This is a genomic window from Elusimicrobiota bacterium (genome assembly GCA_041660185.1).
Lineage (GTDB): Bacteria > Elusimicrobiota > Elusimicrobia > 2-01-FULL-59-12 > 2-01-FULL-59-12 > JBAZWU01.
In genome coordinates, this window is the sequence record JBAZWU010000008.1 from 1 (window position 1) to 109,463 (window position 109,463).

The window sequence follows — 109,463 nt, forward strand, 5'->3', positions numbered from 1 at the left end:
TCAGAAGGTATTGGCCGGCCGGGCTATTTTTGGGGATCGATCCGGCGGGCGAGATATGGTCCGTGGTGACCGAGTCTCCCAGCACAGCCAGGACCCGCGCGTTCAAGAGGTCCTTCAGCGCGCCGGGTTCCCGTTTCATGTCCTCGAAGAAGGGCGGATTTTTGACGTAGGTTGAAGCCGGTTCCCAGGTATAAAGCTGTCCTTTCAGGGTTGGGAGGGATTTCCAGTGGTTGTCCCCTTCAAAGACACCGCTGTACGCGCGGGTATACATCTCCCGGTTGACCTGGACCAGCGCCTGCTGAATCTCTTCGGAGGTCGGCCATAACTCTTTCAGATAAACCGGTTTGCCTTTGGCATCGGTACCCAGGGGTTCCTGGTAAGGGTCAAAGTGGATGCGTCCGGCGATCGCGTAAGCGACCACCAACGGCGGCGACGCGAGGTAATTGGCTTTCACCAGAGCATGAATGCGGCCTTCAAAGTTCCGGTTGCCGCTCAAGACCGCCACCGCGGTGAGATCCCTTTGGCGGATGGCTTCAAGGACGGATTCCTGAAGGGGCCCGCTGTTGCCGATGCAGGTGGTGCAGCCATAGCCGACCAGATGAAAGCCCAGTTGTTCCAGATAGGGCATGAGCCTGGCGGCTTTCAGATAATCGATGACGACTTTGGAGCCGGGAGCCAGGCTGGTCTTGACCCAGGGTTGTGTTGATAATCCCCGTTCAACGGCTTTTTTCGCCAGAATCCCGGCGCCGAGCATGACCGACGGGTTTGAGGTGTTGGTGCAGCTCGTAATGGCGGCGATGACCACGGAGCTGGTGGACGATGGGAAGCTCCGTTCCCAGGAGCTCTTGATATCTTTCAGAGCGACCCGGTCCTGGGGACGTTTGGGGCCGGCGAGCGAGGGCTCGACCGTTCCTAAATCGAGTGACAGCGTGTCCGAGAACTCCTGTTCCGGCTGGGAGTCGCTCCGGAAAAGCCCCTGGGCTTTGGAGTAGGCTTCGACGAGGCGGATGAGTTTAGGTGGACGGCCGGAGAGCTCCAGGTAGCGGAGCGTCTGCTCATCGATGGGGAAAAACCCGATCGTGGCGCCGTATTCCGGAGCCATGTTCGCGAGGGTGGCCCGGTCCGGCAGGCTCAAGAAGCGAAGGCCGGGTCCGTAAAACTCCACGAATTTCCCGACCACGCCTTTTTTGCGCAGGATCTCGGTCACCGTCAGGACCGCATCGGTTGCGGTCGCTCCGGCCGGGAGTTGTCCGCTCAACCGCAGTCCAATGACCTCCGGAATCAGCATCGACAAAGGCTGGCCCAGCATCGCGGCTTCCGCTTCAATGCCGCCGACGCCCCATCCGACCACACCCAGTCCGTTGATCATCGTGGTGTGCGAGTCGGTGCCCACGAGCGTATCCGGAAAAGCCTGCCGCTGGCCGTTCCCCTCACGCGTCAGAACCCCTTGCGCGAGATATTCCAGATTCACCTGATGCACGATGCCGGTTTCGGGGGGGACCACGCGAAAATTCTGGAAGGCGTTCTGGCCCCAGCGCAGAAACGCATAGCGTTCGTGGTTGCGCTGAAACTCTAAATCGGAGTTGTATTGAAAGGCATCGGCTGAACCGAACCGGTCCACCTGAACCGAGTGGTCAATCACCAGATCCACGGGAACCAGCGGGCTGATGCGCTCCGCTTTTCCGCCGAGACGCTTCATGGCGTCCCGCATCGCGGCCAGATCAACGATGGCCGGAACACCGGTAAAATCCTGCATGAGAACGCGCGCCGGGGAAAAAGAAATCTCCTCATCGCCCTGGCGTTCCCGTCGCGGCCGGGACAAGGCCTGGATCTGTTCCGGACGAACCCGGCGGCCGTCTTCATTCCGAAGCAGGTTTTCCAGCAGGACTTTTATGGAGAAAGGCAGGCGCGACACATCGCACCCCTGCTTTTTGGCGAAGGTTTCCAGGCTGTAGATGTCGAAAGACTCTCCGTCGACGGAGAGCGTCTGCCGGCAGTCAAATGTGTTGTGGGCTCGTGTGTTCATCTTTCTTCGTCATCCCCCGCGGATGTAGGCGGGGGATCTAGACCTCGATGATGGATCCCCTGCCAGTAACCGCAGGGGATGACGACTGTAAAAATTTATTATAGCAACGAACACGGCCGGCCCCCGTGGATTCATACGGAAACCGGCCGTATTGCAATTGTAGGGGTCGCCGGCTGGCGACCCGACCATCAGTTATTTCGCGGTTTTGATCGTGATTGTCTTAATGACCACCGGTGTGGCCGGACGGTCACTCGTATCCCGCTGGACCTGACTGATGGTGTTGGCCACGTCCTGGCCTTGAATAACCTGGCCGAAGATCGTGTGATGGCCTGTCAGCCAGGGGGTTGGCGCCACCGTGATAAAGAACTGGCTGCCGTTGGTGTTGGGGCCGGCGTTGGCCATGGCCAGCTTGCCCGGTTTGTCGAAGCCGATCCCGGCGACGATTTCATCCTGGAATTTGTATCCCGGATCTCCGGTCCCGTTCCCCAGCGGATCTCCGCCCTGGATCATGAAATTCGGAATCACCCGGTGGAAGATCAGGCCGTCGTAGAAATTACTCTTCATTTTCCCGCCGGTCTTGGCGTTCATCCAGTCTTTCTTGCCGGTGGCCAGATCAACGAAATTATTGACGGTGACCGGCGTCTTGTCGTCAAAGAGTTCACAGACGATCGTGCCTTTGGATGTTTCGATCGTTGCGATTCGGTGCGTTGCCGCGGTAGCTGCCATGACTCCCCCTATAAGTAAAGCGACTGTTAGTATGGAACGGCGCATCGTGGTTCCTCCCTTTCGATACTTCCTTTGTTAGGCGAACAGATGATAACCCGCTTATGATAGTTGAGAGAGCGATTCTTGTCAAAAAATCGCAAAGAAAGTATATTTTCCATGTGAAAAAATTGAAACGGTTTGTAATAACCACCTTGCTCCTGCCGGGTTGCTATGGTGTGTCTTTAGCCTTATGGTCCCTCCTGCAACCCTTTCAGTCGGTTCCTGAAGGTTCCTTCTATTTTCTGGTCGGGATGGGCAGTTATTTTGCCTTTCAATGGGTCTTTTTCAGGCCCATTCGAACGTATGTCTTTGGCCACGAACTGACGCACGCGCTGGCGGCCTGGATGACCGGGGCGAAAGTGAAACATTTCCGCGTGAGCAAAAACGGCGGTTCGGTGATGGTTTCAAAAACCAATTTCTTTGTGGCGCTTGCTCCCTATATGATTCCGCTCTACGCGCTCCTGCTGGTCGGTTTTTTTGCCGTCGTCGATTATTTCGTTCCTGTAAAGCCTTACTGGCGGTTTTGCCTGTGGATCCTGGGAGCATCTATCGGATTTCATATGGCGTTGACCGTTTATGCTTTAAAGGAAGGCCAGCCCGATTTAAAAACCGCCGGCAAGTATTTATCCGTCCTGATTATCTATCTGGGGAATGTAGTGTCGATCGCTTTTTTGCTCGGCGTGCTTTTCCCTCACACGGTTTCCTGGAACCGGTTCATGCGCGTGAGCGGCCGGCAGACGGTGGCGGCGCTGCGACACGTAGGCCGGGGGAGCGTCATCGCCTGGAATGGAGCGGTTCATGGACTTGAGCATCGAGATTAAGCGAAAGCTTTTTCATTATCTGTCACTCGTTTACCTGTTGATCTATGCGGTTTGTCCGCGCGAGTGGACGATTGGACTGCTTTGGGCGGCGCTGGTCTTGTTGTCGGCGACGGAGTTCCTCCGGCTTCGCCGGCCGGAACTGAATGCCTGGTTTTTAAAAAAGTTCGGGGGGCTTCACCGGCCTGCCGAGATCATGGCCCCCTCTGGAATTTTCTGGACACTGATGGGGTGCTGTCTCCTCATGGCTTTATTGATGGATAAGAACATTGTCATGGCTGCGCTCGGTATGCTGGCGTTCGGTGATACCGCCGCGGCTATGTGGGGGAGACGCCGGGGAAAAAGGGCCTGGGTGTTCAAACCCATCTCAGAGGATTCATCCCCTCTGGCCTGGGCGAAATTCTGGCGCATCCCGGCCAATCACAGTAAAACACTCGAAGGAAGCGGCGCATTTGCCGTGATGTCCTTCCTGTGGATCAGCCTTTTCTTGCGCCCGCATGTCGCGTTACTGGGCGCGCTGGCCGGGGCGTGGGTCGAGTCCCGTCAGACGGAGTGGGATGATAACTTCTGGATTCCTGTGGGCGGGGGGCTTTTGCTTGCGGTAATCAGTCTGTTGCTGGCCGGCGGGGCCGGGCAAACCCTGCATCTCTGGCAGAAGATCGGCATCGCGGTCTACCTGGCCGGTGCTTTGAGCGGGCTGTGGTGGTTGTCCCGATCAACGGATGAGGGGACGGTGTGAAGAAACCCATTTTTCAAAACGATCTGGATTGCAGGGGCGGACCACTTGTCCGCCCGTTCATTTCGGGCGCACAGCGGTGTGCCCCTACAGTTCTCATGATCTTTTTGTTGGTCTTGCCTTCTGCATTTGCTTACACCCCTGGGAAGTTCTACTTTACAGGACATACGAAAGAAAAACTCATCGCGCTCACGTTTGATGATGGTCCGGGGCCCTTTACGCCAAAAATTCTCGATCTCTTGAAACAGCACAATGCCCGGGCTACCTTTTTCATGGAGGGAGATCTCGTTCCTTCTCATGCCGCCATCGCCAAACAAGTGGCCGAGGCCGGGCATGAGATCGGCAATCATACGTGGCGTCACCTCGATTTCCACAAAATCAAAGAGCAACCAGCGGAACGTCTGGCACAAGAACTGGCACGGGCTGAAGAGGCGATTCAGCAGGCCACCGGCGTGCAGGCGCGCGTGGTGCGGATGCCGCACGGCTACTATAACAAGACCTGGCTTCTTCCGACGCTGAAAGAACACGGGTACGCGCTGGTCCATTGGACATTTGGCACGGATTGGTTCCTCAAAAAGACGCCCGAACAGATGGCGGACGAGTACCTGAAGAATGCGCACCCGGGAGCCATTTTTCTTTTCCACGACGGCGGGCGTCATCGCGAAAAAACGCTCGCGGCCCTGCAGATCATCCTCTCGGCGCTGGAACAACAGGGGTACCGTTTTGTGGCCGCGGAAGATCTATTGAAAAATGATCAATAGGAACTGTAGGGGCGGACTGCTTGTCCGCCCGTTCATTTCGGGCGCACAGCGGTGCGCCCCTACAATCCTCATGGTTCTTCTGTTGGCATCATCTTCCGCATTGGCCTACACCCCCGGCCGGTTCTATGCCGTCGGGCATACCCAGGAGAAAGTGATCGCGCTCACGTTCGACGATGGTCCGGGACCCATTACGCCGCCGGTTCTGGATTTTCTGAAAAGCCATCGCATCCGGGCGACTTTTTTCATGGAAGGAACGCAGGTTGAGCGATATCCAAAGTTTGTGCGGGATGTGGCAACGGCCGGTCACGAGATCGGTAATCACACCTACTGGCACTTTGATTACCATAAGCTTAAACATGCAACACCCGAACGTCTGATACACGAACTGCGTCAGACTGAGTCGTCGCTTCGCCGGGCGCTGCACAATCCCCGTTTTCGTACACAGGTTGTGCGGATGCCCTACGGTTATTTCAACCGCCGCTGGCTGCTCCCGGCGCTCAAATCCGAGAAGTACGCGCTGGTCCACTGGTCCTACGAAAAGGAAGGGGTTCCGGAGATGACGTCCCAGCAAATGGCCCAGGCATATATCGATCATGCGAAACCCGGGGCCATTTTTCTTTTTCACGATGGCGGTCGTCGTCGTGAAAAAACGTTCGAAACCATGAAAACCGTGATCACAACTCTGGAGACTCAGGGCTACCGGTTTGTCGCGGCCGAAGATCTTTTGAAGGAGTAACCTTGCGTCTTGTGTTCGTCATTCCCCGCGGTCTCAGGCGGGGAATCCATCATTGTTGTGTGCTATCTTTGGATCCCCGGCCAGCCACCGCCGGGGATGACGAGATGGGGGTAGTTTTCTGACAACCGACTTTAAGAGTTGCTTCCTGCTGGTGGTTCTCGTTCTGGTGATGTCCCTGCCGTTTGTCCAACGGGCCTATTTTGTCGACGATTATTATCACGTGACGATGGCCCGGGGGATTCTGGATCATCCCGCGCGGCCGTATGATTTTCTCTCCGAAGATAACGGACACCAGGCCATCGGCTGGGAAAAAGGGCAGGCCCCGCGCATGGTGAATCCGCCTTTATTCCATTATTTTCTGGCCGGGGTCATGGTCCTCTGGGGACAGGAAACCTGGAAGCTGCGAACCGCCAGCCTCGTGTTTCCGATCGTCAGCGTCTTGTGTCTTTACTTTATCGGGAAGCGGGTCACGCGTTGGCCGTTTGTCGCCGCCGTCTTAATGGCCATCACTCCGGCGTTCTGGTTGACGTCCTATGCGCTCCTGCTGGACAGCGCGATGCTCTCGTTCCTGCTCGCTGCGCTGCTCGTGTTCATGATCAGTTGTGAGAAACGAAGCATCGGATGGATGATCATGGGCGGGGTGCTGATGGGGCTTACACTCCTGGCCAAGTACGTCGGCATCTTGATTCTCCCGCTGGTTCTGGCCTGGCAGTGTCTGGATCCGGAGCGGCGGCGCTGGAAGCCGGGTTATCTGGTTCATCCGGTCGCGGGAATCGTTCTTCTTCTCTGGGGGATTTGGGGAATTCTCACCTATGGACAAATGCATTTCTGGGCTGCTGCCCCCCGCGGGGTCAACGGACATCCGGCGGAAGGGTTTCTGGTCCTGGCCATCGCTTTGGCCGCGTTCTGGTTTTACCGGGAACGCTGGTTCGGGGGCCGCGTTCGTGCCGCGCTTCTGCTGGGGGCATTTGGAATTCTGATCCTGACGGCAGGACTGTTACGGTCGGGTTCACTCCAGAATTGGCTGCAAACATTTTATATCGATAAATTTCTCGTGCTGGGCAGTTTTCTGGGAGGAGGTTTTCTTTTTCTTGGATGGGCTCCCTTTTTGTCCGCGGTTGTTTCGAAACGGGCCATCGGAGTCTGGGTGGTTATCGCCTTGGCCCTCTTCGGAGCCGCTCATTCGCGGCTGGGGGGGTTTAGTGCCGGACAGAGCGCCTTGCTGGCCTTTTTCATTGTTTCGACTCTGGCTTTTTTGTGGTTGGTTCGAGTCTGTTTGTCGCCGGCTCAGCCTGCACATCGATTTCTTCTGATCTGGATGTGCCTCGGGCTGGCCGAGCTGGTCCTCGTGATGCCGTGGACCGCGGGCCGGTATCTGCTGCTGGTCCTGCCGGCATTCGGGTGGGGATTTCTTGAAATCGCGGGATCGCTTGGGCGGGGCGTTCCTTGGCGGACCATCGGCCTGACTACCGCGGCGCTGAGCGCGTTCCTGGCGTGCGCGGATTTTGATCAGGCGGAAACCATCGTTCAGGTGGCTCAGGAACTCCGTGACCGGCAAGCGACGCTGATGCATCTCGCGCCAAGGCCTGCGCATCACTGGTATTACCTGGGCGACACCTTTGATGGGGCGCAGCCCTATCTGGGTCCGCAGGGTTGGGAAGACGCTTTTGCGTCTCAGGAAATGCGGCCCGGGGATTTGCTTTTGAAACCCTATTTTCGCCGTTCGTCGTGGTGGACGCTTCAACACCCGGAGCGTTTGCGGCGGATCGCAACATTCCAAATGGAAAGCCGGATCCCGCTGCGCGTGATGGATGTGCCGGCATCCGCCGGGTTTTATGCTTCCTGCTGGGGATCGTTGCCTTTCGCAGTCACACGTGATCCGCTCGAGCGTTTTGAGCTTTACCAGGTCGTTGAAACGCGTGATGTTGTAAAATGACGACCGTTCGGCCCCGTGGTGGAACTGGTAGACGCGCGGGACTCAAAATCCCGTGTCCGCAAGGACGTGTCGGTTCAAGTCCGACCGGGGCCATAAATTTTGTCGGTTCACCCGCCACACGGCCGGCGGGTGAGCGCCTGTTGTGTGGCGCTCAAGTCCGACCGGGGCCACCAAATTTGAAGAGCATCTTGACACCGCAATTCGCAATCCGAAATCCGCAGTCTGTAGCCCGCATTTTCTCATTGCCTCTTCTCCGTTGGTACCGGGCGCATAAGCGGGATCTCCCGTGGCGCCGGAGCCGCGATCCCTACCGCATTCTCCTGTCGGAAGTCATGTTGCAACAGACCCAGGTGCAGACCGTTATTCCTTATTACCATCGCTTCCTCAAGGTCTTCCCGTCTTTCCGGACGCTGGCGAACGCTCCGTCGAGAAAAGTCTTGAAACAATGGGAAGGGCTCGGCTATTACTCCCGGGCACGGAACCTGCAGGCCCTGGCCAAGTTGGTCCAAGCACGCCCGGATCACTCGTTGCCGGCTACTTATAGGGAAATCATTCAGCTTCCCGGAATCGGTCGTTATACCGCGGGAGCTGTTCTCAGTATCGCGTTTGATCAGGATTATCCGGTGGTGGATGGGAATGTCCAGCGTGTTCTGGCAAGGGTCTTCGGGATGAACAAAGATATTACACGTCCTCAGACGCGCGAGTGGTTCTGGAAAGCGGCGGCGGTCCTGCTTCCTCGAGGGAAGTCGGGGGATTATAACCAGGCGATCATGGAACTGGGAGCACTGGTGTGTACGCCGAAAAATCCGAGATGTCCTCAATGCCCGGTACGAAGTATTTGCATCGCGCGGAAAACGGGACGCCAGAACGAGCTCCCGCTCCGCAAAAAGAAAGCGGCTCTGCCGCATGAACACATCGGCGCGGGGATTATCTGGAACAACGGCAGGATCCTGATCAGCCAGCGGCCTTCAAAGGGGCTTCTGGGCGGGCTTTGGGAATTTCCCGGGGGTAAGTGTGAGCGGGGTGAAACGCTTCCTCATTGCGTGAGCCGTGAAATTCGCGAGGAGCTGGGGATCCGGATCACCGTGGGATCCAAGATGGCTGAGGTGAAACACGCCTACAGCCATTTTAAGATTACCCTGCACGCCTATCATTGCCGGTACCGGGGAGGGACACCGAAAGCCCTGGGGGTACAGGCTTGGCGATGGGTGCGACCTCATCAATTACAAAAGTACCCTTTCCCCGCTTCCAACCAACCCATCATTCGAAAATTATTGGGCCAGAGAGAGAAGTGAAGCGGCACTGGGTCCCCGAGGCCGCTCGCTCCTGAGCTATTCTTCCGGAGCCTGTGGGAACCCGGTGCCCCTCGGACTCCAGCGCAGATTGCCGGTCGCCACCTTTCTGGCGACCGTCGCTCCACTCCCGAACCAGGCGAGCCTCCATCACACCCCGTCCATCGCGTCCTATGCCCTCATGGTAGCAATGGCCATACGCAAAACGGTTGCCATTCGGGCAACCGTGCGTATGGCGGCATCGCCAAGACGGTTCGCTCGTGTCGCTCAATCCGCAAGTCGTCCGCCGGGACCCCGGGTCCCCCGGCTCCGGGACAAAACGGCGATGGGTTCCCGAAGGCCAGCCGAGCGACTTGCGGTTTTAGCGAGGAGGACGGGTTGGTTTGCCCCGTCCGACAGTTCGTGATGGAGGCGGGGCTAACCCGTCCGAGGAGCGTTAAAAAACCGCGCAGGAGCGAGCGGTCTCGGGGACCCATCGCCGCAGGTCCCCATAGGCTTCGGAAGAATGTGGAATATATATAATGGGTCGCTTGGTGCGGAGGATAAAGCATGACGTGGCTTAAGATGAAGTTTCAGGGGCTTGTTCGACGGTTGTTCGGGGCGAAGGTCATTACGCCCGAAGAGATCGAGGGTGTCCTGAAGCTGCCGGTGCTGGCGGTGATTCCGCATCTCGAGCGCCGTCGAAGCCTGGCCCAGAGCGCGGGGCTCATCCGGCGGCGTCTGGACCTGAACGGCCGTTGGCGGTCCCGATTACTGATCAATTTCCCTGACCATTCTCCCGCCGCCATTGCTTATGACAATCTCATCCATGAAATCAGACCGGTCGTACAGAAAGACCGGCGAAAGGTCATTCTCGTTGTCAGCGCGGTCGCTGGAGAAGGGGGGTCCCTGACGTGCGCCAATCTGGCGATCGCGGCCGGCCGGCAGGGTTTAAAAACCTTAATTATTGAAGGACATATGCGGGCGCCCCGGATCAGCGGGGTGTTCCATGTGGATTTAGAGCCGGGCTTGACGGGTTGTTTGAACCGAAGCCTTTCCGCGTCCAGCTGTATTCAGAAATTTGTTTTGCCTTTTACCGATCTCCTGGCCGCCGGTCGATCGGTCTCTTATCCCGCCGCTCTCTGGAACTCCGCCGCTTTTCAGCAACTGCTGGACGTCGTGCGAACGTTTTATGACCTGGTTTTAATTGAGGCCTCGCCGCTTCTTCTTTTCCCGGATACCGCTGAACTGGCAAAAAAGGTCGACACCATTCTGCTGGTCCACCAGTTCGGGCGCAGTTCCTCCGACCGATTGGGTAAAGCGGTTGAAAAGATTCAGGACGTCAAAGACCGTATTCTGGGAGTGGTTCTGAATGATTCTCCAAGCTGATTGCACTGGACGACTCGAATTAGTAATCTATTTCCGCTGTGAAAATTAATTGGATCGATCCGATCTTCCTGAGCTGCGTCGGAGTCCTTCTGGCGGGGTGTGTGTCGCTTCTATGGGCGTTGTCCAAGCTGATTGTGAAAAAGCCTAAAGCAGAGACAACGGACTCGACTGGTTTAGACGATATTCCGATCTTGACGGATGCCGACCCCGCCCAGCTCGTTCGCGCGGAAGAATCGACGCTTCAAGCCCTTCGTGAGCGAGGGGCTCGGCAATCACTTTCACCAGTGGTTCCCGTATCTTCGGCGGTGGGCCCGGTGGCGGGGAAAGAAGTGGCCGATCGGCTGGATGCGATGGCTCAACGTCTGACCGAAATGCAGACGGTGCTCTCCCAGCAGGCGGGCCAGGCCGCCGCGTCCCTTTCAACGCTCGGAGCGGCTCCCCGGAGTTTCTCCCCTGAAACCGTTGATAAGCTTCTGAAGATCGTCGGCAATGTGATTCATCAAGTCGATCTTCTCCAGAGCAGTCTGAATACAAGCCAAAGCAAATCAGCCCCTGGAGTTTCTGAACCCCCGGACGCTGGTTAACCGTCGCGAACAGAATGAAAAAACCTCTTTTACTGCTGTTCATCCTGTTGGATGTGATGGCCATGAGCGCGGCCGGAGTCGTGCTTTACTTGCGAATGGCCCCCAAGCTTAAGCCGGTCGTTCCCTCGCGGAAGGATATCAATCGATCAGTTGATGAGTTGGGTGTGTCTACCACCCCGGCGGTCGACGCGGTGGCTTCTACGGAGCCGGTCCAGGGAATTCCACCGGTCTTGTCCGCCGCAGCCACTCGTGTCGAGCCCGGTATTCGGAAAATCCTCTTCAAATACAGCAACAGCAAGGCTCGGCAGGTCGCCTTACGGGCTGATTTTACCGGATGGAAAGCGGAACCCATGCGTCGGGATGCACGAGGGGTTTGGACTTATCAGGCCAATCTGACGCCAGGGGAATACGCTTATATTTTTACCGCTGATGAAAAACCTGTTCGCGATCCTGCCAATAAACACATCAAACGCATCGGCACCACTCAAGTCAGCGCCATCGTCGTCAAACCCCGTTAACCCCAAGCTTGGTGTAGGTCTTCCTAAGGCGGCCCCGAATTTAGTATTTTAGATACCCCCGTTAGGCAGAACCGATTTCGGGCCGGTAGATCAATTGGGAGATCGCCTCCATGGCATGGGCTTTTATCCCTTTCTCACCTTGTAGGATTCAGACGGAAACCCAATCTGTAACGCCTCATTAAATAAGGTCAAATCAGACCCTGATTTGGGTAGTATTTGGGTAGTAACAAGATCACGGATCGCTGAAGGCGATCCGTTTTGGCGATGGTCGTTGCAACCATGAGAAATAGGGACGCGACCGGTCACCCGCTGAAAGTAGTCAGCCTCCTGCTTTATCCCATTAGAAGGATATATTGACTTTATCCCATAAAAGGGATAGATTCTTTTCATGAAAGACTTTGCGGTCACCGCACGTACGGCTGCTCAAATCGGCGAGTCCTTGCGTCGGCGCCGGAAACTCCTCGGGTGGTCCCAGGAGGAACTGGGTCGCCGATCGGGCATCAAGCAAAAAAACCTGTCCGCCATTGAAAATGGCGCGGAAGGGGTTCGACTGGGGACGATTTTTAGGCTACTGGCCGCGTTGGATCTGGAGCTGACGGTTCACGAACGTCGCACATCCGAGCCGCTTGATCCGGACCGATGAGCCGCTCCCGCTCGATTCGCCGCCTTCAGGTCTTTATGAACACCTCCCGCGTGGGGACCCTGGAACGGGAGGCCTCTGGCAGGCTTCTATTTGCTTACCATGTGGATTGGCTATCCAAGCCTCAGGCGATTCCTATCTCCCTCAGCCTTCCCCTGCGAGAAGAACGCTATGCGGATGATCGACCGGCAGCCTTTTTTGACAACTTACTACCGGATACCGCGGATGTTCGCCGAAGGATCGCCGAAACGACGGGATCCCCCGATGCGTCGGTGTTTGAGCTCCTGCGGATCATCGGTCGCGACTGCATCGGAGCGCTTCAGCTTATCCCTGACGGAGAACCGTCTCCTTCTCAAAAACAAGTCTCCGGGAAACCCATCAGCGACAAACGCATCGCCGCCATCCTTCAGGGCTTATCGGTGCTTCCCCAGGGCTCAGAGGAAGAGCCGTTCCGCATTTCCATTGCGGGAGCACAGCACAAAACGGCTTTTCTGAAACTCGGAGGCCGGTGGGCCATTCCGGAAGGCTCCACCCCGACGACTCATATCTTTAAACCCCCGATCGGAAAACTTCCGAATGGGGTGGATCTCACCGCGAGTGTGGCCAACGAATGGCTTTGCCTGGAGTTGACCAAAGCCTTGGGTCTCTCCGTGGCCAACGCGGAAATGAAAACCTTTCAATCTGTTCCGAGTCTCGTCGTCGAGCGCTTTGATCGGCGGTGGTCCACCGATCACAAGAGACTGGATCGCATCGTCCAAGAAGACCTCTGCCAGGCTCTGGGAGTCCCATCCGGCCGCAAGTACGAATCGCACGGAGGGCCGGGGGTCCGGACGCTGATGCGGTTCCTGGATGGGTCCGATCATCGGGAAAAAGACCGGGTGACCTTCATGCGGACCCAACTGGCTTATTTTTTCCTTGGCGCTATCGATGGTCACGCCAAAAACTTCAGTATCCACCTGACCCGGACCGGTTTTCGACTCGCGCCACTCTACGATATTCTCACCGTCTGGCCGGCTCTGCGAAAAAGCGAGATTCCCTGGAAACAAGTCAAGTTCGCCATGGCCATCGGCGATTCGCGCCATTACGACCTGCGAACCATACAGAGCCGCCACTGGTTTGAAACCGCCAGGCGCTGCGGTTTTGACACTCGAGTGATGCAAACCATTTTGGACGATCTATTGGCCCGCATCGACACGCTTCGAACGACCGGCCCGCGCCTTCCCAAAGGATTTCCTTCCGACCTTTACGAAGAAGCGCTCGCGGGCATTCTCCAGCAAGCCGCACGCTTCAAAACTCAATAACTTTTTGGAACGCGGAGAATTTCGATTGGCTTTAATTTCGGGGGAACGGTCAAACAACTCCAAGGTCAGGGAGACGACCGTTTAAGCGTTTCAGAGCATTTACGCGGCGGTCTGGGGATTCACTGGTCGCGTTACCGTGCGGACTACACCCTGGCGCCTTTCGGCGACCTCGGCCTGACCCAGCGCTTTACGATTTCCCTTCTCTTCGGTCCGGTCGACAGCGAGTCTGGCCCGCACAACCTGCAAAAAGTGGCATCACGCCCCATTCGTCCCATACCCGCTGCGGAGTAGTTTTTGCGAATCGACCAGCGGAAATGTAAAATAAAACGAATTGTTCGCCGCATCGATTTGGGTAATAATTTGGGTAGATTGGAACGAGTCAGACTCACAAAATAAGCTAAAATAACGCCGATTTCGGGCCGGTAGATCAATTGGGAGATCGCCTCCATGGCATGGAGGAGGCTGTGGGTTCAAGTCCCATCCGGTCCACCACTTTCGCAACAAGAACCCCTTCAGAAATGAGGGGGTTTTTTGCTGTCTGGTTTTGGATGAGATTTTCAGGCTCCGCGCCAAGGGGCGATTGTAGTGTAATTGTAGTGTTGGCCGGTGTCTTGTGAGCTGATTTCGGTGCTGCCAGTTCGATGGAAGTCTTGAGATGTCCCGCCGATAAGTGGCTGTAGCGTTGAGTCATTCGCAAATCTTTATGGCCCAGGATGGCGGCCAGACTTTGGATGTCCACGCCGCGCATAGCCGCATGGCTGGCGAACGTATGGCGTAAGTCATGAAATCGGAAGTCGATGAGCCCGGCCAGTCTGATAGCTTTTTGAAACTGGCTCCGAATCCATCCATCCCTTAGCATGGTCACGCCATGACGTTTGAATATCGGGCCGGTCCGTTCGCTTAAGGGAGTTTTTGAGAACAGGTCCATCAGTTCCGTTGTGAGGGGGACAAATCGCCCTTCGCCGGATTTTGATTTCCGAATACATAGCCAGCCGCGCTTGATGTCGATGTCGCTCCATTGGAGTGCCAGTATCTCGCCCTGTCTCATCCCGGTATGTCTGGCCACAAGAAGCACCGGCAGCAAGTTCGGATGAGCAGCGTTCAATAGTCTCTGAAATTCCTCGTCCTCTATAAATCGGACGCGTTTATCATCCACCTTGTCGAGTCGGTAGCCTGCCAGCGGGTCTTGGGAAATTAATCCCCATTCAAGTGCTTTATGAGTCGCCGCTTTGAGGATGATGAGTTCGCGTCGAACGGTAGAAGGGGAAAGTGTCTTTTCTGGATCGTGGGGGGATGGTGTTTGTCGTCGCCATGCTTTGTAGGTGTCCATCATGTGCCGGATTTCAGATACCGGGGTTTCAGCGCCGAAGTGCTTAAAGAAAGTCGGCAGCTTGTAGCGTGTGTCCCTGTAGGTCCATTGATTCTTGGGCTTGAGATGGATTTCGATGTACCGATTGAGCGCCTCTGAGAGTATGCAATCCTTGGCCGTCGGATTAAACCGGCCTTCCTGGGTGGCAGCCCGATAGGAAATCGCCCACCTTTCCGCTAACTTGCGGTCGGTTTGCTGGCTGCTGGCGTAGGTCATTCTCCCCTTATGGGAGAACGCCAGCCACCATGTCTTGCCGCGCTTGTAGAGTCCCATCTTTTTCCGCGTCCTTCACCGTTTTTGATTTTAGGTTATCAACCAACTTGTCTAAATCCTGCTTGTCGAATCGCAGCGCCTTGGCCCTCAGCTTCACGAATGGAATTTCCCGCCGGTAAACCAAATGGTATAGCGTAATCGGGCTCAAGGCAAGGTACACCGCCGCCTCTTTGACGGTTAGGAGGCGTTTATCCATTGGCCACCCGCCCTGCAAGTGGCCCTACCGCATCACTCGCACCCCTGATATTTAACGTTCGACGCTCAGGCGACCAACGGGCTTTGCTCCGGCATTTATGGCTACAGAATCGTCCTAGGCCGCGCTCTAAATCTGACACTCGCGCCATGAATTGCTTTTTGCATTCCAAACAGCGGGACTCGCGCAGCCGGTGGGTCATGGATGCACTGCCCCGCCAAAGACTGCTTGGACGGCTGCTACATTTGGGTGAGTGACGGCTGGGGAGTCCGAGGCGGGTCCTTCCGAAATTCCTTGTTTTAAATTCTGCATTCCGCACGTAGTAAGAAATTCATTCTGTGCGGAATTATTTTCAGATTTTAAGGCATACGAATACGCCTTATTTTTTACCCCTTCGCCTTTACGGTCTATTAAGCCGTCCTCAAAAAGTTCTGCAAGGACGGTGCGGCATGTACCGGGTGGCATATCCGCAAACTTGGCTATGGCATCGGCTTCCTGAAAATTCACCACCAAGGCCGCTAAGACCTGTTTTCTTTGCTCCTCGTGCCGGACGTGGCGGGTTGTGCCCAGGACAACGTATTGTCCATTTTCCAGGCTTACGACTAATTCGCGGGGGGTCGGAAAACGTGAATAGGCCACCAAGACCCGCTGCGTATCGCTGCCTCTATTTGGTTTTAAGACAAGACCGGCATCAACGGCAGCCAAAAGGTCCCCGGACCCGCGTATTTCCGTACCGTCCTGGCCCTCGCTCTTGCGGGCATGGTGGATCAATAGGACTCCAGCCCCGGTAGTTCTTGCCAAGTCCAGTAGGGGGTCCATTTGTGCGCCTACCTCAGCGGCGGCGTTTTCCTCCCGGACGTTCCAGAACCGGGCCAAGGTGTCCACTACGACGAGGCCGATATGATGGGCTTGGGTAAAGCGTTTTATTCCTTCCATCTCGACTGGGGATGAACGTAAAGGGGCGCAATGGATATGTAGGTCTTCCGCATTGGGTAAACCCAAGGTTAGTAGCCTGTCGGTTATGTCTTCCCGGTGTTCCTCTACGGCTAAGACGAGAACAGGACGCTTTTGGACTTTGAACCCGAGGAAGGGAGTTCCATCAATAACGGCTTTGATGAGGTGATAAGCGAGGGTGGATTTCCCAGCTTTCGGCGCTCCAGCAAGCAGAACAAGACCGCCGCTTGGAAGATATTTGTCCCATACCCAAGAACGTTCAGGGGTCTTTTCGGAGAGCATCTGGCGGGCACTCTTGGGGTTGAATTTAATTCCGCACGAAACTAATTCCTTGGGTTGTGCGCTATGCGGAATCGTCCATGCGGCAATTTCCCCGGTTGGGTTTAATCCGGCCAGGATAATGGCCAGCCCTGCCTGGTTCTGGACAACCCCCGCATTAATAAGCGCCTTTTCATGCGGGATAAGCATTTCACGCGGTAACCGGGATAGCTCGAAAAAGAGGTCTTTAGATTCATCTGGATCAATCGCTTGCCCTGCCGTCTTGTAGGAGGTGCAATAGGATTCTGTACGCTGGAACAATCCCAACGCGTGGTCTGTACGCCGGAAATCGGCCAGCAGTTCTTTTTCGGATTCTAGGGGAAGTCTCGAAAAACTCATGCTGCGCGTCCTAGCCCCAAGTCATGCAGTGATTTGGTCCATAGATAATCTGAAAGCCTCCGGCATCTGGTGGCCACGTCTCCCGGATGGATTCGGGCGAATAGACCGAGGCTGGTAATAATATCGCTGGCCTGTTCGCTGTCGACGGTAAATGTGATTTTCGGCTGAGTTTGTGTTAGACTTTTCATGGTTAAATTGTCCTTTCGTAAAAAAGCCCACGGTTCACGCCGTGGGTTTTTAATCGTTATCAGACTGTTTTTCCTTCCGCCTCTCAATTTCTTCTTGAAACCATGCCAAACGTTGCTTGCTCTCCGCAATCGCGTCCTGGATTTGCCGAGCCAAATCGAGGGCTAAGATGTTTGTTGGTCGTCCTTCGAGTAATTGACGTTGTTGAAAGCTTCTGTCCATAACGGCTGTGCTTTCGATTACGGTGGGGCTGCTTTCGTCAAAACGCTTATGAAGGTTCCTTCTGGCCTTGTAACCGATGAGGAAAAGGTCCGATAATTCCCGCTCTTTAATTTGTGCGACGATCATTTGGATTTCCGGGTCATTCACTTCATCTGTTTGAAGAAAGTTACGGATGGTTTTTGGATCGCGCTTCATTCGTCGAGCACTGGCGTTCGGGGTAAGCTGGGAGTCACGCAAGGCGACCGCGTGTGCTTTTTCAGTTTTTGTAAGGGAAGGACCGCCCATATTATTCCCTGACATTCCCTGTATCTTTAAAAAAGAGGATCATAATTGGCCAGTCATACGGCGAGTGGGCTTCATTCCATACAACCGATCCTTTAACAACCGATGTTGTAAGAGTAAATCACGAGCAGGGAGTTTTAGGGTCCCGTTCCAGTATTGTTCCTGGACCTCGTTCAGTTTTTCAGGATCAACCGAAAAGACAAAATAAATCGTTCCATTTTCATCGACTAAGCGCACCGGCCAGCCTTTGTCAACGATGATCGAAGCGGTCAACCCTACATCCTTGATTCGAGTATCTACGATTCGTGCTCTGGTAGGGATCGGCATACCCATCCACCTCTTTCTTTTTTTCCATCACTCACCCTTTAATGGCGAAATGTCGGCGAATACCATCCAAAAATTGCCTCAGGACGATGATTTAGGGAGAGCTTTTATAGTCGTAGAACGAGCGGTTAGATGGGGTTAAGAACTAGAACGGAATTTGTCGATGAACGCAGGGAGGATATTTCGTTATTCGTTTCTATCAAAATGATCGTCTGGGATTGGGCGCGGAATTGAAATCTTTTTGAATTTAGCTCGATAGCATTTTTCGGATCGATACGGATAAAATGGGGATCGCTCCAATCCGAAATAGTCCCTGAGTTTTCTCGCAAGGCGTTGTACGTTCTTTTGCATTGATTCGCGTTGCGCACTGGTGATTCCCCTTGTTCCCCAGGAAATATGGCCATCGCATTCAGCGAACGCTGTAAGTAAGGTCCATAGATTGCCAGGAGCATCTCCTTTGCTTCCCTTGTTCAATTTCATGCCTGACATGGTATGTCTTTTCCACACCCCGCCCTTTGTGCGAGTTCGGATTTCCGTGCGCGATATGACCTCGATCTCAAGATCAGACCAATCGTGTATTTCGAGAAACGCTTTTTTAAGCTCCGAGCGAATATCGCCTTTGACCATTACTAATGCCATCTTCAAAAGATTATCGAGTATCGAAAGGTGCTCACCTAAAAAATCCTGTTTGTAGGCGTGATACGGTTTTTTACCATCCGCATCGGCAAGTTTTCGCAATTCGCCATTGCCCTGGATCATGGGATAGAGTAATTTCTTAATTCTCCTGTTGACTGAATATTCGGTTTGGCCGTAAGTGGAGACAATTTGTTCAGCTGCTTCATCTATTTTCTGGAGGGTGTATTGAGGTAGTTCAGTCGTTTGTAGTTCAGGAATTTCCATCTTCGTCTCCATAACAGACCCCGGCTCCGGGACCGAAAGCGGGTTGACTTAGTTCAGGCGCTAGAGGACGCCCCAACTCAATTGTACTTCGCGCGTATTAAATAATTACCCAAAGTCCGCATCGATTCTTTTTGCCAAATGGTGTCCACGAAAAGGCCGTTAGTTGCTCCGATAGTCGGTGGAATATCCATTTTGGGGAATTAAATCCGAATTTAATTACCTAAGCGAACGTAAACGCCAGCGCCGCTTCCTTCCGGCGCTCCGCCGTGGCTCTGACGTAAGGCAAGAGGCTTTGAAGGCTCGAATGGCCGCTCAATGTCATTAACGTGGCCGGATCGCGTCCGGGGGCGCGTAGCGTTAAGTACGTCGCCCTGAATGAGTGCGGCGTGATCCGTTTTTCAATACTGGCCAGTCGGACATAGCGCTCGACAAGGCAATCAACGGCCTTGGGAGTCAACCGCTGCTTGTCGTAAGGGCCATGCTTGCCAAGGGTCAAAAATAACGGCGCGTCCGCACTTGGCGGGTTGTCTCCGTGTTCAAGCTGCAAGTAGCGCTTAACGCCGAGGTAGACGTTTTCCGCTATGGGGAGCTTTAACCAGTACGGCTTTTCGCTCCGCTTCTTTAGTCCCTGGTAGGTGACATGCTTCTGCCCTTCATCGATCAGATTCCCGACATTCAGTCGTACAAGCTCACCCTTTCGCATGGGCGTGTTGGCCAGGACCAGAAGCACGGCATAATCCCGCGTCCCTTCCTTGGTCCGTCTATCCGGCAATGCCAGCATCCGGGAAACTTCTTCAATGGTCAGTATGTCGGATTGTCCTACAGGTCGGCCTCTCATAGTTTAATCTCCATTTCCATATCGTGAACGTCGGTTAAAGTATAGCGTATATACGTAGACCGCGCAAGCAAGAACGTATATACTTAAGGTATGAGCGCAACGAAAAAGCCTAAGCCGGGCCATCACTACTACTTGAAGTCTGATTTCAGGCAGCCGGTGATCGTCTACATAAGGCCTGTCACGCACCGTAAGCTAAAGATGCTGGCCGTGAGAAGTGGTAAAACCTTACAGGAATTACTGAGGGAGGCTATCGAGCGCTATATGAAGTGATGGGAAGCAAACCCCCGGCAGGAGTGGGGAGGGGGGCTGGTGGCCCATGTGCACCTTACCACCCAAGGTTCTTTCTACCCGACCCGAACAAAAAAGAGGATCAACGCCACCTTCGCTTGAGGTCTGGCCTTAATAAGCAATTAGCGAGAAGGCCATCAATTGCATCAAGGGAAGCGTTCTTCGCCTTTATCAGGATTTCTGCTACCTCCGCAACGGTATCCAATGATTCCTCGCGATTTTCCTGCAACACGAAAAACATGGCGAAATAAAACTCATGGGGAACGTCTACTCCGTTGATTTTTTCTTTTAAGGCTTCATCCTTTCCATATTTTGCGCAGATTTCGCTCAATTTCCCAAAAGAATATCCTAGCGACTGAATGGACTCGAAAGCGTTTTTGGTCCCGTCCAATTCGTCGAGTTTCATGAACCTCATAATGAATTGAGCCATAGCGGATTCAGTGAATGTGCTTCCAATGTCGTTTCGCATTTTGCCTCGAAGTAACCAAACTACATAAATTGGAATGGCGGTTTTGGCATATTTCCTGACGGAATCCGAAACCCCTTTACATAGGCTATCGGTGTTCAGATTAAGCCATTTCCCCGGCTCGTCGTTTTTTATGACGTGAATAATATTCATCAACAGAGCATCACCGGCAAACTTGGCATATTCCGTAATGTTTAGAGCTTGTATTTTCTCTTCGTAATCCTCTATGACAAAACCTTGTAATTTGGCGCGAACTAAAATGTTCAAACCTGCGAGGGCAATTTCTTCGCGAATCTTCGGGTCCTTTTCGTCCATCATCGGCATACTCATGCGAATTGTCGCGGGTTTTTCCGTAAGAATTGCTGGCACAAATTGATCCCCAGTTACTGGCGTGTCTTTCCTGATGAATTGCGCAATCGCTGGGTGTTCGCATAATAATTTTATTCTGCCCCGATCAAATTCAATCGCGGTATCCAGCCTTTTTAAGGCTTCGTCGTTGTTCTGATTCCTGGCACACTTGTGCAAATCCGACAGCAATGAGCTATAGAGTGAAACAACGTTTCTCTGGATTACGAGAGCGTCACCCCCCAATTCGGCTCCGCGCTGTATCAAGTCGCTAAGGTGTGATCTTATTTTCATTAATTGCCCAAACGTTGTTTCTTTCATTGAAGATACGTCTGTTAGATGAGTAGTGTAGTTTTCCCGATATTGTTTTAATTCTTCGTTGTCTTTAAGGCGTGCTGTGTCGATTTCTTTTTGCGTGACATCCCTGTACTGCGGGGGGAATAGCTCATTATGGTAACGACGTTTTAAATGGCCTTCGTAACAGCCTGGGCGGGGACTCCAAACTAATTCCTTATTGGTACTGCGCGGTTGAATGGTTTTAAATAAGGAAGATTTCTTAAAAATCGATAACAGTGACTTTATTGAGAATTGCTTCATATCCATTTCCATTGCGTTCCAAGAGTTTGACTATTGAAACGGCCAAAATCGACTCTGAATAAAAAAGGGCGGACGTATCAATCCCGAGCCAGTTAGATAACCCGGAACGACCGCCGCCCCTAGCCCTTACGGGCCATGTGAGCGACCTCGAACACGGTTCTAACTGTGCCCCCAAGTTTATGCTTGGAAGCTCACCCAGCTCTTACGCCGGGTCCCGGTGAAGTCTAATGCTGGTAGAACGACACCAACATGATATTTTGTTGACCAACGTGAGGATTATATAAAGCCTTTCTGGCGAGAGGGTCAAAATCTATGCGGCAGGACTGTAGTGTTTTTGTAGTGTTGGACCCCAAAAAGTGGACTAAATCGGACAAGAATGGACAAAAAGCCCTTATGGCTCAAGGGGTATTTCTTCGTCGGTAAATGCGTTTCTTTTGGGTTTTGGGCGGGTTTTCCGGCTGACATGGCATGGAGGAGGCTGTGGGTTCAAGTCCCATCCGGTCCACTTTTTGCAAAGCCTCTGCCGTTTACGGCAGGGGCTTTTTTGCGCGGACGATGCTATAATTTTCACTTCACATATGAGAATTATTTCAGGCACAGCCAAGCGGCGGCAGATCAAAACGCCTTCCTTTTCGACGGGCGTGCGGCCCATTCTGGCCCGCGTGAAGAAATCACTCTTCGATATTCTTCGCCCGCGCATCGCGGGGTCCTATTTTTTGGATTTGTTTGCGGGCTCCGGCGCTGTGGGAATTGAAGCGCTTTCTGCGGGCGCCGCTTCGGTGACATTCGTCGATTCGAATCCCCGGTGCTTGAGCGTTATCCGGCAGAATCTGTCGCGCCTGCAGCTCTTTGACCGGGCGCGTCTGGTGCGGGCGGATGTGACGCGGAACCTGGCGGTGGGGGGCGGCCCGTTTGACCTGATTTTTATGGGGCCACCCTATCACGAAATATGCAGGAACCGTCCGCCACACGGCCGGGCGGACGCTCGCCCGTCGTTTGGCGAGAGGCTTCATCTCACGGGTCCGACGCTGAAGGAGATCGGTCGTGTGCGGATTCTGAAGGAGGGAGGCTGGGTGATTTCTCAGCACCATGCGAAAGAAAATCCGGTTCAGCTCCCTCAGTGGAAACTTTTTAGACAGGAATCCTATGGGGATACGAAGTTATCCTTTTTTTCTTTTGATTCGTCATTCCCTGCGGTCTCTGGCAGGGAATCCATGGATCCCCGACAGGGGCACTCGGGGATGACGGCGTGAAGGAACTTATGGGACACTTCACTAACGAACATCCTCTTGTTATCAAGTACGGTGGCAGCCTCCTCGAGGAACAGGGCCACCGAAGTGCTTTTCTGAAGCAGATCGCAGCGCTGTCCAAGCAGCGGCCCGTTATCCTGGTGCACGGCGGCGGCAAGGAGATCACGCGGGCGATGGAGAAGGCCGGTCTTCAGGCGTCGTTCGTGAATGGCCGGCGCTATACGGATGATGCCACGATGGCGGTGGTTGAACAAGTTTTGTCCCGTTTAAATAAGGACATTGTTCAGGAACTCAAGAGGTACGAGACCGCTCCGGACGGTTTCTCCGGACGGTTTGAGCATCTGGTTGAGGCGGTGCCGGTGGCGGGGTTGGGGCGCGCGGGCGAGGATTTAAAAGTGGCCAAGCCGGTTCTCGTCCAGATATTAACCCGCACGCCGTTGCCGGTCTTTTACTCGGTGGCGGAAGACGCACAGCGCCAGCCGCTCAATATCAATGCCGATGATTTTGCCTTGGCGCTGGCCATCGCCTGCCAGGCGGACCGACTGGTGTTTCTGACCGATTCCGGCGGGCTTCTCGGAAAGGACGGCCAGCGCATCGACACCGTTCATCCGGATGAGGCGCAGCAGCTGATCGATGAGAAGGTCATTACCGGCGGCATGATCGTCAAAGTTCAGGCCTGCATCCGGGCGTTGAACGCCGGAGTGGGTTCCGTCGATATCGTCAAAGGCATTGATCATTTTCTGACGGGCAGTCCGGCACAAGGCACGGTCTTCTTACTATAATTCTGAAACTCCTTTTATGGATATTCAAAAGCTGACTGATCGGTATCTTTTTCATACCTACAAACGGAACCCGCTGGTGATCCGGCGGGCCAGCGGCAGTTGGGTGTGGGACGATAAGGGGAAAAAGTACCTCGACTTTTTCTCCGGTCTGGCGGTTTCCGGTATCGGCCATGCGATGCCGCCGGTGGTCCAGGCCATTCGGAAACAGGCCGGGACGCTGATTCATTGTTCCAATCTTTTTTATTCGGGTCCTGCGGCTCGGCTGGCGCAGACATTGTGTCAACGCTCCTTTGCGAAGAAGGTTTTTCTCTGTAATTCCGGGGCCGAAGCCAATGAAGCCGCGATCAAGCTGGCGCGCAAGTTCGGCTATCAGACAGGGGGCCGGTTCGAAATCATTGTTTTCGAAAATGCGTTTCATGGGAGAACCCTCGGGACGCTGGCCGCGACGCCTCAACCAAAATTTCAGCAGGGATTCGGTCCTCTGCCGCCGGGGTTTCCTGTGGCCGAGTTCAACCGGATTGATTCGGTCCAAAGCCTCCTGTCGTCCAAAACCGTGGCTATTCTGGTGGAGCCGGTCCAGGGCGAAGGTGGCATCCGGCCGGCCAACCCGGAGTTCTTGAAAGCGCTTCGGGTTTTGGCGGATCAGCGCAACCTTTTGTTGATTTTCGACGAGGTCCAGGTGGGTCTGGGCCGGACCGGCGATCTTTTCGCCTATCAAACCTTCGGGGTGAAGCCCGATATCCTCACGCTGGCCAAGGGGTTGGGCGGTGGCATGCCGATCGGGGCGATGTTGGCCCATTCACGGTTAGCGTCTGTGTTTGGCCCGGGAGATCATGGAACGACGTTTGGCGGAAACCCGGTCTGCTCCGCCGCGGCATTTGCCGTATTAAAGATGATCACTCCCCGGATGCTCAAAAACGTCAAGCAGCAGACCGCGAGGCTTTCCTCTGAGTTGCAGTCTTTGATCGCCGGCAAGCCCTACGTGAAGGAACTGCGGGGCATGGGCCTCATGATCGGGATTGAGCTCACCGTTCCGGGTGCTCCTTTCGTCGAAGCCGCCCGGCAGCAAGGCCTGCTGATCAACTGCACGCAGAACAACGTGCTCCGCTTCCTGCCGCCCCTGGCGCTCTCCGATTCGGAACGCCGCTTCGCTCTGAAGGTCCTCAAGCGCGTCTTCGACGCCGGCCCCCGCGCTGGTTGACGTTTTGACTCTATAAATCGAATTAAAATATAATTCGTTATCGTCTAAAATCCTTCTATATAAGAGATCCTCATGAATATCAAAAAAGTTGTGGTCGCTTATTCCGGCGGGCTCGATACCTCCGTTATTTTACGCTGGGTCAAGGAGCGCTATCACTGCGAGGTCATCGCCTGCGCGGTGGATGTGGGCCAGGCTTCCGAAACCAAGGGGCTGAAGGAACGCGCCCTCTCGACAGGGGCGTCCAAAGCCTATCTCATCGACGCCCGGAAAGAATTCGTCGAAGAGTATCTCTGGCCGACGCTACAGGCCGAGGCTATCTACGAGGGGAAATACCTCCTCGGGACGTCAATCGCTAGGCCGGTGATTGCCAAAAAAGTCGTCGAGATTGCCCAAAAAGAAGGCGCCGAGGCGGTTTGTCACGGAGCGACCGGCAAAGGGAACGATCAAGTCCGGTTTGAGCTCACCTTCAAGGCGTTGATGCCGGAGGTGAAAGTGATCGCTCCCTGGCGGGAGTGGGAAATGAAGTCGCGCGAGGACGAGATCAATTATGCGCTCCGGCACAAAATCCCTGTTCCGGTGACCAAGTCCAAGCCCTATTCGTCGGACCGCAACCTCTGGCACATGAGCTTTGAGGGAGGCATTTTGGAAAACCCGGATAACCCGCCCCGCAAAGACATGTTTGTTCTCACACGGGACCCTGAAGAGGCCCCGAACAAACCGGAGTGGGTCACGATTGATTTTGAGAAAGGTATTCCCAGACGCGTGAACGGCCGTACGCTCGGTCCTGTCAAGCTGGTAGAGATGTTAAATACCCTGGGTGGAAAACACGGCATCGGGCGTGTCGATATGGTGGAAAACCGCCTCGTTGGCATGAAGTCCCGCGGTGTTTACGAAGCGCCTGGAGCGACCCTCCTTTACGCGGCGCACCGGGAGCTGGAAGCGTTGGTTCTGGACCGGGACACCCTGCACGCCAAGCTCGTTCTGGCGCCGAAAATGGGGGAGATGATCTATAACGGGCTCTGGTTTACGCCGCTGCGGGAAGCGATCTCGGCTTTTGTCGCTTCCACTCAGAAGCGGATGACCGGATCCGTACGCCTGAAGTTGTACAAGGGCGGACTCACCGTGGAAGGACGCACGTCGCCGAATTCTCTTTATTCGGAAGACCTGGCCACGTTTGGCGCGGACACCATCTATAACCAGCGCGACGCCGAAGGGTTTATCAACCTCTACGGATTGCCGATCAAGGTCCAGGCGTTGTTACAGGGAAGGAAAAAATGAATCCACAATCGTTCATCGCTTCTCTTAGTTTTGATATTCGTCTGGCTCCCTATGACATCCTGGGCAGTATCGCCCATGCCCGGATGCTCTCCCGCGCCCGCATCATCCCGGCTCGGGATGCCCAGCGGATCATCACGGGGCTGACCGCGATTGCCAAAGACCTCGAGAAAGGCAAACGCCTTCCTCCAGAAGAGGATATTCATTATGCGATCGAGCGGGAACTCATCCGCCGGATCGGTCCAGTCGGGGGCAAACTGCATACCGCCCGCAGCCGGAACGATCAAGTCGCGTTGGATCTGCGGCTCTACCTGAGGGACCAGATCGATCTGGTGCTTTGTGAGATCGAACGCCTTCAACAGGCCATCGTGGCGGTGGCCGAGGATAATCTGGATGTGGTCATGCCGGGGTTCACCCACATGCAGCATGCCCAGCCGATTCTGTTCAGCCACCATCTGCTGGCGTACGCCTGGATGCTTCAACGGGATAAGGGACGGCTTCGGGATGCCCGCCACCGGACCAATGAAATGCCGCTCGGCAGCGCTGCGCTCGCCGGGACGTCGTTTCCGATCGACCGGAAATATGTCGCGCGCCAGCTCGGTTTTGCCCAGGTGACCGCGAACTCGATCGACGCGGTTTCCGACAGGGACTTCCTCGTGGAGTTCTGTGCGGCCGCGTCGCTCGTGATGACCCATCTCTCACGGCTCTGCGAGGAATTGATCCTCTGGTCCAGCTCTGAATTCAACATCATCCGGCTGGCGGACGATTTTACATCCGGTTCCTCCATCATGCCGCAGAAGCGCAATCCGGATGTGGCGGAGATCATTCGCGGTGAAACCGGCCGGATTTACGGAAATCTCATCGCGCTGTTAACGATTCTAAAAGGATTGCCGCTGTCGTATAACCGGGATCTCCAGGAAGACAAGCCGCCCCTGTTTGATACCGTGGACACGCTTCAGGGGTGCCTGGCGGTGACGACGCCGATGATCGCGACCTTGTCGGTGCGCGCGGAGCGCATGCGGGCGCTGTGTGCCCGGGGATATCTTGTGGCCACCGAGCTCGCGGACTATCTGACCGAAAAAGGCGTTCCTTTCCGGACGGCTCACGGGACGGTGAAGCGGATCGTCGGTTATTGCGAGAAGCAGCATATCCGGCTCGATGAACTGACACTCGAAGAACTCAAGCGTTTTGACGGCTTGTTTGACGAAGGGGCTCTGCGCGTGCTTTCCATTGATCAAGTGGTTCATGTGAAAGACTCGGAAGGGGGGACTTCTCCTCGGCGCGTGCGCCAGCAGATCACCCAGCTCAAACGATTGATGCGCTCATGAGAAAGCGGATCGCTTTATTGATCGTCCTGGGATTTGGGCCGGCGCTGGCCGGCCGGGCGGAGACGATCCCTGACCGGACGTTGACGATTGAAGACAGTGTGCGGCTGGCGATGAATAACTCGCCCGCTCTCTTGAGTTCCCGTGAAGATGTAAATATTGCGATGCAGCGCGTTCGCGAAGCGGAATCGCTTTTTTTTCCGAAACTCGACTTAAACGCCAATTGGAGCAAATTCCGGGTTGAGGGAGACCGGCCGCTTCTGTTGCAGCCGGCGATGGGGCCCACGCTGATCGACGATAGCCCGCGGCAGAATTTCTTCAGCGGGCGCGCCAATATTTATCAGACGGTCTATGAAGGCGGGCGTTCCCGGAATACCTGGCGCCAGGCGCGTATTTCCTACGAACGCGCCAAGAGCGTCAATGATACGCTGACGGCTCAAGTGACGGGCGACGCCAAACAGGCGTTTAACGATCTGCTGGCGGCACAGGAAAAACTCCGCCAATACCAGGCGATCCAGCAGACGATTGACAGCCAGAGCAAAGTGGAGACGGGTGGATTGAACCTGATCCGTCTGGTGGGCGAGGCCTCCGTCTTAAAAGCCCAGCTGGCGGAAGCCAGGCTGGCGGAACAGCAGGCGCGTCTGATGTACCTTCGGACGCTGAACCTGGAGCTCAACACCAATGTGGCGCTCAAAGGCCAGCTTGAAACCCATCCGGTCGAGCTCGACTTGCAAAAAATGCTGGCCTGGTCCACGCAATACCGGGCGGAGTTGCGGCAAACAGAATATCAGCAGGAATTGGATGCTCTGGGAATCAGTTTGTCCCTGGCGGAACGGACGCCGACCGTGGCTTTCGGAGCCAGTTACGAGCGGACCGGTCACGATTTAGATTTGCCGACCGCCAATTGGGCGGGGACGCTCAATATTAATCTGCCCGTTTCGATTTCCGATATGATTTTCGGCTGGGCCAAGGTGCGCGAACACCGGGCGCAATACCGCCAGGCGACGTTGAAGCACGCTGAAACCGCTGACCAGATTCAGATGCAGGTCCGGGAGGCGTATACCCGATACCGTTTCTGGCAGGAGGAGCTGTCCCCCCGGGAACAAACGCTTCGGCGCCTGGAACCCGTGATGGAATCACTTCGGCGGCAGGGTGTTCAAGGTTATGAACGATTGATCGCTGAGCGGACCTTTCTCGAAGCATGTCTGCGGTATCACGAGGCGATCCGGGGGCATTTGAATGCGCTGGCCTCTCTCGAACAAGCGGTGGGACATCCGTTAACGAGCGGATTCTGATGCGACGGTTGAGCGCCGGGCTTCTCGCGATCGCGTTCATCTGGAGTGCCGAAACTGCGAGCGTTGGGGCTGCCCGGAGTCCGGTGGCGTCGGAAGACCAGTTTTTACTGGACGCGTTGTGGGACGGTCTTCGAACTCTTCCCCATCACCAGAAAACGAAAGTGGGTCTGGCTCTGGGGGGCGGCGGCGCGCGTGGCTTGGCGCATATCGGTGTTCTCAAAGTTCTTCAAGAAGAAAATATCCCGATTAATTTGATTGCCGGGACTTCCGTCGGTGCGCTGATCGGGGCCTTGTTTGCCTCGGGTATTTCGACCACGGATATGGAAGAAATGTGCGCCGAGATCGGATGGTCGTCGCTGACCAATTATTCTCAGTTGTCTCTCTTCAAGCTGCTGGTCATGGAAGAGCTGTTGTCGACCCGCAATATGGAGGTCTACCTCCGGAAGCATATCGGGGATCAGCGGTTTGATCAGCTCAAGATTCCTTTTACGTGCAGCGCGACGGACCTGCAAACGGGAGAACGTGTGGTGTTCCGGGAAGGTTCTGTGGCTTTTGCCGCGCGCGCCTCCGCGGCGGTCCCGGGTCTTTTTGAGCCGGTTCTGTTCCGCCACCGGTATCTGGTCGATGGCGGGCTGGTCAGCAATATCCCGACGGACTTGCTGACGGAAATGGGCGCGGATATTATTGTAGCGGTCGATGTCACGGCGGATTTTTCCCGGTTTCAGCCGCGCAACATCCTGGCCACGCTCAACCAGGCGATCTACATCCAGAGCGAAGCCATGTCGAAAGCGGAGCTGGCGCGTGCCGATGTCGTGGTCCGTCCGCAGATGGGGGATATCAGCGCCATTGATTTGACCCGTTCTGCGGAAAGCATCGACGCGGGAATTCTCTCCACCCGCCTGGCGGTGCCGGCGATCAAACGGGTGATCCTGGATAAGAATTTTGACCTATTGATCCGGTCCCGGGCGGCGGCCCTGTGAAGCGGCTCTGGGTGCTTCCCGTTCTCCTGTTGTCGGGGGCGGTCAGAGTGTGCGGCGCTGAAACGCCGCAAGAACAGCTGGAGCGTCTTCAGCGCAGTATTGAAGGGGCCTCCGAATTGGGCCGCGTGGATCGCGTAAAAGTTCTGCGCTTGGAATTGGCCGAGACCCTGGACCATCTGAGCGATTATGCCGGCGCGGCCCGGCAGTATGAACTGGTCCTGGCGTCGCGTCCGCTGAAACGCGAACGGGTCAAGCTCTTTGTGAAACTCGGCCGCATGCGCAGCGCGATGCAGAACTACAGCGGCGCCATCGGCGCGTTTCAGGATGCGCGGCATGATGATCCCAAAGACTGGGATGCCAATCTGGAACTGGCGCGAGCCTACGCGCATGCGGATCTGGATACCCTGGCCGTCGGGGTTTACCAGCGCTGCATCGCTTTGCGGCCCAAGAATCATCAACCGTACGGCGAGATCGGCGATGTGTATCAGCGCCTGGGGTACCTTCATAAGGCCATCGAGGCTTATCAGAAGGCCCTCCAGATCGAGCCGAAGCCGGAAACCTATTTGTCCATGGCGGATTGCTATGTGAGGCAGGGGGATATGGTGAATGCGACGGCGGTGCTTCAACAGGCCAAAACCTCGCTTCCCCGTGCCGACTACGATGTGCGTTTGGGAGATATTTACCGGAAGCAGGAGGATTTCAATCAAGCGGTCAAAGCCTGGGAGGAAGCGCTCAAAGCGGATCGCAAGCGCGACGATGTCCGGCTGAAACTCTTTCTGGCTTATCACCAGCTGAATCGTCCTCAAGAAACCGATCATATGATGAAACAACTTGTCGCCGGTTATCCGGAGTCGCCGCTGGTGCATTTCGTCAAAGCGTGGGTCTTGTTCGATCGGGGAGATCGTTCCGGGGCCCGTCGTGAAGCCATGGTTGTTCAGGGTTTGGTCCCCACAGATCTGGTTCGTCATTATAATGAGCGTCTACTGGTCCTTTTAAACAAATGAGTCTAATGCCTCCCTTACCTCCAACGCTGCGCTACCGAATGCGCCAACTCTGGATGGAAGAAGTGCCCCTCGTGCGGCTTCTCCATGACGTCGGCACTCCCGCGTACGTGTACAGCCGGGCGCGCCTGTTGGACAATTTTCAACGTTTTGATGAAGCCTTTCAGGCGCTGAATCATCAGGTCCTTTTCGCGGTGAAAGCGAATTCCAATGCGGCGGTCCTTTCTGTTTTGGCCAAGGCCGGCGCAGGAGCGGACATCGTGTCGGCCGGCGAGCTGTACCGTGCCCGGCGAGCGGGGATCCCGGCCGACAAAATCGTATTTTCCGGTGTCGGGAAGCGGCCGGACGAGATCCGGATGGCCCTGGAAGCGGGCATTCTGATGTTCAATGTGGAATCCGTCGAGGAACTTCAGGCGATCGACCGCGTGGCCGCGTCGGTTCATCAGGCGGCGCCGGTGGCGATCCGCATTAATCCCGATGTAGACGCATTCACGCATGACCACATTACGACCGGTAAGAAAGAAAATAAGTTCGGTATTCCGCTCAGTAAAGCCATGGGTGTTTTCCGGTTGGCGGCACGGCTGCCCAGAATTCATTTAGTGGGCATTCATTGCCATATTGGTTCTCAAATCACCAGCACCAAGCCTTACCTGGCGGCGTTGGATCGTGTCCTGGGATTGATCGACCGGCTGGAAGAGGAAGGAATCCTCCTCCGGCATCTCGATCTGGGCGGCGGCCTTGGCATCCGGTACCGGAACGAAACGCCGCCCACGCCGAAACAACTCGCTTTGGAGATTCAGAAACGCCTTCAGGGGCGTGATCTCGTGCTGTTGCTGGAGCCCGGGCGTTATCTGGTCGGCGACGCCGGCATTCTCCTGACCAAGGTTCTTTACCGGAAAAATGTAGGAGAGAAACATTTCATCATCGTCGATGCCGCCATGAATGACCTGGCCCGTCCGGCGCTTTATGATGCGTATCATGCGGTTTATCCCCTTCAGCAGAGGAAGGGGAAACAGATCACAGCGGATATCGTCGGGCCTGTGTGCGAGTCCGGCGATTATCTGGCACGGAATCGCACGATGACGCTTCCCGAACCGGAGGATGGACTGGTGGTCGCGACCGCCGGAGCCTACGGGTATGTCATGGGGTCACAGTATAATTCACGGCTGCGGCCACCCGAAGTGCTGGTGCACGGGCGCCGATGGACGGTGGTGCGCGACCGGGAGACGCTGGACGATCTCGTGAGAGGGGAACATATCCCGGAGGTATAGCTCGTCATTCCCCGCGGGTTCTGGCGGGGAATCTATGGATCCCCGGCCAGCTACCGCCGGGGATGACGAATGAGAGATTTATGAAAAATATTCCTTTTTGGAAAATGAGCGGATCCGGCAATGACTTTGTCGTCATCGACAATCGTCGCCGCCTTCTTTCAAAGAATATCGCCGGCTGGGCGCGACGGCTGTGTGACCGGCATTTCGGAGTCGGCGCGGATGGACTTTTGCTTCTGGAACCCAGCCGTCAGACGGAGTTCCGAATGGTTTATTTCAATTCGGACGGTTCGCGCGCGAGGATGTGCGGAAACGGCGCCCGCTGCATTGCCTGGGCCGCGAAAGAGTGGGGCGTGGTCGGTCAGCAATTCGATTTTCAGACAGATGCCGGACGGGTGCAAGGTCACGTGGCTGGAGAAATCGTCCGCATCACATTGTCAGATCCGCGTGATTATCAGCCGGCCCTGATGGTGAAAGCCACTGGGCAGTCGTACCGCCTGATGTTTATCAATACCGGGGTCCCGCATGCGGTTGTGCTGGTGAGCGATGTCAAAAAAGTCCGGATCGCCGAAGAAGGGCGCGCATTACGTTTTCATCGCGCCTTTGGCCCTGAAGGGGCTAACGTCAATTTTGTTCAGCGGCTCAATGACCATACGCTCCGGGTGCGCACGTACGAGCGGGGCGTGGAAGGGGAAACGCTCGCCTGCGGCACCGGCGTTTCAGCAAGCGCCATCGCCGCGTCTCTCCGTGGATTGGTGAAGCCGGTCGTGCGCTGCCTCACCGCCGGCGGCGATGCGCTGGACGTGGATTTTCAGCTGCATCCGGAAACCCCGAAACACCCGGCCCGTCAGGTAACGCTGAAAGGGCCTGTGCGGCGGACGTTTGCTGGCCATTTTGAAAACAAACCGTGAAGGAGTGACTATGTTCAAAGGATCTTATGTCGCGCTGGTGACCCCGTTTAAAAACGGTCGAGTTGATGAGACCCGGCTGAAGGCCCTGGTGGAGTACCATATCGATGCGCATTCGGATGGTCTGGTTCCATGCGGTTCAACGGGGGAATCGGCCACGCTGACGCACGAGGAGCACCGGCACGTCGTGGAGGTGGTCGTGAAAACGGCCCGCGGCCGTCTTCCTGTGATCGCCGGAGCCGGATCCAATTCCACAGCGGAAACGCTGGAGTTGGTTCGCCATGCCCACAAAGTGGGGGCTCAGGGAGCGCTGGTCGTGGTCCCTTACTACAATAAGCCCACCGCCCGCGGCCTGTACGAGCACTTTCGAATCGTTGCGAAAGCCACGCCTCTGCCGATCATTCTCTACAATATTCCGGGCCGCTCCGTTGTGAACGTGACTCCGGAAACGGTTATTCAACTGGCCAAAGACTGTCCGACCATCGTCGGGATCAAGGAAGCTTCCGGCACCATGGACTACACCAGCCAGCTGGTTTCTGCGCTTGGGACGGATCGCTTCCTTATTCTTTCCGGTGATGATTCCCTGACGATTCCGCTCATGGCGTTGGGCGCCAAGGGCGTGATCTCCGTGATTGCGAACATCCTTCCTGGAGCGATGGCGGAACTCTGCCGCGCCTGGTCGCATGGCCACACGGATCGCGCGCTGGATATTCATAAGAAAATGTTTCCGCTCATGCGGTCGCTCTTTATTGAAACCAATCCCATTCCCATCAAGGCGGCGATGGCGCATCTCGGGTTGTGTCGGGAAGAACTGCGGATGCCACTCGTGCCGATGAGCCCGGACAATAAAAGGAAACTGGTCGCGGCCTTGAAGGCCTGCCCGCTTCTGGAATGGCCATGACCGTCAAACTCCTTATCGCGGGAGCCGCCGGCCGGATGGGGAACCGTATCGCCGCCTTGGCGGCCCAGGACCCGGGGCTCCAGGTTATTTATGGACTTGAGTCTGCGGGCCGGAGCGTTGCCGCCGCCTTCCCGATCGGGACCGACACGTCGTTCATCGAGAAAGCCGATGTGGTCATCGATTTCACCATCCCGGAAGCCACGGTCCAGCTGCTGCCGATGATGCGCAAATATAAAAAAGCCTTTGTCGTCGGAACAACCGGTTTCAAGCCGGAGCAGGAAAGCCAGATAACGGCTCTGTCCCGGGAGATCCCGATCGTGAAGTCTTCCAATATGAGTCTTGGTGTGAACGTCTTTTTCAGCGTTGCTCAGCGGATTGCGCAGTCCCTGCCGGAGTACGCGGTGCATATTCAGGAGACGCACCATGTCCACAAGAAGGACGCGCCTTCCGGAACCGCGCTTCAGGCGGGCGGGCTGATTGAAAAAGCCACGGGGAAAAAAGTGACCTACGAATCCATCCGTGAGGGCGAGGTCATCGGCGATCACCGGATTTTCTTCAGGGGCCCGGCCGATCATCTGGAGTTGGCGCATCACGCGGAGTCTCGCGACATCCTTGCCGCCGGCGCGCTCAAAGCGGCTCAATGGGTGGTTCGGCAGAAGCCCGGTCTTTATTCCATGCAGGACGTTTTCGGGTTATGAAATACGCCCATCGTATCGAACAGCTGCCGCCCTATCTCTTTGCCGAAATCGACCGCAAAAAAAAGGCGGCGATCGACAGTGGGGTCGATATTATTTCGCTCGGCGTGGGCGACCCGGACCGTCCAACCCCGTCCCACATTATTGAGGCCGGGCAGCGGGCGTTGGCCAAAGCGGTCAATCATCACTATCCGTTCGGCGCCGGACTCCTGAGCTACCGTCAGGCCATCGCGGCCTGGATGAAAAAGCGCTTCCAGGTGGCGCTGGACCCTGCGATGGAGATTTATTCGATCATCGGCTCCAAAGAAGGGCTTGGGCATTTTCCGTTTGCGTTTCTGAATCCCGGAGATGTAGCGCTGGTCCCGGATCCGGCGTATCCGGTTTACAAAAATGCCACGCTGTTTGCCGGGGGAGAGCCTTACGGAATGCCGCTGAAAGAGGAGCGGAATTTTCTGCCGGAGTTCCGCCGCATTCCGGCCGGTGTTTTGTCCCGGGCGAAGATCCTCTTTCTCAACTATCCGAACAACCCCATCGCCGCGGTGGCTCCCAGGAGTTTCCTGGAAGACGTCGTGGCGTTTGCCCGTGAGCACAAACTCATTGTGGCGTTCGATAACGCCTATTCTGAGATGTACTACGAAGACGTGCCGTTGAGCTTTCTTCAGATTCCCGGCGCCAAAGAGGTCGGCGTTGAATTCCATTCGCTCTCCAAGACCTACAACATGACGGGTTGGCGGTTGGGCTGGGTGGCCGGGAATCCGGACATCATCAAGGGGCTGGCCACGATCAAGGACAGCATGGACTCGGGCGCTTTCCAGGCGATTCAGGAAGCCGGAATCGCGGCGCTGGAAGGGCCGGCCGCTTTTGTCGACGACATGCGGGCGCTCTATCGTCGCCGCCGCGACCTGTTTGTCGGCGCCCTTCGTCAAGCCGGCTGGAATGTGCGCCCGCCGCCTGCGACGTTTTATGTCTGGGCGCATACACCGAAAAATCTTCCGTCTGCGCAAGTGGCAGGACGCTTGTTGGATGAAGCCGGGGTGGTCTGCACGCCCGGCGTCGGATTCGGGCCGTCTGGAGAAGGCTATGTCCGTTTTGCGCTGACCGTCGAAGAACCGCGCCTGCTCGAAGCGGTTCAACGGATTCAGAAAGTGAAATGGTAAAGGCGTATATCGCCCTGGGATCGAACCTCGGTAACCGTCGCGCCTGGATCACCCAGGCGCTGGATCGCCTGGCTCAAACACCGGAGATCCATCTGCAGGCGGTGTCCCTATTGACGGAAACCAAGCCTGTCGGGCCGCTTGATCAGCCGGATTTCATTAACGGGGTTGCTGAAATTGAAACGACGTTGGAGCCTCTGGAGTTGCTGGACCGGCTGCTGGCGGTCGAGCAGAGTTTAGGACGGATTCGACAGAAACGCTGGGGCCCAAGAACCATTGACTTGGATATCCTGTTCTATGGAGATCAAACGGTGAATCATCCTCGTCTTGTTATCCCTCATCCGGAACTGAAAAACCGCCCGTTCCTGCAGGCGGCGCTGGCGGAACTGGGTGTCTGCACGGGAGAACCCCATGGATAAGAAGAAACTCGAGCGCGTTACAGTTCCCGGAGTGATGGCCATGAAGAAGGCCGGACAGCGGATTGTGGCTCTCACCTGCTATGACTACACGATGGCGCGGCTCTTGAACGAGGCCGGAGTCGACCTTCTTCTCGTCGGGGATTCGCTGGGCATGGTGAAACTGGGCTATGCGTCCACGCTGCCGGTCACGGTGGACGACATGGCTTACCATACCCGCATCGTGGCGCGCGGCAACACACGGGCGCTGCTCGTGACGGATATGCCGTATCTGTCCTACCACGCGTCACCCGAAGAAGCGGTGCGCAACTGCGGCCGCATGCTGAAACTGGGGGCGCAGGCCGTGAAAATCGAGGGGGGCTCGGAAATGGCCCCGGTGATCCGGGCGCTTCTGGCGGCCAAGATCCCGGTGATGGGGCACCTCGGGCTGACGCCGCAATCCGTCAATTTATTCGGTGGTTTTAAAGTGCAGGGGCGCGAGCGCGCGGCGCGGCAAAAACTATTGAAAGAGGCCCAGTTGCTGGAACGTTTAGGGGTTTTTTCCATCGTGCTGGAATGCGTGCCGATAGATCTGGCCCGCCGGATCACCCGTGCGCTCACCATTCCGACGATCGGGATCGGTGCCGGGCCGTCCTGCGACGGGCAGATTCTGGTGACCGACGATTTTCTGGGACTCACCCCGCCGCCGCATCCGCGTTTTGTGAAGACCTACGCGGATCTGCGCGCCATCATTACGCAGGCCGCCAGATGTTATGGCCGGGAGGTCCGTTCGGGTCAGTATCCCGACCCGTCGCACGCTTATTCCGGATGACCGTACTCTGGATGATTATCGGAGCGATCATTGTTCTGATTGTGTCGGTGGCCTGGTATGCCTCTCTGGAGATCACGCGGATCCCTTATCTGGAGGTTCCGTACCGGCCCGATGACTTCGGATGGACGTATGAAACGGTTTCGTTCCGTTCCTTCGACGGCCTGCGGTTGAGCGGCTGGTTTGTCCCGGCGGCCACGCCTTCGCCGGTGACGATCATCATCCAGCATGGCATCGGTTCCAATGCCGGGGATATGCTGCTGAACACCGCGTGCCTGCAGCGCGTTGGACGCTGGAACCTGTTCTATTACAATTTCCGCGGCCATGCCGACAGCGAAGGGAAACGGACATCGTTGGGACCGCTGGAGCTGAAGGATCTGGACAACGCCATCGCGTTTCTGAAGAGCCAGAAGCCGGAGTGCTGCAAGCGTCTGGGAATCTACGGTCACTCGCTGGGCGCGGCGGTGGCCATCGCCGGAGCCGCTCAACACCCGGAGCTTTCAGCGGTCGCGGCGGAAAGCTCTTTTTCGTATATTTACAAGACCGTCAGGCATTTTTCCTGGCTATATTATTCCATTCCGTATTTCCCGTTTATTCCTTTGGCGCTCTGGTTTGCGTCTCTGCGTCTGGGAAGGCGGATCGGCGATTTTGCCCCGGTAGAAGCCATCCGCAAAATCGCACCGCGACCTCTTCTTCTGATCCAACCGGAAAATGACCGGCGGACCCCCATGTGGGATTTTGCTGAGCTGGTCGAGGCGGCTGGAGAACCTAAATCGATTTGGGTTGTGCCCGGAGCCGACCACGGGGAACCCTGGATGGTCGACAAAGAAGGATATGAACAGCGGTTGGTAAATTTCTTTATCAAAGCTTTTGAATCCGGCCAAGGAGGCTGACATGAAAATCATCCGCTCGATCCCTGACATGCGTTCCATTTCTTTTCATTGCCAACAGCAGAAGCGATCCATCGGATTTGTCCCCACCATGGGGGCGCTACATCAGGGGCATGCGTCGCTTATGCAGCGTGCCCGAAAGGAAAATGACTTTGTCGTGGTGTCGATTTTTGTCAACCCGCTGCAGTTCGGTCCGAAGGAAGATCTGAAAAAATACCCGCGGACCTGGGAATCCGATGTCCAATGGCTGAAGCACGCGCAGGTGGATGCCGTCTTTATTCCCGGTGTCCATGAGATGTATCCCAAAGGGTTTGCAACCCTTGTGGATGTGCCGGCTCTGGCTCAAACGCTCTGTGGTCCCTCTCGTCCGGGGCATTTCTGCGGGGTGGCAACCGTTGTCGCCAAGTTGTTTAACATGGTCCGGCCCACCCGCGCCTATTTCGGGGAAAAAGATTACCAGCAGGTCTGCTTGATCAACCGCATGGTGGAGGATCTGCAGATGCCGGTTCGTGTGGTGGCCTGTCCCACGGTGCGCGAACCCGACGGATTGGCCTGTTCCTCCCGGAACCGGTATCTCTCGGCGAAGGACCGGGAAGAAGCGGTGAAGCTCTATCAGGCGCTTTATTTGGGGCGGGAACTGGTGGAACGCCGCATTATGACTCAGTCGAACCGTCTCGTGAAGCGCTTGCGCGGTGTCTTGACGACGATTCCCGGCGGCCGCATCGATTATATTTCCGTCGTGGATCCGGTGACGCTGGAGTCGATGCAGACCATCCGGAGGCCGGCTTTGTTGGCCGCCGCACTCTGGATCCATAAGACCCGATTGATCGATAATGTAATCATCTCCTGATGCCCTTCGACTTCGCTCAGGGCAATAGTGAGCGAAACCCTTCGACAGGCTCAGGGTGCTGAGCGAAAGTCGAAGCACGAAGTGAGTCGAACTATGAACGACATCGAAGCAGACTATCTCATCATCGGCAGCGGCATCGCCGGACTCAGCGCCGCCATCAAGCTTTCCGAACTGGGGACCGTCGCGCTGGTCTCCAAAAAGGATTTTCTGGACGGCGCGACCTCCTATGCCCAGGGGGGAGTCGCCGCGGTGATGTCGCCGGACGACAGTTTTGAGCTGCACGCTCACGATACGATCGTGGCCGGGGCCGGATTGTGCAAAGAAGACATCGTCCGGGGGGTTGTCGAGGAAGCTCCCGCACGGATCAAAGAGCTGATTCAATGGGGCATGTCCTTCGCGCGAGAGGATGAAGAAGGCCCGATGTTCCTTCAGGCCGAAGAGCAATCCTTCGAGCTGGGGTTGGAAGGCGGACATTCCAAACGCCGCGTGCTGCATACAGGGGATTTTACAGGCGCTGAAATCGCCAGGACCCTGCTTCAAAAAGCCCATCTCTGCGAAAAGGTCCGTTTCTTCGAATACCATATTGCCGTTGATCTGATCACCACCGAAAAGCTCGGAGGGAAGCCTCCCTATACCTGCCTGGGGGTTTATGTCCTGGACCGGCGGGCGCAGCGGGTGATCACCTTCCGCGCCAGACGGGCGACGCTCTTGGCCAGCGGCGGAGCCGGTAAGGTTTATCTCTACACCTCGAATCCGGACGTGGCGACCGGCGACGGCATGGCCATGGCCTACCGGGCGGGCGCCAACCTGTCCAATATGGAGTTTGTGCAGTTCCACCCAACCTGTCTGTACCATCCCAGTGCGAAATTCTTTTTGATTTCCGAGGCGGTGCGCGGTGAAGGCGGCATTCTCCGGCATGGGGACGGATCAACGTTTATGGAAGCCTATCACCCGGCGAAAGAGCTGGGGCCTCGCGATATCGTGGCCCGGGCCATCGACAGCGAACTCAAAAAAAGCGGAGCCTCCTGTGTGTATCTGGATATCCGCCATAAAGGGGAGGAGTTTGTTAAAAAACGTTTCCCGACCATCTACCAGCAGTGCCTGCGGCTTGGAATCGATATCGCGAAGGACATGATTCCCGTGGTGCCGGCGGCCCATTTTTTCTGCGGCGGCGTGCAAACGGATTCCATCGGGCGGACGACGATCCAGAACCTCTGGGCCATCGGGGAAGTCGCCTGTACCGGGCTGCACGGGGCCAACCGTCTGGCCTCCAATTCTCTTTTGGAAGGTCTGGTTTTCGCGCACCGGGCTTATGCGTCTTTGCAGAAGGACCAGCCGGTTCCCAATCCGTTCGTCAAGATCCCTGAATGGAATCCCGGCAATGCCCGCAATAATGACGAGCAAGTGATTATCTCTCACAACTGGAACGAGATCCGGCAGCTGATGTGGAACTATGTCGGGATTGTTCGCAGCGACAAGCGTCTGGAAAGGGCCTTCCGCCGCATCCAGGTGCTTCAACAGGAGATTCACGGATACTACTGGGACTTCCTCGTGACACCGGATCTTCTGGAGCTCCGGAACATCGCTACGGTGGCCGAACTGGTGATCCGCAGCGCGATGATGCGCCAGGAAAGCCGCGGTCTGCACTACAACCTGGATCATCCCGACCAAGACGAGTCGCTCAACAGCCAGGACTCGGTCCTTCAGCGTCCGTCCGCTTCGACCGCTGTTCCCACGCTTCACTTCATTTAAGGGGCCACAAACGATGACGAGCGAGTCGATCGTTATTCGCGGGGCGCGCCAGCACAACCTCAAGAACATCACGCTGAAGATCCCGCGCGACCAGCTCGTGGTCATCACCGGCTTGTCCGGATCCGGGAAATCCTCGCTGGCGTTCGATACGATCTACGCCGAAGGCCAGCGGCGCTACGTCGAGAGCCTTTCCGCCTACGCGCGCCAATTCCTCGAGTTGATGGAAAAGCCGGATGTGGACCTGATCGAAGGCCTGTCGCCGGCCATCGCCATCGAGCAACGTACGCCTTCTCATAACCCGCGCTCCACCGTCGGGACCGTGACCGAGATTTACGACTACCTGCGCCTGCTGTTTGCCCGTATCGGCAAGCCGCATTGCCCCCAGTGTGGCCGGGAAATCAAACCGCAGTCCGCCCAACAGATCATTAACGAAATCCTGCATTTTCCCTCCGGTACCAAGATCCAGATCATGGCGCCGCTGATTCAGGGACGGATCGGCATCTATCAGGAGTTGTTCAATCGCCTGCGCCAGTCGGGATTCGCGCGGGTGCGCGTGAACGGCCAGGTTCTGGGACTCGATGAGGACATCCCGCTTGATCGCTACAAGAAACACCGCATTGATCTGGTGGTGGACCGCCTGGTCATGGCCGAAGATGTGCACGAACGCCTGGCCGACTCCATCGAAACCGCCTTGCGCGAAAGCCGGGGATTGGTCCTCATCCATTCCGAGGGGAAGAACGGCGGGTCGGAACAGCTCTTTTCCGAACACCACGCCTGCACCAGCTGCGGGACGTGCCTTCCGGAGATTGAGCCGCGGATGTTCAGTTTTAATTCGCCGTACGGCGCCTGCACCGGCTGCGATGGGTTGGGAACCAAATTGGAAGTGGATCCGGATCTCGTCGTGACCGATGAATCCCTTTCGATTCGCGACGGTGTCGTTACGGCGTGGTCCAATCCGGTCACTACCCGCACGCACCGATGGAAACGTTCCTGGGCGGGCTACTATGAAGAAATTCTGGAAGACGTCTGCCGCCGCAACCGCATTCCGACGGAGCGGCCGTGGAAAGAGCTGACCCGCGACCAGCAAAAACTGATTCTCTACGGCGGAGGGCAGTATAAAGTCCATTGGGGGAAAGTCGATCAGGAATTCGAAGGGGTCATTCCGCACCTGCAGCGCCGCCATAAGGAGAGCGAGTCGGAGTTCGTTAAAGAGGAAATCTTCAACCGCTTTATGCGGCGGCGCCTGTGTCCCTCTTGCAAGGGCGCCCGGCTGAAGCCGGAGTGCCTGGCGGTGACGATCGCCAAGCGATCGATTTCCGAGATCTGCGCGCTATCCGTCAGCCGCGCGGCCGAATTTTTCTCCCAGTTGTCATCCCCCGCGGGTACTGGCGGGGGATCTAAGATGATGGGCCCCCGACAGGGGCACTCGGGGGTGACGCCCTTGTCAGACAAAGAACGGCAGATCGCCCGGCAGATTCTGAAGGAAGTCCAGAGCCGGCTGACTTTTCTTGTCAACGTGGGTCTCGACTATGTCACGCTGGACCGCGAGAGCGCGACGCTGGCGGGCGGGGAAGCCCAGCGGATTCATCTGGCCACGCAGATCGGCTCGGGCCTGGTCGGCGTGATGTATGTTCTGGATGAGCCGACCATCGGGCTGCATCAGCGGGATAACGACCGTCTCCTTCAGACGCTTTTCCGTCTGCGCGATCTGGGTAATACGCTTCTGGTTGTTGAGCATGACGAGGAAACCATCCGGGCCGCGGACTGGATCGTGGATCTGGGACCCGGCGCGGGTGTGCATGGCGGGCATATCGTCGCGGAAGGATCTCTGGCAAAAATCCTGGCGGAGCCGCGCTCGCTGACAGGCCAGTATTTGAAGGGGCAGCTTCAGGTCCCGGTTCCGCCCACCCGCCGCGCGCCGCAGGGCCGGTTCCTCGAAATCTCCGGCGCGGCGCAGTTCAATCTGAAAAATATCGATGTCAAAATTCCGCTCGGCTGTTTCGTCGGGATCACCGGCGTTTCCGGTTCAGGAAAATCCACTTTTGTTCACGAGATCCTGTACAAAGCCCTGGCTCAGCGTCTCTATCATTCTAAGGAGCCGCCGGGGAAGTTCCGTTCGCTCAAAGGAAGCGACGCGCTGGATAAAGTGATTGTGGTGGACCAATCCCCCATCGGACGCACGCCGCGCTCCAATCCAGCGACCTACACCGGAGCCTACTCCTCCATCCGGGATCTTTTCTCGATGCTTCCGGAAGCCAAACGGCGAGGCTATAAACCAGGGCGTTTCTCCTTCAACGTGAAAGGCGGGCGCTGCGAGAATTGCGAAGGGGACGGCACGCTCAAGATTTCCATGCAGTTCCTTCCGGATGTTTACGTGAAATGCGAGGTTTGTCAGGGGAAGCGCTTCAACGAAGAAACCCTCCAGGTGCGGTATAAGGGAAAGACCATTTCCGAAGTCCTGGAGATGCCGGTGGAGGAGGGGCTGGAGTTCTTTAAAAATATTCCGTCCCTCTCGCGCCTCCTCGGGACGCTGAACGAGGTGGGACTGGGGTATATCGCGCTCGGCCAGTCCTCCACCACGCTTTCCGGCGGTGAGGCGCAGCGGGTGAAGCTGGCCACCGAGCTGGGACGCCGCGCCACCGGCCGCACGCTCTATATTCTCGACGAGCCAACCACCGGCCTGCACTTCGCTGACGTGCACAAGCTTCTGGAGTCGCTGCACCGTCTCGTGACCGCCGGCAACACCGTCCTCATCATTGAGCATAACCTGGATGTCATTAAAACCGCGGACTGGCTGATCGACCTCGGACCGGAAGGGGGCGACGGCGGAGGCCGGATTGTGGCGGAAGGAACACCGGAAATGGTGGCGGCCGCGCCGGAGTCCCATACCGGACGCTACCTGAAAAGACTTTTCAAGACATAAAGGCCAGGGGACGTAGTTGAAACTTTGCAGACTGTTTGGCCAACAGGACAGAAGATGCAAATTTGCAACTACGTCCCCTCAGGTCGTTACGGTGACAGGCACCAAGCAGTGGCAATGATTTCAGTTTGTCTGTAGAGGCGTTTCGATCGAGTTGCGCGAAATGGACCTGATTTGAGAAGAAGAACTTTCCGAGACAACGCGAGAATGACGGAGGTCATCGCATGAGTACTGTTCCACCCACATCAAACGCAGCGCCGAGCGCGGGGACGATGGCGGCTCTCGCTCAATTGAACGCCGGGCGGGTTCTGCGGCCGCTGGTTAACCTGTTTACAGCCGTGGCGTTTTACTTCCATTTGCGGCAGTTCCTTTCGGCCGTGTTCGTGCTTCGCTACGATCCGAATATTGCGTATATTGCGCTCTTGACGGCGTATGCGGGGCATCGGGAACTGCGGCGCTGGGTGGCAGATCCGGAGATCATCTCGGAGCGGGCGCGGCGCGGGGAACTTTTCGTTGTTTTCTGGTGGGCTTTCTACCTCGTAGCGCTGACAGCGGCCAATCATGTTGCCTCCTACCGGGTGCCGGATGGGCTCCTCTCCCTGTGCATGCAGGTCACCGCTGTCTTCTTCGGGACATTAACGTCCCAGCAGTTTTATAAGCGCAAGGCTGTTTCCCCGGGCGCCGGGAATACGATCCCGCTTCGGGAGCGCGTTCTGAAAACTCTGGGAGAAGCCCAGGCGCCGATGAGCACCGGCGACCTGGCCATCGCGCTGGGGGCTTCCAGGTCCACCGTTTGGCGAGTGGTGAAGGAGCTGGAGGACCAGGGACTGGCGGAGTGGTCCGGCCGCTCCGAAAGAGACCCGGACGGCGGCATCCGCCTCAAAAAATGAACTGTTTCATTTGAAACAGTTTCAAAATAATGAAACAGTCGTGAAACAGCTGAATGAAACAGTTCAAAAAACTTCTCAAAACAGCCGGTCAATAAAAGGGTTTCTTTACCTGGCCCCGTGTGACTTAGTAAACTAAACTCATTCAATACCTTAATTGGAGGCCTATAATGAATTCTCGATTAATGATGTATGGGGGCCTTGGCATTCTCGCTTTGGCATTAACGGGTTGTCCGCCGAAATCCCAGGTTAAGAAAGATACCAAGGCGGAGATCGACCAAGTGACGCCGCAGGAAGAACCGTCCCTGCGCGGCAAGGAGTATCAGGAAGTCGCGGATTTGTCTTCCGTCTTCTTTGATCTGGATCAGGCGACACTGCGCTCGGATGCACGGGATACGCTCCAGAAAAACTACGGCGCGCTCAAGAAACACGCGGATTGGGAAATTCTTGTGGAAGGCCACTGCGATGAGCGCGGCACCACCGAATACAACCTGGCCCTGGGACAGCGCCGCGCCGCGGCCGTGCGCCAGTATTACATCAGCCTGGGCGCTTCGGGCAACCGCATCGCCACGATCTCCTACGGCAAAGAGAACCCGGCCTGCTCGGAACACACCGATGGCTGCTGGTCCAAAAACCGCCGCGGCGCGACCAAAGCCCGCAGCGTAGCGGCTGAAAAGGCGTCCAAGACGTCGGACAGCGCGTTAGAAAAATAATGAACACATCCTCGATCCGGCGCTTCAGCGTCCTGATGCTTGCCGTGGTGCCCCTGTTCGTCACCCAGGGGTGCATGCTGGCAACACAGCAGGATATTCTGAAGCTCGACGATGATGTGAACCAGATGCGAAAAAACCAGGCGGATCTGATCACCAAAATGACCGACCTGGGCGGGAACCTGGAAACCCTGAACAGCCAGCTGGAGTCGAGCCAGCAGCGGATGACAATGCTCTCCCAGAAGCTGGACGATCTGCAGGCGGATCTGTCGCGGCGTTTGAGCGTGTTGACGGGCCAGGTGACCGGGACCACCAGCGCCGGTTCGTCCAATCCCGGCGATGTGTACCGGCTGGCCTACAACGATTACCAGGCCGGTAAGTTTGACCTGGCGGTGGTGGGTTTCCGCAACTTCATGTCCCAGTATCCAAAGAGCGACCTGGCGCCGCAGGCGCAGTTCCAGATCGGCGAGTGTGAATTCGGGCGAAAGAATTATATGGATGCCGCCCGGGAATACGACAAAGTCAGCACCTTCTTTCCCAAAAGCGATGTCGTCCCCAAAGCGCTCTACAAAAAGGGCGTGGCTTATCAGCAGGCCGGTAAAAAAGATGAGGCGGCCGCGGCCTTCCGTCATCTCATCAAACAATACCCGCATAACGATCTATCCAAATCCGCCAAAGACATTCTTAAAGAGTCTCAGTAATTCCTGATCATGCGAATTGAATGGACTCCAGCTGTCGTCGCGGGGAGGTTTTCCGCTTTTCTGGTTACGGCGGTCCTGATTTTTCCGGCCGCTGTTGCGGGGGCGGCGGACGTGTATCTCGGTCTGCAGGCCTATAGTCAGGGAGGAAAAGCGCTTGGGGTCGGCATCGCGCCGTTCACAACCCAGGCCTCTGATTCGGAGAGCGACGCGCTGTCCCGTAAGCTGCGTTCCGTGATCCGGAACGATCTTCTTTTTGAACAGCTCTTTACGATTGTCGAAGGCGGCCCGGCCGTTGAGCCGAAGCTGGATTCTCTGGTCTGGAGCGGAGTCGGCGCGCAGGTGGTCATCAGCGGCGAGGCCCGGCTGGAGGGCACGCAGGTGCGCCTCGAATGCCGCATTTACGATGTGGCCAGCGGAAAAATGCTCTGGGCCAAGGAAGGCACCAGCACCAAAGAGAGCAGCCGCCGTCTGGCGCATCTCCTGTCGGATCAGCTGACCTTCCAGCTGTCCGGTCAGCCGGGGGTCGCGCACACCCGCATTGTTTTCGTCAATAACCGGACCCGGCGCAAAGAGCTCTATATCATGGATTACGACGGCGCCAATATCCGGCAGCTGACGTCCTATCACAGCATTACGCTTCTGCCGAAATGGTCTCCGGATGGGAAAACCATTGCGTTCAACAGTTACCGGGCGGGCAATCCGGATGCGTACCTGATCGAGGCCGACGGGAGCAGCCGGCGTGTGCTTTCCGACCGGCAGGGATTGAACACCGCGCCGGCCTGGGCGCCGGACAGCCAGACGTTGGCGGTGACGCTGTCGCGCGGCGGCGATCCTGACATTTATCTCGTCAACCGTCAGGGACAGCAGATCCGGCGGCTCACGCGAAGTACGGGGGTCGACACCAGCCCGGCGTTTTCACCGAACGGGCAGCAGATGGCTTTTGTGTCAGACCGGTCCGGAAATCCGGAGTTGTATACGATGGATGTGACCGGCGCCAATGTCCAGCGTCTGACCTATGGACAATGGGCGGACGGTCCGGCTTGGTCCCCCCGGGGGGATTGGATCGCCTATGAGCGGCAGCGCAGCCAGGGGCGGTTTGATATTTACGTGATGGAGTCGTCCGGACGGAACAGCCATGTGATTTCCGAAGCCGGCGCCCGCAATGAAAACCCGAGCTGGTCCCCGGACGGGCGTTTTATCGCTTACGCGTCGGACCGTGAGGGAGGGCGCAGCCGGATCTGCCTGATGGCCGCGGACGGCAGTTCGCCGCATTGCGTCGGCGATATCGACGGCGACTCGACGTCGCCGAGCTGGGGGCCCTGAATTTTATGAAACGTGATCTGATCTCCATTACCGATGTCAGCGTGAAAGAGGTGGAACGCCTCCTTCAGTTGGCCGTGCGCCTGAAGAAGAAGGCGGCGGCGTCCCATGTGCTGCGCGGCAAGACGGTGGCCCTCGTTTTCGAAAAACCGTCCACGCGAACGCTGGTGTCGTTTGCCGCCGGCATCCATTCACTGGGGGGGTTTCCGCTCGTGCTGCAGTCGGACGCGCTGCAATGGAAACGGGGCGAATCGATCGCGGATATGGCGCGCGTGATGACGCGTTACGTGAACGGGATCGTGATCCGCGCGCGGCGGCATGCCGATGTCCAGGAGTTCGCCCGCCTCACGACGGTCCCGGTCATTAACGGTCTCACGGATCTTGAGCATCCGTGCCAGGTGCTGGCGGATCTCTTGACGCTCTGGGAGCGCCATGGGCGGAAGCTCTCGGCCCTGCGCCGCTTGAAGATTGTGTTTTTCGGAGACAGCAACAACATGTCGAATTCCTGGCTTCTGTTGTCGGGAATGATGGGGCTCCATTTTGTCCTGGCGTGCCCGTCGGGTTATGAACCGGATTCGAAACTGTTGTTCCAGGCCCGCCAGCTCGCCGGAAAATCGGGGGGGCACCTCGAGATTATTCACGATCCTCAGGTGGCGGCTCAGGAAGCGGATGTGCTCTACACCGATGTCTGGACCTCCATGGGACAGGAAGCCGAAGAAACGCGGCGCCGCGAAGTGTTCCGGCCGTTTCAAATCAACGCGCCCCTGCTCGCCCGGAGCCGGCCGGAATCCGTTGTCCTTCACTGCCTGCCCGCCAAACGGGGGGAAGAAATCACGAATGAGGTGATCGAAGGCCCGCAGTCCATTGTTTTTGACCAGGCGGAAAACCGCCTGCACATCCAGAAGGCCATTATCATGAGTTTAATGGCGAAGGCCTGACACGCCCGGGCATGCCTGCTTCCGCTCCCCGTGTTAAACCCCTCTTCTCCCGCCTCCTGAAGCATTTCGGTCCTCAGCATTGGTGGCCTGCCCAAAGCGCCTGGGAAATGATGGTTGGCGCGATTCTCACGCAAAATACCGCCTGGACGAATGTGGAGAAAGCACTGGCCGCTTTGAAACAAGCCAAAGTGCTTTCGATCCGCTCAATGGCAACGATGCCGCGGACACGCCTGGCCCGGCTTATCCGGTCTTCCGGTTATTTCCGGCAAAAGGCCGAGCGTCTGCAGGGGTTTGCGAGAACGATGCGGAAGGACCCGGTATTTTTTAGAGCCCTCACCCGCGGCTCTCCCGTTGGTCGGCCTTGCCCTCTCCCTGTTGAGGGAGAGGGTGGCCGAAGGCCGGGCGAGGGTTTAAGTCGTTTGCGCCAACGTCTTCTCTCCCTCCACGGCATCGGCCCGGAGACCGCGGATTCGATTCTGCTTTACGCCGGAGGGTATCCCGTCTTTGTTGTCGACGCCTACACCCGCCGGATTGGGCAGCGGATCGGTTTGTTCAAAACGGACGATTACCATGATGTTCAGGCTTTTTTTCAAGACCGCTGCGCCCCGACGATTTATAATGAGTTTCACGCGCTTCTCGTTGCGTTGGGCAAGAATCTCTGTACCAGCCGGCATCCCCGATGTGGCGTGTGTCCGGTGTCCGGACTCTGCGAAAGGATCGGCGTATGACAACACAGATGGTTTTCTGTACGGTTCCCAATCAGCCGGAAGCGGAGAAAATCGCCCGGACGCTTGTTCGAGAAAAACTCGTGGCGTGCGTCAATCTGGTCCCGCGCATCAAGTCCTTTTATTGGTGGAAAGGGAAAATAGAATCCGGGAATGAAGTCCTGTTGATCATGAAAACATTCTCTTCCAAATGGCGCGCGCTCGAAAAACGTATTCAACAGCTTCATTCGTACACCGTCCCGGAAATTCTTGCGCTTCCCGTCCAAAAGGGGAACAAAGCGTATCTGGATTGGATGAAAGACTCCCTGGCGTCGCGATGAAATCCCGTCCTCCTTTGATCTTGGCGTCGCTTTCTCCCCGGCGGCGGCAGTTGCTGAGGCGTCTCAAGATCCCGTTTCGGGTGATCCCGAGTCATGCGTCGGAAGAATCAAACGTGAAGAATCCACGGAAACTGGTTATGGAATTGGCGCTGCGCAAGGCCAGCTCTGTGGCGAAAGAGTTGGATCGGGGCTTAGTTCTTGGCGCGGATACCATCGTTGTTCTGGGCGGCAGGATTCTCGGAAAGCCGGGGAATACGCAGGACGCCTACCGGATGCTCTACCGTCTTTCCGGCTCCACGCATTCGGTCTACACGGGAATTGCGCTGGTTGACGCGGCTACGGGGCGCTCGAAAAGCGCTGTGGCGGCTTCTGCCGTGCGTATGAAAAAGCTTCCGATTGACCGTCTTCTGGCCTTGTCGCGGAATCATCTGGACAAAGCCGGCGCCTACGCCATTCAGGAAAAGAAAGATCCCATCGCGCGCGTGATCCGTGGTTCGTATGACAATGTGGTGGGATTACCCGTCAGCCTCGTCAAAAAACTACTCAAACAATTCTAAGCAGCAGGGGATTTAGAACTTTTCCCAGTGGAGAACGTCCGGAAGCGGGCGTTTCGGGGGGCGAGTCACGGGTGACGCTTCGTAGCCCAGGGCGATGAGGGAAACGAGGTTGTAGCCGTCCGGGACTTGGAGCAGTTTGGCGATGTCGGTGGTATAGGTTTTCTTGTCTCCGGCCACCCAGCAGGACTGTACGCCCAGCGCGGCCGCCGCGATCAGAATGTTTTCGGTGGCCGCACAGCCGTCTTCAAGGTAGTACTTCGTTTGCCGGCAGAAGACCGCGACACAGGCGGCGGCCTGGGCGATGAACTTGCCATATTCGGTGATGGCGGCGACCTCCTGGCGGCGTTTGGGGTCCGTGACGACCACGAACTCCCAGGGTTGTTCGTTGCGGGCGGTGGTGGCCAGTCGCCCGGCATCAACGATCTTCTCGAGCATCTCTTTTGGGATCGCGCGGCCGTCGAAGGAGCGCGTGCTGTGCCGCTCCGCAATCGCCTGCAGTTCAACCAGCTTTTTCATTTTCCTCCGTCATCCCCCGCGGTTATTGGCGGCCCCGACTTCCTGTCGATGTGCTTATCGACGGGGCCGCACCGACTGTTTGATTCAACAGGTGGACGGTGCGGGGGATCCAGACATCGATGATGATCCCCTCCAACGGTCTGAGGGGATTATACCGCTTTCTCCGGGGTGCCACCCTGCGCATCGCGCTCCAACCGGCCTGACGACCTCGTCTTGTCCGCTCGAGCAGCCTGCGGAACTCGGCGCCAGACGTCTGGCGCCTCAGACAGTCCTCGGCTGACCCGCTCTCGCTCCCAAGCCGCAGGCCTCACGTCGCGCACCTGCGCAGGGCCGCACCCCTCGCAATATATATGTGGGAGGATCATCTGGCCGTCCTGAGATGAAGACAAAAAAAGTCCGGATAATTAAGGTCGTTGCGAAGACGATACACTACTGTGTTAGAGGTTTTATTAAATGTTTTTCGTTGTGTACTTTTGGTTGATGAATTAGAAGAAGAGACGTATTTATTTACGAAGTTCTTTCTGCATCTCTTCGAGAATCTTCAGGCGCGCATTAACCCATCTCCATAGAGTATTGTTTGATTGTGGAATTTGCCGACCATCTATAGAAATATATGGATCTTGATCGGTTGGTAGAGCGCGAGCAAATCGTACAGCATAAAACTCATCAATACCCGAAAGGTACTCGAAAGTTTCTTTCTGCCAATCTACAGCACGTGTTCCGAGAGTGCTATCTTCTTCCATCTTCTCGCAATCATGCTGGACTATGCCGCCTTTATAATAGAAGTTCGAAATTGATTTTATTACCTGTTTCCTTTTAGCTAAATCAACATCGTCACGCGTGGTTGTGCTAATGCTATGTATTGGCTGTGTCCTTCTTGCCTCGGCGATTGCCTTGCGTGGAGATGGGCGCCAGAGAGATTTTCTGGCGTCTACGTTGGAATTTGTGAATCGAGAAATGCTAGGCCAAAAAAACCATCCGATACATATGATCGTTAAAATACGAGATGTCCAACGAATTATTATGGGTGAGTTCTTTGCCTGTAGCCACTTTGGAGATGGAAAACCAAGTCTTTCTATCCATACAGAAAGATTTGTTATAGCCTCATCCGGATGAGTCTGCATCATGAAATTTGGAACAAGGCTAAGCGCAAAGAATATTGCCGCAAATATCCTCGACATATTTTTCAAATCGTATCATTTGTGGAAATGGTGAAGGTGCCCCTTTTTGCGAACGAGAAATCCTTAGCCTATCTGTTTGAAGCCTTTGACGAGCGGGATGGGGGGTAGTTTGGAGGATTTGGGTTTGGGAGAGAGAAAAGGTGCCTGACCCAACGGAGAAACGTGGTTGAGCTGTGGGACAGAGCAACTTCTTCTGAATCACAGTGACTGCCTCCTTTTACGAACGAGATATTCTTAACCTATCTGTTTGAATCCTTTGACGAGCGGGATGGGGGGTAGTTTGGGGGATTTGGGTTTGGGAGAGGGTTTCATCAGCTCGCGGATGGCGTCAAAGACGACCTTAAACTGAGCATCGTATTTCTTTTCCAGCTTCTCCAGTTTCTGAGCCAGATCCTTGTGAGTCGCAAGCAATTCCCGAAGCCGTCCGAAAGCGCGCATAATCGCGATATTCACGAGGATGGCGCGCTCGCTATGGAGGACGCTCGAGAGCATGGCGACTCCGTGTTCGGTGAAGGCATATGGAATGGTCCGTCTTCCTCCCCGTCCTTTTGGTATTGCAGATTGCAAGAGCAAAGCGCGTGTTTCCTCCGTTGTTAATAGGAACATGAAATCGCTGGGGAACCTTTTGCCATTGCGGCGTACCGCGAGATTCAGATTTCCCGTTGTGACCCCGTACAACTCCGCTAAGTCGCTGTCGAGCATGATTTTATGGCCTCGAACGAAATAAATACGGTGCTGAATCTGCTCCGTGGGTATCAGGTTCATGGTATCCTCCAACCTCTTAGATGGGAAATGGGTGTAAAAATTCACTTTCAAGCAAGGGCCCACCTGGAAATTCTGGATCAGAAGATTGTTTTGTCGAGGCAGGCGTCGTAAGCGGTTCGGTCGATGGGAATCCAATCTGTTTTGTTGATGCCGCGCTTATTGTGAACGGTTGGGCTGAAGGGAAACGCGCTAGCGATTTTAATCCAACGTCTCTGTTCGTGGGCGATCAGGCGGACTTCGTCTGCGACTTCGGATAAATCCTGGTCCTGACTGAACAGAAGCGCCACATCACATTCGTTGCGGTGAACGGCTCTTACCACGTCTAAGGCAATCCGGATGTCAATTCCTTTTTCCTGACCCACTAAGAAGGTGAACTTTTGGCCGTTGGGGATCTTGACCGTTTGATTTCTGTACCTTAATTTCCGTGAAAAAACGTGTATCCCCTGCCTGCCCATGAACGCCAGTTTGGCGGACCAGAACTGGTTCCAGAAGGGGTTATTCGCAGCGACAGGGCCGGAACTTCTGGCCGAATGCAGAACCCTGGGAGGTTGTCCCACAGGGGAAGCCAAAATCACCAAAGGCTATCGTCTGCCGGCGCGTTACGTAATTCATGCGGTAGGACCGCGTTGGCGTGGAGGGAGTTCCGGTGAGCCTGAGGCTCTGGCTTCGTGTTACCGGAAGAGCCTTGAACTCGCCGAAGCGAAGGGACTCCGAACACTGGCTTTTCCCGCCATCAGCTGTGGGATTTATGGGTATCCGCTCGAGGAAGCGGCACAAATCGCCGTGCGCGAAATCCGCTTTTTCCTGTCCGCGCATCCCTCTTCTTTCACGAAAATCTACCTGGTTGCCTTCGGAGCTGATGTCCAAAAGGTTTACAACGCCCAGCTCTGACTTTGCCGACCGCTTAAATCATTTGTTTGTGTCTGGAAACCGTATCATAACGGTACATTTCGTCATTCCCCGCAGTCTCTGGCGGGGAATCCATCATTGTCGTGCGCAATTCTTGGATCCCCGGCCAGCGACCGCCGGGGATGAGGAATTGTGACACAGTCTCCTGACCCCTTTTACACCCTTTTACACGATTCGTCTTATCTTCCTGCCTTATAAATACTAAAATTAGAAACAAGACGAGACCCGCTGAAAGCACCGGCGGTGAAGGAGAGAAAATTCTGCATGCCTGAATCACGACCCACCCGTGTCCTACTTGTTGATGATGAGAAGAATTTCTTGTACATCTTCATGGATTATCTGCAGTTCTCCGGTTACGACGTCGTGACCGCAGCCAACGGTGAAGAAGCGCTGGCGCTCCTGCAGACGGAACGCTTCGACATCGTGCTGCTTGATCTCGGGATGCCGAAAGTGAACGGGTGGCAGGTTTGCGAGGCGATTAAACGCGATCCAAAGACCAGCGGACTGCCGATCATCCTCCTGACCGTCTATGCCGAGGCTGAATACCATAAACGGGCCGAAGAGCTGAAAGTCCAAGTTTATCTCACCAAACCCTGCGAACCGTCCGAACTGGTCAAAGAAATCAAGCGTTGCCTGGCCAATCAAGCCAATCCGAAATAAGATCACCAAGACCGGCTCCTTTTGACACGATTCGTCTTATCTTTTTGTCATATAAATATTAAAATTGGAAACAGGATAAGACCTGCTGAAAGCATAGGGGGGTTAATCCCGGGGAGCTTTTGAATGTCAGAGCCGCAACCCTATCGTATTTTGCTTGTCGATGATGAAAAGAATTTCTTGTACATTTTCATGGATTATCTGCAGTACTCCGGTTACGATGTCCTGGCCGCGGCCGACGGTGAAGAAGCGCTGGAACTCTTGCAAACGGAACATTTCGATATCGTACTGCTCGATCTCGGGATGCCGAAAGTGGATGGGTGGCAGGTGTGCGAGTCGATCCGGCGCGACCCGAAGACCAGCGGACTGCCCGTCATTCTTCTGACCGCCTATGGCGGGGCTGCAAACCATAAACGGGCCGCGGAATTGAAGGTTCAAGTTTATATCACCAAACCCTGCGAACCGTCCGAGCTGGTCAAAGAAATTAAGCGTTGCCTTGGGCCAATCTAAAAGGATAAAAAAAGTAATATGATTCTGCCATGACTGAGCCGCGTCCGAACTTCGATTTGCCTCCGCTGACCGAGAAATCAGGATTTCCCTGGGTGGGCATCGTCTTGATGGTTGTGGCGCTGGGTGTTGTGGCGTGGTGGATTCTCTCCGGCAAACCCCAGCACCCGGGGCACGAGACCGCGTTTGCCGCGCTGGAACGGCAGTTGGACAAAGACCGGACCACCCTGGATGCCGAACGGCTCAAGGGCGTTGAGATGACGCAGCAGTTGGAGGCCATGAAGCAGGCGTACGAGTTGGGGAAAGTCCCGGACAAACGGCAGGCCATCGCTGATTATACGGCGCTCGAAGCCGCGCACCGGGTCCAGCGCGAAAAAGTCAAAGCACTCACCGCTCAGTTCCAAGAGAAACTCGCCAACTTGCACAAAGTGCAATAACCTCTCCGAGACTCTAAAAAAAAGAAAAAGAAAAAGAATCCCCGCCATTTCTGGCAGGGATTCTGGATATTTCAAAGTGGTGCCCCCTACGGGATTCGAGCGCCACACAACAGGCGCTCGCCCGACTGTCGTGTGTCGGGCGAACCCGTGCGAAACGTTTCCGGCTACTTACAGACGACAAAAAACCCTACCATTTCTGGCAGGGTTTCTTGATGTTTAAAGTGGTGCCCCCTACGGGATTCGAACCCGTGATCTTTGCCTTGAAAGGGCAATGTCCTAACCGCTAGACGAAGGGGGCTTGGCGAACCATTATACTAAAGCCGTCCTGCGTTGGTTGGAATCCGGCCATCTTATATAATGAACGTCTGTTACGAAGGTGCACTCGTGGGTCCGTAGCTCAGTGGTAGAGCATTCGCCTTTTAAGCGAAGGGTCATGGGTTCGAACCCCATCGGACCCACCAGTGTTCCCGTTATGAATCTTCGAGATAAAGTGGCTCTGATTACCGGCGGGACGCGGATGGGCGCGGCTGTGGCGCAGGCTCTGGCGGACAAGAGCTGTTCCATCGTATTGACCTGGCGGCATTCGCGACAAGCGGTTGAATCCATCGCCCGCCAGCTTGAAAACCAAGGTCATCTCGCTTCGTCCTTTCCGTGCGATCTCCTCAAACCTGGCCTCATCCGGCAGGTCATCCGAAAAATCGAAAAACGTTTTGGTCGGCTGGATGTAATTGTAAATCTCGCGTCCATCTATCGCCCCACCCGGTTGAGCAAGGACGACCCGTCCCGGTCATGGGATGAGAACTTGTCGGCCAACGCCAAGAGCGCTTATCTTCTTTCCATCGAAGCCGCCGGCTTGATGCGGCGTTCCGGCGGCGGCCGGATCATTCATGTCTCGGATTGGACCAGCGCCAGCGGGCGTCCCCGGTACCGGGACTATTCGCCGTATTACATTTCCAAGTCAGCGGTTCAAGCGGTGGTCGAAACACTGGCGCTTGAGTTTGCTCCTGACATTCTGGTGAACGGCATCGCGCCGGGGCCGATGGTGCCGCCGCCGTCACTCGGACGAAAAGAAGTTCAATCGGTTATGAAGTCAACTCCACTGAGGCGTTGGGGTGGAGCCGGCGAGATCGCAAAAGCAGTTATGTTCCTGGCGGAAACGGATTTTGTGACAGGGGAAATCCTTCGCGTGGATGGCGGAAGGCATCTGTATTAGCAACCACAAGGTTTCTTCGGGCCCATCGTCATCACTCCCCTTTCGGATATCAGTTGTTTAGAAGTTCAGCGGCGCGTCAATATGCCGATCCAGCCATTCCGCCACATCTTCTTTCGTGTCAGCGCTGGTCCGCTTGCCAACCATTTTGCCGTTATCAAAGAGGAGTAGCGTGGGAATCGAGCTGATCCGGTATTCTTCTGTCAGATCAGGGGTGTCGTCCACTTTGGCCTGAACCACCTTGACCTTCCCAAAATAATCGTCGATAAGCTCCTGCATCATCGGAGGAAGGGTGTGGCAGGGGGCGCACCAGGGCGCCCAGAAACCGACCAGCACCGGCATGTCAGAGCCAAGCACTTCTCGAGTGAAATTAGCGTCCGTTACAGCAGCAATACTAACTTTTTCTTTTTTAGCGCGTGCCATAAATACCTTCCTTATTAAAATTTAAATATAACGCCGTTTTGATGCTAAAAAACGACTAGAAACGCATTTGCGACTGTTTTTGTCGGGGAATAAGGCAGGACTTCAGACAGCTTCCAAAGTCGACGGTGCCTTCTCAAATACACTACAAAACACCTCAAAAGGCTGTCAAGGGGTCTTTAGACCTAATGGAACGAGGGGAATCAGTTCTCTGATATGTGTTTCGGCTGCGGTTCTATAAGTCGGATCGCCCGTATCATACACCATGACCCAGACCCGGAGGGCCTTCCCGAAAAGCTTTTGTTTCTTATAGATATTGGCAAGGATGGAGCGCAGGAGGTTCGGGCATTCTGGGTCATAAATAAACGACTCTAAAAATTCGGCCAATTTGGATACATCGTGGTTGTGTTCGTACGCGATGGAGCCCAAATATTCCTTGAGGCGAGCGTCATGGGGATTGTTTTGGATTCCCTGGCGCAAAAGGATTTCCGCTTCATCCCATCGATTGAGGTTCCATCCCAGAGAGCCGGCGCCGTAATAGTAGGCGTAAGAAAAAAAAGGATCAATACGGGTGACTCGCTGGCAATAGGAGAGCAAAAGCGGGTAATCACCCATCCCATTATCGGATTCAAAATCCGATTGCCCCTCTTCCGCCGTCCCGTAGTACTGCAATGTTTGAATCCAGGCGATATCCGCCGCCAAACGCCGGAGCCCGGCCGCGATCCCTGTAAAGTCGTGCAGGCTGGAAACCTGCGTCGAAAGACTGACGGAAAGAGGAGGGAAAGGATCCTGAAAACGAATCGCCAGTTGGGTGGTGAAAAAAGCGGTCAGCAATAAGCTGCCTGCAAAAAACCCGCCGGCGCTCCGGGTCATCGTTAGAATTCCCTCTTCCGGAACAGGAAAACAGTCAGGGACAGACAAACCAGGGTATACGAAAGGCCATAACCCGCGGCGGCCCACAGCCAGTCCAATCCCGCTTGAGCGGGGGAGAAATCCCGGAGGTTCATAACTTGGAAGTTGGGGGTCAGATAATAGAAAGCATTGCAGATCCATAAGACCAAAGGCGTTCCGGCGCGTCGGCCCAGAGAAAGCATTTCATGACTGAAATGACCCATGATCCAGAAAAATAAGGTGAAGGCGACGGCCGATACCGTGGACGTCGAAAAGAGAGAAAAGAAAAGGGCCAGAGACGTAATGAGTACAACTTTTTCCCAGGAGTAGAAGAGGCTCAGCGCGTAGTGCGCATCCGGATGGATCCGGTTGGTGGCTAAGAGGGTCAGGTGTCCGCCCGCCATAATCAGGTACGTGACCGACAAGACAGCGACCAGACCCAGGAAACGTCCGAGGATAAATTGGTAACGGGCCACCGGACGCGTCAGAACGAGATAAAGCGTGCGGGATTCCATCTCTTCAAGAATCAATGTGACCGCGGCAAAAACAGCGATGATCAGACAGAGCAATTCGATACTGGCCAGACCCATGTCGATGATCATGCGGGCTTTTTGTTCGCCTCCGAGGGAGCCCAGCAGCATCGCGGAGAGAATCAGCATACCGGCGAACAGGAGCAACACATAGTAGACCTTGTTTCGAAGGATCTCAATGAAGGTGTAACGGATGATTCCTAGAATTTTACGCATGGATGGTTTCGATGAAGAGCTGTTCCAGCCGTCCTTCCGGTCCTTTCCACTCCGCTTTTTCGATCAGGCGGGCCAGCCGCCCCTGGTGAATGATGCCGACCCGGTCGCAGAGTTTCTCGGCCTCGGAAATATTGTGCGAGGAGAAGAAAATAGTTTTACCTTGCGCGTGCAGCCGTTCCAGCATCTGGCGCATCTCCTTCAGTCCCAGGGGATCGAGACCGCTCATGGGTTCGTCGAGCACCAGGAGCGCGGGATCGTGCAGCAGCGCCTGAGCCAGGCCCGCGCGCTGCAGCAGGCCTTTGGAGTATTCCCCAAGGCGTTTGGTCTGGTGTGCGGCCAAACCGACTTCCGCCAAAACCTGTTCGATTCGTTTTGTTAAGAGTGTTTCGGGGAGATCGTTGAGTGTTCCGTAAAGTTGAAGCAGTTCGTTGACCGTCAAATATTTGTAGAAGGAGGGGAGTTCCGGCAGGTAACCGATCTGGCGCATGATCGCACGGTCCGGGAGCAGGTGATCAAAGAGGCGCGCGTCTCCGGTCGTGGGAAACAACAGACCCAGAAGAAGCTTGATGGTGGTTGTTTTGCCGGCCCCGTTGAGTCCCAGGAGTCCGAACAACTCTCCGGATTGAATCTGCAGGGAAATGTCCTCGACTCCGGGGGTGAGCGTCAACCGGCCCAGATGCCTCCGGCGATACACTTTCGTGACGTGACAAAGCTCCACCGCAACCGTTGAGGGCATTCGTGGCCTTTAGAGTTTGACGCACTTCACTTGAGTGATGCCGGGACAGGTTTTGATCTGCTGAAGCACCGCGTCCGGCACATCCGAATCCACGCTGACCACCGTGACGGCTTCTCCGCCCGTGGACTTGCGGCCGACCTGCATGGTGGCGATGTTAATGCTGTTTTTGCCCAGGACGGTCCCGACGTTTCCAATGACACCGGGTTTGTCCTGGTTGGTGTAGACCACCAGGGTGCCTTCGGGAACGACGTCCACGGTCAGATCGTCGATGGAAACGATCCGCAGGCTATTTTTGGCAAAAAGCGTTCCCGCCACCGTCAGCTTTTCTTTCCCGGACGCCGCCCGCAACGTGATCAAGCTGGTGAAATCCTGCGTTTCGATGGTTTTCGTTTCCGTCCACTTGAGTCCCCGTTCTTTGGCGAGATGCGGCGCATTCACCAAATTGACCTCGATGTCCAGAATGGGCGTCAGCAGGCCTTTCAGGACCGCCAGCGTCAGCGCGACGGTGTTTTTCTGGCTGACGTCACCGGCGTAGCTGATCTTCAGCTCGTTCACAGGGCCGGGGGCCAGCTGAGTGACAAATTTCCCGAGTTTTTCCGCCAGGAGAATGTACGGTTCCAGCTCACGGTACTGCTCAGCGTCCATCGCCGGAAGGTTCACGGCGTTGCGCACCGTTCCGTTCAGGAAATAATCGCGCAGCGTTTCCGCGAGCTCCTGAGCGACTTTGACCTGGGCCTCTTCCGTGGCCGCGCCCAGGTGGGGCGTGACGATGACATTGGGGAGAGCGAACAAGGGGTTGTCTTTGGCCGGAGGCTCGGATTCAAAGACATCCAGAGCAGCGCCTTTGACCGAACCGTTCTTGAGCGCTTCCACCAGGGCTTTTTCCTCGATAATACCGCCGCGCGCGCAGTTGATGAGGCGAACGCCGGGTTTTAATCGGGCCAGCGTCTTGGTGTTAAACAGATATTTTGTGGTGTCGTTCAATGGAACGTGGACGGAGATGTAATCGGCCTGCGTATAAATGTCGTCCAGGGTCACCAGCTTGATGTTAAAGTTCTTCGCGTATTCCTCGGAGGCATACGGATCGTAGCCCAGAACCTCCATGCCGAAACTCTGGCAGCGCTTGGCCACTTCGCGGCCGATGCGTCCCAACCCGATCAAGCCGAGGATCTTTCCCTGAAGTTCCGTGCCTGTAAACTGAGAGCGTTTCCATTCGCCCGATTTGACGCTGGTGTTGGCTTGCGGAATGTTCCGCGACAGAGCCAGAAGCAGCGCCACGGTGTGTTCCGCCGCAGAAATCGTGTTGCCGCCCGGGACGTTGACGACCACCACGCCCTGCCGGCTGGCGGCGTTGACGTCGATGTTGTCCACGCCCACCCCGGCCCGGCCGATGATTTTGACCTTTTTGGCCGCGGCCAAAATGTCGGCGGTGATCTTGGTTTCGCTGCGAACGATGATCGCGTCCACGTCCGCCACCAGTTTTTTCAACTCGTCGGGGAGAGTTTTTGCCGCGCTTCAACGGAAAAATTGTTATTTCCCTGAAAAACCTGAAGCCCGGATTCGCTAATGGGATCGGCGGCCAGTATTTTGATCATGGCGTTCACCTCGCTCCGGCCGGAGCCGGAACCGTTGCGGGGGGGGCACCCGGAGCGGGTTTGGACACCAGAATCCGTTCGGCGGCGGCCACCCCTTTGCCCAGCTCAATCTTGGCGCCCATCTCATGGAGGATCATTTCAACGGCGGACAGGGCGATGATGACATCGAAGCGTTCCATGTAGCCCATATGCGCCAACCGGAAAATCTTTCCGACCAGATGCACCTGGCCGCCGGCGATCGAAACGCCGTACTCTTCGCGGAGTCGCTTGACAATTTTCTTACCCTCAATCCCGGCTGGAACCACCACGGAGGTCAGGACATTGCAGGGATTTTTCGCAAAGATCTCAAGCCCAAGGGCTTGAATTCCCGCCCGGGTGGCTTCCGCCATCCAGGTGTGCCGGCGGATAACATTTTCCAGCCCTTCCTTGCGGATCTGGCGGATCGCTTCAGCCATCGCCACGACCAGCGTGACCGCCGGCGTGAAAGGCGTCTGGTTCTCTACGACGGATTTCTTCATTTTCCGGTAATCAAAATAAAAGCGCGGACTCTTCGACGTCTCGACGAGTTTCCAGGCCTTTTCATTGATGCAGACCATGGCCAGACCCGGAGCGGTCATGAGGCCTTTCTGGGAACCGGACACCACGACGTCGAGCTTCCACTCGTCCGTCCGGAGCTCCTGGCCGCCAAGACCCGAGATGGCGTCGACAACAAGAACGGTTGGTGTGGCTGAAACGATAGTGCCGAGACGCTTCAGATCCGTCACCACACCGGTGGAGGTTTCGGTATGTTGGCAAAAAACCGCCTTGGCTTCCGGATGCGCTTTCAGGGCTTTTTCAACCTGGGACGGATCCACGGCAAAGCCGTCTTCCGAACGGACCCAGACCACGGTCGCACCGTACGTTTCGAGCAACTTGCCCCAGCGCTCGCCAAAAGCGCCCGACGAAGCCACGATCGCGGTGTCTCCGGCGCTCACGAGGTTCGCCACCGCTGATTCCATGGCGCCGGTGCCGGAATTGGCCATCAGAAAAACGTCATTCTTCGTCTGGAAAACGTATTTGAGGCCTTCGATCACTTCGCCGAAGAGGGTTGCAAACTCAGCGGTCCGGTGATGGATAATGGGAAGTCCTTCCTTTGAGGAGACTTCCGGAGGAATCGGGGTGGGACCGGGGGTAATCAGATACTGTTTTTTCATGGGAATACCTTTCTAAGACGGTCGATGCAAGGCGATCTTGGGATCCAGAGCCAGTGAAAGAACCTGTTCCATGTGTTTCACCGGAATCATCTTCAGATGGCTTTTGACATCGTCCGGAATTTCGTCCAAATCCTTGCGGTTCCCTTCGGGGAAGAGCATGACATCCATTCCCTCGCGGTAAGCGGCCAGGCTTTTTTCTTTCAGGCCCCCGATCGGGAGCACCCGCCCGTGCAGCGTAATTTCGCCGGTCATGGCCACCTTCTTTTTGACCGGCCGCTGGGTCATGGCGCTGATCAGCGCGGTGGCGATCGCGGTCCCGGCCGAGGGGCCGTCTTTTGGAGTCGCTCCCTCCGGCACATGAATATGGTAGTCCTGCTGCTTGAAAAAAGAGTCCTTGATGTGCCATTTTCGGGCGTTGGCCCGGATAAAAGAGAGAGCCGCCTGCGCGGATTCCTGCATCACTTCGCCCAGCTTGCCGGTCAACGTAAGCTTGCCTTTGCCCGGCATTCTCGCCACTTCAATCTCCAGCACCTCGCCCCCGTGTTCGGTCCAGGCCAGACCGGTTGAAATGCCCACGCTGTTGGCCGCCGCAGGCTCTTTAGAGAACTCCGGTACTCCCAGCATCTGCGCGGCGCGTTGATCTGTGACGCGAATGGTTTTATCAGCGGAGGATTCCACCAGCATTTTAGCAGACTTGCGGCAGAGGGAGGCGATGCGTTGCTCCAGGTGGCGAACGCCGGCTTCGCGCGTGTAATCGCGGATGATGCGCTGGAGCGCCTCTTTCGAAATCGTGACCGGTTTGGCCTCCATGCCGTGTTCTTTCATCTGCTTCGGGATCAGGTAGTTCTTCGCGATATGGAGCTTCTCCTCTTCCGTGTAACCGGAGAAACGGATCACTTCCAGCCGGTCCTGAAGGGAGGGGGGGATCGCGTGGAGGCTGTTCGCCGTGCAGATGAAGAAGACCTCGGAGAGATCAAATTCGACGTCGAGAAAATGATCCACAAACGTATGATTCTGTTCCGGGTCCAGGACTTCGAGCAGCGCCGCGGCCGGGTCTCCGCGCCAGTCCATGCCCATCTTATCGATTTCATCCAGCAGCATCACCGGATTCTTCGTCTTGGCTTTTCGAATCGATTGGATCAAGCGTCCCGGCAGCGAGCCGATATACGTCCGGCGGTGTCCCCGGATTTCGGATTCGTCCCGGACGCCGCCAAGCGTCATCTTGACGAACTCCCGCTGAAGCGCTCGGGCGATGGACCGGGCCAGCGAGGTTTTCCCGACGCCCGGAGGGCCGACGAAACACAGAATCGGTCCTTTGATTTTTTTGACCAGGCGCAGGACGGCCAGATACTCGATGATGCGCTCTTTCGGTTTCTCAAGTCCGTAGTGGTCTTCGTCTAAAATGGTCTGGGCCCGCTTGAGGTCCAGGTTGTCCTGGCTCCGGAGCGACCAAGGAAGGCTGACGAGCCAATCGAGGTATGTTCGGATGACGGTGGCTTCCGGGGAAAAGGGCATCATTTTCTCCAGCCGCGAGACTTCTTTTTCCGCGGCCTCGGTGGCTTCCGGGCTCATCTTGGCGGTTTTAATCCGTTCCCGGAGTTCATCCATCTCTTTCGCGGAGTCGTCTTTCTGCCTGAGTTCTTTCTGAATGGCTTTCATCTGCTCGTTCAGGTAGTACTCTTTCTGCGTTTTTTCGATCTGGTTCCGGACCCGGTTCTGGATCCGGCGTTCGATGTTCAGAATTTCAATTTCCGCGTTCAAGAGTTCCACCAGCCGTTCAAGCCGGTCGCGCGGGTCCGTCACTTCCAGCAGGAGCTGCTTATCGCTGATTTTGATCAGCATGTTGCTGGCGATGGTGTCGGCGAAACGGGCGGGGTCTTCAATAGTGTTGAGGGAAACCGCCACTTCAAACGACACGCGGCGGTTCAGCTTGATATAGGAATCAAATAACTGCGCGCCTTGACGCATCAGCGCCTGAACTTCGGGGGTGACAGACTGCGGTTCGGCGAGGAGGTCCACTTCAACTTCCAGGTGGACCTGGCCCGGCGTCAGGCGGAACTGGTGAATACGCCCGCGGGTTTGCCCTTCGATGAGGATTTTAAGCTGCCCGTTCGGCATTTTGAGCAGCTCCAGAATTTTGGCGACGGTGCCGATCGCGAAAACGTCCTCCTGGGAGGGGTCTTCGGTTTCCACTCGTTTCTGGGCGGCGATAAAAATGAGATGCGGCTGGGTCAACATCGCCTCTTCCAGCGCCTTGATGCTCTTCGGGCGCGACACATCCAACGGAAGAACCATATGGGGGAAAACCACGATATCCCGGACCGGAAGGAGCGGCAACGTCTCTCGGGTCATGCGATCTTTTTCTCTTCCTTCATTTGAAGGATGGGCGGATACACTTTATGAATGACATTTTCATCGATGATGCAGCGCTCGAGATTCTGCTGGTCGGGCAGGTCATACATGATGTCCAGCAGAACATCTTCGAGAATAGACCGCAGCCCGCGGGCGCCCGAGCCGCGCTTGAGCGCCAGCTGTGCCACCGCCAGCAGCGCTTCCGGCGTGAACACGAGCTCCACGTCCTCCAGGCTGAACATCTTCGCGTATTGTTTGACGAGGGCGTTTTTCGGTGTGGTCAGGATTTGAACCAGGGTGTTATCGTCCAGGTCATCCAGCGTGGCCATGATCGGCAGACGGCCGACCAGCTCCGGGATCATGCCGGTCCGGATCAGGTCCGGAGGGGTCACGTGTTTCAAGACATCGCCGACCTTCAGTTCCTGTTTGGGTTTCACATCCGCGCCGAATCCCAGGCCGCGTTTGCCGACCCGCTGTTCAATCACTTTTGGAAGGGCCTCAAAGGCGCCGCCGCAGATGAAGAGGATATTGGTTGTGTTGATTTGTATGTATTCCTGCTGGGGATGCTTGCGCCCGCCCTGCGGGGGGACGGAGGCGATCGTCCCTTCCAAAATTTTCAGCAGCGCCTGCTGAACGCCTTCACCGGAGACATCCCGGGTGATGGAGGGGGAATCGGTTTTCCGGGAGATCTTGTCGATCTCGTCGATGTAAACGATGCCGCGTTCGGCGCGCTTGACGTCATAGTTGGCGTTTTGAAGCAGACGAAGGATGATGTTTTCAACATCTTCGCCGACGTAGCCCGCTTCGGTCAGCGTCGTGGCATCGGCGATAGCAAAAGGCACGTGCAGTAATCGGGCCAGCGTCTGAGCCAGGAGCGTTTTACCGGTGCCGGTGGGCCCGATCAGAAGAATGTTGGATTTTTGGAGCTCCACGTCCTGTGCCGAGGCCTGCGCCGAGATTTCCATGCGCCGGTAATGGTTATAGACCGAAACCGAGAGCACCCGCTTCGCGCGCTCCTGTCCGACCACGTATTCGTCCAGGACGCGCTTGATTTCCGCCGGTTTTGGGACGACCTTGATTGTGCGGCGGTCATCTTCTTCGGTGATCTTATTGAGGAGCTGGTAGGAGTTCCGGACGCACTCCTCGCAGACGTAAATGCCTTGTCCGCCGATCAGGCGCAAGCCCTCGCGTTTGCCTTTTCCGCAGAAAATGCAGTGGAACAGCTCTTTCGGGTCTTTGGTCAAGCTCATGGGTTCAGCTCCATCCGGAACGTTAAAAGGCTATTTCTTTCTGGTGATGACCTCGTCGATCAGTCCGTAAGCCTTGGCCTCTTCGGCGGACAGGTAAAAATTACGGTCGGAGTCGCGCTCTACTTTCTCCGACGTTTGCCCGGAGTGCTTCGCAATGATTTCGTTCAGCCGCTTCTTCGTGTCGACGATTTCCTTGGCTTCGATTTCAATATCCGTGGCCTGGCCGGAGATGCCGCCGCCGTGAATCAACGGCTGGTGAATCATGATCCGGGAATGCGGCAGCGCAAAGCGCTTCCCTTTCGAACCCGCGCACAACAGCACCGCGCCAAACGACATCGCCATGCCCATGCAGATGGTGGTGATCGGGCACCGGATGTACTGCATCGTGTCGTACACCGCGAGCCCCGCGGTCACCATGCCGCCGGGGGAGTTGATGTAGAGATTGATTTCCTTCTCGGGATCTTCGGCTTCCAGGAACAACAGCTGCGCGATGATCAAATTCGCTGAGTCCGTTGTCACCGTGCCCTCGTACCCGCCGACAAAAATAATGCGATCTTTCAAAAGTCGGGAAAAAATGTCATACCCGACGGCGGCACCCTGATTCCAGCGTTCAATAATTGTTGGGACCATCGCGACCATCTCAGCCTCCTTGTTAGTCTTTAGCCGTTTTGACCTTGGCGTTGTTCTTCAGAAATTCCAGGACCTTGCCTTCCGTCAATGATGCGCGGATCGACAGATCCCGTTCCTGGAAGTATTTCTCTATGGACTCCGATTGATCTTTATTCTCCGCAAGCGCTTTTTTCTTCAGCTCCTGGACGTCCGCCTCTGTAGCCTCGAGCTTCTCCTGAACGGAAATGGCGCGCAGTAGATAGGAGAGCCGGATATCGCGCTCCGCCTGGGGGCGGCTTTTTTCAAGGATCGTGGCTTCCGCCTGCTTATCGCCGGCCTGGACCAGGCCCTGCCGCTGAAGGTGGCTCAGCGCGCGCTGCGTCAGCGTCTGGACCCGCTCGACCACCAGCGTGGGGGGAATGTCGAATTTGTGATTATCGATCAGCCCCTGATGAATCTGGTCTTCCACGTCTTTGTCGGACTTGGCTGTCTGTTCCTTGGTCAGATTCTCCCGGACTTTCTGCCGGAGTTCCTCCAGAGATCCCGTTCCCAGGTCCTTCGCAAATTCGTTGTCCAGCGTCGGGAGTTTCTTTTCCTTAATCTCTTTGATCGTGACGTCAAAAACAGCTTGTTTGCCAGCCCATTCTTTGCGGAAATAATCCGCAGGGAAGGTGACCGTCACCGCGCGTTTTTCATTGATCGCCGCTCCGAGAAGCCCTTCGCTGAATCCCGCGATGGTCTGCGGCTGATTCATGTCCAATAAATGGTTTGTGGCGGAGCCGCCAGGGAAAGCCTTCCCCTCAATTTTACCTTCAAAATCGACTACGACAAAATGAGTTTTTCCGACCTGAGCGTCCTTGGACGCGTTCAAAGAGGCGTTGCGTTCCCGGAGATCTTCCAGAACCTTATTGATGTTTTCGTCCGTTACCAGAACGGCCGGCCGCGTCACCTTCAGGCCCTTGTAATCCTTTAATTTGATTTCCGGATCTCTTTCAACGGTCATCTGGAACTGCAGGGGCTTGCCGAAGTCGAAATCCAGCTTTTCAATTTTTGGCGTATCGATGGTCCGCAGTTTGCGCTCGCGGATCACCTGGGTGGCGGCCCGTCCGATCAGATGCTCCATCACATGCTGGCGGGCGCGCTCGGCGAAGTGCTTGCGAACAAGGTCCATCGGCGCTTTGCCGGCGCGGAATCCGGGCAAGGAGGCACGCGATTGAATGTTCTGAAAAGCTTCCTCTGTTTCTTTAATGACTTCTTCTTTGGGGAGTTCCACTGAAAACGATATCTTGCAGGACTCCTCCTTAATGACTTTAACTTTCGCTGCGATAGCTTTTTCCGTTATTTCCATGTCCTTGAAGCCTTTCTACGTTAATAATTTGGGCGGAAGAGGACTCGAGCGCCACACAACAGGCGCTCGCCCGACCGTCGTGTGTCGGGCGAACCTCTTTAACCCTTCGTCAAGCTCGCAACTGGACCGGGCGAGACTCGCACCGCTCCTCATTTTCCAAGGAAGCGGTGCTGTACCTCGCATCGACAACTGCGAGGTACGAACTCGCCTGAGATCCTGGTCGGGGCGGGAGTTGAACCCGCAAGCCCTTTCGGGCACATGGTCCTAAGCCATGCGCGTCTGCACCGTCCTTTTTATCCGCTTGTTCCTGGACCGGGCGAGACTCGAACTCGCACGTCCTTTCGAACACAAGGTCCTAAGCCTTGCGCGTCTGCCATTCCGCCACCGGTCCAGGAACAAGCAAGATAGCCGGTGCTGCCCCGTCAATTTAGCTCACCTCAGGTGAGCAGTATAAAGGACGGGGCTGCCATTCCGCCATCCGCCCAGGAGATGATCTGCGCCCGACAGGAGTCGTCCGCCACATTCCCGGCGGACGCCCGACCGTCGTGTGTCGGGCGAACCCTTTTGTCGAAGCTTTGCGCCCGAAGGGATTCGAACCCCTAACCCTCAGTTCCGAAGACTGATGCTCTATCCAGTTGAGCTACGGGCGCCAAATTTTTGGCCACAAGGGACTCGGGCGCCACACTACGGGCGCCCGCCCGATGTGTGGCGGGCGAACCCAAAAATCTTGGGCCACAAGGGACTCGAACCCTTAACCTATCGCTTAAGAGGCGATTGCTCTACCAATTGAGCTAGTGGCCCTCAAAGCATCATGCGCCCTAGAGGAATCGAACCTCTATCAGTAGCTTAGAAGGCTACTGCTCTATCCGTTGAGCTAAGGGCGCAAGAGAGTCAAATCTCGGGGCGCCGGGATTTGTCCGCCACACGTCGGGCGGACACTCGCCTGTTGTGTGGCGAGTGAACCCGGCTCCAGTGACTCAAAACCTCGGGGCGGCCGGATTTGAACCGGCGACCTCCTGCTCCCAAAGCAGGCGCGCTACCAGCTGCGCTACGCCCCGTTAAACCAGCAGATTGCCTTATTTTTAAAGTCGATTTCTGCCAAAATGCCTGTCGGGCAATAAGTGTAGCATTTCTCAAGTAACGGGCACTATCGGTCCCCGCGCGTTATAGACTATTATGTGCCTATGCTGATGATTATGGGAGCCGCGCTGTTTTACGCGTCCCTTGCGATGATTTTTCTGCGGCGGCTTCTCCCCTGGTGGCAAACCGCCATCCCTGGAGGGCTTGAGGATACCCGCCTCTTCCTTTGGAACGCCTGGTGGTTCCACCGGGCCTGCGAGTCGCTTCACACCAACCCTTTCCGGACCTCTTATTTGTTCCATCCGTTTGGCGTCAGCCTCCTTTCCCATGACTACCCGTTATGGACCAATGCTGTGACCTGGGTTTCTCAGCGCGCCGGAGTTTCCTTAATCGGGTCCTCGAACATCTGGTTCTGGATCACCTGGTTTTTGACGGGTTTTTGCACGTATCTGCTGGCGCGCGAAGTGACGAACCGCCAGGGGCCGGCGCTCGTGGCAGGTGTTTTCGTGATGACCCACAGTTATACGTTGGCCCGCGCCATGCAGAACTGGGGACAGTTCAATGTTTATGGCCTTTCTTTGTTTCTCTGGGCGCTGGTTTGCGCGCGCCGGAGTAAGAAAACCTGGGTTTTTGCTCTGGCTGGAGTGGCACTCGCCTGGACAGCCGCATGTCACTTTTACTTTCTCCTTTATAGTGTGGCGATCTGGTTGGCTGTCGCAGCGGTTGACCTTTCTCCAGTCGGTTTTCGTCTCGAGAAAGACCCTTTGTACTGTTCATGGCGGCCGGTCGCACTTGGAATGGTTGGCTTATCCGCTGTTCTGGCTGGATGGATCATCTTGTTTCGTCCCAACCAATTATTGATGGGATCTCTGGTAATCGGGCTGGAATCTCCGGCGAACGCGTTGTTGGTGATGTGGATTTTTTTTGGGGTTTTTAGCGCCTCGTTCGTGCGGGTGGTCTGGATGGATCGTTTTCTGGAACCGACGGAGCAGCGGCGCCGTTTGACCGGTCATCTCATCCTGCTGGGGGTGTCGGCGATTTGTTTATCGCCGCTCCTTGTGGGGACGATCCAGTTGATCGGTCAGGGGGGGTATCCGAAGCAAAGTATCCTCTGGAAGACACACCCCCTGGGAGCCAATCTCTTTTCCCTGTTCATGCCGAATCCGTTGCACGCGGTTTGGGGATCAGCGGTCAGCGGGTGGTATGAGGTGAGGGGAATGAACCCGCAGGAACAGGCCGCCAGCCTGGGGTGGATCGTGATCGGAGTGATTCTCTGGACACGGCTCTGGAGAAGCGGACAGCGAGAGCGACGATGGCTGGCGCTGGCAACCGGCGCGACCCTTCTGTCGATGGGCGTTTATCTGCATCTGGCCCAACGAAATACCTGGCTTCCGTTGCCTTTCTACTTCTGGCGGCTCATTCCTGTCCTGGGAAATGTACGCATCCCCGAACGATGGATGGCGGTGGGAGCGGTGGCCTGGTCCGTCGTACTGGCGCTGGGGATCCTCCGGCTATCCGAACGCCGGAAATGGAATTTGAATATCGTCTGTGCCACGGCCCTTTTGCTTGTCTTGGGGGAAAATTGGCCGGGGCTGCCGGTCTATCGATTTCCTCCACCGTTGCCGGTTTATCAGATACTTCGTCAGCAGCCGCCGGGCGGCGTGCTGGCGCTGCCTCTCTATATTGGAGATTCCAGTATCGGGACAGGAGATGCGATGCCATCGCCATGGGTTTTCCCGTGGGATCATCTCTGGGCGCAAACGATCTATGAAAAACCTTTGGTGGGTGGGTATATCGGACGCTTACCGCGCAAGTTGATCCGTTCCTACCAGGCGGATTCCTTTATCAATCGGTTGCTGGCTCTGGAGGAAGGGCAATCCGTGTCCGCGACTCCAGACAGGGAAGCAGCCCGAAAGGCTGCTGAAGGAATCAATATGAACTATGTTCTCATCTACCGGCCAGCCATTCGTCCCGAAGCACTCCAGTTCGTCATGAACAGTCTGGCGCTCCAACCGATTGAAACCGGTTCTCCCGTCGAGCTCTACACGATCGTCCGCTGATACCCGTGATCAAATTATGGGGTCGCATCCTGGACGAGGTTAGAATCTGTCTTTTGGAGGCGGCGTAGCGTAATCGGTTCAAGAAAGAAGCTTGGCTTCGGCCAATTCAAGCCGTCGGCTATATGTCTTGGGTTTTGACCACGTCGAGCTTCATCTCCGGGAAGTCCCTCTTAAACTCGGTCCAAAAAACATCGGATTCTTTGTTCATTTTGTCCAGCATGGCGTTTATCCGGCCCACGGTTTCTCGAATATCGGCCAAGGTCTGCACAAAGCCTTGGAACTGCCGATACAGTTTCTTCATCAACAAATAATTCAGATGGGCTTCATCTTCGGGCGCAATGGAAGGCTTCTTGCGCGTTACCACGGCTAAGCCGCTTACGACGCGACTTTGGCTTCGACTACTTCGAGCCGTTGGTTGATGTTCTTGAGGTCGTACTGCATGGCGTGGATGGCTTCGGTATTTCCGTGAACGGCATCCTTCAGGGCGTTTATGTCTCGGCCATTGGTACGGACAGCTGATTCCAATACATCCACCTTTTGTTCGAGTGTATCGAACCTGGGTTTCAGGCTATTAATGTCCTCGCGCATGAGGGATTGAGCCTCGCCGAACGTCCGGAACTTCGAGAGCAATTCCTCCATAAGCACATTGAACCGGCGGGATTCGTCTTGGGAAGGAAGAGACGGTTCCTTGGATGTCTTCTTGGGTGATTTCACGGGAATGATCGTACGTCCCGGCGGGGTCTTTTGTCAAACGCTCGACGTGAGAGAAGTTCAGCCCATGGAGACTCTTTTGCATGTGCCGTTCACCTTTTTGCGGGACATTCCCTCCAATGCCCATCACACCCATTTGTGGATCTTCCAGCTTCATTGGCGGGCTGACGCGGGCCGGAGGTCTGCTGTCTGAGTTGGAAATTATGGGGTCCTTGGTTCGACGATTTTAGAACCTGGCTGACACTGGGCCAAGCTCAATACATCGCCTGACGTTACATATTGTTTCCTTGAGAATCATTACGATCGCCCGCATAAAGAAGTTAAGAAAGAGCGGGCCATCTGAGGCGAAACATGGCGTGTAAAATCTTGATCGTTGACAAAGATGAGGACTTCACGGTTTCGTTAGAACACCAGTTGGTCGGCAACGGTTTTGACGTGACTCGGGTGCCGGACGGTATGATGGGTATGCAGTGCGCCCTTCGTCACAAACCGGACTTGATTATCGCCGATCTTCAATGCCCTGCGGGCGGCGGGCTTTCCATGTTGACCAACCTAAGACGTTCGGTTCTTACCCGCAACATTCCAGTTCTGATCCTGGCCGGACCGGGGAATCCCGAGTCGAAGAAAAAGCTTCTCGAATTTGGAATGCTCACCTATATGCAAAAACCATTTTCTCGCGAAGAACTCCTTGCAAGAATTAAGCAGCGCTTGTCCTCTAACCCAAAGATTGTTGCGAGTGGTGATTTTGTGCCTCCTTCCCCTTCTCCCTCTCCTGACAATCCCATCGCTCCGTTCGTCCCTGGCACGACTGGCAGCTAAAACGTATCAAGCAGGCAAAATCGAAGCCAACGCTGGCTGCTGGGGGACGTCTCCTAGTCTCGGCGATCAAACGTTAGATGGAGGGATGGCTTTTTCGTTTTCTGCCGGTTGCAGTTTCTTCAAAAGGTGCAGATAACCTGCTGCAGAAAGAATAACCAGAAAGGGCATCATGGCAAAGTGATAGCGTGGTTTAGCCAGCACGATGGTGTTGGCCGCGAAGAATAATATAAAAGTGGCCGCGAGGAAATGGAGGTTTTTAAAACACAGCATGTTTTTTGTCCATATGACGATCATCCCGACCAACGATCCAAATAAAACGAAAAAGTAGAAAGCCGCAGTGAACCAGCGCCAATGCAGAAGGGTTTTGTACGGAAGCGCTGTCGGGGGGCCCGGAAATTGCGCGATCCCATAGGACCGTTTCACGGACCAGAACAAAATCTCGTCATCGGTTGAATATGTTTTCTGCAATGTTCGAAAAAGTACGTGTCCGATGTAAGCAGGCCCGCGCCCAAGAATCTCCTGCCAGTTGGCGATCGCCATCGTGTATCCCTGAATGGACCGGCTCGCTTCATCTGTTGTGGATCTCCACGCCATGTATCTCGGGTTTTCTTCGAGATCTTTCGGGTTGTCGAAAAGGAGATAGGTTGTGTGTCGTCCCAGGAATTCTCCTTCGTTCGTGCACACCGGAATGAACCTGTGAAAAACATTCCAGTTTCTCAGGGTCCAGGGGACCAGGCCTAACGCCACAAACAACATGAAAATGAAAGAACTGACAATGGCTTTCCGGCAAGGCAGTCGGAAACATAAGATGCCGATCATGCTGGCGACCAGAACGGCGAGCGTAGATCGTATCAGAGCCGTCCACGCCGTCAGCAGTCCAAGGGCCGGAAGCTTCAGGAGCCAATCCTCCCGCCATTTCGAGGAGATAAAAGCCAGAAGAATCAAAAAGAAAGTGAACAGTATTTCCGACCCGAACAGATTTGTGGCCATGATCGAAGGTGGATAGAGCGCCCACAGGAAAGCGCTGCCGCGCGCCAGGCGATGGTTCTTCGCCGGATCAAGAAGAAAATAAATCAAAATGACGGTCCCCGCACTCAAAAGAATGTTTGAGATTTTGAAAATCAGGACATGATCGCCAAAGAGTTTAATCAGCAGCGCCGCCCACAGGGCTGTTCCGGGGGCGCGGTGGGCGGTGGGATAAGGGAAGCGTTTATCGGTTCCCAGGTATAGCGTGAAGTCCTCTGCGGCGACGGGGCCGGTCAGCGTGTATCCCTGGCCGGAAGTCAATGCCTGCGCCAATTCGTGATAAATGGCGAAATCGGAGACCAGTTCATTGTGGACGCTGAAGGTCCAAAGACCGCGAAGAATCAGGGCGACTCCGACGATGACGATGAGCGAGCGTCCAGGGCTCAACCGGTTCAAAAGAAACCATGTCCATTTAACGAAGATCAGGAGGGCCAGGAACCCAATCACTATTTCGAGAAACTTGTGTTGTTCTGCAGAAGCCAAAGAGTGGGGAAGAATATTGAACATCGCTAAAAAGAGAATGGAGGCGATGATCGGTATCAGAAGAAACATGAAAATATTCGAAAGGATTTGTCTCATGCGTTCATTCCAAAATAAAAGATGGGGTGGCTAACGGGACTTGAACCCGCAACCTCTGCCGCCACAGGGCAGCGCTCTAACCAATTGAGCTATAGCCACCACCAAAAAGGAAGGAGAATCGATTGTGATGTGTGTAAGTATAGAAAACTGGTGTCTTCGTTGGAAGGCCACTGGTCGAGAATTGTGTGGGTTCAGGATTTGTGATGTTCGATGTGCTGAAGGATGCTTTCTCTGAGTCTGATGAGAATCGGCTGCATGGCCTGCAAGGCCTTGTAACGATGGCTGATGCTGTTCTTTAGAGTCGGGCCGAGTTCCGCCAGCGTTTTGCCGTGTTCCGGTACCAGAAACACCGGATCATACCCGAATCCTTCCTCGCCGCGCGGGCGATCGGTGATGTAGCCGTCCAGGTGGCCTTCCACCGTCCGCACAGCGCCTCCGGGGACCGCCAGCGCCATCACGCAGCGGAAGCGGGCTTTGCGATATTCCGTGGGGACGCCTTTGAGGAGCTTCAGGAGTTTATTGTTGTTGTCCGCATAGGAGCAGGCATTGCCGGCAAACCGTGCGGACAGAACGCCGGGGGCGCCGCTTAAGAAATCCACTTCTAGCCCGGAGTCGTCGGCCATTGCGATATGATGGGTAAACTTGGCGATTTCGAACGCTTTCTTCCGGGCGTTGTCTTCGAGCGTGGCCCCGTCTTCGACGACCTCCGGGGCACCGGGAAAGTGTTCCAGAGTCAAAAACTTGATCGGCACCTCGGCGAAGATGGCCATAATTTCTTTCGCCTTGTTCGGGTTTGCCGTGGCCAGGACAACGGTGAAGGGATCAAAAGCGTTTGTCATGGCCGGTGAACCTCGCCCAGCAGATTTTTCTGGGCGACCATGATCTTCCGGATGCCCTGGCCGGCCAAGCTCAGGAGTTTTTCCAGATCCGCATGTGAAAACGGCTTATGCTCGGCATTCCCCTGGATTTCGACGTAACGCCCTGAGCCGGTCATGACCACATTCAAATCCACTTCGGCCCGGACATCTTTTTCATAATCTAGATCCAGCGCCGGCCGGCCATCAACTAACCCGACGCTGACGGCCCCGATGAAATCCTTCACCGGCCATGTCGAAAGACCATGCTTTTTATGCCAGTGGCGCAACGCCATGATCATGGCCACAAAAGCGCCGTTGATGGATGCGGTACGCGTGCCGCCGTCGGCTTGCAGAACATCGCAGTCGAGGACGATGCACAGCTCGGGAATGGACGCCAGATCCAGGCTGGCCCGCAGGGAGCGTCCGATCAGCCGCGAAATTTCTTTGGCGCGGCCTCCGGAGGCGATACGGCCCCGGTTGGAGCGCGTCGTGGTCGAGCGGGGCAGCATGGAATACTCCGCGGTCACCCAGCCGATGCCCGCTCCTTTGGCGTGGTCCGGGACTTCGTCCAGGACGCTCGCAGTGCAGATCACTTTGGTGTCGCCCATCTGAAAGAGGCAGGAGCCTTCCGGGTATTTCAAATAATTGCGCGAGATCTTGATCGGGCGAAGGCTCATGCGAGTCCCTCCAGGTTGCGGTCCAGCGAAAGAAGTTTTTTCTCTGTTTCCCGCAGGGTGACGCGGCGGCTCTCCACTTCTTCTTTGGGAGCGCGCTCGAGAAAATCTTTGTTTTCCAGGGAAGCCCGGCCCCGCGCCAGCATCTGTTCCAGTTGAGCCTTGTTTTTCTGCAGCCGGGCCTTTTCCTTTTCTTTGTCGATGACCCCCTGCGCCGCGATGTAGATCTCGCCGCCGCCAAAGACCGTGAAGAGATATTCGGAAGGTTTCTGTTCGGAGCGGGTCTCCAGCTGTTCCAGCCGGGCCAGAGAGACAATAAACGCTTTCACATCCGGATCGTTAAGAATTTCCTGCGCCCGGGAATCCAGGTGGAGCAGGCTGCAATTGATCTTGATTCCGGGCGGGATGACGGATTCGCTGCGCAGCGTTCGAATGGCGGTGACCACGTCTTTGACCAGGGCCATCTTCTCCGCGGCCGGCTGATCCAGGCGCGCTTTGTCGGCGGCCGGCCAGGGGTGAATCATCAGGCTGTCAACGGGGTTTTGGAGAAAGGGCCGCAGCGCCTGGAACAATTCTTCTGTTTCATAAGGCATGACCGGATGCAAAAGAGCGACGGACTGGCTGAGCAGATGGACGAGCAACGACTGCTTGACCGAACGCGCTTGGGCGTCAGACCCCGTGAGCGCGACCTTGGAAATTTCCACATACCAGTCACAAAGCGATCCCCAGATGAATTCATAAAGCGCGCGGCAAGCTTCTGCTGGATTGTAGGCGGCCAGCGCCGCGGTCACCTGCTCGATCGTTTCTTGAAGCGCGTGAAGAATCCAACGATCCGCCAGCCCCAACTGGACCCCTTCTCCCACCCGTTGGTAGGCGAGGGGGGTATGCCCGTCCAGATTCATCAAGACAAAACGGCTGGCGTTCCATAATTTGTTCGCGAAGTTGCGGGCTTTCAGGAATGAGTCGTTGGATAGATGCATGTCGCGGCCAGGGATGCTGGATTCCGCCAGTGAAAAACGCAGCGCATCCGTCCCGTACTGCTTCATAATGCCCAGCGGGTCGATGACATTGCCGAGCGATTTGGACATTTTCTTGCCCTGCTTGTCCCTGACGATCCCGTGAATATAGACGTGGCGGAAAGGGACGTCGTTGCGGAACTCGAGCCCCATCACCACCATCCGGGCCACCCACAAATAGAGAATTTCATGGCCTGTCACGAGCACCGAGGTGGGATAAAAACTCTTCAGATCGTCCGTTTCATCCGGCCATCCCAGGACGGTTAACGGCCAGAGCGCCGAGGAGAACCAGGTGTCCAGCACGTCCTCATCCTGCTTCAAGTCCGTCGAACCGCACGAGGGGCATTTCGTCGGGGTTTCTTCGCTGGCAAAAGCCCGGCCCTTTTCGGTGTTGCAGTAGTAGACCGGGATGCGGTGTCCCCACCAGATTTGCCGGGAGATGCACCAGTCCCGGATGTTCTCCAGCCAGAGCAGGTAGGGTTTCTCCCAGGAGGAGGGGAATATTTTTACGCGTCCGTCGCGCGTCGCCTGCGCCGCGCGCGCCGCCATGTCGCCCATTTTCAGAAACCATTGTTCTGAAATAAGCGGTTCGATGATCGTCTGGCAGCGGTAACAGACCGCGGCGGAGAGGCGATACTCCTCCACCTTCTCCAACAGCCCCTGCGCGTCCAGGTCCTCCACGATCTTTTTGCGGGCGTCAAAACGATCCATCCCGGCGTAGGCTCCGGCGCGCTCCGTCATCTTCCCGACAAAATTAATGACCACTTCCTGAGGGAGTTTGTGCCGTTCCCCGATTTCAAAGTCCGTCGGATCATGCGCCGGCGTCACCTTGACCGCGCCGGTTCCGAAGGACGCGTCCACCGCGGTATCAGCCACGATGGGGATCTCCCGGTTCATCAGGGGCAGGCGCAGTTTTTTACCTATATAAGCCTTATAACGGGGGTCTTCCGGATTGACCGCTACCGCGGTGTCGCCCAGCATGGTTTCGGGACGGGTCGTCGCGACGACAACGAAATGATTTTTATCCAGGGGATAACGGATGTGCCACAGCTTCCCGGCCTTTTCTTCATGTTCGACTTCGATATCCGCCAACGCGGTATGGCAGCGCGGGCACCAGTTCACCATGCGCGGGCCGCGATAGATGAGCCCTTTGTCAAAGAGGGAGACAAACGCGTGGCGGACCGAGCGGGAATACACCTCATCCATCGTAAAGCGCGTGCGGCTCCAATCGAGGCTGGCGCCCAGGCGCTTAAGCTGCATCAGGATGGTGTCTCCGGCTTCGCGCCGCCATTGCCACATTCGCTCCAGAAACTTCTCGCGCCCCAGCTCGTGGCGGGTCTTTTTCTCGGATCGCAGCAGCTTTTCAACCACGTTCTGCGTGGCAATCCCGCCGTGATCGGTGCCCGGGACCCAGAGGGTTCTGGCGCCGGCCATGCGATTCTGCCGGATTAAGAGGTCCTGGAGGGTGTTATTCAGGGCATGACCCATATGGAGGCTGCCGGTGACGTTCGGCGGGGGGATCACAATCGAATACGACGTTCCAGAGCCATTTTTAGGTTTAAAATAGCCCTTTTCTTCCCAGGAAGGGTACCAGGGTAGTTCGGTCTGTTCCGGATTGTATGTTTTTGGAAGTTCCATAGGCCTTTCAAAACAGCGAGAATATGAATTCAATCAAATAACAACACCCCCTGGCAATTCATATGGCGCAACAACTTTTTACAGGCTTGTAACAAAACACCGTATAACCTTTATACGATAAAAAAACTGGCGGTTTTTTCCCTTGACACCCCATAGGGGCGGTGGTATATATGTAGCGGGTTTTGCAAAGAACGTGTCATTTAGACGTATTTTGAGGGCTTAGAATGAGTTTTTCAGAGAAACTGAAAAAACAATTGGGGCGCCAACTCACTGTGATGCTGATTCCCCACAGTGATAAAAGCCCGATCCGCCTTAATTTTTCCCTTTCCTTTTTAGTCCTCGCTTTGCTGGCGTGGACCGGACTAACGGTATGGTCTGGCTTTGTGACTAGCCGCCACGTGGATTACTGGCGCGCCAAAGCCGATGAGCATGTGCTCCGGACCAAAATGTGGTATTTCACGCAGGAGATGAAGCATTCCCGGGAGTACCTGGACCGGGTCCGCGAGACCGAAATTGCTCTGCAGGGATTGCTCAAGATGAAGACGCGCAAGGCGATCGTGGAGTCGGACCGCGCCATGGGTGGTCCTTCAACGGGTGACCGGCGGGATCTCCTCAACCTGATCAGCGGGCGGCGTCCGACGATCACCGTGGAAGAAATGCATTCGCAGCTTCAGACCGTCAAACAGGCCGGCAGCGATGTCATCTCGGATTTTGAAGAAATCTCAAAGTACATCCGGGATCAACACAGTATTTTCCGGACCACGCCGAGAGACTGGCCGACGATCGGGCGATTGACCTCGTATTTCGGGCGCCGGAATTCGCCGTTTGACCGGGAAGAAGGCGAATTTCATAACGGGCTCGATATCGCGAATTCTCCCAACACGCCGGTTCATGCGACCGCCGACGGGGTTGTCCAGGTCGCTTCCTGGAACGGGGGATACGGGCGCTTGATCGTGATCGATCACGGCAGCGGATTCAAAACGTATTACGGCCATAACGCGCAACTCCTGGTGAAACCCGGTGATCGCGTCAAACGGGGACAACTGATTTCTTATATGGGTACGTCCGGCCACAGTACGGGCTACCACTTGCACTACGAAGTATGGCAAAATGGTCGGGTCGTTAATCCGATCAAGTTTGTTAAAGTTTCAGAGGAATGAGGGGGCGCAATGTTTGGTGCAAGTAAGAATCCTGCGGCGAGATCCGAATCACATCTGGAAACAATCATCGGCGCTGAATCGTCTTTGCAAGGGACCATCCGTTCCAAAGGTTCCGTACGCATTGACGGAAAAATTGAAGGCGGCGTTTCCGCCGAAGGCGTGATCATCGGCGAGGCCGGCGAAGTGCAGGGAGACGTCTCCGCCCGCACCGTGGTGGTCGGCGGCAAGGTCACCGGCAATATCCACGCCACCGAATCCCTCGAACTCTTAACGAAATCCCAGGTTTTCGGCGATCTTCATGCGCCTCAGCTGCTCATCGCCGAAGGGGCCATTTTTGAAGGAAGCTGTTTGATGGCTTCGGAAAAAGCGAAAATTCTCGAGGTCAACGTCAGCTAAATAACCCTCACCCCGCCTTTGGCGACCCTCTCCCTCAACAGGGAGAGGGTTTTGTTTTTGGCGTCTCCCTCCCCCTGTGGAGGGGGAGGGCCGGGGTGAGGGGACATAAAACTTGCCTTCTGGCAGCGCTTTTCTTAAAATAGATCCGCACCCCGAATACCAGCTCTGACCGCCTAATGATGGGGCCGTCAGAGCTGGTCTTTGTGTGCAAAATTAAACCGCCATGATGAATTACTTCCGAAAGTACAGAAGTCAACTTTTCCTCTTCACGGTTGTTATTTTTCTTTTGGGTACCTTCCTGGGTTTTGGCGGCTACTTCTGGAGTCCAAAAGGGAGTCCGAACGATACGGTGGTCAACGTGGATGGGGAAAAGGTTCCCCTGAGGCTCTTCTACACCCAGTACGAGCGCGCTCTGGAGCAGCTCCCTCCCGAGAAGCGTTCGGACGAGGCCACTCGCAAACAAAAAAAAGAGGAAGCCATCCGTGACCTGGTCCAGGGTGTTGTGTTTGACCGCCTGGCCAAAGCGTACGGGATTTTTGTAACCGATAATCAGGTGATCAATTCCTTGATTCAAACCCCCGCCTTCCAGACGAAAGGACAGTTTGACCCCCGGCTTTATTTCCAGGCGCTCAAGTTCCAGTTGAAGACGGATCCCCGGGATTTTGAGGAGGAACAACGCAAGTCCATCGCCTTTTACAAACTGCGCTGGTTGATTCAGTCGTGTATCCAGGTGACGGAAAAAGAAGACGAAATGGCGTATGCCCTGGCGCACGCGGGGAAGATGACCGGGTATGAAAAGGGACAAGCGGCTTTCCATGACCAGCTGTTGCAGGAAAAAGCGGTGTTTGTCTTCAATCAATGGTTCACGCAGATCGGTCAGCAGACCCACGTGAAAGTGCATACGGAACTTCTGGAAGGCCGCCCGCCGTCATGAGCACGCTCGTGGTCGTGGGGGTCCAGTGGGGCGATGAAGGCAAGGGAAAGATTGTTCATCTGCTCGGGCGCCAGTCCGATGTGGTGGTCCGCTATCAGGGCGGCAACAACGCCGGGCATACCGTTATCTTCGATGGAAAACATTTCGTTCTTCACTTAATTCCTTCGGGAATCCTCCAGCCGGGTAAGAAATGCCTGATCGGAAACGGGGTTGTGGTGGACCCGGAAGCCCTTTACGAAGAAATCCAATTCCTGGAAAAACGAAAAATTCGCGTCCGGGGGCGTTTGTTTATCGCGGATGCGGCTCACGTGATCCTGGCCTACCATCGCGATTTGGATTGTCTGCGGGAGGATGCCAGCGGTCCTGTCAAAATTGGAACCACTCGGCGCGGAATCGGGCCCACCTACTCCGACAAAGTGGGACGAACCGGAATTCGAATCGCCGATTACATGAATCCCGCGGTGTTTCGCCCCCTGTTGGAGCGTAACCTCCGGGAAAAAGCGCCCCTCCTCACGCGTTTCGGTTCGCTCAGCCAGATTCGAAACAAAGTTTTAAAACGCTACAACAGCCTGCGAACCTTTTTAACGCCCTTCATCGTGAATGGACCCCAGTTCGTGTACCGCGCGATCGAGTCGAGCAAGAGGGTGCTTTTTGAGAGCGCCCAGGGCACAATGCTGGATGTGGATTTCGGCACCTATCCGTATGTGACGTCTTCGAATCCGGTCGCCGGCGGCGTCTGCATCGGTTCGGGACTGGCGCCCACGAAGATTGATTCAGTGCTGGGAGTCGTCAAAGCCTATACCACGCGCGTCGGCGAAGGTCCTTTCCCTACGGAGCTGAAAGACGAGCTGGGCGAATCTTTGCGTCAGCGGGGGATGGAATTCGGCGCGACCACGGGCCGCCCGCGGCGCTGTGGATGGTTTGACGCGGTGGCGGTCCGCCACGCGGTCCGGATCAACGGCTCCAGCTGGTTGGCGCTGACCAAGCTGGATGTCCTCGAAGGCGTCCATCCCATCAAGTTTGCCGTGGCCTATCGCGTTGGGAAGAAGATCTTAAAGGAATTTCCAAGCGATCGTTTCCTGCAGGCGCAAGCCGAGCCGGTCTATGAGGAAATGCCCGGCTTCCACGGATCGATCCGCGGCATGACGCGTTACGAACAGCTTCCGGCGAATGCCCGGCGCTATATCAAGCGTCTGGAAACGCTGGTGGGAGCGAAGTTCGCCATGATTTCGCTGGGCCGCAGCCGAGAGGAAACCATTATCCTGGACTCCAAATTCCCGTGGAAACCTTGAACGTAGGGGCGCACAGCTGTGCGCCCGCCATTGCAATGTCCGGGCGGACAGCGGTCCCGCCCCTACAGGTGATTTTATGAAGGTCTTGTTAGCTCTCGAATCGGGTCGTACCTTTCTGGGGACTTCTTTCGGCGCGGAAGGGGAAACCGCCGGGGAAGTGGTGTTCAATACCTCGATGGCGGGGTATCAGGAGATTCTGACAGACCCTTCCTACGAAGGACAGATCATTACGATGACCTCCCCGCATATCGGCAACTACGGAGTGAATGAAGAAGATGCCGAAAGCCGGAAACCTTTCGGAGCAGGCCTCATCGTCCGCCAGATCAGCGGGCTGTACTCGAACTGGCGGGCCAAAGAGAGTCTGCCGGCTTACCTGCAGCGTTACGGATTGGTGGGCGTCACCGATATTGATACGCGCGCGCTCACCAAGCATATCCGGGACACCGGCGCGCTGCGCGGAATCGTCTCTACTCGCGACCTGGATCCCAAAAACCTCGTCGCCAAAGCCAGGGCCGTACCCTCCATGGCCGGATCGGATTTAGCCAAGAATGTGACGTGCGAGAAACCGTATCAGTGGACCCGCGAAGGCGGTCCCGTCTTCCCGTCGACGTTATCGATTGTCGGGACCGCCCCGACCGTTGAGCACTCCATTGGAGGACGGGGCGGGCGCTGGATCCGGCGCACGATTGAGAAAGCGCCGGTCCTGGCCGCGGAAGAGCTTTACCGCGTTGTGGTGATGGATTTCGGCGTAAAATACAACACCTTGCGGAATCTCAGCCAGCGGAATTGCCAGGTAATCGTGGTGCCGGCACAGGCGACCGCTGAACAAATTCTGGCCTTCCAGCCCAACGGGATCCTCATCTCCAATGGCCCGGGAGATCCGTCCGCGGTATCGTACGGAATCGACGCTCTGCGTAAGCTCGTCAAGCATCTGGCCCAGCGGCCGGTGAAAGAACGCTTCGCCATGATGGGGATTTGTCTGGGACATCAGCTCCTGGGGCTGGCCCTGGGGGGAAAAACCTTCAAACTGAAGTTCGGTCACCGGGGCGGCAACCATCCGGTGAAGGACCTGACCACCGGCAAAGTCGAGATCACGTCCCAGAATCATGGTTTCGCGGTGGATGCGGCTTCGCTTCCGGCCAGCGACGTGGAGGTCACCCATATGAATTTGAATGACCATACCTGTGAAGGCCTGCGCCACCGGACGCTTCCCATTTTTGCCGTGCAATACCATCCCGAGGCGGCGCCGGGTCCTCATGATGCCCGCTATCTCTTTGATCGTTTTGTCGGTGAAATGGCGGGGAAGAACTGATGCCGAAGCGGACCGACATCCAGACCATTCTCATCATCGGCTCCGGCCCGATCGTGATCGGCCAGGCCTGTGAATTTGATTATTCTGGAACCCAGGCCCTCAAAGCGCTGGCCAAGGAAGGCTACCGGATTGTCCTGGTGAACTCCAATCCCGCGACCATCATGACAGACCCGGAACTGGCGTATGCCACGTATGTGGAACCGTTGACGCTGGAGATTCTGGAAGAAGTGATCGCCAAAGAACGGCCGCAGGCGCTGCTCCCCACGCTGGGTGGACAAACCGCCTTGAACCTGGCGGTGGCGCTCGCGGAGAAGGGCATTCTCGATAAATATAAGGTCGAACTCATCGGCGCGAAACTGCCCGCCATCAAGAAGGCCGAAGACCGCAAACTCTTTAAGAAAACCATGCAGGAAGTCGGCCTGCGAGTGCCTAAGAGCGGCTACGCCAAATCGATCGCTGAAGGCGAAGAAGTCGCGCGTAGTATCGGATTCCCGCTGATTATCCGGCCGTCGTTCACGCTGGGCGGTATCGGGTCGGGCACGGTGTATACCAAGGATGAGCTCCTGGAAGCGCTCCGGCGCGGTCTTGAGGCCAGCCCGGTGAATGAAGTGCTGATGGAAGAATCCGTCATCGGCTGGAAAGAGTTCGAGCTGGAAGTCATGCGCGACGTGGCGGACAACTGTGTCGTGATCTGTTCCATTGAAAACCTGGACCCGATGGGGGTTCACACCGGAGACTCCATTACGGTGGCGCCGATCCAGACGCTCACCGATCGCGAGTACCAGGCCATGCGGGACGATGCGTTCACCTGTATCCGGGCCATCGGCGTGGATACGGGCGGCTCCAACATTCAATTCGCGGTGAACCCCCAGACCGGCGAGCGGGTGGTCATTGAGATGAACCCGCGGGTCTCGCGGAGCTCGGCGCTGGCATCCAAAGCGACGGGATTCCCGATCGCCAAGATCGCTGCGCTCTTGGCGGTCGGATACCGTCTGGATGAGCTTCCCAACGATATCACAAAGAAAACGCCGGCGTCGTTTGAGCCCGCGATCGATTACATTGTTGTGAAAGTCCCCCGTTTCGCGTTTGAAAAATTTACCGCCGCTGATCAGACGTTGAACACCGCCATGAAATCCGTCGGGGAAGTCATGGCGCTCGGGCGGACCTTTAAGGAAGCGCTTCAGAAAGCGCTGCGCGGACTGGAAATCGGCTCCCAGGGCTTGGGAGCGGATACGAAAAGTCCCGGGGAAGGCCTGGGCACGCTCGAGGCGGCTTCCGAAACCGAACGCGAACGCCTTTTGAATCTGCTGAAGGACCGCCTGCGCGTGCCGAATTGCGACCGGATCTTTTACATCCGTGTCGCTCTCAAAGCCGGGATCCAGGCCCGAGAGATTGTGGAGTGGTCGAAGATCGATCCCTGGTTCATCAGCCAGATTGAAGAAATCGTGGCGATGGAACAACAGATTCTTGCCGCGCCTTCGAATCCTCTGGAAAAGGACCTCCTGCTGGAAGCCAAGCGTCACGGTTTCTCTGATTTTCAGCTCGCCAAACTGCGCGGCGTCACGGAAAAAGAAGTCAACCAGTGGCGCCATCAGGCGGGAGTCCTGCCGACTTATAAATCCGTGGATACCTGCGCGGCTGAATTCAAAGCGTATACCCCGTATTTTTACTCCACCTATGAGGAAGAAGACGAAACCGCGCCAACGGCCCGCAAAAAAGTCATGATCCTCGGCGGCGGGCCCAACCGAATCGGGCAAGGCATCGAATTCGACTACTGTTGTGTGCACGCGGTGATGGCCTTGAAAGAAGAAGGCTACGAGACGATCATGGTGAACTGCAATCCGGAGACCGTCTCGACCGACTATGACACCTCCGACAAACTTTATTTTGAGCCCTTAACGCTGGAAGACGTCCTCAATATTGTTGAGAAGGAAAAACCGGAAGGCCTGATTGTCCAGTTCGGCGGCCAGACGCCGTTGAATCTGGCCATCCCGCTGGAACGGGCGAAGGTTCCCATCCTGGGGACGTCGCCGGATTCCATTGATCTGGCCGAAGACCGCCAGCGCTTCGGCGCCCTGTTGACCAAGCTGGGGATTCCGCAGGCGCCGAACGGCACCGCCCGTTCGTTTGAGGAAGCCCGGGCTTGCGCCACGCACATCGGTTATCCCGTCATGGTCCGGCCGAGCTATGTGCTGGGCGGACGCGCCATGGAAGTCGTCTACGACGAGAGCATGCTGGCCGATTATATCGAGCGCGCCACGCGGGTCTCGCCCGAGCATCCCATTCTGATCGATAAATTTCTGGATAACGCCACGGAACTCGATGTCGATGTGCTGTGCGACGGGGAAGATACCTACATCGGCGGCATCATGGAGCATATCGAGGAGGCCGGTATTCATTCGGGAGATTCGGCCTGCGTGCTTCCGTCCCGGACGCTCTCCGCTAAGGATCTGGCCACCCTGCGGCAGTATACGGAACAGTTGGCCAAAGGCCTTCAAGTCAAAGGATTGATGAATATCCAATTCGCAATCCGCGAGGGAATCATTTATATCCTGGAGGCCAATCCACGAGCCAGCCGTACCGTCCCTTTTGTGTCGAAGGCGACCGGCGTTCCCCTGGCGAAATTAGCCGCCCGGGTGATGGTGGGGCGCAAGCTCAAGGACCTTCTCCCGGCTAAACTTCTTAAAGAAGGGCCGCAGATGAAGTGGGTGGCGGTGAAAGAAGCGGTCCTTCCCTGGATGCGATTCCCCGGTGTCGACGCGATCCTGGGTCCCGAGATGCGCTCGACGGGCGAGGTCATGGGCATTGATCAGGATTTTAACCGTGCCTTTGCCAAGTCGCAGTCCGCCGCGGGATCGGAGCTGCCGAAATCGGGAGGGGTCCTGATCAGTGTGACTGACCGCGACAAACCGGCGATGTGCCATATCGCGAGGGAGCTGAAGAAACTCGGATTTGAACTGTACGCCACGGAATCGACCGCGGCCTATTTCCGGCAACAGAACCTCGAGGTACGGCATGTCCTGAAATTAACGGAAGGCAGGCCGAACGTGGCGGATGTGATCAAAAATCGGGATGTATCGCTGGTGATTAACACGCCGTCGGGCAAACGGACGCGGTCCGAAGGGTTTACGATCCGGCAGGCGGCGCTGCAGCATAATGTGCCGATCGTGACCACGCTGGCCGCGGCGCGGGCCGCGTTATCCGGTATTCGGGCCATCCGGGATGGCCACTGGACCGTCTCCCCGCTGCAGACGTATTATGCGAGCGCGCGAGCGGAAGAAAAAGCTTCGAACGCAGCGCCCGTCAAGCCAAAGGTGTAACCCCAGGAGTCATGGCCAACGTACTCCTGCGTGACATCGTTAAAACAATCAACGATAACGTTATTGTGGACCATATCAATCTGGAAATTCCGGATCGGGAGTTTTGTGTCCTAGTTGGTCCGTCCGGCTGCGGCAAGACCACCACGCTGCGGATGATCGCGGGTCTTGAGGAGATCACCTCCGGGGAAGTCTGGATCGGGGACCGCCTGGTCAACAACATCCCGCCTAAAGACCGGGACATCGCCATGGTTTTTCAGAACTACGCGCTCTATCCGCACATGTCGGCGTATGACAATATGGCTTTCGGGCTGAAGCTGCGGAAGTTCAGTAAAAAGGAAATTGACAGCCGCGTGCGCGAAGCCGCCGAAATCCTCAACGTGACCCATCTGCTGAAACGCCGTCCGAAAGAGATGTCCGGCGGCCAGCGGCAGCGCATCGCCGTGGGGCGGGCCATCGTGCGCAAGCCGAAGGTCTTCCTGTTCGACGAACCGCTCTCCAACCTGGACGCCAAGATGCGCGTGCAGATGCGCACCGAGATTTCCAAGCTTCATAACCGTCTTCAAACCACCATGATCTACGTCACGCACGACCAGGTGGAAGCCATGACCATGGGAGACCGGATCTGCGTCATGAAAGACGGCGCGATCATCCAGGTCGACAAACCGCTCGACATTTACAACCAGCCCAAAAGCAAATTTGTCGCCGGCTTCATCGGCAGCCCGCCCATGAATTTTATGGACGTGGACGTGGCGCGCCGCGGAGGGGCCCTCTGGCTCGATGAAGGGAAATTCAGTTTACAGCTCCTTCCCTCTATGGAGAAGGCCGCCACGGCGTATATCGGCAAACCCGTCATTCTCGGTGTGCGGCCCGAAGATATCTATGATCGCGCTTATGCGGGGAATACGCCCCCTCAAGGCCATACGGCCGCGCCCGTGGTTGAAGTGGTGGAACCCATGGGGAGCGAAGTGATGCTCTACCTCAACACCGGCAAAAACACGCTGATCGCTAAAGTCGAACCCGAGTGCGAAGCCAAGGTCAATGAGGAGATCGAGGTCGTTTTCAATATGGAAAAGATTTATCTCTTCGATAAGGATACGCTGAGCCGTATTATTTAGCCGGTGAACGCGCGCAAGATTTTTGTTCTACTGTTGTTCGAAGCCGCCTTTAGCCTGCAAGCGGCTTCACCAGTCCTCTCTTCCACCGCTGTCCAAGCCTCAACGACTTCCGTCGCCCACTATGCGTACCCGCCGCCGAGCAACGCCTCACGCTGGTGGCAAAAGACCGTCCGGGTGATCCGCTATTGGGCGGAGGCGTTCGGCTCCGGCGCGCGCCCCCAGCCAGTCACCGCTTCGGATAATACGGGCCCGTCTCCCCATCCTTCCAAATAAAATTCTCTGGCCGGCTTGACACGACCCGTCTGCTTTGTTAAGGTGTTACGAAAATTATACACGTAACATACATGAAATCTCGATAATCATAACGTTTCATTCAGAAAGGAAAAAACACGCTTAGTCATGGGAGTCGTTGCTGTGGGTTGATCGTCGTTTGCCTGCTTTTGCTGGCGGGGCAAGGGGCGCGGGGAACAGCGGAGGTATCGCTGGATTTGACCCGCACGGCTTCTCGGGGGGAACGGCTCTCCATGGCGGGACAGAATCAGGAGAACATTTCCCTGTCAGATCCTCTGGATTCGGAGCAGGCCGGAACGGCCAGTACGGCCATCCGCGATATCCCCGGAGTATTTTCCCCGGAGCGCTCGCCACTCGGTTTTGGTATTGGGCCCGGCGGGGCCGGCGGTCTTTCGATCCGGGGATTTAATACCGGTCAACGGACTCTCTTTTTGCGCGACGGTCGTCCGGATGCCATGGGGATCTTCGGGCACGGGCTTTATGATGCCTATACCACGGAAAGCTTCGAGAAGATGGAAGGGGTCCGCGGTGCCGATTCCGTCCGTTACGGCGGAGGCGCCATCGGCGGATCCGTGAACATGATCTCCCGGCGCCGCAAGACCCCTGGGTATGAGACGGCACTGGACTTGGGCGGCGGATCCTTCGGTACTCGCCAGGTCATTGTCCAGCAGGGGGGAAACACAGGCAAAGGTTTTGACTATTACCTGGCCGGCGGATTCCGTGCCACGGACGGGCACCGCGTCAATTCCGCGGCGGACCGCAACAGTTTTTACACGCTCCTCGGGTGGAAACCGCAGTCCCGGGTCGATGTCAGTCTGGCCGCGCGCCACAACGATTCCTTTGTCCAGGACCCTGGATCGCTCAGCGAGGTGCTGACGCTCCAGTCCCGCGGGCGAAAACTGGACAAATGGTCACGCTGCCAGCGCACCGGTACCGACCTGATTGTTCAAGACAGCCTGATTCCCGGCGACGGTTCGCTGCATCTGTTCATGGATTACGGTCACAACGTGATCCGCAATACGTCGGTGACCAATTATTACTGGGATTCGGTTGACCGCAGCTACGGCGGGTCCCTCTCCCGGACGTTTCAGCCTCTCGAATCGCTCGAAGTGCAGACCGGCTATGACCTGCGCGAAGCCGGCGGGTCCGGGCAGGACACCTCCGCGACTCCTCTTCTCTATCCGACCCGTACCCAGCTGGAACAGGGGATTTTCGTCCTGTCCAAAACCCGGCCCTGGGAGCGTCTGGAAACCAGCGCCGGCGCCCGTCTGCACCATCATCAGGAGTACGGATGGGAATTTTTACCGCAAACGGGTTTTGATCTGGGCGTCTCAACGGATACGCATCTCAAAGGGTCGGTCTCCAAGGGCTTCCGTTCGCCCACCGTTTCAGAACGGCTGAACCTGGCGACTGCCAACCGGGACCTCGGACCGGAACGCGCCTGGACCTATGAAACAGGCGTGGTTCAGCAGATCCGCTGGGTCCAGGCCGAAGTCACGGGTTTCTACATCGACGGCTCCAATCTGATCCGTACCGAGGGAGTCGCGCCGGCCCTCAAATACCAGAACTCGGGAGCTTTTATCCACCGAGGGATTGAGGCGAGTGTTCACGCGCCTTTCTCTCCGCTCTTTGACCTGTCGTTGGGGGGGACCTGGCAGGACCCGGGCAATGAAACCAACGCAACGCCGCTCCGGCGCTACACGCTCTCGGCGGGTACCACCATTGGACGTTTCTCGGATGAACTGAAGGTGGAACGGGTGGAAGCGCTCTTCGGCAGCGACTATGTTCGCACCCGCCTGCCCAATTACACCATCGTGGGCTTGTCGGCGCGTTACCGGCTGAATCGAGCCATGCGTCTGTATGCCGAGGTGCATAACCTCTTCAATCAGTACTACGAACTAATTTCCGGCTACGCCATGCCGGGACGCTGGGCCATGAGCGGTATCGAAGTGGAATTTTAAAGGGGGGAAACCATGCCGAAAAAACAAATCCTGGGGATCGGATCCCTGGCCGCGTTCGGGCTTCTGGCGGTTGCTTTGCGGGCCGTTGATTTCAAACACACGGCACCGAAGCAGACAACGCTGACGGAACTCGAGGCCTTTCATGGCCATCTGGGTCCTTACGTGGTCATCGGAGCGCGCATCGGAGATATGGCATTAACCCGGCTCACCGCCAAACGTTTCTCGGGGATTCGGGTGGTCGTTGAAGGGACTGACAAGCCTCCACAGCGCTGCGCCATTGATGGGCTGCAAGTCGCCACTGGAGCCACTTTCGGGAAAGATAGCATCCGGTTCAAGGCTTCTCCCGAGTTTTGTGTCCGACTGGTCAACGCCGAAACCCGCGGTGGTTTAGCGGTCCGCTTGCTCCCGGCCTTCGCCAAAGAATTGGACGAATGGTTTGCTCAAAAGATCGATCTCCATGAACAGACCCATCGGGTCTTCAATCGTCCGATGGAGTCGATGATGGTAGTCACCTCCTATGCGGAGTAAGCGATGTATAATGTTGTCCCGTGGACAAGAAACGAAGTCCTTTGAGACGATTCAGCGTTTCCGTTGAATCCGATATTCTGAAGCTGGTGGATGATCAGGTTCGCCAGCGGATCTTCCCTAATCGTTCCGATGCATTGCGAGCGATGATTCGCCATCAGACGACTCGCCGGGAACAACAGACGCAAGGGGATGTCATCGGAATTGTCGGAATAGTTTACGATCATCACCAGCGGAACCTGGTCAGCCGGATGCTCCATCTCCAGCACGACATTCCGGCCACTATTCTCGGGTCCCAGCATTTTCATCTGGATCATCACCACTGTGTGGAAACCATTCTTCTGCGCGGCAAAGCCCCGGATCTGGATCGGTTTCAGAAGGATTTACAGAATCTTCGTGGGATCAAACATACATCCTTGTCGTTCCTCTCTCCCGCACGAAATCTAAAATAAGAACAAGCGCCAGTCGGAAGCTTGACCCCTACAAGGGGTTGTTGTTATAGTGTGGATGTTTCCAACAGGTAGTAGTCGAGCCTGAAATCCGAACTCAAAAAATCGAATTCCGTCGCCTTCTATGAAATGTCCCTATTGTGGTCATGAAGAAGACCGCGTTTTAGACTCCCGGCCCCTGGAGGGCGCGAGCATTATCCGCCGGCGCCGTGAGTGCCAATCCTGCCAGAAGCGCTTTACCACGTACGAACGCCTGGAAGATGTCCCTCTGATGGTGATCAAATCTAACGAGCGGCGCGAGCCGTTCAGCCGGGAAAAACTGCGCGAAGGCATCGCCCGCGCCTGCGAGAAGCGGCCCATCGGGGCCGATGCCATCGAGCGTCTCATTTCTGAAATCGAATACGAGCTTCAGGACTATGTCATGCAGGTCCCGTCCCGCGTAATCGGCGAGAAAGTGCTGAAGAAGCTGAAGGACATCGACCCGGTCGCCTACGTCCGTTTTGCTTCTGTGTACCGTCAATTTCAGGATATCCGGGCCTTTCAGGACGAGCTGGAGAAACTCCGGCAGGAAGAGCCCGCCAAACCCCCGGCCATGCACCCCGGCCGCGGAGGGAAACGCGTCCGGCGCGCCGGGACGTCGAAGCCGGCGTCTCTCAAAGGAGTTTCCGTTTCATGATCAAATCGGACCGGTGGATCATCCAGATGGCGAAAGAGAAAGGGATGATCGAACCCTTTGAGGCGCAGCAGGTTCGTTCCGTCGAAACTCCCGAGGGCGTCCGCCCTGTGATTTCGTATGGCGTTTCCTCGTACGGGTATGACATTCGTCTGGCCCGGCATTTTAAGGTGCTGGACCCTGCTGTCGTTCACCGCGGCGTTGTAGACCCGAAAAAATTTGATCTCACCGGCTACCAGACCCTTGAAGCGGATGAGTGCCTTTTGCCTCCGCATGGGATGGCGATCGTGCAGTCCCTCGAGTATTTCCGGATTCCGCGCGAAGTACTCGTGATCTGCCAGGGCAAATCCACCTATGCCCGCTGCGGTATTAACATTGCTTTGGCGCCGCTGGAACCCGAGTGGGAGGGCCGGCTGACCTTTTCAATTTCGAATTCGACTCCCTGGCCCGCGAAAGTGTATGCGGGTGAGGGCGTGGCTCAGATTTTGTTTCTGGAGTCAGACGAGGTCTGCAAGACCTCCTACGCGGATAAACAGGGGAAGTATCAGCGCCAGACGGTGTTAACACCGCCCAAGGTCTAATGGCGCAATAACGCCATTAGACAAAGGCGCGATAACGCGATATATAGGGCGCTATTACGTTATCCCGTAATAGCGTAATTGTGCAGTTTAAGGAGGATGTATGGCATTTTTTGTAGGGCGCGATCGTGAAGCACGCCGCGCTTATGGATTCGATGAAATCGCTCTGGTGCCCGGAGCGTTGACGATTAACCCGGAAGAAGTTGAAATCACCACCAAGATCGGTCTCCAGAAACTGGAAATCCCGTTTCTGGCCAGCGCCATGGACGGTGTCGTGGACGCCAAATTTGCCGTGGCCATGGGCAAACTCGGAGGCCTGGCGGTCCTGAACCTCGACGGCATTCATTCCCGCTACGAGAACGTGGATGAGGTGTATGAGAAGATCGCGGCCGCGCCGCCGGAAGCCGCCACCGAGCTCGTCCAGAAGCTTTATAAAGAACCCGTCAAAGAAAAGCTGGTGGCCCAGCGCGTCAGTGAAATCAAGGCCGGGAAAGTCCTGGTCGCGGTGTCCTGCATTCCTCAGAACGCCGAACGCTTCGGCGCCATCGCCGAAGAAGCCGGGGCGGATTTGTTTTTCGTTCAATCCACCGTGACCAGCGTGCGCCACATCGCGACCAAGTACAAAATCGTTGACCTCAAAAAACTTGTGGCCGGGTTTAAGATCCCGGTGGTCCTTGGAAATACCGTCAGCTACGACGCCTGCCTGGAACTCTTTGATACCGGTTGCGCCGGCGTTCTGATCGGCGTGGGACCTGGAGCGGCCTGTACCTCCCGCGGCGTCCTGGGCATCGGGGTGCCTCAGGTCACCGCGACCGTCGACTGTGCGGCCGCGCGGGACTTCTACTACAAACGCACCGGACACTATGTCTCGATTATCACCGACGGCGGAATGAACATGGGCGGGGAGATGTGCAAAGCCTTCGCCTCCGGCGCCGACGCGGTGATGGTCGGATCGGCTTTTGCCCGCGCCAAAGAAGCGCCCGGCCGCGGATACCACTGGGGCATGGCCACGCCGCATCACAACCTGCCGCGCGGCACGCGCATTCATGTCGGCACCACCGGAAGCCTGGATGAAATTCTCTACGGCCCGGCACGGACAGACGATGGGACCCAAAATCTGGTCGGCGCGTTGCGCACCTGCATGGGGACCGTCGGCGCCCGCACGATCAAGGAACTGCAGCTCACCGAGCTCATCATCGCTCCGGCGATCCAGCATGAGGGCAAGATCTTCCAGAAAGCGCAGCGCGTGGGGATGGGGAAATAGAATGATTGTTATCCTCGACTTCGGTTCCCAGTACACGCAGCTCATCGCCCGCCGTGTCCGCGAAGCCAAGGTGTATTGCGAGATCCTTCCGTTCCGCACGTCCGCAGACGAACTCCGGAAGCGGGAACCGTCCGGGATCATTCTCTCCGGCGGTCCCTCCAGCGTCTATGCGGCCGATGCGCCCCGGCCCGATGCGGCCATTTGGACCCTGGGCGTTCCGGTCCTGGGGATCTGCTACGGCATGCAGCTCATGACGGAACATTTCGGGGGACGTGTCAAGAAGGCTGATCACCGGGAATACGGTCCAGCGGAAATCCAGGTGGTGGAATCCAACGGACTCTTCGGTGGCCTGGATGAAAAACTTCCGGTCTGGATGAGCCATGGCGATGCGGCGGACGAAATGCCGTCGGAGTTTGTGTGTCTGGCTCAATCCAAGAATTCCCGGTTTGCCGCGATCGCCAATCTGAAGACACGGTTCTATGGAGTTCAATTCCATCCCGAAGTGCAGCATACGCCGTCTGGCGCGCGCATGCTTCAAAACTTTCTGTCCAACGTCTGCAAGGAAAAACCGACCTGGACGATGGAGTCCTTTGTCCAGACCCAGGTGAAAGCTATCCGGGAGCAGGTCGGCAGCGGCCACGTTATCTGCGCTATGTCCGGAGGAGTGGACTCTTCGGTCGCGGCCTCGCTCGTGGACCGGGCCATCGGCAAACAGCTCACCTGCGTTTTTGTGGACAACGGCCTTCTCCGCAAAGGGGAAAAAGAGCGGATCGAACGGATTTTTAAAACGCGGTTCAAGGGCGAGCTCCGGATTGTTGATGCCACGGCCCGGTTCCTGCGCGCGCTCGAAGGCGTGAAGGACCCGGAACGCAAACGCAAGGCGATCGGAGCGGAGTTCATCGCGGTGTTCGAAGAAGAGGCCCAGAAGATCGGTCCGGTCGAGTTTCTGGTTCAGGGGACGCTCTATCCGGATGTGATCGAAAGCGTTTCCGTGAAAGGCCCGTCGGCCACGATCAAAACCCACCACAACGTCGGAGGACTCCCGGATCGCATGCATTTAAAACTGATCGAGCCGCTGCGCTTCCTGTTCAAGGACGAGGTGCGCGCGCTGGGTAAAGAGCTCGCCATCCCCGAGGATATTCTTCAGCGGCATCCCTTCCCGGGGCCGGGCCTGGCGGTGCGGGTGCTGGGCTTGATTACACCGGAACGGCTGGAGCTGGTCCGCCGTGCGGATGCGATTGTCGAAGAGGAGATCCGCTCCGCCGGGTGGTACACCAAGATGTGGCAGGCCTTTGCTGTGCTTCTGCCGGTCAGCTCCGTAGGGGTCATGGGCGATGAACGGACGTATGAAAATGTGGTGGCGATCCGCGCCGTGCTTTCAACCGACGGGATGACCGCGGACTGGGTGCCGCTGCCCTACGACGTACTGGCCAAAATGTCCAGCCGCATCATCAACGATGTCCGGGGCATTAACCGCGTTGTTTACGACATTTCGTCAAAGCCGCCCGCCACCATCGAATGGGAGTGAACTGATATGGGAAACGCGACCGTGACCCCGCTGCCGCTGCCGGTATTTATCCGGGGAAAAGTGCGCGATGTTTATGATCTGGGAGACCGGCTGCTCATGGTCGCCTCGGACCGAATCTCCGCGTTCGATTATGTCCTGCCGACCGCTGTTCCCGATAAGGGCAAAATTCTTACCCAGATGTCGGTGTTCTGGTTCGAGGAGTTGTCGTCGATCGTGCCGAATCATCTGATTTCTACGCGGGTCAAGGATTTTCCGGCAATGCTGGCGCCCTATTGCGCCGAACTGAAAGGCCGGACCATGCTCGTCCGGAAAACAGAGAAGATATCGATCGAGTGTGTGGTCCGCGGCTACCTGGCGGGCAGCGGTTGGAAAGAATATCAGAAAAATGGAAAAGTCTGCGGTGTGTCCTTGCCCCCGGGACTCCGGGAGTCCGACCGGCTGCCGGAACCGATCTTTACCCCGGCGACCAAAGAAGAACAGGGCAAACACGACGAGAACATCTCGTTTGAGCAGATGGTCCAGCGGATCGGGCGGCCCTTGTCGGACACCCTGCGCCACCACAGTCTGGTGTTGTACGAGAAAGCCTCTCGCCTGGCCGAAGCGCGCGGGCTGATCCTCTGCGACACGAAATTCGAGTTCGGGGTGTTGAACGGCGAGGTCATTCTGATTGACGAAATCCTGACGCCGGATTCCTCCCGCTACTGGGAAAAGGCGGGCTGGGCGCCGGGACAATCGCAGGACAGTTTTGATAAGCAGTTTGTCCGCAACTATCTGGAGTCCATCCATTGGGCCAAGCAGCCGCCGGTGCCGGAACTTCCGCCGGAGGTGGTGAGCCGGACGCGCGAGAAGTATATGGAAGCGTTCAAGCGCATCACGGGGAAAACTTTTAAGCCTTAGACGAGCCAGACCAAAACAGACCGTCATCCCCCGCGGGTTCTGGCGGGGGATCCATGGATCCCCGACAGAGGCACTCGGGGATGACGACAAAAGAGATTAACGATGCGGGGCACCTATATCATTGAGGTCAGTCACAAAAAAGGCGTCTCCGATCCTGTCGGACGGAAACTGGCCGGCGAACTCCATCACCTGGGCACCCACGCCGTCCAGTACGTCACGACCGCTCAGTTGTATCGTCTGGTTGGAAATTTGTCGCTGGAAGACCGGAACCGGATCGCCAAAGACCTGCTCTGCGACCCCATCGTTCAAGACTCCGGTGACGGAACGGTGGGGGTCCCGGCGTCCGGTTTGTCCCGCTCCAAAGCCCATCCAACGGTCGCGGTGATCGATGTCTGGTTTAAGACCGGCGTGACCGATGTGGTCGGTGAAAGCGTTTTGAAAGGCATTCAGGACCTCTCGATCTCAGGTGTTTCCGAAGTCCGGACCGGCATGCGCTACCGGCTGTGGGGCCTGCGAACCGCGGAACCTGCCCGCAAAATCGCCGGAGCGCTTCTGGCCAATCCTCTCGTACACGATTCCCTGATCCATGTCGATTAAAAGCGTGAAAGATAATCCGTTTGCGCAAACCGTTCCGCTCACCGCGGCCAGCGACTCTCAACTGTTGGAGATCAGCCGCAAAGGACTGCTCTCCCTGACGCTCGACGAGATGAAAACCATCCAGAGCTACTTTAAGAAACAGCGCCGGGACCCATTTGATGTGGAGCTGGAAACGATCGCCCAGACCTGGAGCGAACACTGCAAGCACAAAACGTTCAGCGGGGTGATTGAATACGAGGAAGAAGGGCGCGGCTCGCGCGTCTACGACAACCTCCTGAAATCCACGATCATGCGCGCGACGCAGGAACTGGACCGGCCGTGGTGCTGGTCCACCTTCCGCGACAACGCCGGGGTCATTGCGCTCGACGACGAGTGGGGCGTGGCCTTCAAAGTGGAAACCCATAACCACCCGTCAGCGCTGGAGCCTTACGGCGGCGCCGGCACCGGCATTGGCGGCGTGATCCGCGATATCCTTGGCGTGGGCCTGGGCGCCAAACCGGTTTTGAATACCGATGTCTTCGCGTTTGCTCCGGCGGATCTGCCCGCGCGCAAAATTCCAAAAGGGGTGCTGTCGCCGAAACGGATCATCAACGGGGTCGTGGCCGGGGTGCGCGATTACGGCAACCGGATGGGGATTCCCACCGCTAATGGCGCGGTGTACTTTGACGAAGGGTTTGTCGCCAACCCGCTGGTGTTTTGCGGAACCGTCGGGCTTCTGCCTCGAGATAAGGTCAATAAAGAAGTCCAGCCGGGCGATTATGTCGTCACATTGGGCGGGCGCACCGGGCGCGACGGGATTCACGGGGCGACCTTTTCCTCCGCCGCCCTCGAGGAGGGGATCACCTCGAGCGTGGTGCAGATCGGCCATGCCATTATGGAAAAGCGGACGATGGATGTCCTGCTTCAGGCCCGGGATCAAGGGTTTTTCCGGGCGGTGACGGATTGCGGCGCCGGCGGCTTCTCCTCCGCGGTCGGTGAGCTGGGCGCCGAGACCGGTGTGGTAGTCGATCTGGAAAAAGCCCCGCTGAAATATCAGGGACTTTTGCCGTGGGAGATCTGGGTTTCTGAAAGCCAGGAGCGCATGGTTCTGGCGGTGCCGCCGGAGCATTGGCCGGCGCTCGAGGCGCTTTGCCAGTCCGAGGGTGTGGAAGCCACCGTTTTCGGGACGTTTGCCCGGGACGGCCGTTTGGTGATTCGTTACAGCGGAGATACCGTCGCGGACATGGAGATGGTGTTTCTCCATGACGGCATGCCGCGCGTCCGTCGCAAGGCGGTCTGGCGGAGCAAGCCCGAACTGAAGGCATCGAAGCCGTTGGCCCTCAGTGGAAGCGTCCGGACGCAGGATCTTGGAAAGCTGGTGCTGAAACTTCTGGCTCACCCGAACATCGCGTCAAAGAAATGGGTCGTGCGCCAATACGATCATGAAGTGCAGGGGGGAAGCGTGGTGAAACCCTTTGTCGGGTTTGATCAGCGCGGTCCCGGCGACGCGTGTGTGTTCCGCCCGCGCCTTGGATCTTCCCTGGGTGTGGTGGTCTCGAACGGATTTAATCCTTCTTACTCGGATTCCGATCCCTACTGGATGGCGGCCTGTGCGATTGACGAGGCGCTACGGAACCTGGTGGCGGTCGGCGGAGACATCCGGCATGCGGCCATTCTGGATAATTTCTGCTGGGGCGATCCCGAAGATCCGACGGAACTCGCGGCGCTCGTGCGCGCCTGCCAGGCCTGTTACGACCTGAGCAAAGGCTATGGTGTGCCGTTTATTTCAGGGAAGGACAGCCTGAATAACACCTGGCGCGATACCCAGGGCCGGCTGCGTTCCATCCCGCGCAGTCTTTTGATCAGCGCCATCGGGGTGATCCCGGATGTCACCCGCGCGGTCACGATGGATCTGAAAGAACCCGGCAACTGGGTTTATCTTCTGGGTGAGACACGGGACGAACTGGGAGGCGCGCACCTCTGGAAGGTGTTGGGCCAGCCGGCGAAGGGGATCGTCCCGCATGTTCAAGTGGCTCAGGCGCAGACGCTTTTTAACCTCCTCTATCAGGCGATCCAAAAAGGATATGTGCGCGCCTGTCACGACCTCTCGGAGGGCGGGCTCGCGGTCGCGGCTGCCGAGATGGCGTTTGCCGGGAATCTGGGGATGGACCTGGATGTGGGGCGTCTCTTGACCGCGGGTTCGCTGTCGGATGTTTCGCTCCTTTTCTCCGAGACCCCCAGCCGATTTATTGTCGAGGTTCCGGAGGCCGCGCGTCATTCGTTTGAAGGTCTCCTGCGCGGGTTTTTTAGTTATATGGGACAGGTCACCCTCGCGAAAACGCTGGTTATTCGCCAGGCCGACAAACAGCGCGTTCTCGTTCGTGAGCCGCTCTCTGCTTTGAGAAAGGCTTGGGAAGCGTTATGAGTGTCATTAAAGCCCTCGTGCTTCGTACCGCGGGAACTAACTGCGATCAGGAAACTGCGGAAGCCCTGCGCTTAGCCGGAGCCCAGCCGGAGATCCTGCACATTCACCAGCTTTTCTCCGGTGTGCGTTCCCTCGAGGAGTTTCAGCTCCTGGTCATCCCGGGCGGTTTTTCTTACGGCGATGATGTGGGCGCGGGAAAGATTCTGGCGAACGAACTGCGTTTCCGGCTGGGTCCTGCGATGGACAAATTTATCGCCGAAGGGAAGCGGGTCATCGGCATCTGCAACGGTTTCCAGGTGCTGGTGAAGACCGGTTTTCTTCCCGGCGGCTCCGGCGGTCTTCAGACCGCGACGCTGGCGTCCAACGACTCCGGGGAGTTCCAGTGCCACTGGGTCCGCTTGAAGCGCGAGAAATCCGCGTGCCGCTGGCTCAATACCACGGCCATCTCATGGGAGCTGCCGATCGCGCATGGCGAGGGGAAATTCATTCCGCTGGATGCGAAGACGTTGGCCACGCTCGAGCGCAAGGGCCAGGTGGTTTTCCGCTATGACGGCAGCAACCCGAACGGTTCGGTTCATGCGATCGCCGGCATCTGCAATCCGCAGGGCAACGTGGTGGGGCTGATGCCGCATCCCGAGCGCCATGCGGTGCGCACCCAGCATCCGGAATGGACCCGGCGGATGGATACCGGCAAAGAAGCGCCCGTGGGTCTGCAATTTTTTCAAGCCGCGGTCCGTGCAGAAGGTAAAATATAACCATGACTCCATTGAACGACCATTTTCATGATGAATGCGGGGTGATCGGCGTGCAGCATCACCTGGATGCCTCGCGGATCGCTTATCTCGGCCTTTATGCGCAGCAGCACCGGGGCCAGGAATCGGCCGGCATCGCGGTCTCCGACGGACATCAGCTGACCAAACACCTGGGCATGGGCCTGGTGGCGGATGTGTTTGACAAAAGCATCCTCGAATCGCTCAAAGGGCGCCTGGCGATCGGCCATGTGCGTTACTCTACTGCGGGTGACACGAGCATGCGCAACGCCCAGCCGCTCATGGCCACCACGTCTCACGGGACGCTGGCGCTTGCGCACAACGGCAACCTGACGAACGCCATCAGCATCCGCCGCGAGCTGGAAGCCGGCGGCTCGATCTTTCAGACTTCCTCCGACAGCGAAGTGCTGCTGCATCTGATCGCACGCTCCCGCGCGTCGAACCTTCGTGACGCCATCATCGAGAGCCTCCGGCAGGTGGAAGGCTCCTACTCCCTGGTGTTCTGCACCAAGAAGGAGTTGATCGCGGTGCGGGACCCGTACGGCGTGCGGCCGCTCGTTCTGGGCCGGCTGGGCCGAGCCACCCTGGTTGCCTCGGAGACCTGCGCGTTCGATATCGTCGGAGCCAAATTTATCAGGGAAGTGCGCCCCGGCGAGCTGGTGTACATTAACGGCGGCGGCATGAAATCCACGATCTTCGCCCAGCGGCCGCAGACCGCATTTTGCAGCTTTGAGCACATTTATTTTTCCCGTCCGGACAGCCTGATTTTCGGCAAAAGCGTTTACGCGGCGAGGACCGAACTGGGCCGTCAGTTGGCGCGGGAAGCGCCGGCGCATGCGAATATGGTGGTAGCGGTCCCGGACTCCGCCAATGTGGCCGCGGTCGGGTATGCGGAGGAGTCCGGTATTCCCTACGGGCTGGGTCTGATCCGCAGCCATTATATCGGCAGGACATTCATCGAACCCCGTCAGTCCATCCGCGATTTTGGAGCGAGAATTAAGTACAATGCTGTGCCCGACGTGTTGAGGGGAAAAAGCATCGTTCTCGTCGATGACTCCATCGTCAGGGGGACCACAAGTCGTAAGCTGGTCCGGATGCTTCGCCGGGTGGGTGTGAAAGCGATTCACATGCGCATCAGCTCGCCGCCCATCATCGGCTCCTGCTACTACGGGATCGATACCCCGACGAAAAAGGAATTGATCGCGGCCAATCACTCGGTTGCCGAGATTCGTGACTACCTCGGGGTGGAGAGTCTGGCGTATCTGTCGGTGGAAGGGCTCCTGAAGGCCTGCGGCGGAACGCGCAAACAGTTTTGCGTCGGCTGTTTCACGGATCAGTATCCGATCCCGCTCTTCGATTTTGAAAAAAAAGACATCAAGCCCGTCTGCTAATTTATGAGAGTTCTCGTCATCGGCAGCGGCGCGCGGGAGCACGCGCTCGTCCATGCGCTGGCCAAAAGTCCCCAGGTGAAACGTCTCTGGTGTGCGCCCGGCAATGCCGGAATTGCCCAGGAAGCGGAATGCGTCGCGCTCCCGGCGGACAATATCCGGTCGCTCCTGGCTTTTGCCAAGGATAATAAAGTCGATCTGACGATGGTGGGCCCGGAAGCGCCGCTCGTCGACGGACTGGTGGATCATTTCCGGAACGAAGGCCTGCGCGTGGTCGGCCCCACCAAAACCTCGGCGCGTCTGGAAGGCAGCAAATCCCTCGCCAAAGACTTCATGCGCAAGTACGGGATTCCCACCGCCCGCTATGAAGTGATTCCCAACCTCTGCAAAGGCACTTATCAGTTCACCCACTGGACCGGCCGCAGCGTGGTCAAAGCCGACGGGTTGGCCGCTGGCAAAGGCGTGAAAGTCTGCCAGACCCAGGTCGAGGCCAAAGATTTCCTCTTTCAGATCATGGAAAAAGAGATTTTCGGTTCGGCCGGATCCACCGCTGTGATTGAAGAATGCCTGGAAGGCGAAGAGGCGACGATCATGGCCTTTTGCGACGGGAAGACCCTCGTCCCGATGCCGGCGTCACAGGACCATAAGCGCCTGCTCGACAACGACGAAGGCCCGAATACCGGCGGGATGGGCGCTTACGCTCCGGCGCCGGTGGTCAGTCCGGAGATGAACCAGCAGATCGACGAGCTGATTTTCAAACCGTTCATGCGGGGCATTGCGGCGGAGAAGTACGATTACCGTGGCATCATTTACTTCGGGCTCATGCTGACGCATGAGGGGCCGAAGGTTCTGGAGTTTAACGTCCGTTTCGGTGACCCGGAGACCCAGGTGGTTCTGCCGCTTCTGGAAAGCGATCTGGCGGATGTGCTGGCCGCGGTCGCGGATCAGCGCCTAGCCGAAACACCGGTTCGATGGAAGAAAGGATCGACCCTCTGTGTGGTGCTCGCCTCATCAGGTTACCCGGCGAATTATGCCAAGGGCAAACTTATCCGGGGTCTTTCGTCAGCGCTCGTGACAGGGCAGAAGGTGAAGGTCTATCATGCCGGGACACAAGCCACCTCTCAGGGGGTGGTCACCTCCGGCGGACGCGTGTTGGGCGTAACCGCGGTGGCTGAGACGTTGGAAAAGGCCCGAAAATACGCCTACCAAGCGGTCGAAGCCATCCAGTTTGACGGGAAGATTTATCGCAAGGACATCGGCGCCAAAGCGCTGGCGCTCTGCCGGGGGACCCGATGAACCCTTCGACTACGCTCAGGGTCATCATGGTGAGCGGAGCGTTCGCTTTGGCGAACGCGGAGTCGAAACCATGAACCGCAGTACCGCCACCATCAGTTCCGGGAAAATCCTTCTGGATGCCAAAGGTGTCCAGGAAAAGGTTCAATCCCTGGTCCAGGCGATTCTGAAAGAGTTTGGTAAAGAGGCTTCCGGACTGGCGGTCGTCGGGATCCAGACGCGGGGCGCCCACCTGGCCCGGCGGATCGCCGGCGCATTGAGCCAGGCATGCGGACAGGACATCCCGGTGGGGATTCTCGATATCACGCTGTACCGGGATGACGTGCATGATATTGCGGATCAGCCGGAAGTCAAAGAGACGGATTTGCCGTATGATATTCAGGACCGGCCGCTGGTTCTTGTCGATGACGTGTTGTTTACCGGCCGGACCATCCGTTCTGCGATGAATGCGCTTATCGATTACGGTCGTCCGCGCTGTATCCGCCTGGCGGTGCTCGTGGACCGCGGACACCGGGAACTGCCGATCGGCGCCGATTACACGGGGCTGTTTCTGAAGACGCTCCCCGGAGATGTCGTGGACGTGAATCTGAGCGAGATCGACGAAGAAGACAGCGTCCGTTTGCGGAGGATGAAGAAAACATGAGACTTCGTCACAAAGATCTGCTGGGCCTGGCTGATCTGACTCCGGAAGAGATCGACTTGATTCTCCGTACCGCCGGTCCCCTTAAAAAACTTTTCACCCGTTCTATCAAGAAAGTCCCGCCGCTGCGCGGAAAAACCGTGGCGCTCCTGTTCTACGAACCCTCCACGCGCACCCGCACTTCCTTTGAGCTCGCCGCGGCCCGTTTGTCGGCGGACGTGCTCAGCCTGGCGGTTTCCTCGTCGAGCGTGCAGAAGGGTGAGACGCTCATGGACACCGCCTTGAACCTGGAGGCGATGAAGGTGGATTTCATGGTCGTGCGGCATTCCGTCTCCGGAGCTCCCGAGCTCCTGGCCCGCGGGGTCCGCGCACACGTGGTGAACGCCGGCGACGGCAATCATGAGCACCCGACGCAAGGGCTGCTGGATTTGTTTACCATCCGCGAGAAAAAGAAGAAAATCCAGGGGCTCACCGTGGCCATCATCGGCGACATTCTTCATTCCCGCGTGGCGCGCTCCAATATCTGGGGCTTGACCAAGATGGGCGCCAAGATCCGTCTCTGCGGTCCTGCCACGCTGGTTCCGAGCGAGTTCCGGACCGCCTTCGGCAACCAGGTGGAAGTGACCTATAACATGAAAGAAGCGCTCGACGGAGCGGATGTGGCATATGTGCTGCGCCTGCAGCTTGAGCGCCAGCAGGAAAATCTCTTCCCCAGCCTTCGGGAGTATCACGAATTTTACGGATTGGATGAGAAAAAGCTCTCCTGGGCCAAAAAGGATTGCCTGGTCATGCACCCCGGCCCGATGAACCGCGGGGTCGAAATCGCTTCCGTGGTCGCCGACGGGCCGCAATCGGTCATTCTCGATCAGGTGACCAACGGCATCGCGGTCCGGATGGCGGTACTGTATCTGCTGGCGGGCAGTTCTCAAGCGGTCCCTGCGCCTCGCGCGGCCGAACGGATCGCTGAAAGGGAACCTTCATGAAAGGCACCGTGAGCTGGGCCCGTACCCAACGTTCGAGCGGTACGCTTCCCCGGCAAAAATCCCTGCTCATTCGCGGTGGGCGGGTGATTGACCCGCGCAACCAGCGCGATGAAGTCTGCGACGTTCTGATCGAGGGCCAGCATATCCACAAGATAGCCAAAGACATCAAGCCGACGCGCCAGATGGAGGTGCTGGAAGCCGGGCGTCTGGTCGTGGCTCCCGGGCTTATCGATATTCACGTGCATCTGCGCGAACCCGGCCAGGAAGAAAAAGAGACGATCGCCACCGGGACCGCGGCGGCCGCGATGGGCGGTTTTACCGCAGTGGCCTGCATGCCGAACACCGTTCCGCCTCTCGATAACGTCTCCCAGATTCAGTACGTCATGATGAAGGCCCGCAGTGACGGTCATGTCCGGGTGTATCCAGTCGGCGCCATCACCAAGGGGCAGGACGGGGTGGAGTTGACGGAAATCGGCGCGATGGTCCGCGCCGGCTGCGTCGCGATTTCAGACGACGGCAAACCCGTGGCCAACGCCAAACTTTTCCGGCGCGCGCTCGAATATGCCAAGACCTTCGGACTGCCGGTCGTGGATCACTGCGAAGACCCGGATCTGGCCAAAGGCGGGGTGATGAACGAAGGCAAGCTGGCCGTGCTCCTGGGGCTCAAGGGGATTCCCCGCCAGGCCGAGTACATCATGGTCGCGCGCAATATCGCGCTCTGCGAGCTGACCGGCGGGCAGCTGCATCTGGCGCATCTGTCCACGAAGGAATCCGTCGCGCTCGTGCGCGACGCCAAAAAGCGCGGCCTGCCGGTGACCGCGGAAACCTGTCCCCATTACTTTGCGCTGACTGAAGAAGCCGTAGCCAATTACAATGCGAACGCCAAGATGAACCCGCCGTTACGCACCGAGGACGATCGCCAGGCGATCCTGGCCGGGCTGGCCGATGGAACGCTCGAGGTGGTGGCCAGCGATCACGCGCCGCACACCCCTGCGCAGAAAGCGCGCGAGTTTGATTTCGCGCCGTTCGGCATCATCGGGCTGGAAACCACGCTGGGGCTCGTCCTGACCGAGCTGGTTCAGAAGGGCGTGATGACGCTCAGCGCCGCACTGGCGGCTCTGTCGGATGCGCCGGCGCGCGTTTTTCATCTGCCGGGCGGACATCTCTCTCCGGGAGCCCCGGCGGACCTGACGCTCATTGATCTCAAGGCCCGGCACACGGTGAACACCTTCACCTCCAAGAGCCAGAACTCGCCCTTCATCGGCCGGATGCTTCAGGGGAAAGCCGTGGCCACGATCGTCGGCGGCGAGGTGGTCATGTCCCGAGGCAAATTGTTGCGCAAGCCAACCTGCTGATGACCTTCCGGATCACCCTATGCTAGATCGCAGAGTCAAAGTGAAGGATGTGCAGAGCCTGGGCGCGGCCAACTATCTGGTGACGCTCCGCTCGCCTGAGCAGGCCCGCCGGGTGAAACCAGGCCAGTTCCTGATGCTGAAATGCGGCGAGGAGGTGGATGGAAATCCGCTTTTGCGCCGTCCCTTCAGCATCTTGGACATTGACCATCATGGCCGCGGCGGGAGTCCAGCCGACATCAAGATTCTGGTCAAGGATGTCGGTTTCGGCACGCACAAGCTGGTGCACGTACAGCCGGGACAGGAACTCTTCGCGCTCGGTCCCCAGGGACGTCCCTTTCAGCTTGCCAAAGAAATGGCCGGCGAGGTGCGCACCGCGTGCCTGGTGGCCGGAGGGGTCGGCATCGCGGCGCTCTACCTCCTGGCAAAAGATTTGATCGCTCTCGGTGTCACCCCGGTCCTCTTTTATGGCGCTCGCACGGCTCGTGAATTGGTCTTGCGCGACTATTTTAAGCGCCTCCGGATCCGAACCTGTTACGCAACGGAGGATGGCTCAATGGGGACACGGGGTCTGGTGACGGCTCCGCTCGTCCGTTTCCTCAAGGAACATCATCGGGAGGGGGTTCGGATGTACGCCTGCGGTCCCTGGGCGATGATGCGGGAGACGGACAAGTTGGCCCGGCAATTTTCCGTGCCGTGTGAGGTGAGCCTTGAGGCGCGCATGGGATGCTCGCTGGGCGCCTGCATGGGATGTGTCGTCCGGACACGGGGAGACGGATCGTCCGCAAACTACATCCGGGTTTGCATGGAAGGACCGGTCATCAGCAGTCGACTGATCGACTGGGATCATCCCCCGCTATGACAAAGATGGGGGTCGACATCGGCGGAGTCCGCTTTAAGAACCCGGTGTTGACGGCCAGCGGGACTTTTGCCTATGGCGTCGAATTTGCCCACCTGATGGACCTCAACGCGATCGGGGGAATTGTCGTCAAAGGAATTTCGATGAAACCGATTCAGGGCAATCCCCCGCCGCGCATTTATGAGACGGCTTCCGGAATGTTGAACGCGATTGGCTGGCAGAACATCGGCGCCCGGGAGTTCGTGACCCGGAAGCTCCCGGTCCTCCGAAAGTATCGCACCCGCGTGGTCGTCAACGTGGTTGGATTCAGCCTGGAGGACTACCTGGAAGTCGCCCGCTTCCTGAACGATGTTCCGGGCATTGCGGCTCTTGAACTCAACATTTCCTGTCCGAATGTCAAACACGGGGGCTTCCACTTCAACAAGGATCCTCGCGATACGTATAAGGTGACCGCCAAAATCAAGAAAGCCTCTCCAAGGATTCCGCTCTGGGTGAAGCTCTCTCCGAATGTCACCGACATCCGGGTTTTTGCCCGGGCCTGCGAGGAGGCGGGAGCGGACGCCATTTCCGTCGTGAATACGCTCATCGGCATGGCTGTCAATGTCGAGACCCGGCGGCCGCGCCTGCAATTCGTCACCGGAGGCCTTTCCGGTCCGGCCATCAAACCCGTGGCCCTGCGCATGGTCTGGGAAGCGTCGCGTGAAGTCAAGATTCCGGTGATCGGCATCGGAGGCATCGCCCGCACGGAGGATGCTTTAGAGTTTTTGATCGCGGGCGCGCGCGCCGTTCAGGTGGGGACAGCCAACTTCTATCACCCGGACGCCTCCCAACAGATCGCGCGGGGATTGGAGACGTATTGCCGCTCAAAGGGCATCAAAAACATCAACAACTTAGTGGGGAGTTTGCGGGTATGAGCAAAACCCAGATGAAGCCGCTCATTGTCGCCCTGGACGTCGAGACGGACCGTGAGGCTCTTGCGCTGGTGCGGCGTCTGCGCCTGCCTGCCGGACAGGCAGGTCCGCAGGTGGATTTATTTAAGGTGGGCCCCATCCTTTTTCTAAAATATGGAGGCGCGCTGCTGAAAGCGATCCGGAGCGAAGGGGCGGAGATTTTTCTGGATCTCAAGTTCCACGATATCCCATCGGTCGTGCGCAAGTCGGTGGAGCGCGCCGCGGAGTGGGGGGTCTACAGCGCCACGATTCATGCGTCAGGCGGAGCCGCGATGATGCGGGAAGCAGCCGCCGCGAGCCCCCGTCCCAAACTGTGGGGCGTGACCGTTCTCACGAGCCTCGATCAGAAGGATCTTCAAGCGCTCGGTGTTTCGGGCGGTGTCACGGAACAGGTGCAGCGTCTGGCGAAGCTCGCGGCTCACGCGGGACTCGACGGGGTCATCGCCTCGGTACGCGAGGCGGCCGGCATCAAAGCCGCGTGCGGCAAGGATTTTCAGGTGGTCACCCCGGGCATTCGTCTGGGAGCGACGGCCGATGACCAGAAACGAACGCAGACGCCGGTCCAGGCGGTCCAGGCCGGAGCCGACTTTTTTGTTATGGGAAGGCCGATACTGGAAGCGGCTGACCCCGTCAAAGCTGTCGAGCAGATTTATCAGTCTATTTGATCGTCATTCCCCGCGGCCACTGGCGGGGAATCCAGGGCATGATGGATCCCCGACAGAGACACTCGGGGATGACGGCCTAGAAAAGTTCTAAGGAGGCAGGAGTGAAACAGGATGCGATTCTCAAAATTTTCAAAGACCGCGGCGCGCTGCTGCAGGGTCATTTCAAGCTAACGAGCGGTCTTCACAGCGACAGCTATCTGCAATGTGCACAGCTTCTGCAGTACGCGCGCGACGCCGACCGGCTCGGCGCCAAACTCGCCGAGTGTTTTGGGGCGGAGGCCCGGGAAAAACCGATCACCGCGGTGGTTTCTCCAGCGATCGGAGGCATTGTCCTGGGCCATGTGGTGGCCCGCTCCCTCAACGCCCGGGCCATCTTCGCCGAACGGGTGGACGGCCGTTTTACGCTGCGGCGCGGTTTTGCTCTGGCGCCCGGCGAGCAGGTGCTCGTGGTGGAGGATGTGATCACCACCGGAGGCTCGGTCCGGGAAATCGCCCAGATGGTGGAGTCGATGGACGCGCAGGTCGTCGGTTTTGGCGCGCTGGCGGACCGGGGGGAAATTGAAGTTCAATTTCCGGCGCCCAAGCACACCCTCTTAAGATTGCCGCTGGTGACCTATCAACCGGAGAGCTGCCCGATGTGCGAGCAGGGGATCCCGCTTGTGAAACCGGGCAGCCGGCCGGAACCTGCCTGCCGGCAGGCAGGGCCGGCGGAGAAGCCGTCATGATCACGTACAAAAAATCCGGGGTGGACGTGGATGCAGGCAACGAGCTCGTCCGGCGGATCAAAAAACTCTCGCCGGTGATCGGCGGATTCGCCGGTCTTTTTCCCATGCCCGGGGGACTTCAATCACCTCAGCTGGTCGGCTGCACTGACGGCGTGGGAACGAAACTGAAGATCGCTTTTCTGGCGGACCGTCATGACACCGTGGGGATCGACCTCGTGGCCATGAACGTGAACGACCTTCTGTGCTGCGGAGCGAAGCCGCTTTTCTTCCTGGATTATTTCGCCTGCGGGAAACTGGACGTGGGCGTGGCTGAGAAAGTCATCAAGGGCATCGTGGAAGGATGCCGCCAATCGGATTGCCAGCTTCTGGGCGGGGAAACCGCTGAGATGCCGGGTTTTTACAAAGCAGGGGAGTATGATCTGGCCGGTTTTGCCGTTGGCGTGGTGGACAAAAGCCGCGTGATCGACGGGCATACGATCAAACCGGGCGATGTGGTGCTGGGGCTTCCCTCCTCGGGGATCCATTCCAACGGGTACTCGCTCGTCCGCAACGTTTTTTCGGAACGGGAACTCAAAGCGCGTTGGAAGGAGTTTTTAGAGCCCACCACGATTTACGTGAGCGCGCTCAAATCCCTTCAGGAGTCGGAGCGGTGCGTGATCAAGGGAATGGCGCATATCACCGGTGGGGGATTCATTGACAATATCCCGCGCGTGCTGCCCAAGGGGTTACAGGTCTGCATCACCGCGCGCAGCTGGCCCATCCCGGAACTGTTCCACGAGATTCAGAAGCGCGCCAAGCTGCCGGACGAGGAGATGTTCCGGACGCTGAACATGGGGATTGGCCTCGTGCTCGTGGTGTCGCCGAACGACGTGTCGGCGGTCGAGAGTCATTTGAAAACGGTTTATCCCATTGGTGTGATCGAAGAAGGATCGCGGGAGATCCGGTTTGCCTAACCCGGTCCGGGTGGCTGTGCTGGTCTCGGGGGGAGGCAGCAACCTCGAAGCTCTTTTAAAAGCCAAAGCCGCCGGTGAGTTGCCCCGGGTGGAGTTTGTCCGGGTGGTTTCCAGCAAGCCCGGAGTGTTCGCGCTCGAACGGGCGAAGCAGTACGGTGTCCCGTTCGTGGTGGTGGAGCGGCAAGCCTTCGCGGATGAAGAGCGTTTTCAGCGGGCGTTGGAGGGGGCGCTCGTTGAAGTGAAGGTGGATGTGATTTGTCTGGCGGGTTATCTGCGTCGGCTCGACCGCCGCTTGATCGAGCGCTACCGGGGCCGGATCTTGAATATCCACCCGGCGCTTCTTCCGAAATTCGGCGGCGCAGGGCTCTACGGGCATCGCGTGCACGAAGCGGTCCTGGCCAGCGGAGAGGCCGAGTCCGGGTGCACGGTGCATCTGGTAGATGAGGAGTATGATCACGGGCCGGTTCTGGCGCAGGCGCGCGTGCCGGTGCTTAAAAACGATACGCCGGAGCAGTTGGCCGCACGGGTTCTGGAGCAGGAGCATCGGCTCTACCCGAAAACTCTGAGGCAGTTCACGGAAAAATTAGTATGAAAATCCGTTTATTCAACAGTCGTCATCCCCGAGTGTCTCTGTCGGGGATCCATCATGCCGTGCGACAGCCTTTCTGGATTCCCCGCCAGTGGCCGCGGGGAATGACGATCAGTGAGATACGAGGCATTTATGATTGATCGATACACTCGACCTGAGATGGGAAAATTGTGGACCGACGAGCACCGTTTCGAAAAAATGCTCGAGGTGGAACTCCTGGCCTGCGAAGCGCTGGTGAAGCAAAAGCGCGTGCCGGCCAGGGCTTACGCCAAAATCCGCCAAAAAGCGCGCATCAACGTCCGGCGTATCCATGAAATCGAACAGGTGGTCAAGCACGACGTGATCGCTTTCGTGACACAGGTCGGCGAGCGCATCGGTTCGGAGTCCCGTTTTCTGCATCTGGGGCTGACGTCCTCGGATGTGCTCGATACCGCGCTCGCGGTTCAAATGGTGGAAGCGGCCAACCTCTTGATCCAGGATGTCTCGTTTCTGCGAGCCACTATCGGACATCTGGCGCGCAAGCACGTGGGTACGTTGATGATGGGGCGTTCGCACGGCATTCACGGCGAACCGATCACCTTCGGCATCAAAGTGGCGGGGTGGTACACCGAGAT

104 protein-coding genes, 10 tRNA genes and 2 pseudogenes are annotated in these 109,463 nt (G+C 56.8%); 80 read left to right on the forward strand and 36 right to left on the reverse strand.

Going from position 1 to position 109,463, the window contains the following annotated elements; genetic code table 11:
- Together WC859_07215 and WC859_07220 are read right to left on the reverse strand one after the other, a co-directional pair.
- Nucleotides 1-2,026, reverse strand: a 2,026-nt coding sequence (locus WC859_07215) for an aconitate hydratase (GenBank protein MFA5975942.1), incomplete at its 3' end; no start/stop codon positions are given.
- A 192-nt stretch (nt 2,027-2,218) separates the two neighbouring features.
- Nucleotides 2,219-2,797 (reverse strand): peptidylprolyl isomerase, encoded by a 579-nt coding sequence (locus tag WC859_07220; protein ID MFA5975943.1) that lies wholly within the window; start codon nt 2,795-2,797, stop codon nt 2,219-2,221.
- 113 nt (nt 2,798-2,910) lie between these two features.
- Between WC859_07220 and WC859_07225 the strand changes: the two genes are divergently transcribed.
- The 13 genes from WC859_07225 to WC859_07285 all read left to right on the forward strand — a co-directional run bounded on the left by WC859_07225 (nt 2,911) and on the right by WC859_07285 (nt 13,973).
- Nucleotides 2,911-3,612, forward strand: coding sequence for a M50 family metallopeptidase (locus WC859_07225; GenBank protein MFA5975944.1), 702 nt, complete (start codon nt 2,911-2,913; stop codon nt 3,610-3,612).
- Entirely contained in the window at nt 3,590-4,348 is a 759-nt protein-coding gene (locus WC859_07230; GenBank protein ID MFA5975945.1) for a hypothetical protein, read from the forward strand. Before WC859_07225 ends, WC859_07230 begins: the two co-directional genes overlap by 23 nt.
- Nucleotides 4,349-4,443: 95 nt before the next feature.
- Nucleotides 4,444-5,106, forward strand: a complete 663-nt coding sequence (locus WC859_07235; protein MFA5975946.1) for a polysaccharide deacetylase family protein — start codon at nt 4,444-4,446, stop codon at nt 5,104-5,106.
- A 70-nt stretch (nt 5,107-5,176) separates the two neighbouring features.
- Nucleotides 5,177-5,842: a polysaccharide deacetylase family protein gene (locus WC859_07240; protein MFA5975947.1), complete on the forward strand. Its 666-nt coding sequence runs from the start codon at nt 5,177-5,179 to the stop codon at nt 5,840-5,842.
- Between the two features lie 151 nt (nt 5,843-5,993).
- Nucleotides 5,994-7,778 carry a glycosyltransferase family 39 protein gene (locus tag WC859_07245; GenBank protein MFA5975948.1) on the forward strand — a complete coding sequence of 595 codons (1,785 nt, stop codon included), beginning with the start codon at nt 5,994-5,996 and terminating at the stop codon, nt 7,776-7,778.
- A gap of 9 nt (nt 7,779-7,787) precedes the next feature.
- Nucleotides 7,788-7,871 (forward strand) — tRNA-Leu (locus tag WC859_07250).
- Nucleotides 7,872-8,020: 149 nt separating this feature from the next.
- Nucleotides 8,021-9,073, forward strand: a complete 1,053-nt coding sequence (gene mutY, locus WC859_07255; protein MFA5975949.1) for an A/G-specific adenine glycosylase — start codon at nt 8,021-8,023, stop codon at nt 9,071-9,073.
- Between the two features lie 546 nt (nt 9,074-9,619).
- On the forward strand, nt 9,620-10,438 hold the full coding sequence (locus WC859_07260) for a CpsD/CapB family tyrosine-protein kinase (GenBank protein MFA5975950.1): 819 nt from the start codon (nt 9,620-9,622) through the stop codon (nt 10,436-10,438).
- Nucleotides 10,439-10,476: 38 nt separating this feature from the next.
- Nucleotides 10,477-11,022: a hypothetical protein gene (locus WC859_07265; protein ID MFA5975951.1), complete on the forward strand. Its 546-nt coding sequence runs from the start codon at nt 10,477-10,479 to the stop codon at nt 11,020-11,022.
- A gap of 14 nt (nt 11,023-11,036) precedes the next feature.
- Entirely contained in the window at nt 11,037-11,540 is a 504-nt protein-coding gene (locus WC859_07270) for a hypothetical protein (GenBank protein MFA5975952.1), read from the forward strand.
- Nucleotides 11,541-11,928: 388 nt separating this feature from the next.
- Complete coding sequence (locus WC859_07275) at nt 11,929-12,183, forward strand: helix-turn-helix domain-containing protein (protein MFA5975953.1); 255 nt, start codon at nt 11,929-11,931, stop codon at nt 12,181-12,183.
- Nucleotides 12,180-13,481 (forward strand): type II toxin-antitoxin system HipA family toxin, encoded by a 1,302-nt coding sequence (locus WC859_07280; protein MFA5975954.1) that lies wholly within the window; start codon nt 12,180-12,182, stop codon nt 13,479-13,481. The genes WC859_07275 and WC859_07280 overlap by 4 nt, the downstream gene beginning before the upstream one ends.
- Nucleotides 13,482-13,897: 416 nt before the next feature.
- A tRNA-Ala gene (locus tag WC859_07285) sits at nt 13,898-13,973 on the forward strand.
- A 1,100-nt stretch (nt 13,974-15,073) separates the two neighbouring features.
- Here the strand turns inward: WC859_07285 and WC859_07290 are convergent.
- The 7 genes from WC859_07290 to WC859_07320 all read right to left on the reverse strand — a co-directional run bounded on the left by WC859_07290 (nt 15,074) and on the right by WC859_07320 (nt 21,381).
- Complete coding sequence (locus WC859_07290) at nt 15,074-15,319, reverse strand: helix-turn-helix domain-containing protein (protein ID MFA5975955.1); 246 nt, start codon at nt 15,317-15,319, stop codon at nt 15,074-15,076.
- 195 nt (nt 15,320-15,514) lie between these two features.
- Nucleotides 15,515-16,927: an AAA family ATPase gene (locus WC859_07295; GenBank protein MFA5975956.1), complete on the reverse strand. Its 1,413-nt coding sequence runs from the start codon at nt 16,925-16,927 to the stop codon at nt 15,515-15,517.
- Nucleotides 16,928-17,164: 237 nt separating this feature from the next.
- Nucleotides 17,165-17,620 carry a hypothetical protein gene (locus WC859_07300; protein MFA5975957.1) on the reverse strand — a complete coding sequence of 152 codons (456 nt, stop codon included), beginning with the start codon at nt 17,618-17,620 and terminating at the stop codon, nt 17,165-17,167.
- 39 nt (nt 17,621-17,659) lie between these two features.
- Entirely contained in the window at nt 17,660-17,950 is a 291-nt protein-coding gene (locus tag WC859_07305) for a hypothetical protein (protein ID MFA5975958.1), read from the reverse strand.
- Between the two features lie 177 nt (nt 17,951-18,127).
- Nucleotides 18,128-18,841, reverse strand: coding sequence for a hypothetical protein (locus WC859_07310; protein ID MFA5975959.1), 714 nt, complete (start codon nt 18,839-18,841; stop codon nt 18,128-18,130).
- A 220-nt stretch (nt 18,842-19,061) separates the two neighbouring features.
- Nucleotides 19,062-19,679, reverse strand: coding sequence for a tyrosine-type recombinase/integrase (locus tag WC859_07315; GenBank protein ID MFA5975960.1), 618 nt, complete (start codon nt 19,677-19,679; stop codon nt 19,062-19,064).
- A gap of 370 nt (nt 19,680-20,049) precedes the next feature.
- Complete coding sequence (locus tag WC859_07320) at nt 20,050-21,381, reverse strand: hypothetical protein (protein MFA5975961.1); 1,332 nt, start codon at nt 21,379-21,381, stop codon at nt 20,050-20,052.
- 572 nt (nt 21,382-21,953) lie between these two features.
- Here WC859_07320 and WC859_07325 point away from each other — a divergent pair.
- From WC859_07325 to WC859_07455, 27 genes are all read left to right on the forward strand, one after another.
- The gene (locus WC859_07325) at nt 21,954-22,628 is read left to right on the forward strand and encodes an RsmD family RNA methyltransferase (protein MFA5975962.1); all 675 of its coding nucleotides are present in this window, start codon (nt 21,954-21,956) and stop codon (nt 22,626-22,628) included.
- Between the two features lie 8 nt (nt 22,629-22,636).
- Complete coding sequence (gene argB / locus WC859_07330) at nt 22,637-23,407, forward strand: acetylglutamate kinase (GenBank protein ID MFA5975963.1); 771 nt, start codon at nt 22,637-22,639, stop codon at nt 23,405-23,407.
- A gap of 16 nt (nt 23,408-23,423) precedes the next feature.
- Nucleotides 23,424-24,608, forward strand: a complete 1,185-nt coding sequence (locus WC859_07335; protein MFA5975964.1) for an aspartate aminotransferase family protein — start codon at nt 23,424-23,426, stop codon at nt 24,606-24,608.
- A 78-nt stretch (nt 24,609-24,686) separates the two neighbouring features.
- Nucleotides 24,687-25,886, forward strand: coding sequence for an argininosuccinate synthase (locus tag WC859_07340; GenBank protein ID MFA5975965.1), 1,200 nt, complete (start codon nt 24,687-24,689; stop codon nt 25,884-25,886).
- On the forward strand, nt 25,883-27,211 hold the full coding sequence (gene argH, locus WC859_07345) for an argininosuccinate lyase (GenBank protein ID MFA5975966.1): 1,329 nt from the start codon (nt 25,883-25,885) through the stop codon (nt 27,209-27,211). Before WC859_07340 ends, argH begins: the two co-directional genes overlap by 4 nt.
- Nucleotides 27,208-28,503 carry a TolC family protein gene (locus WC859_07350; protein ID MFA5975967.1) on the forward strand — a complete coding sequence of 432 codons (1,296 nt, stop codon included), beginning with the start codon at nt 27,208-27,210 and terminating at the stop codon, nt 28,501-28,503. The genes argH and WC859_07350 overlap by 4 nt, the downstream gene beginning before the upstream one ends.
- Nucleotides 28,503-29,483 carry a patatin-like phospholipase family protein gene (locus WC859_07355; protein MFA5975968.1) on the forward strand — a complete coding sequence of 327 codons (981 nt, stop codon included), beginning with the start codon at nt 28,503-28,505 and terminating at the stop codon, nt 29,481-29,483. The genes WC859_07350 and WC859_07355 overlap by 1 nt, the downstream gene beginning before the upstream one ends.
- The gene (locus WC859_07360) at nt 29,480-30,487 is read left to right on the forward strand and encodes a tetratricopeptide repeat protein (GenBank protein MFA5975969.1); all 1,008 of its coding nucleotides are present in this window, start codon (nt 29,480-29,482) and stop codon (nt 30,485-30,487) included. The genes WC859_07355 and WC859_07360 overlap by 4 nt, the downstream gene beginning before the upstream one ends.
- Nucleotides 30,488-30,492: 5 nt before the next feature.
- Nucleotides 30,493-31,755 (forward strand): diaminopimelate decarboxylase, encoded by a 1,263-nt coding sequence (gene lysA / locus WC859_07365; protein MFA5975970.1) that lies wholly within the window; start codon nt 30,493-30,495, stop codon nt 31,753-31,755.
- A gap of 80 nt (nt 31,756-31,835) precedes the next feature.
- Nucleotides 31,836-32,663 carry a diaminopimelate epimerase gene (gene dapF, locus WC859_07370; protein MFA5975971.1) on the forward strand — a complete coding sequence of 276 codons (828 nt, stop codon included), beginning with the start codon at nt 31,836-31,838 and terminating at the stop codon, nt 32,661-32,663.
- Nucleotides 32,664-32,673: 10 nt separating this feature from the next.
- On the forward strand, nt 32,674-33,561 hold the full coding sequence (dapA, locus tag WC859_07375; GenBank protein MFA5975972.1) for a 4-hydroxy-tetrahydrodipicolinate synthase: 888 nt from the start codon (nt 32,674-32,676) through the stop codon (nt 33,559-33,561).
- Nucleotides 33,558-34,259, forward strand: coding sequence for a 4-hydroxy-tetrahydrodipicolinate reductase (gene dapB / locus WC859_07380; protein ID MFA5975973.1), 702 nt, complete (start codon nt 33,558-33,560; stop codon nt 34,257-34,259). Before dapA ends, dapB begins: the two co-directional genes overlap by 4 nt.
- Nucleotides 34,256-35,413: an LL-diaminopimelate aminotransferase gene (locus WC859_07385; GenBank protein MFA5975974.1), complete on the forward strand. Its 1,158-nt coding sequence runs from the start codon at nt 34,256-34,258 to the stop codon at nt 35,411-35,413. Before dapB ends, WC859_07385 begins: the two co-directional genes overlap by 4 nt.
- Nucleotides 35,407-35,829: a 2-amino-4-hydroxy-6-hydroxymethyldihydropteridine diphosphokinase gene (folK, locus tag WC859_07390; GenBank protein ID MFA5975975.1), complete on the forward strand. Its 423-nt coding sequence runs from the start codon at nt 35,407-35,409 to the stop codon at nt 35,827-35,829. Before WC859_07385 ends, folK begins: the two co-directional genes overlap by 7 nt.
- Nucleotides 35,822-36,637 (forward strand): 3-methyl-2-oxobutanoate hydroxymethyltransferase, encoded by an 816-nt coding sequence (gene panB, locus WC859_07395; GenBank protein ID MFA5975976.1) that lies wholly within the window; start codon nt 35,822-35,824, stop codon nt 36,635-36,637. Before folK ends, panB begins: the two co-directional genes overlap by 8 nt.
- On the forward strand, nt 36,634-37,527 hold the full coding sequence (locus WC859_07400) for an alpha/beta hydrolase (protein ID MFA5975977.1): 894 nt from the start codon (nt 36,634-36,636) through the stop codon (nt 37,525-37,527). Before panB ends, WC859_07400 begins: the two co-directional genes overlap by 4 nt.
- A 1-nt stretch (nt 37,528) precedes the next feature.
- Nucleotides 37,529-38,374, forward strand: a complete 846-nt coding sequence (panC, locus tag WC859_07405) for a pantoate--beta-alanine ligase (protein MFA5975978.1) — start codon at nt 37,529-37,531, stop codon at nt 38,372-38,374.
- 93 nt (nt 38,375-38,467) lie between these two features.
- Complete coding sequence (gene nadB, locus WC859_07410) at nt 38,468-40,126, forward strand: L-aspartate oxidase (protein ID MFA5975979.1); 1,659 nt, start codon at nt 38,468-38,470, stop codon at nt 40,124-40,126.
- A 13-nt stretch (nt 40,127-40,139) separates the two neighbouring features.
- Entirely contained in the window at nt 40,140-43,049 is a 2,910-nt protein-coding gene (gene uvrA / locus WC859_07415) for an excinuclease ABC subunit UvrA (GenBank protein MFA5975980.1), read from the forward strand.
- A gap of 221 nt (nt 43,050-43,270) precedes the next feature.
- Nucleotides 43,271-43,936 carry a helix-turn-helix domain-containing protein gene (locus tag WC859_07420; protein ID MFA5975981.1) on the forward strand — a complete coding sequence of 222 codons (666 nt, stop codon included), beginning with the start codon at nt 43,271-43,273 and terminating at the stop codon, nt 43,934-43,936.
- 167 nt (nt 43,937-44,103) lie between these two features.
- Nucleotides 44,104-44,646, forward strand: coding sequence for a peptidoglycan-associated lipoprotein Pal (gene pal, locus WC859_07425; GenBank protein MFA5975982.1), 543 nt, complete (start codon nt 44,104-44,106; stop codon nt 44,644-44,646).
- Nucleotides 44,646-45,344: a tol-pal system protein YbgF gene (ybgF, locus tag WC859_07430; GenBank protein MFA5975983.1), complete on the forward strand. Its 699-nt coding sequence runs from the start codon at nt 44,646-44,648 to the stop codon at nt 45,342-45,344. The genes pal and ybgF overlap by 1 nt, the downstream gene beginning before the upstream one ends.
- A 9-nt stretch (nt 45,345-45,353) precedes the next feature.
- Nucleotides 45,354-46,667 carry a Tol-Pal system beta propeller repeat protein TolB gene (gene tolB / locus WC859_07435; protein MFA5975984.1) on the forward strand — a complete coding sequence of 438 codons (1,314 nt, stop codon included), beginning with the start codon at nt 45,354-45,356 and terminating at the stop codon, nt 46,665-46,667.
- Nucleotides 46,668-46,672: 5 nt separating this feature from the next.
- The gene (gene argF / locus WC859_07440) at nt 46,673-47,602 is read left to right on the forward strand and encodes an ornithine carbamoyltransferase (GenBank protein MFA5975985.1); all 930 of its coding nucleotides are present in this window, start codon (nt 46,673-46,675) and stop codon (nt 47,600-47,602) included.
- A gap of 11 nt (nt 47,603-47,613) precedes the next feature.
- The gene (locus tag WC859_07445; GenBank protein MFA5975986.1) at nt 47,614-48,330 is read left to right on the forward strand and encodes a hypothetical protein; all 717 of its coding nucleotides are present in this window, start codon (nt 47,614-47,616) and stop codon (nt 48,328-48,330) included.
- A complete protein-coding gene (gene cutA, locus WC859_07450) occupies nt 48,327-48,647 on the forward strand; it encodes a divalent-cation tolerance protein CutA (protein MFA5975987.1) in 321 nt (106 codons plus the stop codon). The genes WC859_07445 and cutA overlap by 4 nt, the downstream gene beginning before the upstream one ends.
- Entirely contained in the window at nt 48,644-49,204 is a 561-nt protein-coding gene (locus WC859_07455) for a Maf family protein (GenBank protein MFA5975988.1), read from the forward strand. Before cutA ends, WC859_07455 begins: the two co-directional genes overlap by 4 nt.
- 12 nt (nt 49,205-49,216) lie before the next feature.
- Here WC859_07455 and WC859_07460 read toward each other — a convergent pair whose 3' ends face one another.
- From WC859_07460 to WC859_07475, 4 genes are all read right to left on the reverse strand, one after another.
- On the reverse strand, nt 49,217-49,720 hold the full coding sequence (locus WC859_07460; GenBank protein MFA5975989.1) for a nitroreductase family protein: 504 nt from the start codon (nt 49,718-49,720) through the stop codon (nt 49,217-49,219).
- Between the two features lie 503 nt (nt 49,721-50,223).
- On the reverse strand, nt 50,224-50,910 hold the full coding sequence (locus WC859_07465) for a hypothetical protein (protein MFA5975990.1): 687 nt from the start codon (nt 50,908-50,910) through the stop codon (nt 50,224-50,226).
- Between the two features lie 225 nt (nt 50,911-51,135).
- The gene (locus WC859_07470) at nt 51,136-51,666 is read right to left on the reverse strand and encodes an ORF6N domain-containing protein (protein MFA5975991.1); all 531 of its coding nucleotides are present in this window, start codon (nt 51,664-51,666) and stop codon (nt 51,136-51,138) included.
- Nucleotides 51,667-51,743: 77 nt separating this feature from the next.
- Nucleotides 51,744-52,121, reverse strand: a complete 378-nt coding sequence (locus WC859_07475) for an NYN domain-containing protein (protein ID MFA5975992.1) — start codon at nt 52,119-52,121, stop codon at nt 51,744-51,746.
- Between WC859_07475 and WC859_07480 the strand changes: the two genes are divergently transcribed.
- The 4 genes from WC859_07480 (at nt 52,120) to WC859_07495 (ending at nt 54,176) form a co-directional block, all read left to right on the forward strand.
- Nucleotides 52,120-52,557 (forward strand): macro domain-containing protein, encoded by a 438-nt coding sequence (locus WC859_07480; protein MFA5975993.1) that lies wholly within the window; start codon nt 52,120-52,122, stop codon nt 52,555-52,557. The two genes, WC859_07475 and WC859_07480, sit on opposite strands and share 2 nt — an antisense overlap.
- A gap of 282 nt (nt 52,558-52,839) precedes the next feature.
- Entirely contained in the window at nt 52,840-53,235 is a 396-nt protein-coding gene (locus WC859_07485) for a response regulator (GenBank protein MFA5975994.1), read from the forward strand.
- Nucleotides 53,236-53,358: 123 nt separating this feature from the next.
- Nucleotides 53,359-53,742: a response regulator gene (locus tag WC859_07490; GenBank protein MFA5975995.1), complete on the forward strand. Its 384-nt coding sequence runs from the start codon at nt 53,359-53,361 to the stop codon at nt 53,740-53,742.
- A gap of 29 nt (nt 53,743-53,771) precedes the next feature.
- Nucleotides 53,772-54,176 (forward strand): hypothetical protein, encoded by a 405-nt coding sequence (locus WC859_07495; protein ID MFA5975996.1) that lies wholly within the window; start codon nt 53,772-53,774, stop codon nt 54,174-54,176.
- A 222-nt stretch (nt 54,177-54,398) separates the two neighbouring features.
- On the opposite strand, the gene WC859_07500 is transcribed toward WC859_07495, so the two are convergent.
- Nucleotides 54,399-54,474, reverse strand: a tRNA-Glu gene (locus tag WC859_07500).
- An 88-nt stretch (nt 54,475-54,562) separates the two neighbouring features.
- On the opposite strand from WC859_07500, the gene WC859_07505 reads away from it, so the two are divergent.
- Together WC859_07505 and WC859_07510 are read left to right on the forward strand one after the other, a co-directional pair.
- Nucleotides 54,563-54,637 (forward strand) — tRNA-Lys (locus WC859_07505).
- Complete coding sequence (locus WC859_07510) at nt 54,610-55,389, forward strand: SDR family oxidoreductase (GenBank protein ID MFA5975997.1); 780 nt, start codon at nt 54,610-54,612, stop codon at nt 55,387-55,389. Before WC859_07505 ends, WC859_07510 begins: the two co-directional genes overlap by 28 nt.
- Before the next feature lie 57 nt (nt 55,390-55,446).
- On the opposite strand, the gene WC859_07515 is transcribed toward WC859_07510, so the two are convergent.
- From WC859_07515 to WC859_07585, 15 genes and pseudogenes are all read right to left on the reverse strand, one after another.
- Entirely contained in the window at nt 55,447-55,809 is a 363-nt protein-coding gene (locus WC859_07515; protein MFA5975998.1) for a thioredoxin domain-containing protein, read from the reverse strand.
- A gap of 165 nt (nt 55,810-55,974) precedes the next feature.
- Entirely contained in the window at nt 55,975-56,679 is a 705-nt protein-coding gene (locus tag WC859_07520) for a hypothetical protein (GenBank protein MFA5975999.1), read from the reverse strand.
- Nucleotides 56,680-56,681: 2 nt separating this feature from the next.
- On the reverse strand, nt 56,682-57,443 hold the full coding sequence (locus tag WC859_07525) for an ABC transporter permease (protein ID MFA5976000.1): 762 nt from the start codon (nt 57,441-57,443) through the stop codon (nt 56,682-56,684).
- The gene (locus tag WC859_07530; protein MFA5976001.1) at nt 57,436-58,179 is read right to left on the reverse strand and encodes an ABC transporter ATP-binding protein; all 744 of its coding nucleotides are present in this window, start codon (nt 58,177-58,179) and stop codon (nt 57,436-57,438) included. The genes WC859_07525 and WC859_07530 overlap by 8 nt, the downstream gene beginning before the upstream one ends.
- A gap of 9 nt (nt 58,180-58,188) precedes the next feature.
- Nucleotides 58,189-59,667 carry a phosphoglycerate dehydrogenase gene (gene serA, locus WC859_07535; protein ID MFA5976002.1) on the reverse strand — a complete coding sequence of 493 codons (1,479 nt, stop codon included), beginning with the start codon at nt 59,665-59,667 and terminating at the stop codon, nt 58,189-58,191.
- Between the two features lie 112 nt (nt 59,668-59,779).
- On the reverse strand, nt 59,780-60,967 hold the full coding sequence (locus WC859_07540) for an alanine--glyoxylate aminotransferase family protein (protein MFA5976003.1): 1,188 nt from the start codon (nt 60,965-60,967) through the stop codon (nt 59,780-59,782).
- Nucleotides 60,968-60,979: 12 nt separating this feature from the next.
- The gene (gene lon, locus WC859_07545; GenBank protein MFA5976004.1) at nt 60,980-63,319 is read right to left on the reverse strand and encodes an endopeptidase La; all 2,340 of its coding nucleotides are present in this window, start codon (nt 63,317-63,319) and stop codon (nt 60,980-60,982) included.
- Entirely contained in the window at nt 63,316-64,569 is a 1,254-nt protein-coding gene (gene clpX / locus WC859_07550; GenBank protein ID MFA5976005.1) for an ATP-dependent Clp protease ATP-binding subunit ClpX, read from the reverse strand. The genes lon and clpX overlap by 4 nt, the downstream gene beginning before the upstream one ends.
- 30 nt (nt 64,570-64,599) lie before the next feature.
- A pseudogene (locus tag WC859_07555) lies at nt 64,600-65,211 on the reverse strand (ATP-dependent Clp protease proteolytic subunit).
- A 10-nt stretch (nt 65,212-65,221) separates the two neighbouring features.
- A complete protein-coding gene (gene tig / locus WC859_07560) occupies nt 65,222-66,526 on the reverse strand; it encodes a trigger factor (protein MFA5976006.1) in 1,305 nt (434 codons plus the stop codon).
- A gap of 308 nt (nt 66,527-66,834) precedes the next feature.
- Nucleotides 66,835-66,917 (reverse strand) — tRNA-Leu (locus tag WC859_07565).
- A 185-nt stretch (nt 66,918-67,102) separates the two neighbouring features.
- Nucleotides 67,103-67,176 (reverse strand) — tRNA-Arg (locus WC859_07570).
- A gap of 78 nt (nt 67,177-67,254) precedes the next feature.
- A tRNA-Lys gene (locus tag WC859_07575) sits at nt 67,255-67,327 on the reverse strand.
- Nucleotides 67,328-67,338: 11 nt separating this feature from the next.
- Nucleotides 67,339-67,410, reverse strand: a tRNA-Arg gene (locus tag WC859_07580).
- Between the two features lie 101 nt (nt 67,411-67,511).
- Nucleotides 67,512-67,584, reverse strand: a tRNA-Pro gene (locus tag WC859_07585).
- A 138-nt stretch (nt 67,585-67,722) separates the two neighbouring features.
- Between WC859_07585 and WC859_07590 the strand changes: the two genes are divergently transcribed.
- Nucleotides 67,723-69,666, forward strand: a complete 1,944-nt coding sequence (locus tag WC859_07590; protein ID MFA5976007.1) for a hypothetical protein — start codon at nt 67,723-67,725, stop codon at nt 69,664-69,666.
- A gap of 118 nt (nt 69,667-69,784) precedes the next feature.
- On the opposite strand, the gene WC859_07595 is transcribed toward WC859_07590, so the two are convergent.
- Nucleotides 69,785-70,030: a hypothetical protein gene (locus WC859_07595; GenBank protein MFA5976008.1), complete on the reverse strand. Its 246-nt coding sequence runs from the start codon at nt 70,028-70,030 to the stop codon at nt 69,785-69,787.
- Between the two features lie 11 nt (nt 70,031-70,041).
- On the reverse strand, nt 70,042-70,380 hold the full coding sequence (locus WC859_07600) for a hypothetical protein (GenBank protein MFA5976009.1): 339 nt from the start codon (nt 70,378-70,380) through the stop codon (nt 70,042-70,044).
- A gap of 4 nt (nt 70,381-70,384) precedes the next feature.
- Between WC859_07600 and WC859_07605 the strand changes: the two genes are divergently transcribed.
- Nucleotides 70,385-70,570, forward strand: a complete 186-nt coding sequence (locus WC859_07605; protein ID MFA5976010.1) for a hypothetical protein — start codon at nt 70,385-70,387, stop codon at nt 70,568-70,570.
- Nucleotides 70,571-70,728: 158 nt separating this feature from the next.
- On the forward strand, nt 70,729-71,196 hold the full coding sequence (locus WC859_07610) for a response regulator (GenBank protein ID MFA5976011.1): 468 nt from the start codon (nt 70,729-70,731) through the stop codon (nt 71,194-71,196).
- 66 nt (nt 71,197-71,262) lie between these two features.
- Here WC859_07610 and WC859_07615 read toward each other — a convergent pair whose 3' ends face one another.
- The 5 genes from WC859_07615 to WC859_07635 all read right to left on the reverse strand — a co-directional run bounded on the left by WC859_07615 (nt 71,263) and on the right by WC859_07635 (nt 76,986).
- Complete coding sequence (locus WC859_07615; protein ID MFA5976012.1) at nt 71,263-72,801, reverse strand: glycosyltransferase family 39 protein; 1,539 nt, start codon at nt 72,799-72,801, stop codon at nt 71,263-71,265.
- Nucleotides 72,802-72,823: 22 nt separating this feature from the next.
- Nucleotides 72,824-72,900, reverse strand: a tRNA-His gene (locus WC859_07620).
- Between the two features lie 92 nt (nt 72,901-72,992).
- Nucleotides 72,993-73,640 carry an XTP/dITP diphosphatase gene (locus tag WC859_07625; protein MFA5976013.1) on the reverse strand — a complete coding sequence of 216 codons (648 nt, stop codon included), beginning with the start codon at nt 73,638-73,640 and terminating at the stop codon, nt 72,993-72,995.
- Nucleotides 73,637-74,335 carry a ribonuclease PH gene (gene rph, locus WC859_07630; GenBank protein ID MFA5976014.1) on the reverse strand — a complete coding sequence of 233 codons (699 nt, stop codon included), beginning with the start codon at nt 74,333-74,335 and terminating at the stop codon, nt 73,637-73,639. Before rph ends, WC859_07625 begins: the two co-directional genes overlap by 4 nt.
- A complete protein-coding gene (locus tag WC859_07635) occupies nt 74,332-76,986 on the reverse strand; it encodes a valine--tRNA ligase (GenBank protein ID MFA5976015.1) in 2,655 nt (884 codons plus the stop codon). Before WC859_07635 ends, rph begins: the two co-directional genes overlap by 4 nt.
- A 224-nt stretch (nt 76,987-77,210) precedes the next feature.
- On the opposite strand from WC859_07635, the gene WC859_07640 reads away from it, so the two are divergent.
- The 31 genes and pseudogenes from WC859_07640 to WC859_07790 form a co-directional block, all read left to right on the forward strand.
- Nucleotides 77,211-78,146, forward strand: coding sequence for a M23 family metallopeptidase (locus tag WC859_07640; protein ID MFA5976016.1), 936 nt, complete (start codon nt 77,211-77,213; stop codon nt 78,144-78,146).
- Between the two features lie 9 nt (nt 78,147-78,155).
- Nucleotides 78,156-78,542 (forward strand): polymer-forming cytoskeletal protein, encoded by a 387-nt coding sequence (locus WC859_07645; protein ID MFA5976017.1) that lies wholly within the window; start codon nt 78,156-78,158, stop codon nt 78,540-78,542.
- A 223-nt stretch (nt 78,543-78,765) separates the two neighbouring features.
- Entirely contained in the window at nt 78,766-79,476 is a 711-nt protein-coding gene (locus WC859_07650; GenBank protein ID MFA5976018.1) for a SurA N-terminal domain-containing protein, read from the forward strand.
- Entirely contained in the window at nt 79,473-80,768 is a 1,296-nt protein-coding gene (locus tag WC859_07655) for an adenylosuccinate synthase (GenBank protein MFA5976019.1), read from the forward strand. Before WC859_07650 ends, WC859_07655 begins: the two co-directional genes overlap by 4 nt.
- Nucleotides 80,769-80,844: 76 nt before the next feature.
- A complete protein-coding gene (gene carA / locus WC859_07660; GenBank protein ID MFA5976020.1) occupies nt 80,845-82,080 on the forward strand; it encodes a glutamine-hydrolyzing carbamoyl-phosphate synthase small subunit in 1,236 nt (411 codons plus the stop codon).
- The gene (carB, locus tag WC859_07665) at nt 82,080-85,400 is read left to right on the forward strand and encodes a carbamoyl-phosphate synthase large subunit (GenBank protein ID MFA5976021.1); all 3,321 of its coding nucleotides are present in this window, start codon (nt 82,080-82,082) and stop codon (nt 85,398-85,400) included. The genes carA and carB overlap by 1 nt, the downstream gene beginning before the upstream one ends.
- Before the next feature lie 11 nt (nt 85,401-85,411).
- Nucleotides 85,412-86,515: a sn-glycerol-3-phosphate ABC transporter ATP-binding protein UgpC gene (ugpC, locus tag WC859_07670; protein MFA5976022.1), complete on the forward strand. Its 1,104-nt coding sequence runs from the start codon at nt 85,412-85,414 to the stop codon at nt 86,513-86,515.
- A gap of 3 nt (nt 86,516-86,518) precedes the next feature.
- Entirely contained in the window at nt 86,519-86,788 is a 270-nt protein-coding gene (locus WC859_07675; protein ID MFA5976023.1) for a hypothetical protein, read from the forward strand.
- Between the two features lie 146 nt (nt 86,789-86,934).
- Nucleotides 86,935-88,767: a TonB-dependent receptor gene (locus tag WC859_07680; GenBank protein ID MFA5976024.1), complete on the forward strand. Its 1,833-nt coding sequence runs from the start codon at nt 86,935-86,937 to the stop codon at nt 88,765-88,767.
- Between the two features lie 12 nt (nt 88,768-88,779).
- Entirely contained in the window at nt 88,780-89,295 is a 516-nt protein-coding gene (locus WC859_07685) for a formylmethanofuran dehydrogenase subunit E family protein (protein MFA5976025.1), read from the forward strand.
- A 20-nt stretch (nt 89,296-89,315) separates the two neighbouring features.
- A complete protein-coding gene (gene nikR, locus WC859_07690) occupies nt 89,316-89,744 on the forward strand; it encodes a nickel-responsive transcriptional regulator NikR (GenBank protein MFA5976026.1) in 429 nt (142 codons plus the stop codon).
- A gap of 121 nt (nt 89,745-89,865) precedes the next feature.
- Nucleotides 89,866-90,324: pseudogene (gene nrdR / locus WC859_07695) on the forward strand (transcriptional regulator NrdR).
- A gap of 89 nt (nt 90,325-90,413) precedes the next feature.
- A complete protein-coding gene (gene dcd / locus WC859_07700; GenBank protein ID MFA5976027.1) occupies nt 90,414-90,995 on the forward strand; it encodes a dCTP deaminase in 582 nt (193 codons plus the stop codon).
- A gap of 100 nt (nt 90,996-91,095) precedes the next feature.
- On the forward strand, nt 91,096-92,256 hold the full coding sequence (locus tag WC859_07705; protein ID MFA5976028.1) for a GuaB3 family IMP dehydrogenase-related protein: 1,161 nt from the start codon (nt 91,096-91,098) through the stop codon (nt 92,254-92,256).
- A gap of 1 nt (nt 92,257) precedes the next feature.
- Nucleotides 92,258-93,784 (forward strand): glutamine-hydrolyzing GMP synthase, encoded by a 1,527-nt coding sequence (gene guaA, locus WC859_07710; GenBank protein ID MFA5976029.1) that lies wholly within the window; start codon nt 92,258-92,260, stop codon nt 93,782-93,784.
- A 6-nt stretch (nt 93,785-93,790) separates the two neighbouring features.
- Nucleotides 93,791-94,681 carry a phosphoribosylaminoimidazolesuccinocarboxamide synthase gene (locus WC859_07715; GenBank protein MFA5976030.1) on the forward strand — a complete coding sequence of 297 codons (891 nt, stop codon included), beginning with the start codon at nt 93,791-93,793 and terminating at the stop codon, nt 94,679-94,681.
- A 102-nt stretch (nt 94,682-94,783) separates the two neighbouring features.
- Nucleotides 94,784-95,278: a phosphoribosylformylglycinamidine synthase subunit PurS gene (locus WC859_07720; protein ID MFA5976031.1), complete on the forward strand. Its 495-nt coding sequence runs from the start codon at nt 94,784-94,786 to the stop codon at nt 95,276-95,278.
- A complete protein-coding gene (gene purL, locus WC859_07725) occupies nt 95,268-97,682 on the forward strand; it encodes a phosphoribosylformylglycinamidine synthase subunit PurL (GenBank protein MFA5976032.1) in 2,415 nt (804 codons plus the stop codon). Before WC859_07720 ends, purL begins: the two co-directional genes overlap by 11 nt.
- A complete protein-coding gene (gene purQ, locus WC859_07730; GenBank protein ID MFA5976033.1) occupies nt 97,679-98,437 on the forward strand; it encodes a phosphoribosylformylglycinamidine synthase I in 759 nt (252 codons plus the stop codon). Before purL ends, purQ begins: the two co-directional genes overlap by 4 nt.
- 2 nt (nt 98,438-98,439) lie before the next feature.
- Nucleotides 98,440-99,843, forward strand: coding sequence for an amidophosphoribosyltransferase (gene purF, locus WC859_07735; GenBank protein MFA5976034.1), 1,404 nt, complete (start codon nt 98,440-98,442; stop codon nt 99,841-99,843).
- A gap of 3 nt (nt 99,844-99,846) precedes the next feature.
- The gene (purD, locus tag WC859_07740; protein MFA5976035.1) at nt 99,847-101,136 is read left to right on the forward strand and encodes a phosphoribosylamine--glycine ligase; all 1,290 of its coding nucleotides are present in this window, start codon (nt 99,847-99,849) and stop codon (nt 101,134-101,136) included.
- A gap of 70 nt (nt 101,137-101,206) precedes the next feature.
- On the forward strand, nt 101,207-101,776 hold the full coding sequence (pyrR, locus tag WC859_07745) for a bifunctional pyr operon transcriptional regulator/uracil phosphoribosyltransferase PyrR (protein MFA5976036.1): 570 nt from the start codon (nt 101,207-101,209) through the stop codon (nt 101,774-101,776).
- Nucleotides 101,773-102,756, forward strand: coding sequence for an aspartate carbamoyltransferase catalytic subunit (locus WC859_07750; protein MFA5976037.1), 984 nt, complete (start codon nt 101,773-101,775; stop codon nt 102,754-102,756). Before pyrR ends, WC859_07750 begins: the two co-directional genes overlap by 4 nt.
- On the forward strand, nt 102,753-104,111 hold the full coding sequence (locus WC859_07755; protein MFA5976038.1) for a dihydroorotase: 1,359 nt from the start codon (nt 102,753-102,755) through the stop codon (nt 104,109-104,111). The genes WC859_07750 and WC859_07755 overlap by 4 nt, the downstream gene beginning before the upstream one ends.
- A 19-nt stretch (nt 104,112-104,130) precedes the next feature.
- Entirely contained in the window at nt 104,131-104,970 is an 840-nt protein-coding gene (locus tag WC859_07760) for a dihydroorotate dehydrogenase electron transfer subunit (GenBank protein ID MFA5976039.1), read from the forward strand.
- Nucleotides 104,967-105,881, forward strand: a complete 915-nt coding sequence (locus tag WC859_07765) for a dihydroorotate dehydrogenase (GenBank protein ID MFA5976040.1) — start codon at nt 104,967-104,969, stop codon at nt 105,879-105,881. The genes WC859_07760 and WC859_07765 overlap by 4 nt, the downstream gene beginning before the upstream one ends.
- A complete protein-coding gene (gene pyrF / locus WC859_07770) occupies nt 105,878-106,582 on the forward strand; it encodes an orotidine-5'-phosphate decarboxylase (protein ID MFA5976041.1) in 705 nt (234 codons plus the stop codon). The genes WC859_07765 and pyrF overlap by 4 nt, the downstream gene beginning before the upstream one ends.
- Nucleotides 106,583-106,683: 101 nt before the next feature.
- Nucleotides 106,684-107,307 (forward strand): orotate phosphoribosyltransferase, encoded by a 624-nt coding sequence (gene pyrE, locus WC859_07775; protein ID MFA5976042.1) that lies wholly within the window; start codon nt 106,684-106,686, stop codon nt 107,305-107,307.
- Nucleotides 107,307-108,260 carry a phosphoribosylformylglycinamidine cyclo-ligase gene (purM, locus tag WC859_07780; GenBank protein ID MFA5976043.1) on the forward strand — a complete coding sequence of 318 codons (954 nt, stop codon included), beginning with the start codon at nt 107,307-107,309 and terminating at the stop codon, nt 108,258-108,260. Before pyrE ends, purM begins: the two co-directional genes overlap by 1 nt.
- Nucleotides 108,253-108,852, forward strand: coding sequence for a phosphoribosylglycinamide formyltransferase (purN, locus tag WC859_07785; GenBank protein MFA5976044.1), 600 nt, complete (start codon nt 108,253-108,255; stop codon nt 108,850-108,852). The genes purM and purN overlap by 8 nt, the downstream gene beginning before the upstream one ends.
- A gap of 129 nt (nt 108,853-108,981) precedes the next feature.
- Nucleotides 108,982-109,463: lyase family protein (locus tag WC859_07790; GenBank protein MFA5976045.1), on the forward strand; the 482-nt coding region annotated here is incomplete at its 3' end.

Bases quoted from the DNA above. Each gene is read 5' to 3' on its own strand.
- WC859_07220 (MFA5975943.1), bottom strand. From the start codon at position 2,797: ATGCGCCGTTCCATACTAACAGTCGCTTTACTTATAGGGGGAGTCATG.
- WC859_07230 (MFA5975945.1), top strand. From the start codon at position 3,590: ATGGACTTGAGCATCGAGATTAAGCGAAAGCTTTTTCATTATCTGTCA.
- WC859_07235 (MFA5975946.1), top strand. From the start codon at position 4,444: ATGATCTTTTTGTTGGTCTTGCCTTCTGCATTTGCTTACACCCCTGGG.
- WC859_07240 (MFA5975947.1), top strand. From the start codon at position 5,177: ATGGTTCTTCTGTTGGCATCATCTTCCGCATTGGCCTACACCCCCGGC.
- WC859_07260 (MFA5975950.1), top strand. From the start codon at position 9,620: ATGACGTGGCTTAAGATGAAGTTTCAGGGGCTTGTTCGACGGTTGTTC.
- WC859_07270 (MFA5975952.1), top strand. From the start codon at position 11,037: ATGAAAAAACCTCTTTTACTGCTGTTCATCCTGTTGGATGTGATGGCC.
- WC859_07275 (MFA5975953.1), top strand. From the start codon at position 11,929: ATGAAAGACTTTGCGGTCACCGCACGTACGGCTGCTCAAATCGGCGAG.
- WC859_07280 (MFA5975954.1), top strand. From the start codon at position 12,180: ATGAGCCGCTCCCGCTCGATTCGCCGCCTTCAGGTCTTTATGAACACC.
- WC859_07290 (MFA5975955.1), bottom strand. From the start codon at position 15,319: ATGGATAAACGCCTCCTAACCGTCAAAGAGGCGGCGGTGTACCTTGCC.
- WC859_07295 (MFA5975956.1), bottom strand. From the start codon at position 16,927: ATGAGTTTTTCGAGACTTCCCCTAGAATCCGAAAAAGAACTGCTGGCC.
- WC859_07300 (MFA5975957.1), bottom strand. From the start codon at position 17,620: ATGGGCGGTCCTTCCCTTACAAAAACTGAAAAAGCACACGCGGTCGCC.
- WC859_07305 (MFA5975958.1), bottom strand. From the start codon at position 17,950: ATGGGTATGCCGATCCCTACCAGAGCACGAATCGTAGATACTCGAATC.
- WC859_07310 (MFA5975959.1), bottom strand. From the start codon at position 18,841: ATGGAAATTCCTGAACTACAAACGACTGAACTACCTCAATACACCCTC.
- WC859_07315 (MFA5975960.1), bottom strand. From the start codon at position 19,679: ATGAGAGGCCGACCTGTAGGACAATCCGACATACTGACCATTGAAGAA.
- WC859_07320 (MFA5975961.1), bottom strand. From the start codon at position 21,381: ATGGATATGAAGCAATTCTCAATAAAGTCACTGTTATCGATTTTTAAG.
- WC859_07325 (MFA5975962.1), top strand. From the start codon at position 21,954: ATGAGAATTATTTCAGGCACAGCCAAGCGGCGGCAGATCAAAACGCCT.
- argB (MFA5975963.1), top strand. From the start codon at position 22,637: ATGGGACACTTCACTAACGAACATCCTCTTGTTATCAAGTACGGTGGC.
- WC859_07335 (MFA5975964.1), top strand. From the start codon at position 23,424: ATGGATATTCAAAAGCTGACTGATCGGTATCTTTTTCATACCTACAAA.
- argH (MFA5975966.1), top strand. From the start codon at position 25,883: ATGAATCCACAATCGTTCATCGCTTCTCTTAGTTTTGATATTCGTCTG.
- WC859_07350 (MFA5975967.1), top strand. From the start codon at position 27,208: ATGAGAAAGCGGATCGCTTTATTGATCGTCCTGGGATTTGGGCCGGCG.
- WC859_07355 (MFA5975968.1), top strand. From the start codon at position 28,503: ATGCGACGGTTGAGCGCCGGGCTTCTCGCGATCGCGTTCATCTGGAGT.
- lysA (MFA5975970.1), top strand. From the start codon at position 30,493: ATGCCTCCCTTACCTCCAACGCTGCGCTACCGAATGCGCCAACTCTGG.
- dapF (MFA5975971.1), top strand. From the start codon at position 31,836: ATGAAAAATATTCCTTTTTGGAAAATGAGCGGATCCGGCAATGACTTT.
- dapA (MFA5975972.1), top strand. From the start codon at position 32,674: ATGTTCAAAGGATCTTATGTCGCGCTGGTGACCCCGTTTAAAAACGGT.
- dapB (MFA5975973.1), top strand. From the start codon at position 33,558: ATGACCGTCAAACTCCTTATCGCGGGAGCCGCCGGCCGGATGGGGAAC.
- WC859_07385 (MFA5975974.1), top strand. From the start codon at position 34,256: ATGAAATACGCCCATCGTATCGAACAGCTGCCGCCCTATCTCTTTGCC.
- folK (MFA5975975.1), top strand. From the start codon at position 35,407: ATGGTAAAGGCGTATATCGCCCTGGGATCGAACCTCGGTAACCGTCGC.
- panB (MFA5975976.1), top strand. From the start codon at position 35,822: ATGGATAAGAAGAAACTCGAGCGCGTTACAGTTCCCGGAGTGATGGCC.
- WC859_07400 (MFA5975977.1), top strand. From the start codon at position 36,634: ATGACCGTACTCTGGATGATTATCGGAGCGATCATTGTTCTGATTGTG.
- panC (MFA5975978.1), top strand. From the start codon at position 37,529: ATGAAAATCATCCGCTCGATCCCTGACATGCGTTCCATTTCTTTTCAT.
- nadB (MFA5975979.1), top strand. From the start codon at position 38,468: ATGAACGACATCGAAGCAGACTATCTCATCATCGGCAGCGGCATCGCC.
- uvrA (MFA5975980.1), top strand. From the start codon at position 40,140: ATGACGAGCGAGTCGATCGTTATTCGCGGGGCGCGCCAGCACAACCTC.
- WC859_07420 (MFA5975981.1), top strand. From the start codon at position 43,271: ATGAGTACTGTTCCACCCACATCAAACGCAGCGCCGAGCGCGGGGACG.
- pal (MFA5975982.1), top strand. From the start codon at position 44,104: ATGAATTCTCGATTAATGATGTATGGGGGCCTTGGCATTCTCGCTTTG.
- ybgF (MFA5975983.1), top strand. From the start codon at position 44,646: ATGAACACATCCTCGATCCGGCGCTTCAGCGTCCTGATGCTTGCCGTG.
- tolB (MFA5975984.1), top strand. From the start codon at position 45,354: ATGCGAATTGAATGGACTCCAGCTGTCGTCGCGGGGAGGTTTTCCGCT.
- argF (MFA5975985.1), top strand. From the start codon at position 46,673: ATGAAACGTGATCTGATCTCCATTACCGATGTCAGCGTGAAAGAGGTG.
- WC859_07445 (MFA5975986.1), top strand. From the start codon at position 47,614: ATGCCTGCTTCCGCTCCCCGTGTTAAACCCCTCTTCTCCCGCCTCCTG.
- cutA (MFA5975987.1), top strand. From the start codon at position 48,327: ATGACAACACAGATGGTTTTCTGTACGGTTCCCAATCAGCCGGAAGCG.
- WC859_07455 (MFA5975988.1), top strand. From the start codon at position 48,644: ATGAAATCCCGTCCTCCTTTGATCTTGGCGTCGCTTTCTCCCCGGCGG.
- WC859_07460 (MFA5975989.1), bottom strand. From the start codon at position 49,720: ATGAAAAAGCTGGTTGAACTGCAGGCGATTGCGGAGCGGCACAGCACG.
- WC859_07470 (MFA5975991.1), bottom strand. From the start codon at position 51,666: ATGAACCTGATACCCACGGAGCAGATTCAGCACCGTATTTATTTCGTT.
- WC859_07480 (MFA5975993.1), top strand. From the start codon at position 52,120: ATGAACGCCAGTTTGGCGGACCAGAACTGGTTCCAGAAGGGGTTATTC.
- WC859_07475 (MFA5975992.1), bottom strand. From the start codon at position 52,121: ATGGGCAGGCAGGGGATACACGTTTTTTCACGGAAATTAAGGTACAGA.
- WC859_07485 (MFA5975994.1), top strand. From the start codon at position 52,840: ATGCCTGAATCACGACCCACCCGTGTCCTACTTGTTGATGATGAGAAG.
- WC859_07490 (MFA5975995.1), top strand. From the start codon at position 53,359: ATGTCAGAGCCGCAACCCTATCGTATTTTGCTTGTCGATGATGAAAAG.
- WC859_07495 (MFA5975996.1), top strand. From the start codon at position 53,772: ATGACTGAGCCGCGTCCGAACTTCGATTTGCCTCCGCTGACCGAGAAA.
- WC859_07510 (MFA5975997.1), top strand. From the start codon at position 54,610: ATGGGTTCGAACCCCATCGGACCCACCAGTGTTCCCGTTATGAATCTT.
- WC859_07515 (MFA5975998.1), bottom strand. From the start codon at position 55,809: ATGGCACGCGCTAAAAAAGAAAAAGTTAGTATTGCTGCTGTAACGGAC.
- WC859_07520 (MFA5975999.1), bottom strand. From the start codon at position 56,679: ATGACCCGGAGCGCCGGCGGGTTTTTTGCAGGCAGCTTATTGCTGACC.
- WC859_07525 (MFA5976000.1), bottom strand. From the start codon at position 57,443: ATGCGTAAAATTCTAGGAATCATCCGTTACACCTTCATTGAGATCCTT.
- WC859_07530 (MFA5976001.1), bottom strand. From the start codon at position 58,179: ATGCCCTCAACGGTTGCGGTGGAGCTTTGTCACGTCACGAAAGTGTAT.
- WC859_07540 (MFA5976003.1), bottom strand. From the start codon at position 60,967: ATGAAAAAACAGTATCTGATTACCCCCGGTCCCACCCCGATTCCTCCG.
- lon (MFA5976004.1), bottom strand. From the start codon at position 63,319: ATGACCCGAGAGACGTTGCCGCTCCTTCCGGTCCGGGATATCGTGGTT.
- clpX (MFA5976005.1), bottom strand. From the start codon at position 64,569: ATGAGCTTGACCAAAGACCCGAAAGAGCTGTTCCACTGCATTTTCTGC.
- tig (MFA5976006.1), bottom strand. From the start codon at position 66,526: ATGGAAATAACGGAAAAAGCTATCGCAGCGAAAGTTAAAGTCATTAAG.
- WC859_07590 (MFA5976007.1), top strand. From the start codon at position 67,723: ATGGGAGCCGCGCTGTTTTACGCGTCCCTTGCGATGATTTTTCTGCGG.
- WC859_07605 (MFA5976010.1), top strand. From the start codon at position 70,385: ATGATCGTACGTCCCGGCGGGGTCTTTTGTCAAACGCTCGACGTGAGA.
- WC859_07610 (MFA5976011.1), top strand. From the start codon at position 70,729: ATGGCGTGTAAAATCTTGATCGTTGACAAAGATGAGGACTTCACGGTT.
- WC859_07615 (MFA5976012.1), bottom strand. From the start codon at position 72,801: ATGAGACAAATCCTTTCGAATATTTTCATGTTTCTTCTGATACCGATC.
- WC859_07625 (MFA5976013.1), bottom strand. From the start codon at position 73,640: ATGACAAACGCTTTTGATCCCTTCACCGTTGTCCTGGCCACGGCAAAC.
- rph (MFA5976014.1), bottom strand. From the start codon at position 74,335: ATGAGCCTTCGCCCGATCAAGATCTCGCGCAATTATTTGAAATACCCG.
- WC859_07635 (MFA5976015.1), bottom strand. From the start codon at position 76,986: ATGGAACTTCCAAAAACATACAATCCGGAACAGACCGAACTACCCTGG.
- WC859_07640 (MFA5976016.1), top strand. From the start codon at position 77,211: ATGAGTTTTTCAGAGAAACTGAAAAAACAATTGGGGCGCCAACTCACT.
- WC859_07645 (MFA5976017.1), top strand. From the start codon at position 78,156: ATGTTTGGTGCAAGTAAGAATCCTGCGGCGAGATCCGAATCACATCTG.
- WC859_07650 (MFA5976018.1), top strand. From the start codon at position 78,766: ATGATGAATTACTTCCGAAAGTACAGAAGTCAACTTTTCCTCTTCACG.
- WC859_07655 (MFA5976019.1), top strand. From the start codon at position 79,473: ATGAGCACGCTCGTGGTCGTGGGGGTCCAGTGGGGCGATGAAGGCAAG.
- carA (MFA5976020.1), top strand. From the start codon at position 80,845: ATGAAGGTCTTGTTAGCTCTCGAATCGGGTCGTACCTTTCTGGGGACT.
- carB (MFA5976021.1), top strand. From the start codon at position 82,080: ATGCCGAAGCGGACCGACATCCAGACCATTCTCATCATCGGCTCCGGC.
- ugpC (MFA5976022.1), top strand. From the start codon at position 85,412: ATGGCCAACGTACTCCTGCGTGACATCGTTAAAACAATCAACGATAAC.
- WC859_07685 (MFA5976025.1), top strand. From the start codon at position 88,780: ATGCCGAAAAAACAAATCCTGGGGATCGGATCCCTGGCCGCGTTCGGG.
- dcd (MFA5976027.1), top strand. From the start codon at position 90,414: ATGATCAAATCGGACCGGTGGATCATCCAGATGGCGAAAGAGAAAGGG.
- WC859_07705 (MFA5976028.1), top strand. From the start codon at position 91,096: ATGGCATTTTTTGTAGGGCGCGATCGTGAAGCACGCCGCGCTTATGGA.
- guaA (MFA5976029.1), top strand. From the start codon at position 92,258: ATGATTGTTATCCTCGACTTCGGTTCCCAGTACACGCAGCTCATCGCC.
- WC859_07715 (MFA5976030.1), top strand. From the start codon at position 93,791: ATGGGAAACGCGACCGTGACCCCGCTGCCGCTGCCGGTATTTATCCGG.
- WC859_07720 (MFA5976031.1), top strand. From the start codon at position 94,784: ATGCGGGGCACCTATATCATTGAGGTCAGTCACAAAAAAGGCGTCTCC.
- purL (MFA5976032.1), top strand. From the start codon at position 95,268: ATGTCGATTAAAAGCGTGAAAGATAATCCGTTTGCGCAAACCGTTCCG.
- purQ (MFA5976033.1), top strand. From the start codon at position 97,679: ATGAGTGTCATTAAAGCCCTCGTGCTTCGTACCGCGGGAACTAACTGC.
- purF (MFA5976034.1), top strand. From the start codon at position 98,440: ATGACTCCATTGAACGACCATTTTCATGATGAATGCGGGGTGATCGGC.
- purD (MFA5976035.1), top strand. From the start codon at position 99,847: ATGAGAGTTCTCGTCATCGGCAGCGGCGCGCGGGAGCACGCGCTCGTC.
- pyrR (MFA5976036.1), top strand. From the start codon at position 101,207: ATGAACCGCAGTACCGCCACCATCAGTTCCGGGAAAATCCTTCTGGAT.
- WC859_07750 (MFA5976037.1), top strand. From the start codon at position 101,773: ATGAGACTTCGTCACAAAGATCTGCTGGGCCTGGCTGATCTGACTCCG.
- WC859_07755 (MFA5976038.1), top strand. From the start codon at position 102,753: ATGAAAGGCACCGTGAGCTGGGCCCGTACCCAACGTTCGAGCGGTACG.
- WC859_07760 (MFA5976039.1), top strand. From the start codon at position 104,131: ATGCTAGATCGCAGAGTCAAAGTGAAGGATGTGCAGAGCCTGGGCGCG.
- WC859_07765 (MFA5976040.1), top strand. From the start codon at position 104,967: ATGACAAAGATGGGGGTCGACATCGGCGGAGTCCGCTTTAAGAACCCG.
- pyrF (MFA5976041.1), top strand. From the start codon at position 105,878: ATGAGCAAAACCCAGATGAAGCCGCTCATTGTCGCCCTGGACGTCGAG.